The sequence below is a fragment of the Paenimyroides baculatum genome (assembly GCF_008629655.1).
Lineage (GTDB): Bacteria > Bacteroidota > Bacteroidia > Flavobacteriales > Flavobacteriaceae > Flavobacterium > Flavobacterium baculatum.
Window position 1 is genome coordinate 57,672 of sequence record NZ_VWSG01000009.1, and the last position, 82,142, is coordinate 139,813.

At 34.8% G+C, this 82,142-nt stretch carries 94 protein-coding genes (1 of these 94 only partly in view); 25 read left to right on the top strand and 69 right to left on the bottom strand.

Features of this window, described 5'->3' with window-relative positions; all coding sequences use genetic code 11:
- The 25 genes from secY to rpsL all read right to left on the bottom strand — a co-directional run.
- Positions 1 to 1,085, bottom strand: partial view of a preprotein translocase subunit SecY gene (gene secY / locus F0460_RS11980; protein WP_150013542.1) — the 5' portion only. The gene continues 262 nt to the left of window position 1, outside the view; 1,085 of the gene's 1,347 nt are visible here — the first part of the coding sequence; the start codon lies at positions 1,083 to 1,085; its stop codon lies off the left edge, out of view.
- 14 nt (positions 1,086 to 1,099) lie between these two features.
- Positions 1,100 to 1,552 (bottom strand): 50S ribosomal protein L15, encoded by a 453-nt coding sequence (gene rplO, locus F0460_RS11985; protein ID WP_091522129.1) that lies wholly within the window; start codon positions 1,550 to 1,552, stop codon positions 1,100 to 1,102.
- Positions 1,553 to 1,565: 13 nt separating this feature from the next.
- Complete coding sequence (rpmD, locus tag F0460_RS11990) at positions 1,566 to 1,748, bottom strand: 50S ribosomal protein L30 (RefSeq protein WP_091522133.1); 183 nt, start codon at positions 1,746 to 1,748, stop codon at positions 1,566 to 1,568.
- Between the two features lie 11 nt (positions 1,749 to 1,759).
- Positions 1,760 to 2,284 (bottom strand): 30S ribosomal protein S5, encoded by a 525-nt coding sequence (gene rpsE / locus F0460_RS11995; protein ID WP_150013544.1) that lies wholly within the window; start codon positions 2,282 to 2,284, stop codon positions 1,760 to 1,762.
- A 12-nt stretch (positions 2,285 to 2,296) separates the two neighbouring features.
- Entirely contained in the window at positions 2,297 to 2,647 is a 351-nt protein-coding gene (rplR, locus tag F0460_RS12000; protein ID WP_091522140.1) for a 50S ribosomal protein L18, read from the bottom strand.
- 11 nt (positions 2,648 to 2,658) lie between these two features.
- The gene (gene rplF, locus F0460_RS12005) at positions 2,659 to 3,201 is read right to left on the bottom strand and encodes a 50S ribosomal protein L6 (RefSeq protein WP_150013546.1); all 543 of its coding nucleotides are present in this window, start codon (positions 3,199 to 3,201) and stop codon (positions 2,659 to 2,661) included.
- Between the two features lie 17 nt (positions 3,202 to 3,218).
- Complete coding sequence (rpsH, locus tag F0460_RS12010; protein WP_150013548.1) at positions 3,219 to 3,617, bottom strand: 30S ribosomal protein S8; 399 nt, start codon at positions 3,615 to 3,617, stop codon at positions 3,219 to 3,221.
- Between the two features lie 104 nt (positions 3,618 to 3,721).
- A complete protein-coding gene (gene rpsN / locus F0460_RS12015) occupies positions 3,722 to 3,991 on the bottom strand; it encodes a 30S ribosomal protein S14 (protein WP_150013550.1) in 270 nt (89 codons plus the stop codon).
- 1 nt (position 3,992) lies between these two features.
- Entirely contained in the window at positions 3,993 to 4,544 is a 552-nt protein-coding gene (gene rplE / locus F0460_RS12020; RefSeq protein ID WP_150013552.1) for a 50S ribosomal protein L5, read from the bottom strand.
- Between the two features lie 2 nt (positions 4,545 to 4,546).
- A complete protein-coding gene (gene rplX / locus F0460_RS12025; RefSeq protein WP_150013698.1) occupies positions 4,547 to 4,861 on the bottom strand; it encodes a 50S ribosomal protein L24 in 315 nt (104 codons plus the stop codon).
- A 12-nt stretch (positions 4,862 to 4,873) separates the two neighbouring features.
- Positions 4,874 to 5,242, bottom strand: coding sequence for a 50S ribosomal protein L14 (rplN, locus tag F0460_RS12030; RefSeq protein WP_007803649.1), 369 nt, complete (start codon positions 5,240 to 5,242; stop codon positions 4,874 to 4,876).
- 2 nt (positions 5,243 to 5,244) lie between these two features.
- The gene (gene rpsQ, locus F0460_RS12035; RefSeq protein ID WP_150013554.1) at positions 5,245 to 5,502 is read right to left on the bottom strand and encodes a 30S ribosomal protein S17; all 258 of its coding nucleotides are present in this window, start codon (positions 5,500 to 5,502) and stop codon (positions 5,245 to 5,247) included.
- A 17-nt stretch (positions 5,503 to 5,519) separates the two neighbouring features.
- The gene (gene rpmC, locus F0460_RS12040; protein WP_124898594.1) at positions 5,520 to 5,711 is read right to left on the bottom strand and encodes a 50S ribosomal protein L29; all 192 of its coding nucleotides are present in this window, start codon (positions 5,709 to 5,711) and stop codon (positions 5,520 to 5,522) included.
- A 12-nt stretch (positions 5,712 to 5,723) separates the two neighbouring features.
- On the bottom strand, positions 5,724 to 6,143 hold the full coding sequence (rplP, locus tag F0460_RS12045) for a 50S ribosomal protein L16 (RefSeq protein ID WP_091100323.1): 420 nt from the start codon (positions 6,141 to 6,143) through the stop codon (positions 5,724 to 5,726).
- Between the two features lie 17 nt (positions 6,144 to 6,160).
- Complete coding sequence (gene rpsC, locus F0460_RS12050) at positions 6,161 to 6,901, bottom strand: 30S ribosomal protein S3 (protein ID WP_091522166.1); 741 nt, start codon at positions 6,899 to 6,901, stop codon at positions 6,161 to 6,163.
- Between the two features lie 8 nt (positions 6,902 to 6,909).
- Positions 6,910 to 7,320: a 50S ribosomal protein L22 gene (gene rplV / locus F0460_RS12055; protein WP_150013556.1), complete on the bottom strand. Its 411-nt coding sequence runs from the start codon at positions 7,318 to 7,320 to the stop codon at positions 6,910 to 6,912.
- Between the two features lie 9 nt (positions 7,321 to 7,329).
- The gene (gene rpsS / locus F0460_RS12060) at positions 7,330 to 7,608 is read right to left on the bottom strand and encodes a 30S ribosomal protein S19 (RefSeq protein WP_091100312.1); all 279 of its coding nucleotides are present in this window, start codon (positions 7,606 to 7,608) and stop codon (positions 7,330 to 7,332) included.
- Positions 7,609 to 7,618: 10 nt separating this feature from the next.
- Positions 7,619 to 8,443, bottom strand: coding sequence for a 50S ribosomal protein L2 (rplB, locus tag F0460_RS12065; protein ID WP_150013558.1), 825 nt, complete (start codon positions 8,441 to 8,443; stop codon positions 7,619 to 7,621).
- A gap of 5 nt (positions 8,444 to 8,448) precedes the next feature.
- The gene (rplW, locus tag F0460_RS12070) at positions 8,449 to 8,739 is read right to left on the bottom strand and encodes a 50S ribosomal protein L23 (protein ID WP_150013560.1); all 291 of its coding nucleotides are present in this window, start codon (positions 8,737 to 8,739) and stop codon (positions 8,449 to 8,451) included.
- Positions 8,740 to 8,747: 8 nt separating this feature from the next.
- Positions 8,748 to 9,377 (bottom strand): 50S ribosomal protein L4, encoded by a 630-nt coding sequence (gene rplD / locus F0460_RS12075; RefSeq protein WP_150013562.1) that lies wholly within the window; start codon positions 9,375 to 9,377, stop codon positions 8,748 to 8,750.
- Entirely contained in the window at positions 9,377 to 9,994 is a 618-nt protein-coding gene (rplC, locus tag F0460_RS12080) for a 50S ribosomal protein L3 (protein ID WP_150013564.1), read from the bottom strand. The genes rplD and rplC overlap by 1 nt, the downstream gene beginning before the upstream one ends.
- 99 nt (positions 9,995 to 10,093) lie before the next feature.
- Positions 10,094 to 10,399: a 30S ribosomal protein S10 gene (gene rpsJ, locus F0460_RS12085; protein WP_091522187.1), complete on the bottom strand. Its 306-nt coding sequence runs from the start codon at positions 10,397 to 10,399 to the stop codon at positions 10,094 to 10,096.
- A gap of 11 nt (positions 10,400 to 10,410) precedes the next feature.
- Positions 10,411 to 12,546 carry an elongation factor G gene (gene fusA / locus F0460_RS12090; protein WP_150013566.1) on the bottom strand — a complete coding sequence of 712 codons (2,136 nt, stop codon included), beginning with the start codon at positions 12,544 to 12,546 and terminating at the stop codon, positions 10,411 to 10,413.
- A gap of 19 nt (positions 12,547 to 12,565) precedes the next feature.
- A complete protein-coding gene (gene rpsG / locus F0460_RS12095; protein ID WP_091522195.1) occupies positions 12,566 to 13,042 on the bottom strand; it encodes a 30S ribosomal protein S7 in 477 nt (158 codons plus the stop codon).
- A gap of 119 nt (positions 13,043 to 13,161) precedes the next feature.
- The gene (rpsL, locus tag F0460_RS12100; RefSeq protein ID WP_091100281.1) at positions 13,162 to 13,545 is read right to left on the bottom strand and encodes a 30S ribosomal protein S12; all 384 of its coding nucleotides are present in this window, start codon (positions 13,543 to 13,545) and stop codon (positions 13,162 to 13,164) included.
- 147 nt (positions 13,546 to 13,692) lie between these two features.
- On the opposite strand from rpsL, the gene F0460_RS12105 reads away from it, so the two are divergent.
- Positions 13,693 to 15,375, top strand: a complete 1,683-nt coding sequence (locus F0460_RS12105) for a BamA/TamA family outer membrane protein (RefSeq protein WP_150013568.1) — start codon at positions 13,693 to 13,695, stop codon at positions 15,373 to 15,375.
- 105 nt (positions 15,376 to 15,480) lie between these two features.
- Positions 15,481 to 16,098, top strand: a complete 618-nt coding sequence (locus F0460_RS12110) for a hypothetical protein (RefSeq protein WP_150013570.1) — start codon at positions 15,481 to 15,483, stop codon at positions 16,096 to 16,098.
- Here the strand turns inward: F0460_RS12110 and F0460_RS12115 are convergent.
- On the bottom strand, positions 16,095 to 16,532 hold the full coding sequence (locus tag F0460_RS12115; RefSeq protein WP_150013572.1) for a hypothetical protein: 438 nt from the start codon (positions 16,530 to 16,532) through the stop codon (positions 16,095 to 16,097). The genes F0460_RS12110 and F0460_RS12115 overlap by 4 nt on opposite strands.
- 39 nt (positions 16,533 to 16,571) lie before the next feature.
- Between F0460_RS12115 and rlmB the strand changes: the two genes are divergently transcribed.
- Positions 16,572 to 17,309, top strand: a complete 738-nt coding sequence (gene rlmB, locus F0460_RS12120; protein WP_150013574.1) for a 23S rRNA (guanosine(2251)-2'-O)-methyltransferase RlmB — start codon at positions 16,572 to 16,574, stop codon at positions 17,307 to 17,309.
- Between the two features lie 153 nt (positions 17,310 to 17,462).
- Here rlmB and katG read toward each other — a convergent pair whose 3' ends face one another.
- Positions 17,463 to 19,733 (bottom strand): catalase/peroxidase HPI, encoded by a 2,271-nt coding sequence (gene katG / locus F0460_RS12125; RefSeq protein ID WP_150013576.1) that lies wholly within the window; start codon positions 19,731 to 19,733, stop codon positions 17,463 to 17,465.
- Between the two features lie 111 nt (positions 19,734 to 19,844).
- Positions 19,845 to 20,618, bottom strand: a complete 774-nt coding sequence (locus F0460_RS12130) for a rhomboid family intramembrane serine protease (protein WP_150013578.1) — start codon at positions 20,616 to 20,618, stop codon at positions 19,845 to 19,847.
- 130 nt (positions 20,619 to 20,748) lie between these two features.
- Between F0460_RS12130 and F0460_RS12135 the strand changes: the two genes are divergently transcribed.
- Positions 20,749 to 22,026: a replication-associated recombination protein A gene (locus F0460_RS12135; RefSeq protein ID WP_150013580.1), complete on the top strand. Its 1,278-nt coding sequence runs from the start codon at positions 20,749 to 20,751 to the stop codon at positions 22,024 to 22,026.
- A 25-nt stretch (positions 22,027 to 22,051) separates the two neighbouring features.
- On the opposite strand, the gene F0460_RS12140 is transcribed toward F0460_RS12135, so the two are convergent.
- From F0460_RS12140 to radC, 7 genes are all read right to left on the bottom strand, one after another.
- Complete coding sequence (locus F0460_RS12140; protein WP_150013582.1) at positions 22,052 to 22,465, bottom strand: hypothetical protein; 414 nt, start codon at positions 22,463 to 22,465, stop codon at positions 22,052 to 22,054.
- A 1-nt stretch (position 22,466) separates the two neighbouring features.
- Positions 22,467 to 23,156 carry a YjjG family noncanonical pyrimidine nucleotidase gene (locus F0460_RS12145; protein WP_190304148.1) on the bottom strand — a complete coding sequence of 230 codons (690 nt, stop codon included), beginning with the start codon at positions 23,154 to 23,156 and terminating at the stop codon, positions 22,467 to 22,469.
- Positions 23,156 to 23,638: a hypothetical protein gene (locus tag F0460_RS12150; protein ID WP_150013584.1), complete on the bottom strand. Its 483-nt coding sequence runs from the start codon at positions 23,636 to 23,638 to the stop codon at positions 23,156 to 23,158. Before F0460_RS12150 ends, F0460_RS12145 begins: the two co-directional genes overlap by 1 nt.
- A gap of 13 nt (positions 23,639 to 23,651) precedes the next feature.
- Entirely contained in the window at positions 23,652 to 24,116 is a 465-nt protein-coding gene (locus F0460_RS12155; protein ID WP_150013586.1) for a hypothetical protein, read from the bottom strand.
- Positions 24,109 to 25,374 carry an ABC transporter permease gene (locus tag F0460_RS12160; RefSeq protein WP_150013588.1) on the bottom strand — a complete coding sequence of 422 codons (1,266 nt, stop codon included), beginning with the start codon at positions 25,372 to 25,374 and terminating at the stop codon, positions 24,109 to 24,111. Before F0460_RS12160 ends, F0460_RS12155 begins: the two co-directional genes overlap by 8 nt.
- A complete protein-coding gene (locus tag F0460_RS12165) occupies positions 25,371 to 26,000 on the bottom strand; it encodes an ABC transporter ATP-binding protein (protein ID WP_150013590.1) in 630 nt (209 codons plus the stop codon). The genes F0460_RS12160 and F0460_RS12165 overlap by 4 nt, the downstream gene beginning before the upstream one ends.
- Before the next feature lie 95 nt (positions 26,001 to 26,095).
- The gene (gene radC, locus F0460_RS12170; protein WP_150013592.1) at positions 26,096 to 26,794 is read right to left on the bottom strand and encodes a RadC family protein; all 699 of its coding nucleotides are present in this window, start codon (positions 26,792 to 26,794) and stop codon (positions 26,096 to 26,098) included.
- Positions 26,795 to 26,822: 28 nt separating this feature from the next.
- Between radC and F0460_RS12175 the strand changes: the two genes are divergently transcribed.
- On the top strand, positions 26,823 to 27,479 hold the full coding sequence (locus F0460_RS12175) for a DUF1287 domain-containing protein (protein WP_223810811.1): 657 nt from the start codon (positions 26,823 to 26,825) through the stop codon (positions 27,477 to 27,479).
- Here the strand turns inward: F0460_RS12175 and F0460_RS12180 are convergent.
- From F0460_RS12180 to F0460_RS12190, 3 genes are read right to left on the bottom strand one after another with little or no spacing between them, the layout of a single operon-like run.
- Positions 27,476 to 28,102 (bottom strand): hypothetical protein, encoded by a 627-nt coding sequence (locus F0460_RS12180; RefSeq protein WP_150013594.1) that lies wholly within the window; start codon positions 28,100 to 28,102, stop codon positions 27,476 to 27,478. The two genes, F0460_RS12175 and F0460_RS12180, sit on opposite strands and share 4 nt — an antisense overlap.
- A 49-nt stretch (positions 28,103 to 28,151) precedes the next feature.
- Positions 28,152 to 28,868 (bottom strand): LytR/AlgR family response regulator transcription factor, encoded by a 717-nt coding sequence (locus tag F0460_RS12185; RefSeq protein WP_150013596.1) that lies wholly within the window; start codon positions 28,866 to 28,868, stop codon positions 28,152 to 28,154.
- Entirely contained in the window at positions 28,865 to 29,965 is a 1,101-nt protein-coding gene (locus F0460_RS12190; RefSeq protein WP_150013598.1) for a sensor histidine kinase, read from the bottom strand. Before F0460_RS12190 ends, F0460_RS12185 begins: the two co-directional genes overlap by 4 nt.
- Positions 29,966 to 30,160: 195 nt before the next feature.
- Between F0460_RS12190 and F0460_RS12195 the strand changes: the two genes are divergently transcribed.
- Genes F0460_RS12195 through F0460_RS12205 form a run of 3 tightly spaced genes read left to right on the top strand, consistent with a single transcriptional unit; the run spans position 30,161 to position 31,986 of the window.
- A complete protein-coding gene (locus F0460_RS12195) occupies positions 30,161 to 30,601 on the top strand; it encodes a hypothetical protein (protein WP_150013600.1) in 441 nt (146 codons plus the stop codon).
- 29 nt (positions 30,602 to 30,630) lie between these two features.
- Positions 30,631 to 30,843, top strand: a complete 213-nt coding sequence (locus tag F0460_RS12200) for a hypothetical protein (RefSeq protein WP_150013602.1) — start codon at positions 30,631 to 30,633, stop codon at positions 30,841 to 30,843.
- A 15-nt stretch (positions 30,844 to 30,858) separates the two neighbouring features.
- The gene (locus tag F0460_RS12205) at positions 30,859 to 31,986 is read left to right on the top strand and encodes an adenylate/guanylate cyclase domain-containing protein (RefSeq protein ID WP_150013604.1); all 1,128 of its coding nucleotides are present in this window, start codon (positions 30,859 to 30,861) and stop codon (positions 31,984 to 31,986) included.
- A 63-nt stretch (positions 31,987 to 32,049) separates the two neighbouring features.
- On the opposite strand, the gene F0460_RS12210 is transcribed toward F0460_RS12205, so the two are convergent.
- The 7 genes from F0460_RS12210 to F0460_RS12240 form a co-directional block, all read right to left on the bottom strand.
- Positions 32,050 to 33,405, bottom strand: coding sequence for a UDP-N-acetylmuramate--L-alanine ligase (locus F0460_RS12210; protein WP_150013606.1), 1,356 nt, complete (start codon positions 33,403 to 33,405; stop codon positions 32,050 to 32,052).
- Between the two features lie 72 nt (positions 33,406 to 33,477).
- Positions 33,478 to 33,771: a type II toxin-antitoxin system RelE/ParE family toxin gene (locus tag F0460_RS12215; protein WP_150013608.1), complete on the bottom strand. Its 294-nt coding sequence runs from the start codon at positions 33,769 to 33,771 to the stop codon at positions 33,478 to 33,480.
- Positions 33,768 to 34,028, bottom strand: coding sequence for an addiction module protein (locus F0460_RS12220; protein WP_150013610.1), 261 nt, complete (start codon positions 34,026 to 34,028; stop codon positions 33,768 to 33,770). Before F0460_RS12220 ends, F0460_RS12215 begins: the two co-directional genes overlap by 4 nt.
- Before the next feature lie 489 nt (positions 34,029 to 34,517).
- On the bottom strand, positions 34,518 to 36,851 hold the full coding sequence (locus F0460_RS12225) for a hypothetical protein (RefSeq protein WP_150013612.1): 2,334 nt from the start codon (positions 36,849 to 36,851) through the stop codon (positions 34,518 to 34,520).
- The gene (locus F0460_RS12230) at positions 36,814 to 37,803 is read right to left on the bottom strand and encodes a hypothetical protein (RefSeq protein ID WP_150013614.1); all 990 of its coding nucleotides are present in this window, start codon (positions 37,801 to 37,803) and stop codon (positions 36,814 to 36,816) included. The genes F0460_RS12225 and F0460_RS12230 overlap by 38 nt, the downstream gene beginning before the upstream one ends.
- A 15-nt stretch (positions 37,804 to 37,818) precedes the next feature.
- A complete protein-coding gene (locus tag F0460_RS12235; protein ID WP_150013616.1) occupies positions 37,819 to 38,250 on the bottom strand; it encodes a hypothetical protein in 432 nt (143 codons plus the stop codon).
- 241 nt (positions 38,251 to 38,491) lie between these two features.
- Entirely contained in the window at positions 38,492 to 40,645 is a 2,154-nt protein-coding gene (locus F0460_RS12240) for a S46 family peptidase (protein WP_150013618.1), read from the bottom strand.
- Between the two features lie 311 nt (positions 40,646 to 40,956).
- Between F0460_RS12240 and F0460_RS12245 the strand changes: the two genes are divergently transcribed.
- Entirely contained in the window at positions 40,957 to 41,436 is a 480-nt protein-coding gene (locus tag F0460_RS12245) for a hypothetical protein (protein WP_150013620.1), read from the top strand.
- A gap of 124 nt (positions 41,437 to 41,560) precedes the next feature.
- Positions 41,561 to 42,019, top strand: coding sequence for a peptidoglycan-binding protein LysM (gene lysM / locus F0460_RS12250; RefSeq protein WP_150013622.1), 459 nt, complete (start codon positions 41,561 to 41,563; stop codon positions 42,017 to 42,019).
- Positions 42,020 to 42,095: 76 nt separating this feature from the next.
- On the opposite strand, the gene obgE is transcribed toward lysM, so the two are convergent.
- The 4 genes from obgE to F0460_RS16315 all read right to left on the bottom strand — a co-directional run bounded on the left by obgE (position 42,096) and on the right by F0460_RS16315 (position 45,568).
- Positions 42,096 to 43,094, bottom strand: a complete 999-nt coding sequence (gene obgE / locus F0460_RS12255; protein WP_150013624.1) for a GTPase ObgE — start codon at positions 43,092 to 43,094, stop codon at positions 42,096 to 42,098.
- 4 nt (positions 43,095 to 43,098) lie between these two features.
- Complete coding sequence (locus F0460_RS12260; RefSeq protein WP_150013626.1) at positions 43,099 to 44,373, bottom strand: hemolysin family protein; 1,275 nt, start codon at positions 44,371 to 44,373, stop codon at positions 43,099 to 43,101.
- An 82-nt stretch (positions 44,374 to 44,455) separates the two neighbouring features.
- Positions 44,456 to 45,028, bottom strand: a complete 573-nt coding sequence (locus tag F0460_RS16310; RefSeq protein ID WP_223810812.1) for an adenylate kinase — start codon at positions 45,026 to 45,028, stop codon at positions 44,456 to 44,458.
- 9 nt (positions 45,029 to 45,037) lie between these two features.
- Positions 45,038 to 45,568, bottom strand: a complete 531-nt coding sequence (locus F0460_RS16315) for a phosphoribosyltransferase (RefSeq protein WP_223810813.1) — start codon at positions 45,566 to 45,568, stop codon at positions 45,038 to 45,040.
- A 113-nt stretch (positions 45,569 to 45,681) separates the two neighbouring features.
- Here F0460_RS16315 and F0460_RS12270 point away from each other — a divergent pair, with 113 nt between their 5' ends.
- From F0460_RS12270 to purE, 3 genes are all read left to right on the top strand, one after another.
- Complete coding sequence (locus F0460_RS12270) at positions 45,682 to 46,227, top strand: hypothetical protein (protein WP_150013628.1); 546 nt, start codon at positions 45,682 to 45,684, stop codon at positions 46,225 to 46,227.
- A 59-nt stretch (positions 46,228 to 46,286) separates the two neighbouring features.
- A complete protein-coding gene (locus F0460_RS12275) occupies positions 46,287 to 47,441 on the top strand; it encodes a 5-(carboxyamino)imidazole ribonucleotide synthase (RefSeq protein WP_150013629.1) in 1,155 nt (384 codons plus the stop codon).
- Positions 47,442 to 47,509: 68 nt separating this feature from the next.
- Positions 47,510 to 47,989: a 5-(carboxyamino)imidazole ribonucleotide mutase gene (gene purE, locus F0460_RS12280; RefSeq protein ID WP_150013631.1), complete on the top strand. Its 480-nt coding sequence runs from the start codon at positions 47,510 to 47,512 to the stop codon at positions 47,987 to 47,989.
- A 93-nt stretch (positions 47,990 to 48,082) separates the two neighbouring features.
- Here the strand turns inward: purE and F0460_RS12285 are convergent, their stop codons facing one another.
- Entirely contained in the window at positions 48,083 to 48,865 is a 783-nt protein-coding gene (locus F0460_RS12285) for a hypothetical protein (RefSeq protein ID WP_150013633.1), read from the bottom strand.
- Between the two features lie 113 nt (positions 48,866 to 48,978).
- Here F0460_RS12285 and F0460_RS12290 point away from each other — a divergent pair, with 113 nt between their 5' ends.
- From F0460_RS12290 to F0460_RS12300, 3 genes are all read left to right on the top strand, one after another.
- Positions 48,979 to 50,028, top strand: coding sequence for an alpha/beta hydrolase (locus tag F0460_RS12290; protein ID WP_150013635.1), 1,050 nt, complete (start codon positions 48,979 to 48,981; stop codon positions 50,026 to 50,028).
- A gap of 74 nt (positions 50,029 to 50,102) precedes the next feature.
- Entirely contained in the window at positions 50,103 to 52,121 is a 2,019-nt protein-coding gene (locus tag F0460_RS12295; RefSeq protein WP_150013636.1) for a M3 family metallopeptidase, read from the top strand.
- A 65-nt stretch (positions 52,122 to 52,186) separates the two neighbouring features.
- On the top strand, positions 52,187 to 53,125 hold the full coding sequence (locus F0460_RS12300; protein WP_150013638.1) for a hypothetical protein: 939 nt from the start codon (positions 52,187 to 52,189) through the stop codon (positions 53,123 to 53,125).
- A gap of 35 nt (positions 53,126 to 53,160) precedes the next feature.
- Here F0460_RS12300 and F0460_RS12305 read toward each other — a convergent pair whose 3' ends face one another.
- Together F0460_RS12305 and F0460_RS12310 are read right to left on the bottom strand one after the other, a co-directional pair.
- On the bottom strand, positions 53,161 to 54,438 hold the full coding sequence (locus tag F0460_RS12305) for a cation:proton antiporter (RefSeq protein ID WP_150013640.1): 1,278 nt from the start codon (positions 54,436 to 54,438) through the stop codon (positions 53,161 to 53,163).
- 51 nt (positions 54,439 to 54,489) lie between these two features.
- Positions 54,490 to 55,857, bottom strand: coding sequence for an aldehyde dehydrogenase family protein (locus tag F0460_RS12310; protein ID WP_150013642.1), 1,368 nt, complete (start codon positions 55,855 to 55,857; stop codon positions 54,490 to 54,492).
- 166 nt (positions 55,858 to 56,023) lie between these two features.
- Between F0460_RS12310 and F0460_RS12315 the strand changes: the two genes are divergently transcribed.
- The 5 genes from F0460_RS12315 to F0460_RS12335 all read left to right on the top strand — a co-directional run bounded on the left by F0460_RS12315 (position 56,024) and on the right by F0460_RS12335 (position 60,071).
- Complete coding sequence (locus tag F0460_RS12315) at positions 56,024 to 56,467, top strand: VOC family protein (protein WP_150013644.1); 444 nt, start codon at positions 56,024 to 56,026, stop codon at positions 56,465 to 56,467.
- A 245-nt stretch (positions 56,468 to 56,712) separates the two neighbouring features.
- A complete protein-coding gene (locus F0460_RS12320; protein ID WP_150013646.1) occupies positions 56,713 to 57,234 on the top strand; it encodes an SRPBCC family protein in 522 nt (173 codons plus the stop codon).
- Between the two features lie 88 nt (positions 57,235 to 57,322).
- Positions 57,323 to 58,915, top strand: a complete 1,593-nt coding sequence (locus tag F0460_RS12325; RefSeq protein WP_150013648.1) for a glycoside hydrolase family 10 protein — start codon at positions 57,323 to 57,325, stop codon at positions 58,913 to 58,915.
- A 4-nt stretch (positions 58,916 to 58,919) separates the two neighbouring features.
- Complete coding sequence (locus F0460_RS12330) at positions 58,920 to 59,462, top strand: DUF1697 domain-containing protein (RefSeq protein WP_150013650.1); 543 nt, start codon at positions 58,920 to 58,922, stop codon at positions 59,460 to 59,462.
- A 135-nt stretch (positions 59,463 to 59,597) separates the two neighbouring features.
- Complete coding sequence (locus tag F0460_RS12335) at positions 59,598 to 60,071, top strand: copper resistance protein NlpE (protein ID WP_150013652.1); 474 nt, start codon at positions 59,598 to 59,600, stop codon at positions 60,069 to 60,071.
- Positions 60,072 to 60,111: 40 nt separating this feature from the next.
- On the opposite strand, the gene F0460_RS12340 is transcribed toward F0460_RS12335, so the two are convergent.
- The 5 genes from F0460_RS12340 to F0460_RS12360 all read right to left on the bottom strand — a co-directional run bounded on the left by F0460_RS12340 (position 60,112) and on the right by F0460_RS12360 (position 65,161).
- Positions 60,112 to 60,312 (bottom strand): helix-turn-helix transcriptional regulator, encoded by a 201-nt coding sequence (locus tag F0460_RS12340; RefSeq protein ID WP_150013654.1) that lies wholly within the window; start codon positions 60,310 to 60,312, stop codon positions 60,112 to 60,114.
- Positions 60,309 to 60,734 carry a hypothetical protein gene (locus tag F0460_RS12345; RefSeq protein ID WP_150013656.1) on the bottom strand — a complete coding sequence of 142 codons (426 nt, stop codon included), beginning with the start codon at positions 60,732 to 60,734 and terminating at the stop codon, positions 60,309 to 60,311. The genes F0460_RS12340 and F0460_RS12345 overlap by 4 nt, the downstream gene beginning before the upstream one ends.
- 565 nt (positions 60,735 to 61,299) lie before the next feature.
- Positions 61,300 to 62,781, bottom strand: a complete 1,482-nt coding sequence (locus F0460_RS12350; protein WP_150013658.1) for a glycosyltransferase — start codon at positions 62,779 to 62,781, stop codon at positions 61,300 to 61,302.
- Positions 62,782 to 63,087: 306 nt separating this feature from the next.
- Positions 63,088 to 64,479 (bottom strand): leucyl aminopeptidase family protein, encoded by a 1,392-nt coding sequence (locus F0460_RS12355; RefSeq protein WP_150013660.1) that lies wholly within the window; start codon positions 64,477 to 64,479, stop codon positions 63,088 to 63,090.
- 55 nt (positions 64,480 to 64,534) lie between these two features.
- Positions 64,535 to 65,161, bottom strand: coding sequence for a hypothetical protein (locus F0460_RS12360; RefSeq protein WP_150013662.1), 627 nt, complete (start codon positions 65,159 to 65,161; stop codon positions 64,535 to 64,537).
- Between the two features lie 61 nt (positions 65,162 to 65,222).
- Here F0460_RS12360 and glsA point away from each other — a divergent pair, with 61 nt between their 5' ends.
- Positions 65,223 to 66,251: a glutaminase A gene (gene glsA / locus F0460_RS12365; protein ID WP_150013664.1), complete on the top strand. Its 1,029-nt coding sequence runs from the start codon at positions 65,223 to 65,225 to the stop codon at positions 66,249 to 66,251.
- A 205-nt stretch (positions 66,252 to 66,456) separates the two neighbouring features.
- On the opposite strand, the gene F0460_RS12370 is transcribed toward glsA, so the two are convergent.
- Positions 66,457 to 67,059 carry an alpha-ketoglutarate-dependent dioxygenase AlkB family protein gene (locus F0460_RS12370; protein ID WP_150013666.1) on the bottom strand — a complete coding sequence of 201 codons (603 nt, stop codon included), beginning with the start codon at positions 67,057 to 67,059 and terminating at the stop codon, positions 66,457 to 66,459.
- Positions 67,060 to 67,150: 91 nt separating this feature from the next.
- On the opposite strand from F0460_RS12370, the gene F0460_RS12375 reads away from it, so the two are divergent.
- Positions 67,151 to 67,543: a hypothetical protein gene (locus F0460_RS12375; RefSeq protein ID WP_150013668.1), complete on the top strand. Its 393-nt coding sequence runs from the start codon at positions 67,151 to 67,153 to the stop codon at positions 67,541 to 67,543.
- Positions 67,544 to 67,577: 34 nt separating this feature from the next.
- On the opposite strand, the gene F0460_RS12380 is transcribed toward F0460_RS12375, so the two are convergent.
- Positions 67,578 to 67,967, bottom strand: a complete 390-nt coding sequence (locus tag F0460_RS12380; protein WP_150013670.1) for a hypothetical protein — start codon at positions 67,965 to 67,967, stop codon at positions 67,578 to 67,580.
- 155 nt (positions 67,968 to 68,122) lie between these two features.
- Between F0460_RS12380 and F0460_RS12385 the strand changes: the two genes are divergently transcribed.
- On the top strand, positions 68,123 to 68,530 hold the full coding sequence (locus F0460_RS12385; protein ID WP_150013672.1) for a hypothetical protein: 408 nt from the start codon (positions 68,123 to 68,125) through the stop codon (positions 68,528 to 68,530).
- Here F0460_RS12385 and F0460_RS12390 read toward each other — a convergent pair.
- From F0460_RS12390 to F0460_RS12400, 3 genes are read right to left on the bottom strand one after another with little or no spacing between them, the layout of a single operon-like run.
- A complete protein-coding gene (locus tag F0460_RS12390; protein WP_150013674.1) occupies positions 68,527 to 70,032 on the bottom strand; it encodes a hypothetical protein in 1,506 nt (501 codons plus the stop codon). The two genes, F0460_RS12385 and F0460_RS12390, sit on opposite strands and share 4 nt — an antisense overlap.
- Positions 70,033 to 70,050: 18 nt before the next feature.
- Positions 70,051 to 71,025 (bottom strand): XAC2610-related protein, encoded by a 975-nt coding sequence (locus tag F0460_RS12395; RefSeq protein WP_150013676.1) that lies wholly within the window; start codon positions 71,023 to 71,025, stop codon positions 70,051 to 70,053.
- A gap of 7 nt (positions 71,026 to 71,032) precedes the next feature.
- Positions 71,033 to 71,866: a UbiA prenyltransferase family protein gene (locus F0460_RS12400; RefSeq protein WP_150013678.1), complete on the bottom strand. Its 834-nt coding sequence runs from the start codon at positions 71,864 to 71,866 to the stop codon at positions 71,033 to 71,035.
- Between the two features lie 107 nt (positions 71,867 to 71,973).
- Here F0460_RS12400 and gcvP point away from each other — a divergent pair, with 107 nt between their 5' ends.
- A complete protein-coding gene (gene gcvP, locus F0460_RS12405) occupies positions 71,974 to 74,823 on the top strand; it encodes an aminomethyl-transferring glycine dehydrogenase (protein WP_150013680.1) in 2,850 nt (949 codons plus the stop codon).
- 73 nt (positions 74,824 to 74,896) lie between these two features.
- Here gcvP and F0460_RS12410 read toward each other — a convergent pair whose 3' ends face one another.
- The 7 genes from F0460_RS12410 to F0460_RS16320 all read right to left on the bottom strand — a co-directional run.
- Positions 74,897 to 75,538 carry an outer membrane beta-barrel protein gene (locus tag F0460_RS12410; protein ID WP_150013682.1) on the bottom strand — a complete coding sequence of 214 codons (642 nt, stop codon included), beginning with the start codon at positions 75,536 to 75,538 and terminating at the stop codon, positions 74,897 to 74,899.
- Between the two features lie 307 nt (positions 75,539 to 75,845).
- A complete protein-coding gene (gene lpxD, locus F0460_RS12415; protein WP_150013684.1) occupies positions 75,846 to 76,844 on the bottom strand; it encodes a UDP-3-O-(3-hydroxymyristoyl)glucosamine N-acyltransferase in 999 nt (332 codons plus the stop codon).
- Positions 76,845 to 77,089: 245 nt separating this feature from the next.
- A complete protein-coding gene (locus F0460_RS12420) occupies positions 77,090 to 77,692 on the bottom strand; it encodes a Crp/Fnr family transcriptional regulator (protein WP_150013686.1) in 603 nt (200 codons plus the stop codon).
- Between the two features lie 45 nt (positions 77,693 to 77,737).
- Positions 77,738 to 79,009 carry a chloride channel protein gene (locus F0460_RS12425; RefSeq protein ID WP_150013688.1) on the bottom strand — a complete coding sequence of 424 codons (1,272 nt, stop codon included), beginning with the start codon at positions 79,007 to 79,009 and terminating at the stop codon, positions 77,738 to 77,740.
- A gap of 196 nt (positions 79,010 to 79,205) precedes the next feature.
- Positions 79,206 to 79,691 carry a hypothetical protein gene (locus F0460_RS12430; protein WP_150013690.1) on the bottom strand — a complete coding sequence of 162 codons (486 nt, stop codon included), beginning with the start codon at positions 79,689 to 79,691 and terminating at the stop codon, positions 79,206 to 79,208.
- Positions 79,692 to 80,104: 413 nt separating this feature from the next.
- Positions 80,105 to 81,622, bottom strand: a complete 1,518-nt coding sequence (locus F0460_RS12435; RefSeq protein ID WP_190304149.1) for a hypothetical protein — start codon at positions 81,620 to 81,622, stop codon at positions 80,105 to 80,107.
- Between the two features lie 63 nt (positions 81,623 to 81,685).
- On the bottom strand, positions 81,686 to 82,142 hold a 457-nt coding region (locus tag F0460_RS16320), incomplete at its 5' end, for a hypothetical protein (protein WP_223810815.1).

The following is an 82,142-nucleotide window of genomic DNA, read 5'->3' on the forward strand; positions in this document are numbered from 1 at the left end:
TCTTGACCCGGTTTAATACCAGGTATAAAGCCACCACTGCGCTTTAAATCATCGGCCATTTTATTAGTAGGTACCGTAATTGCGGTGTAAAAGTACGAAAAAATTATGATTAACAAAGCAAAAACTAAATTATACTCTAAACCAAAGATGTTGCTGAACATTGTGGTCACAGTTTGTGCACTGTCTGAAGAGGATAACCCAGCAATTACTGGTGGTATAAACATAATTGCCTGTGCAAAGATAATTGGCATAACACCTGAAGCATTAAGCTTTAAAGGAATCCACTGACGGTTTCCTGATACAGATGCAGCGTCGTATTCACCAGCAACACTTCTACGAGCGTATTGTACTGCGATTTTACGAACTGCCATTGTTAAAAATATACAAGCTATGATTATTAATAACCAGATGATAACTTCTATTACAATCATCATTGGACCACCGTTACCTGCTACCATACGAGACTGAGTCTCTTGCATGAAAGCCATTGGTAATTTAGCGATGATACCAACCATAATTAATAATGAAATACCGTTTCCAATACCTTTATCAGTAATCTTTTCACCTAACCACATTGCGAAAACCGTTCCTGTAGTTAAGATTAATACCGACGAAAATAAGAAAGAGAAAGAATCAAATCCTAATAAAAATGCATCAGGTGGTAATTGTTTATACAAGTTGTAGATATAACCCGGTCCTTGAACTAAGGTAATACCAATGGTTAACCATCTTGTAATTTGGTTCATTTTCTTTCTACCACTTTCACCATCGTTTTGAAGTTTCTGTAAGTAAGGTACAGCTATACCCATTAACTGAACTACAATTGACGCAGAGATATACGGCATTATACCCAATGCAAAAATAGAAGCCTGCGAAAACGCACCTCCTGTAAAAACATTGATAAGCCACCCTATCCCCTGATCAGTTTGATCTGATAAAGCATGTAATTTAGTAGCATCAATACCTGGTAAGGTTACTTGTGCACCAAAACGATACACAAGCAACATACCTAAAGTTATTAAGATTTTATTCTTAAGTTCTTCGATATTCCAAATATTGGCTAAAGTTTCAAAAAACTTCTTCATAAGTAGTTAAAGATTTATAAAGATACAACCTCACCACCAGCTGCTTCAATAGCGGCTTTTGCTGTTGCTGTAAATTTATGAGCAGTTACTGTTAATTTCGCCTTAAGCTCTCCTCTACCCAAAATCTTAACTAAGCTATTTTTAGAAACTATTCTATTTTCAACTAATGCATTAAAATCAATTGCATTAGTAATTGTTCCGTTATCAACTAAAGTTTGCAAAGTATCTAAATTAATACCTACATACTCTACTCTATTGATGTTTTTAAAACCAAATTTAGGAACACGTCTCTGTAAAGGCATCTGTCCACCTTCAAAACCAATTTTCTTAGAATAACCAGAACGAGATTTAGCTCCTTTGTGACCACGTGCAGACGTACCACCTTTACCAGAACCTTCACCACGACCTACTCTTTTGTTTTGATTATGTACAGAACCGTTTGCCGGTTGTAAATTACTTAAATTCATAATTCAATTTAAATTAGTTAATTTCTTCTACAGAAACTAAATGTTGAACTTTCTTTACCATTCCTACAATAGTTGGTGTATTATCATGCTCAACAACTTGTCCTAATTTATGTAAACCTAAAGCTTCTAACGTTCTTTTTTGGTTTTCAGGACAATTGATTTTGCTTCTAACTTGTTTTACTTTAATTTTTGACATACTACTCAAAATTAAGATTTAAATACTTTCTCTAAAGAAATTCCTCTTTGTTTTGCAATAGTAGCAGCACTTCTCATGTTTAATAAAGCATCGAAAGTTGCTTTAACAACGTTATGAGGGTTAGAAGAACCTTGAGATTTTGATAATACATTGTGGATACCTACAGCCTCTAAAACTGCACGTACGTTACCACCCGCAATAACTCCGGTACCTACTGATGCTGGCAATAAAAATACGCGCGCACCACCAAATTTACCTTTTTGTTCATGAGGAATAGTTGTTCCTTGTAATGGAATACGAACTAAGCTTTTCTTAGCATCTTCAACCGCTTTAGCAATTGCTTCAGATACGTCTTTAGATTTTCCTAAACCATGACCCACTACACCGTTTTCGTCACCAACTACAACTACAGCAGAAAAACCAAATGCTCTACCACCCTTAGTTACTTTAGTAACACGATTAACTGAAACCAAACGATCTTTTAAATCAAGACCGGCTGGTTTTACATATTCTACGTTTTTATAACTTTGATACATAACTAACTACAATTAGAATTTTAATCCAGCTTCTCTTGCGCCTTCTGCTAATGATTTAACACGACCGTGGTATAAGTTACCACCTCTGTCAAAAGAGATAGTTTCTACGCCAGCTTTCAAAGCCTTCTCTGCAATTAGTTTACCAACTGATGCAGCAGTTTCAATTTTAGTTCCTTTAGTTACACCAGCTTCTCTTGAAGATGCCGCAGCTAAAGTTACACCGTTCACATCGTCTATGATTTGCGCATAGATTTCTTTATTGCTTCTAAATACAGATAAACGTGGTGTAGCAGCAGTACCGCTAATCGTTTTTCTAATTCTGTATTGAATTCTTTGTCTTCTTTCAGATTTGTTTAATGACATGATCTTAATTTTTAAGCTGATTTACCTGCTTTTCTTCTTAATACTTCACCAACAAACTTGATACCTTTACCTTTGTAAGGTTCTGGCTTACGGAAAGAACGAATCTTTGCTGCTACCTGACCAACCAATTGTTTGTCTGCCGATGATAATTTAACGATAGGGTTTTTACCTTTTTCAGAAACTGTTTCAACTTTTACTTCGTCAGTAATATTTAAAACAATGTTGTGAGAGTAACCTAAAGCTAAATCAAGTTTTTGTCCTTGATTTGATGCACGGTATCCAACACCAACTAATTCTAATTCTTTAGTAAACCCTTCAGATACACCAACAATCATGTTGCTGATTAAACTTCTGTATAAACCGTGTTTTGCTCTTTCATCTTTTAAATCAGATGAACGCTCAACGATTACTTGTCCGTCTTCTACTTTCACAGTAACTGTATCAAAAGCCTGTGAAAGCTCTCCTAATTTTCCTTTTACTACAACAACAGCATCTTTAACTTCTACAGTTACACCAGCTGGTATTGTGATTGGACTTTTACCTATTCTTGACATTTCGCTAGTCTATTTTATTAGTATACGTAACAAACTACTTCACCACCAACATTTAGCTGTTTAGCTTTTTTACCTGTCATTAAACCTTTAGATGTTGACACAATTGCAATACCTAAACCGTTTAAGATACGTGGTAAATCTGCAGATGATGCATATTTACGTAAACCTGGTTTACTAATTCTTTGGATATCTTTGATAACAGACTCTTTCGTGTCTTTATCATATTTTAAAGCTATTTTGATAGATCCTTGCACAGAAGAATCATCGAATTTATAGCTTAAAATATATCCTTGTTCGAATAAAATTTTTGTGATTTCCTTTTTGAAGTTTGATGCTGGGATCTCTACAACTTTGTGGTTTGCACGAGAAGCATTTCTAACTCTTGTTAAAAAATCTGCGATAGGATCTGTATACATATGTATAAAATTGCGATTATGGTTTTCAGGAAACACACGTTTCCTGAACCTTTAATCAATTAAAATTATTTTTTAGTTGGCAAAAGTACAAACTTTTTGCGAGATTACCAACTTGCTTTTCTTACACCTGGGATTAACCCTTGATTAGCCATTTCACGGAATGTTACACGTGAAAGACCAAACTGACGCATATAACCTCTTGGACGTCCTGTTAATTTACAACGGTTATGTAAACGTACAGGAGAAGCGTTTGCAGGCAACTTTTGTAATGCTTCATAATCTCCAGCTTCTTTTAAAGCCTTACGTTTTGCAGCATATTTAGCTACCAAAGCTTCTCTTTTCGCCTCACGGGCTTTCATTGATTCTTTAGCCATACTAGTTCTTTTTAAAAGGTACTCCTAATTCTGCCAATAATGATTTTGCTTCAGCATCTGTGTTAGCAGATGTTACAAAAGTAATATCAAAACCTGCAATTTTGTTAACTTTATCAATATCGATTTCAGGGAAAATAATTTGCTCAACTACACCTAAATTGTAATTTCCTCTACCGTCAAATCCATTAGATTTAACACCAGCAAAATCACGTACACGTGGTAATGCAGAAGTAACTAAACGGTCTAAGAATTCGTACATTCTTTCGCCACGTAAAGTAACTTTAGCACCAATTGGCATCCCTTTTCTTAATTTAAAAGAAGCAACGTCTTTTTTAGAAATAGTAGATACTGCTTTTTGTCCTGTAATTTTTGTTAGTTCTTCAACAGCGTGATCAACTAATTTTTTATCAGAAACAGCAGCACCAACTCCACGGCTTACAACTATTTTCTCAAGTTTAGGAACTTCCATTACGTTTTTGTAACCGAATTCTTCTTTTAAAGCAGAGACTACTCTGTCTTTATATTCTTGTTTAAGTCTTGGTATATAAGTCATGACTATAATGCTTGATTAGATTTTTTAGAAACGCGTACTTTCTTATCTCCTTCTACTTTGTAAGCCACTTTAGTAACACTATTTGTTTTAGTATCGATTAAAGCGATGTTAGAAATATGAATTGCAGCTTCTTTTTTTACTATACCACCTTGAGGGTTTGTAGCACTTGGCTTAACATGTTTAGAAACCATGTTTACACCTTCAACGATAGCTTTGTTTTTTTCGCGGAAAACGCGTAAAACTTTTCCTTCAGATCCTTTGTGATCTCCAGCAATAACGCGAACGTTATCTCCTGATTTAATTTTTAGCTTTGTCATCATTTGAAAGAATTAAAGCACTTCAGGTGCTAATGATACAATTTTCATGAATTGTTTTTCACGAAGTTCTCTTGCTACAGGACCAAAAACGCGAGTTCCTCTCATTTCACCTGCCGCATTTAATAACACACATGCGTTGTCATCAAAACGGATATAAGATCCATCAGCTCTTCTCACTTCTTTTTTGGTACGTACAACAACTGCAGTTGATACAGCACCTTTTTTAACGTTACCGTTAGGTGTTGCGTCTTTGATAGACACTACAATTTTATCTCCAACAGAGGCATAACGACGTTTCGTTCCTCCTAAAACACGGATCGTCAAAACTTCTTTTGCGCCTGTGTTATCTGCTACTTTTAATCTAGATTCCTGTTGTACCATAATTACTTAGCTCTTTCAATGATTTCAACTAATCTCCAACATTTGTTTTTAGATAATGGACGTGTTTCCATGATTCTAACTTTGTCACCAATGTTACAGTCGTTCAATTCGTCGTGTGCAACATATTTCTTTGTCTTTAACACGAACTTTCCGTATAATGGGTGTTTTACTTTACTTGTTTCAGACACAACAATAGATTTAACCATTTTGTTGCTTGTAACTACACCGATTCTTTCTTTTCTTAAATTTCTTTTTTCCATCTTTCAGCAGAATACAATTATTGTAAGTCTTTTTTGCTAATCTCAGTATTCACTCTTGCGATAGCTCTTCTTACAGTTCTTAATTGCAAAGGGTTAGCAATAGGCGAAATAGCATGAGCATGTTTTAACTCAGCGTATTGGTTTGTTAATTCACCAAGTTTTGCTTGTAACTCAGCTACAGATAGATTATTTATTTCTTGTTTCTTCATAATGATCTAAAATTAAGCTTCGAAATCTCTAGCAATGATAAACTTGGTTTTTACTGGAAGTTTTTGAGCAGCTAAACGTAATGCTTCTTTTGCAACTGCTAAAGGCACACCACCTACTTCAAACATTATTCTTCCTGGCTTAACAACTGCAGCCCAATACTCAACTGCACCTTTACCTTTACCCATACGTACCTCTAAAGGTTTTTTAGTAATAGGTTTATCTGGGAAGATTTTAATCCATAATTGTCCTTCACGTTTCATGAAACGAGTTGCAGCGATACGTGCAGCTTCGATTTGACGAGAAGTAATGAACGAGTAATCTAAAGATTTAATACCGAACATTCCGTTAGAAAGTTCGCTACCTCTTTGAGAAACTCCTTTCATTCTACCTTTCTGTACCTTACGGTACTTGGTTCTTTTAGGCTGTAACATTTTTCGTTAGTTTTAAATTACTTTCGTTTGTTGTTGCGTTGTTGGTTTGGTCTTCCATTTGGTTTTCCAGATCCTGCCGGTTTAGACGATTTTTGTTGTTTGTCCATTCCAGCTAACGGAGAAAGATCTCTTTTACCATAAACCTCACCTTTCATGATCCATACTTTAATACCCATTCTACCGTAAGTAGTATGCGCTTCAGCTAAAGCATAATCAATATCCGCACGGAAAGTAGATAAAGGAATACGTCCATCTTTAAAGTTTTCAGAACGTGCCATTTCTGCCCCGTTCAAACGACCTGAAATTTGCACTTTCATACCTTCAGCGTTCATTCTCATTGCCGCAGCAATAGCCATTTTAATAGCTCTACGGTAAGAAATACGGCTTTCGATTTGACGCGCGATGCTTGTTGCAGCCAAATAAGCATCTAATTCTGGTCTTTTAATTTCAAAGATGTTAATTTGTACCTCTTTGTTAGTAATTTTCTTAAGTTCTTCTTTTAACTTGTCTACCTCTTGTCCGCCTTTTCCGATAATGATACCAGGTCTTGCAGTAGTGATAGTAACGGTTACAAGTTTTAAAGTTCTCTCGATAATGATTTTAGATACACTAGCTTTTGCTAAACGAGCATGGATATACTTTCTGATTTTTGCATCTTCAGCAAGTTTGTCTCCATAGTCATTTCCACCGTACCAGTTAGAGTCCCATCCTCTGATGATCCCAAGGCGATTTCCGATTGGATTAGTCTTTTGTCCCATACTGTTTATTAATTGCTTTGTGTGTTATTGTTTGATCCTAATACGATTGTAACGTGATTAGAACGTTTTCTGATTCTGTGCGCGCGACCTTGTGGTGCAGGACGTAATCTTTTCAACATTGCCCCACCGTCTACACGGATTTCTTTAACAAATAATTCTGCTTCTTCGATGCTTGCTTCAGCGTTTTTAGCTTGCCAGTTAGCAATTGCTGATAACAATAATTTTTCAATTCTTCCCGAAGCTTCTTTAGTATTAAATTTTAATATGTTAAGAGCATTCTCAACTTTCTGTCCTCTTACTAAATCTGCAACCAAGCGCATTTTACGAGGTGAAGTTGGGCAATTGTTTAGCTTAGCAAAAGCAATACTTTTGTTTGCTTCTTTTGTCTGCTCTGCTCTTTCTCTTTTACGAACTCCCATAGCTTCTTATTATTTTTTACCTTTATTTTTTGCACCTGCATGTCCACGAAATGAACGTGTTGGTGAAAACTCTCCTAATTTATGTCCTACCATGTTTTCTGTTACGTAAACTGGTACAAATTGACGACCGTTGTGTACTGCAATTGTTTGTCCTACGAAATCTGGAGTTATCATAGATGCTCTAGACCAAGTTTTAACAACTGCTTTGTTACCGTTTTCTGCGTTCTCTAAAACTTTTTTCTCAAGTTTAAAGTGAACATAAGGTCCTTTTTTTAATGAACGTGCCATACTTACTTAATTATTTCTTTCTACGTTCTACAATATACTTACTACTTGCTTTTACTTTAGAACGAGTTCTATAACCCTTCGCTGGTAAACCTTTTCTTGAACGTGGGTGACCTCCTGAAGAGCGTCCTTCACCACCTCCCATTGGGTGATCAACTGGGTTCATAGCTACCGGTCTAGTACGTGGTCTTCTACCTAACCAACGAGATCTACCTGCTTTACCTGAAACGATTAACTGGTGATCTGAGTTAGATACCGCGCCAATTGTTGCCATACATGTTAGCAAGATCAAACGAATCTCACCTGAAGGCATTTTAATTGTTGCGTATTTACCATCACGAGCAACTAATTGTGCAAAAGTTCCTGCAGAACGTGCGATAACAGCACCTTGACCTGGACGTAACTCGATACAAGAAATAATTGTACCAAGAGGAATGTTTGCTAAAGGCATTGCATTACCAACTTCTGGAGCTGCATCTGGACCAGAAACTACTTTCTGACCTACTTGCAATCCTGCTGGTGCTACGATGTACGTTTTTGCTCCATCTGCATATGCTAATAATGAGATAAATGCTGAACGGTTTGGATCGTACTCGATTGTTTTAACTGTTGCTGGAACACCAACTTTAGTTCTTTTAAAATCGATAATACGATATTGTTGTTTATGACCACCACCAATATAACGCATGGTCATTTTTCCTTGACTATTTCTACCTCCAGAGTTTTTTTTCGGTGCTAATAATGAACGCTCCGGCTTATCAGTTGTAATAGCGTCAAAACTATTAACAACTCTAAAACGCTGACCTGGGGTAATAGGTTTTAATTTTCTAACTGACATTGTTATTAGATATTAGTGTAAAAATCGATTGAATCTCCTTCTTTCAATGTTACAATTGCTTTCTTGTATGAAGACGTTTTACCAGTAATCATTCCGCTTTTCGTGAACTTTGTGCTTCTATCAGCTCTGTAAATCATTGTGTTTACATCTAAAACAGAAACTCCATAAGCTTTTTCAACCGCTTTTTTAATTTCTACTTTGTTAGCTTTTTTAGCTACTATAAATCCAAAACGGTTAAATAATTCACCGTCTTTTGTGATTTTTTCGGTAATGATAGGTTTAATAATTATACTCATTTCCCTATTTATTTACTTAAATTTTCTACAATTCCTTCTAATGAACCTTCAGTTAACACTAACGATTTTGCATTTAAAATACCGTAAGTATTTAATTCTGAAGAAGTTACAACAGAAGTTCTCTCTAAATTGCGTGATGACAAATATACATTTTTATTTGATTCACCCAACACAAATAATGATTTTTTACCTTCTAACCCTAAAGCTTTCAATACGTTAATGAAATTTTTAGTACTTGGTGCTTCGAAAGTAAAATCTTCTACAACAAATAAATTAGCTTCTTGAGCTTTAATTGTAAAAGCAGATTTACGAGCCAAACGCTTTAAAGCTTTATTCAATTTAAATGAATAACTTCTTGGGCGTGGACCAAAAATAGTACCACCACCTTTGAAAACAGGTGATTTTGCAGAACCTGCACGTGCAGTACCTGTACCTTTTTGTTTTTTAATTTTACGTGTAGATCCCGCTACTTCAGCTCTTTCTTTAGCTTTGTGCGTACCTTGACGTTGATTTGCCAAATATTGTTTAACATCTAAATAGATAGCATGTTTGTTAGGCTCAATTGCGAAAACTGAATCAGCCAGTTGTACTGATCTGCCAGTTTCTTTTCCGTTGATATCTAAAACTTTTACTTCCATTACTTTTGAACGATTACGTAAGAGTTTTTGTGACCTGGTACAGCACCTTTAACTACTAATAAGTTTTTGTCTGCAACCACTTTTAAAACTCTAAGGTTTTGAACTGTTACTTTTTCTCCTCCCATTCTACCTGCCATACGCATACCCTTGAATACTCTTGAAGGGTAAGACGATGCACCAACAGAACCTGGAGCTCTTAAACGGTTGTGCTGACCATGCGTAGCCTGACCAACTCCACCAAATCCATGACGTTTTACAACACCTTGGAATCCTTTACCTTTAGAAGTACCTTGTACATCAACAAAATCTCCTTCAGTAAATAAGTCTACAGTGATAACATCACCTAAACCATAATTGCTTTCAAAATCTTGAATTTCAACGACTTTTTTCTTAACAGAAGTTCCTGCTTTTTTAAAGTGACCTGTAGCCGCTTTAGTTGCATTTTTTTCTCTAGCGTCATCGAAACCAAGTTGATAAGCTTCATACCCGTCAACCTCTTTGGTTCTGACTTGGGTAACGACACATGGACCTAATTCGATAACAGTACAAGGAATATTTTTCCCGTTCTCATCGAAGATTGAAGTCATGCCGATTTTCTTTCCAATTAACCCAGACATAATTTTAAATTAATAATTATTAAATATAAAAATTTCAAGCATCGGCAAAATTAATACCAATGCTTGAAATATACAAGTTTTTTATAAAATATTTTATTATTATACTTTAATCTCTACTTCTACTCCTGAAGGAAGCTCTAATTTCATTAAAGCGTCGATCGTTTTTGAAGATGAAGAATAGATGTCTAATAATCTTTTATACGAACTTAATTCAAACTGTTCTCTTGACTTTTTGTTAACGTGTGGAGAACGTAAAACAGTAAAGATTTTTTTATGAGTTGGTAATGGAATTGGTCCTGTTACCACTGCACCTGTACTTTTTACAGTTTTTACGATTTTTTCAGCTGACTTGTCAACCAAAGCGTGATCGTAAGATTTTAATTTTATTCTGATTTTTTGACTCATTTTCTTAATTATTAAGCGTTACCTTTTGCTTTTTTAATTACTTCTTCTTGAATGTTAGAAGGTGTTTGCTCGTAGTGAGAGAACTCCATTGTTGAAGTTGCACGACCTGAAGATAAAGTACGTAACGTTGTTACATAACCAAACATTTCTGATAACGGCACAGATGCTTTTACAACTTTTGCTCCGTTACGATCGTCCATAGAGTTGATTTGACCACGACGACGGTTTAAGTCACCTACAATATCACCCATATTTTCTTCTGGTGTTAATACTTCTAACTTCATGATTGGTTCTAATATAATAGCACCTGCAGCTTTAGCAGATTCTTTATATCCCATTTTAGCTGCTAATTCGAAAGATAGTGCATCCGAATCCACCGCGTGGTAAGAACCGTCAGTTAAAGTAACTTTTAATGAATCCATTTCAAATCCTGCTAAAGGACCTTGTTTCATAGACTCACGGAAACCTTTTTCTACAGCAGGAATGTATTCTTTTGGTACGTTACCACCTTTAACTTCGTTAACGAACTGTAATCCCATTGGAACTTTTCCGTCAACTTCGTCAGCTGGACCAATTTTAAATACGATATCACCAAATTTACCACGACCACCAGATTGCTTTTTGTAAGTTTCTCTGTGGCTTGCACTTTTTGTGAAAGCTTCTTTGTACTCTACCTGAGGCTCACCTTGGTTAACCTCTACTTTAAACTCACGACGCATACGGTCAACAATGATATCTAAGTGTAACTCACCCATACCAGAGATGATTGTTTGCCCAGAAGCTTGGTCTGTACGAACTGTGAAAGTTGGATCTTCTTCTGCCAATTTAGCTAAAGCCATACCCATCTTATCAATGTCAGCTTTTGTTTTAGGCTCGATAGCGATACCAATTACCGGATCAGGGAAATCCATAGATTCTAACACAATTGGGTGTTTTTCGTCTGATAATGTATCTCCTGTTTTAATATCCTTGAAACCAACAGCAGCACCAATATCACCGGCTTCGATGAAATCAATTGGATTTTGCTTGTTAGCGTGCATTTGATAGATACGAGAGATACGTTCTTTGTTTCCTGAACGGTTGTTTAATACGTAAGAACCTGCATCTAAACGTCCTGAATAAGCACGGAAGAAAGCTAAACGACCTACGAAAGGATCGGTAGCAATTTTAAATGCTAATGCAGAGAACGGATCTGTTACAGATGGTTTACGTGTAATTGGCTCATCAGTATCAGGGTTAGTACCTTCGATCGCTTCCTTGTCCATTGGAGAAGGTAAGTAACGACAAACAGCATCTAACATGAACTGAACACCTTTATTTTTGAAAGATGAACCACATGTCATTGGAATGATACTCATATCTAAAGTTGCAGCACGCAAAGCTCTGTGTACTTCATCTTCTGTGATAGAGTTTTCATCTTCCATGTATTTCTCTAACAAGTTTTCGTCGTAAGCAGCAATTTCCTCGATTAATTGACCACGGTATTGTTTTACCTCGTCAACCATTTCTGCAGGAATATCGATAATATCAAAAGTAGCTCCTTGTGTATCATCATGCCATACAATAGCACGATTTTTCACTAAATCTACTACTCCTCTAAAATCAGCTTCGTCACCAATTGGTAAAACGATAGGCACTGCGTTAGATTTCAACATATCTTTAACTTGCTGACAAACTTTTAAGAAGTTAGATCCTTGACGGTCCATCTTGTTAACAAATCCCATACGTGGAACTTTGTAGTTATCAGCTAAACGCCAGTTAGTTTCAGATTGTGGCTCAACTCCGTCTACTGCAGAGAATAAGAATACTAATCCGTCTAATACACGTAATGAACGGTTTACCTCTACGGTAAAGTCAACGTGTCCTGGGGTATCGATAATATTGAAGTGATAATCTTTAGAATCATCAGTTTTTTTACCTTGATCTGTTGGAAAAGACCAAGTACAAGTTGTAGCTGCAGAAGTAATTGTGATACCACGCTCTGCTTCTTGCTCCATCCAGTCCATTGTTGAAGCACCATCGTGAACTTCACCAATTTTGTGATTTTTACCTGTATAAAAAAGAATACGCTCTGTTGTTGTTGTTTTACCAGCATCAATGTGAGCAGCGATTCCTATATTTCTAGTAAATAATAAATCTCTAGCCATTTTTGTTCTTTATGAAAAATTAAAATCTAAAGTGAGAGAATGCTTTATTAGCATCAGCCATTTTGTGAACATCCATTCTTTTCTTAACAGCAGCACCTTCTTCTTTAGCAGCAGCTAAAATTTCAGCAGCTAATTTAGAAGCCATAGATTTGTCGTTTCTTTTTCTTGCATAAAGAATCATCCATTTCATCGCCATAGAAATTTTTCTATCCGGACGAATTGGCATTGGAATTTGGAATGAAGCACCACCTACACGGCGAGAACGTACTTCAACGTGAGGCATAACGTTTGTTAATGCATCTTTCCATACTTCCAAAGAGGTTTTTTCTTCATCTTGCTTTTTAGTTTCAACGATTTCTAATGCATCGTAAAATACTTTAAAAGCAGTAGATTTTTTACCATCCCACATTAAGTTGTTCACGAAACGTGTTACTAACTGATCGTTAAATTTTGGATCTGGTAAAAGAGGTCTTTTCTTTGCCTGTCTTTTTCTCATTTCTTTGTTACTTTTAAAAGTTTCTAGTTTAAGGTTTCAAGTTTGAAGTTTTGTATTGATTAAAATCAGCACATAAATCTTTACGACTTTTAACTTTTGACTATTCTACTTAAATTAAATTACTTTTTTGCGTCTTTAGGGCGTTTAGCACCATATTTAGATCTTCTTTGTGTACGACCGTTAACACCGGCTGTATCTAAAGCACCACGTACAATGTGGTATCTAACTCCTGGTAAATCTTTTACCCTTCCACCTCTAACTAATACTATCGAGTGCTCTTGTAAATTGTGTCCTTCTCCTGGGATGTAAGCGTTTACTTCATTACCGTTTGTCAAACGTACACGCGCTACTTTACGCATTGCAGAGTTTGGCTTTTTAGGTGTTGTAGTATAAACACGCGTACACACACCACGTCTTTGAGGACATGAATCCAAAGCAACCGATTTACTCTTCTTAGTTAATTGGGTTCTCCCTTTTCTTACTAATTGTTGAATTGTTGGCATAATGTTTATTAAAAATTTTCTACATTCAAATTTGTTTCCCGTGTATTTTCGGGGATGCAAATATATAAATTATTATAATCAAAACAAACGTATTTCGTTTATTTTCAAAATATTTCTACATTTACGTTTATTAATCTAACAGTACTAATGCATTTAAAAAAAACATACCTTATATATATAGTAAGTTATTTTCTGTTGTGCTTTACAACCTTAAATGATTTATACGGCCAGCAAATTTACTTAAAAGTAAATGGTAAAAATACCAGCGAAACATCTTTTTTAAAACAAAATATTAAAGACAGTATTTTTAATAACGGACAAGAAGTTGAAAACAAATTGATTTTTTTGCAAGATTTTCTAAGAACGAACGGATATTTATACCACCAAATAACATCGGCAGAAAAAAAAGACAGTCTGTATCTTGTACATTTTGATTTAGGTAAGAAAACCGATAGTTTAAAAATTAACTTCAACAAGCACGAAGCCCAGTTAAAATCGATCTTACAAATTAACGAACCTACCAAAACCATCGCCATACAAAACACCGAAAGCTTTCTTAAAAACATTGTTGAAAAATTAGCCAAAAAAGGTTATTCTATAAGCACGGTTAAGTTAACAAATCATCAATTTTTAAACGATATTATTACTGCCGATTTAGACTTACATTTAGATAAACAGCGCAGAATTGACCAACTGGTTTTTACGCCTTACAACAACTTCCCTACCGGAATTAAACAGCGATTGATTAAGAAATACGAAAAACAACCGTTTACTGATGCCGTTACAAGCGAACTGCAAAAAGAAATGAGTCAGTTTCCGTTTATAAAAACAACCAAACAGCCCGAAGTTCTTTTTACCGAGAGCAATACCGCTTTATATTTATATGTAGAGCGACAAAATATTAGCCAATTTGACGGATTGATTGGTTTTACGAACGATGATAACGGTAAAGTGCAGTTTAACGGTTATGCCGATTTGCAGTTAATGAATATTTTAAATAAAGGCGAACAGCTGAAATTGTATTGGAAAAACGACGGAAACCAGCAAACGCAGTTTAATCTTTCGGGCGAAGTTCCTTATTTGTTCAACACGCCTTTTGGGTTGAAAGCTTCGTTGGAATTGTTCAAACAAGACAGCACCATGATGAACACCAAGTTTAATGCGGCGATTTTGTATTACCTGAATTTTAACCACCGGGTTGGTGTGGGATATCAATCAACATCGTCAGTTGCGGGAACAGAGAATTTTTATCAGGCTGCCGATTACAACAACCAGTTTATTACACTGAATTATTTATTAAACAAATATCAGGATCATCCCCTATTCCGACAAAAATACTATGTCACCGGTTTAGCAGGTTTTGGATCTAAAACCGAAGAAAAAGACAACCGCAAAGGTTCTCAACAATTTATAAACCTAACCGCAAGTTATCTGTGGCAGATAAATAACCGTTGGTACATTAACCAGCAATTGGAAGGATCGCTCTTGCGAAGTGCCATACCTTTATTATATAATGAATATTATCGTTTTGGTGGAATACATTCTATTCGTGGGTTTAGAGAGAATTCTTTGCTTGCAAAAAGTCTAGTAGGCTTATATAACGAAGCTCGATATTTACTCGCGCCCAATATGTACATACACTCAATTACCGATGTTGCTTATTACGAAGGTGAAAACACGAACGATTTATTATATTCTTTTGGTTTAGGATTTGGGATACAGACCGGCGGCGGATTATTCAATATTATTTATGCAAACGGTATACAGCCAGATACCGATTTTAAACTATCAAATTCTATTTTTCATTTAAGCTACAAAACGCAGTTTTAAATTATTTCGTTTGATAAATCGGTCAATCAGAAAAAAATTATTATATTTAAATTACATAAAACATAATATACACTCATTTACATTATAATTTTGAAAATTACAATTATGAGAATTTTATGTTTTTTACTTTTATTATTTACACTGCAGTCATGTGCTACCAAAAAGCACACCGAAGCACATTTGTTACCTGATGGAATAAAATCCGCAACTGAAGAAACCTTTATCGTTAAAAACAATCAGAAGAAACTTCTACAGAAAAAAGAAATTGTTTTTAAAAACGGTCGAATTAAACATTCAAAAACGTTTGATTCATCTGGTAATCTGTTGCAGGAAACCAACAAGAAAATGTGGTTCACCGAAGAATTGTATCCAAACAAAGAAACACTTTACCGTAAAACCCGCTGGAAACCCAACCGACGTGAGCGTATTAGCACTTACTTAAAAAAGCAAGACAAAAAAAGTGAAAGTATCTATCATTATAATAAAGATGGATCGATCAATAAAATTGTCGATAATTTTTCTACTTTTCAAACGCAGCATTTTTATTACACCGATAACGAATTGTCTAAAATTGAAATAACATCAAAAGAAGGGAAAGTTGTTGACGAAGTTTCCATTGAATGCAAAGAAAAAGACAGCCAAGGAACATGTTTAAAACAAATTAGAACATCAACCAAGAAAGCCACAAAAGAAGAAATTACTATTACCCCTATTTACGATTAACAATCATAAGCATTGTAATGTTCTTTTTCTAAAGTATCTTCTAACTTTTCAATTTGTTCTTTACTTGTTTTTACTTTTGTTAGTTGCACCGGAAGTTGCTTTTTACCATCGGGCGAAATCCAGGTTCCTTTTAATTCATTACCGCTTCTGTGTAACAACATTAACCCGGTATTAAAATGTTCTACAAAAGTATATTGCTGTTTTTGTTCAGAAAAAGTAGTTTCTAAAAGTATCCAATTATCTTGTTTATTGTTTTGATATTTATAAATTGCCGAAACAACGGTTCGCGGACAATCGTCTTCTTCGATCTTTAAATAAAACGAAACTTTTATATCTTTAGAAATGGTTCCTTCGTAAAGTTCTTGGGCAATTAAAACTTGTGCAAACGATACATTTGCAAGTAAGAATGCAAATATTAAGAGTATTTTTTTCATAGGTTGAATTTTAATTAAATATAGTAATATCTTTGCGCTATGCAAAATGAACATCAAATATTTGGAATTCGTGCAGTTATCGAGGCGATAAACGCGGAAAAGGAAATAGATAAAGTATTTATACAAAAAGAAGCTCAAGGCGATTTAATGCAGGAGCTTATGAAAACGTTGAAGAAAAACAACGTTAATTTTTCGTATGTTCCGGTTGAAAAACTGAACAAATTAAGCAAATTCAACAACCATCAAGGTGCAGTTGCATCTATCGCGCCGATTAAATTTGTTACGATGGAACAATTGGTTGAAGGTGTGTTGGAGAACAAACAAAATCCGTTGTTTTTAATTTTGGATCAATTGAGCGATGCTCGAAATTTTGGTGCGATTATTCGTACGGCAGAATGTACGGGTGTTGACGGAATTATTATTCAAAAACAAGGTTCGGCTCCGGTAAACGGCGATACGGTAAAAACATCGGCAGGTGCGGTTTTTAATATTCCGATCTGTAAGGTGGATCACATTAAAGATGCTGTTTTTTACTTACAAGGTTCGGGAATTGCAACAGTTGCTGCTACCGAAAAAACCGAAAACAACATTTACGATATTGACTTTAACAAAGGAATTGCCATTATTATGGGATCTGAAGATAAAGGTGTAAACCCGTCGGTTTTAAAAATTGTCGATGAAAAAGCGAAGTTACCAATGTACGGAACTATTTCATCATTAAACGTATCTGTTGCTTGTGGCGCTTTTTTATACGAAGCTGTTAGACAACGTTTGTAAGTTTCATTATTTAGCTTGTCATTCCGTGCTTGACACGGGATCGCATTTATCAAATAATTTTTATGAGATGCTGAAATAAGTTCAGCATGACAACAGGAATATAAAAAAAGCTCTCTTTAAATTTAAAGAGAGCTTTTTTCATTAAAATCTATTTTATTTTAAATCGAAGCGATCTGCGTTCATGACTTTATTCCAAGCTGAAACAAAATCGTTTATAAATTTTTCTTGCACATCGGCACTTGCATAAACCTCGGCAATGGATCTTAATTCAGAGTTCGATCCAAAAACCAAATCAGCACGCGTGCCTGTCCATTTTGGAGTTCCGGTTTTACGATCTGTTCCCAAATAAACTTCTTTATCGGTTCCCATTGCTTTCCATTGCGTATTCATATCTAACAAATTCACAAAGAAATCGTTTGTTAATTGTCCCGGACGATCTGTCAGCACTCCGTTTTTAGATCCGTCGAAATTAATATTGATCGAACGTAATCCACCCAATAAAACAGTAAGTTCCGGAGCAGTTAAGGTCAACAATTGCGCTTTATCTATCAACAATTCTTCGGTTGATACTGATTTAATAATGTTTTTACGGTAATTTCTGAATCCGTCTGCAATTGGTTCTAAAAAAGCTACCGATTCAACATCTGTCTGTTCCTGCGAAGCATCTGTTCTACCCGAAGCAAAAGGAACTTCGATATTAAAACCGGCATTATTTGCCGCTTTTTCAATTCCTACATTTCCAGCTAAAACAATCAAATCTGCCAACGAAACTTTTTTTCCTGTTGCATTAAAATCTGATTGAACGTTTTCTAAAGCCGTTAACACTTTATTTAACTGAATGGGATTGTTAACTTCCCAGTTTTTCATAGGTTCCAATCGAATACGTGCTCCGTTTGCTCCGCCTCTTTTATCCGAACCACGAAAAGTTGACGCAGAAGCCCAGGCTGTACCTACTAATTCTGAAACCGATAAATCTAACGCACTTAATTGCGATTTCAACTGTGCGATATCTTCCTCATTAATCAACTCGTGATCAACCGCAGGAACCGGATCTTGCCATGTAAAAATTTCCTGTGGAACATCGGCACCCAGATAGCGGTCGCGTGGCCCCATATCACGGTGTGTTAATTTAAACCACGCTTTTGCAAAGGCATCAGCAAATTCATCAGGATTATCTAAAAATCTTCTTCCTATTTTTTCGTAGGCAGGATCCATACGTAACGCAATATCCGAAGTTAACATTGTTGGGCGATGTTTTTTAGAAGGATCATGTGCATCGGGAATAATATTTCCAGTTCCTTTTGCAACCCATTGATGCGCACCAGCCGGAGATTTCGTTAATTCCCATTCAAACCCAAAAAGATAGGTAAGAAACAGGTTAGACCATTCGGTTGGTTTGCTTGTCCAGGTAACTTCCAAGCCAGATGTAATGGTATCACCGCCTTTACCTGTCCCGTAGTTGTTTTGCCAACCCAAGCCTTGTAATTCCAACTCAGCTGCTTCGGGTTCGTCGCCTACATGGTCTGCAGATGCGGCTCCGTGCGTTTTACCAAAAGTATGTCCGCCTGCAATTAAAGCTAACGTTTCTTCATCGTTCATTGCCATACGCGAAAACGTATCTCGGATATCTTTTGCAGAAGCTAACGGATCAGGATTCCCGTCTGGCCCTTCAGGATTCACGTAAATTAATCCCATTTGAACTGCCGCCAATGGATTCTCTAAATCGCGGGTATGAATTTTCCCATCGGCATCATCGTCTGAAGAAACTACTCCGTGATTTTCAGCAACACCTTCGGATCCTTGTGCATATCGAACATCGCCTCCCAGCCACGTTTTTTCACTTCCCCAATATACATCCATATCAGGCTCCCAAACATCGGCACGACCACCGGCAAATCCCAATGTTTTAAAACCCATAGATTCTAATGCCATATTTCCGGCAAGAATCATTAAATCTGCCCATGAAATTTGGCGTCCGTATTTTTGTTTGATCGGCCATAACAATCTTCGAGCCTTATCTAACGAAACATTATCGGGCCAAGAGTTTAAAGGTGCAAAACGTTGCTGTCCTGCTCCTGCTCCGCCGCGACCATCCTGCACGCGATACGTTCCCGCACTATGCCAAGCCATACGAATGAACAACGGACCGTAATGACCAAAATCTGCCGGCCACCAGTCTTGCGAATCGGTCATTAAATTTTTAAGGTCGCTTTTTACAGCTTCCAGATCCAATTTCTTAAATTCTTCGGTATAATTAAAATCATTGCCCATAGGATCGGACTTTGAAGAATGCTGACGTAAAATATCAACTCTTAATCGGTTAGGCCACCAGTCATTGTTTGTTGTTCCTTTGCCGGCAACCGGATTACTTGTAGTTCCGTTATGAAACGGACATTTACTGATATCGTTTCCTGCGTTTTCCATTGCTTGTAGTTGTTTTATAGTTCTTTTATAAAATTACTAATAAAACAGGCAATTACCATTTGGGTTGATATTAAAAATCTATTAAACTATAGATTTTTTAACTGCACGATACTATTTCTGCAACGTATTTTCTTTTATAATGTATGATTGATGGATTGAATTGTTCTTACGGTGAAAGGTGTCGTTGTAAAGATATCCTTCGGAATCTTTCCTTAACAAAGGTTGCGGATTGAAATTTCCTGTGGCATCAAACTGTCTTATGAAATCGTCTTTTGTTTCATCGTAATCGGGATGTTGCCAATCGTATTTATATTCGGGTTCGAACTGTGGTCTTTTCAAAATATACGAAAGAAGAAATCCAGAAATGAAGCCCGCCAAATGACCTTGCCATGAAATTCCTTCTTCAATATCGGGCAACATATACCAAACCGACCCGCCGTACAAAATAATCATTAAAAACGAAATTGCCATTAAACGGTATTGTTTACTGCGAATTCCCGTAAAAAACATGTAAGCTGTTAAAACGTAAATTAATCCGCTGGCTCCAATGTGCGTTCCTGTTTTCGCGATAAGCCACGTACCTATTCCCGATAATAAGATTCCGCCGAAAATAAGAGTTTGCCAGTTTTTATAGTAGTAATAACAGATTAACGGAAGCAAGACCAAAAGTGCCAAGGTGTTGTTCCATAAATGTTGAATGGATCCGTGTAAAAATGGCGAAAAAAGTACACCGCGCAAACCTTTAAATGTTCTTGGAACGATTCCGAAATTATTAAGCTCGAAAAAATAACGCCAATCTAAATAATAAACCAACCAGATCACCAAAAGTGAAACAAACGGAATCCAAAAAACTTGCGGACGATATTTTAACTGATCTATTTCCATGAAGGAATGAAATCAAAAATAAACCCAAATAAAAAAGACTGCCTTTTTGGCAGAATACGTCATATTTCACAACAACTTAAATAATACATATTTTTTTGCTACGACATAATCTATTTTATAATTTTACGATATGAAAGCACCTTTAGCAGAACGTATTCGCCCAAAAACATTAGAAGACTATATTAGTCAGGATCATTTGGTTGGTGCAACGGGTATTTTAACGCAAAGTATTAAACGCGGCATTATACCGTCGATGATTTTTTGGGGACCACCAGGAATAGGAAAAACGACTTTAGCCGAGATTATTGCACAAGAAAGTAAACGACCCTTTTATGCGTTGAGTGCGATAAATGCCGGTGTTAAAGATGTACGCGAAGTTATTGAAAAAGCCAAAGGAAACAACGGTTTATTTACACCCAAAAATCCTATTTTATTTATTGATGAAATTCACCGTTTTAGCAAATCGCAACAAGATTCACTATTGGCTGCTGTTGAAAAAGGATGGATTACACTGATTGGTGCTACAACCGAAAATCCGAGTTTTGAAGTAATTCCCGCATTGCTTTCGCGTTGTCAGATTTACACGTTGAACGCGTTTACAAAAGCAGATTTAGAGGAGTTACTGAATCGTGCGTTAATTGTTGATGAGGAACTGAAAGAAAAAAATATTTCGATTATAGAAAACGAGGCTTTGTTCAGAGTTTCAGGTGGCGACGGTAGAAAACTTCTGAATACTTTTGAATTGATTGTAAATTCGATTGGTGATGAAACCGTTGAAATAACCAACGAAAAAGTACTACAGATTGTCCAAAAAAATACTGTTTTGTACGATAAAACTGGCGAACAACATTACGATATCATATCGGCTTTTATAAAATCGATTCGTGGAAGTGATCCAAACGGAGCTGTTTACTGGTTAGCCCGAATGATTGAAGGTGGTGAAGATTTAAAATTTATTGCACGTCGTTTAGTTATTTCAGCTTCTGAAGATATTGGTCTGGCAAACCCAACGGCAATAATTATGGCGAATAATATTTTTCAGGCAGTATCGGTTATTGGTTACCCCGAAAGTAGAATCTTGTTAAGTCAGTGTGCTATTTACTTGGCAACATCGCCAAAAAGCAATGCCAGTTATATGGCAATTGGCAAGGCACAAGCAGCAGTAAAACAGACGGGAGATTTATCAATTCCGATTCATTTACGAAACGCTCCGACCAAATTAATGAAGGAATTGGGTTACGGCGAAGATTATAAATACAGCCACGATTATCCGGGAAATTTTACCTATCAGGAATATTTACCAGACGATTTAGTTAACACACCTTTTTACGAACCCGGAGAAAATGCGCGTGAAAAACAAACCAAAGACTTTTTACATCAGCGTTGGCAGGGAAAATATAATTATTAAAAAAACACTTCTTTTGAAGTGTTTTTTATTTCTTGTTTAAAGCCGAATATTCTAAAGCATTTTTCAACGCATCAACGTGAGATTTTGAACGTAATTTCACACGACTTTCTCCGTTTGCTGTAAAAATTTGTTCGTTTTTGCAGTTAATCAAAGTTACTGTTAATTTAGTAGCAGTCATTGATTTTCCGCGCTCTACGTTACATTTTAAAACCTTACAAGGATCTGCTTTTGCTTCTTGCGGTAATTCCTGATCGTCGTAAAAAACGGTATAACCGGCTTCTTCTAATTTATGTTTTAAAAAAGAATTTACACGGTATTCGTTAAATTCTTCCTGAAAATTATAAACCTTTTTCATTTGAACATATTTAGCGTTCAAACCTTGTGCCTGCATGCCTAAACCTAAACATGCGAAAAGCATTAAAAATAAAAATTTCTTCATTTTATAATATCTCTAAAAGTTGATTTAATTGTTGTACTTCTGCCACACCAATGGTATTTTCTAATTTAAATTCGTTAAACCAGACAACCTGCATACCTACATTTAATGCACCGTGAACATCGGCATTTATGTTATCGCCAATCATTAAACTGTTTTCGGCTTTAGTCTTTGCGGTTGTTAAGGCATGTTGAAAAATTTGCGGATGCGGTTTTTTCACTCCTGCTATTTCGGAATTTGTTATTGTTTGAAAATATGCTGTTAAATTGGCATTTTTCAGTTTTCTCTCTTGAACAACATCAGGTCCGTTGGTAATAATGTGCAAGCGATAATTGTTTTTCAATACATCTAACGTTTCATAAGCACCATCAAAAACATGATTATAATTAGGCAGTTTACCGATAAATTCATCTGCAATGTAATAGATATGATCATCGCTAATCTTTACATCAATTGCATCAAAAGTATCTTTTAATCTGCCATAGCGCAGAAAATCACGCGATATTTCTTCTTTCGAAAATCGTTCCCAATAAGAATCGTTAATCGGTTTAAAATTTGTCATAAAATTATCAACACCAATTAATTGCATCTCGGTAAAAATTGCCTGAAAAGTTAATGCAGAATTTTTATCGAAATCATAAATGGTATGATCCAGATCAAAAAACAAATCGGTAATATATTCCTTTTGTATCATTATTTCTGATGTGTAATAACGGCATTTTCAATATGGTAAATCCAATCGTCGATATCGTCTGCATTGTATCTAAACGTACCCTCCATAGTAACATAGGTATCGGTTTTTAATCGCGGCGTACTACCTTTAAACTTAATTCCCATAATGGTTTCAGGACCGGCATTTCCGCAGAAAAAACACTGCGCAAAAACATTTTTACTTAATGCGTACGATTTACTGTCGATAGGCACAATAAAGCCCGAAGCTTTGATTTTTTTACCTTGCAACGCTTTTAACGTTCCATTTACCATTGGATACATTACTTCGCCGTAATGCGGATTTTTCTTTTTAATGAAATCAATCTGTCCTAATAATTTCCAAGTGACTTCGGTTGGGTTTTGATAGTATAATTCCGATGGTTTTTCTGTTGTATTTTTCACCGAGAAGCTCATTAAAAAAACGGCTAATCCGCAATAAGCTGCAACGAATATTTTTTTTAACATGTGATCTATTTTATTATTTTTTATTGGTAATTACTGCGTTTTGTATATTAAAAATTAAATCGTCTTTAGTTTTATCGTTATAAAAAAATGTTCCTTCTAACGTAATATAAGTATCGGTTTTTAAACGTGGTGTTTTGTTTTTAAACTGAATTCCCATTAGTGTTTCGATACCAGCATTTTTATTGCAAAAAAAACAGTGCGAATACACATTCTTACTTAATACGTACGATTTACTATCTAAAGGAATTACAAAACCGCTTATCTTAATCTTTTTGCCTTGTAATGACTCCTTAATAACATCACCATAATTTTGCATAACTCGCAAGCTGCCTCCCATTCTGCCTAACATTTGCCAAGTGACTTCAGTCAGCTGATCTTGAACATTAATTTCCGCAAAAGATTTAGCCTTTTTAGTAGAAAAGCTCATTAAAAAAACGGCTAATCCACAATAAACTGCAATGATTATCTTTTTAAGCATTTGCCAACGTTTTTGATATGTTTAACGAATACGCTTTAATTGCCGGAATAATTGCGGCTACAATTCCTACGGCTAATGTGGCTACAAATAACATTCCTTCTTCTTTCCATAAAAATTCAAACGGATCAAATGCCATTTTAAATTCTTCTTGTGATGAAACGGATAAGAAATACAATCCGATTCTACCAAATACAATACCAAGAATAAAACCTATCGTGCATAAAAAGATACTTTCTAGCAAAACCAACCATAATAATTGAAATTTGGTAGCTCCGGTGATGCGAAGCAACGCAAATTCGTATCTGCGTTCTTTCAACGTATTATATAATGCAACGAAAATACTAATGCCTGAAATAAACATAATGCCATATGCTAAATAGGTTAATGCCGAAATTCCCACACCGAACAAAGCAAATAAACGGTTCACTTCTAAAGCCGGTGAGGCTGCCTGCATTTCGGTATTTTGAGGAATAATTCTTGGCCAGGTCATTTTAGCCATATTGTTGCGCAATTTTAAAAGAACTGCTGTAATTTCTTTTCCTTCGTGTGGATTGACTTCTTCGTGATGATGCTCCTCACCTTCTGTATGAACGTGTGGTTCTTCGGCAGAATGATTATGAGCCTCTTCGGCATGACCTTTGTGCTCATGGTCGTGCATGTGCCAAACCGATGCAATGTTTGTCAAAATTAACTGATCGGCAACTTTACCAGACGGAACCAATATTCCCACCACTTTATACGCATGGTGATCGTGCACTTCGCCTTCTTCTACATCGCCATGTGTTCCAAAAAAGGTATCACCAATTTTCAAGCCGATATTTGCCGCAATGTTAGATCCTACCACCACTTCAAAATCTTTAGCAAATAAATTTCCTTGCTGAATTTTCAAATCGAAATGTTTGGTGTAATTTTCGGTGGTTCCTACAATTTTATACCCCAAATAATTATCGCCATAAGCCAGCGGAACCGCACTTTCTACCATTGGTTTGTTCATCCACGCTTCGGCTTCGGTGTACGAAATATTTCCCGGAGGAGCATCGATCTGATAAACCGACGAAAGGATCAATTGCAACGGACTTCCTTTTGCTCCCAACACCAAATCGATATTATCCATTGATGAGGAAAATTTTTCCTCGAACTGTTTTTGAAGCAAAATCAATATCGATATAATTGAAACCGACGCGGTTAAAAGTATGATGCTTAAAAACGTATTCAGCGGCTTAAACCACGTATTTTTCCATGCTATTTTACTAATCATGACAAGGTGATTTGGTGGTTAAACAATGATTTTAAGCGTTGATCGTGTGTTACAATAATTAATGAAGATTGGTATTCTTTTGCTAAATCGCTCAATAATCGGGCTACAATTAAAGCATTTTCATCATCTAAACTCGATGTTGGTTCATCTGCCAAAATTACCGACGGATTGTTTATTAACGCTCGAGCAATGTTTACGCGCTGTTGTTGTCCTATACTTAATTGACTTGGCAATTTATGAACGTGATCTTTCAATCCTAAATTATCCAAAATGCTTAAGGCTTTTTCTTTGGCTTTTGATTTTTTAGCAATCCACGATGCCAGCACAACATTATCTAAAACCGAAAGTGCTTCGATAAAAAACGATTTCTGTAAAATCATTCCGATCGATTGTCCACGAAAGGCATCTAATTTAGCTGCGTTTAACTGTAAAATATCCTGATTGTTTATAGTGATGTTACCTGCGGTTGGCTGCAACAAACCACCCAGCAAATGCAGTAAAGTGGTTTTACCTGTACCCGAATTTCCTGTAACCAACAAAGTTTGTCCGTTTGGACAATCGATATCAGGAAAATGAAATTTTTGCGTAGCCGAATAGGAAAAAGTAACGTTTTGCGTTTTAATCATTTTATATATTCTTAAACGGTATGCAAGATAGTGAATATTCTGCGGATTTAATAACAGTTTAGGTTTGTTTCAGGTTTAAAGTTTATAGATTTGTTCTACAAAATATCATCATCGGCAAAACTAAAATAACCGGTTTGGGTAATAATTAAATGATCAAGCAGTTTAATATCCAAACTATTGCCTGCGAGTTTAATCTTCTGCGTAATATCTTTATCGGCACCACTCGCAACTAATTGTCCCGACGGATGGTTATGAACCAAAATTAGTGCAGTTGCCAAATGTTCCAAAGCAGTTTTAAACAACATTCGGATATCAACAATGGTTTGGGTTAAGCCACCTTTGCTTAACTGCAATTTGTAAATTACTTTATTGCTGTTGTTCAACAATAAAACCCAGAATTCTTCGTGCGGTAAATCGCCAATTATTGGCTGCATTAGTTTGCAGACATCTTCTGAAGATCCAATTTTTGTAAGTTCTTTGGTTTCTGATAACTGTAAACGCTTCACTAGTTCTAACGCGGCTACAATGGTTATTGCTTTTGCTTCGCCAATGCCTTTAAACTGCATTAACTGTTGAATACTTTGTTTTTGCAACTGATGCAACTGATTACTATTTTGCTGTAAAATGCGTTTACACAAATCAACTGCACTTTCGTTACGGCTTCCCGACCCTATTAAAATGGCAATTAATTCGGCATCACTCAAACAGCTTTTACCTTTGTACAATAATTTTTCGCGCGGCTGATCGTCTTCAGACCAATTTTTTATGGAGAAATGTTTACCTTCGTTACTCATGCCCAACTAATTAACGTTTTATAAATATATGAAAGTATTTTTGTTTTTGATGTTTTCTGCTGTGATTACTTCGTGTACTTTGAAAAGCCAGGAAGGTGCTGATGTTGCTATATTTTCATCTGACGAAACAACCATCAAAAAAGATACAATTAACGACGATGTTTCAGATTTTAGGAGAAAACTTTCAAAAAAGGCTCTCTCAATAATTGATCCTTCGGTTCGATACACGCCAGATTATGTCAGCATCAGTTATCCGAATGGCGATGTGCCTGCAAAAACTGGAGTTTGTACCGATGTGGTGATTAGATCGTACAGGAAATTAGGAATCGATCTGCAAAAAGAAGTGCATGAAGATATGTGTGCGAATTTTAGCATCTATCCGAAAAATTGGGGTGCAACTAAAACCGATACCAATATTGATCACCGACGTGTGCCTAATTTAGAAACTTTTTTTACCAGAAAAGGTAAGAAACTAAAGGTCACTCAAAATGCTGATGATTATAAAACAGGAGCCATTGTTACTTGGATGATTAACGATAAATTACCGCATATTGGCATTGTTACCAACAAATTATCGAAAGACGGTAAACGCAGACTGATTGTTCACAACGTTGGCGGCGGACAAGTTTTAGAGGACTGTTTGTTTAAATACACTATTGTGGGGCATTTTGTTTATGAGGGTTAAGCGTTATATCTTGGATTATGCTTTCTAAAATCGCTTTTGCTTTCAAAACTATGATTACCAAGAATATCATGAAGATTTAATTCGCGGATTAATCCCAATTTATAGTAATGAATTAATTCTTTTCTAAAGGAAAACATGTGAATTTCATTCAATAATTTAAATTGATATTTTACAACCGTTTTATCTGCAAAACGAATAGACAAAAAGTTATAAATCCCTGCAGAACTGACTGGACTGTACAAATTCCCACCACCAATATATTTATCCTCAAAATCAACACAAGTAAACTCCATATTTTCAATTTCAAACAAATCATATCGTCTTTTTAAAATCTCTACAGAATTCATATAAAAATGTATTTTACCTAAAGTATTGTAAGTTATATTTTGACTTCTAAACATGTTACCTACTTGTATATAGAAAAAGTAAACCATATAATAAACAACACTTAAAATAAAGATAAAAATTGCAACAAAATCAGGAAGATATTTATGGAAAAATAGAACTATTCCTAATAAGGGTAGAATAACAAACAATCCTTTGTCTATAATATTATAAAACTTATATTGTGGTTCGGGCAGAACCTCAACAATACTTAAACCTTCTTCGGCATACACCCTCATAAAAATGTTTTTACGAATATAAAAAAAAGCAACAAAAATGTTGCTTTCCTTAATCAATATTCAAAGATCCGTTAGAATATTTATCGAAAAAATCTTTTTTGTAAACATCGCCCAAAGGAATTTCGGCATCGTTAATATAAAGCGTGTGATTGGTAAACGAATCGATATAATCTAAATTTATAACATACGATTTACTTACACGCTGAAAATACGTTTCGGGCAATTTCTGGTGGATGCTTTTTAAATTCATTGCCGTAATAAGCTTTTGATTTTGGGTATGAATAATCACGTAATCTTTTAAGCCTTCTACAAACCAGATATCCTTGAAATAAATTTTATGGTAACGGCGGTCGGCTTTTATAAATAAAAAGTCGGTGGTGTTTGATTCTATCGTATTCTTTTGCTCGGCAAGTAAATCTATATATAAAGTGGCTTTTTTAACGGCTTTGTCTAATCGGTTAACATCAATTGGTTTCAGTAAATAATCAATCGCATCAAATTCGTAGCTTTTCAGTGCATACTGCGGATATGCGGTTGTAAAAATAATCAGCGTTTTTTCGGGTATCTGCATGGCAAATTCCAAACCGTTCATTAAAGGCATTTCGATATCGAGAAAAATCAAATCAACATTATTTTCCTTAATAAAATCTAACGCTTTTAGGGCTGTAGAAAATTTTGCTTTAATTTCAATGTTCGATACTTCTCCCAAAAGTGCCTGCAGTTCTTCGCGTGCCAAAGGTTCATCGTCTACTATAATGCAGTTCATAACGGAATGGTTAAATTAACAATATACTCTTTTTGGTTGTTGGTAATGTTTAATTGGTAATTGTTGCGGTACAGCAATTCCAAACGTCTTTTTATGTTCGCCAAGCCCAAGCCGTTGCTTTTATTTTTTGAAAGATGCTGGTTTTCTTCAGATTTTGAATTGATACACACAAAATGCAATTGTTTGTCTTTAATATCGATAGTTATCTTTACAAACGTTTCATCGCCATTGGGATCTACGCTGTGTTTTATAGCATTTTCTATAAAAACGGTAAATAATCCGGGTGATATAAAAGTGCTATTCAGGGTATTTTTATCGATACGATTTTCAATTTCAACCTTAAAATTGTCTTTGCGGATTTGTTCCAGATTTAAAAAGTTCGAAATAAATTCAATTTCCGATGCTAAAATGGTTTTTTCGCCACTGTTTTCGTATAGCTGATATCTTAAAAATTCTGACAAACGAATAATTACTGTGTTTGCCATTTCGGGATTTGTACGAATCAACGCTTTTACGTTGTTCAACATATTAAACAAAAAATGCGGACTTACCTGATTTTTCAATTCGTTTAATTCCATAGCAAACGTAATGTTGTTTAGTTCGGTTATACGTTCGTTGTCTTTAAGCCAGCGCTGCAATAATTTTATGGTGGTTGAAACCGAAATCAACGACGCACAGACAATGATCACTCCGTAAAAATCGGCTTTTGTATTATTCTTGTGCATTAATTTATGTGCTTCCAAATAATCTTTATGCAAATACAAGTTAAAATAATTTTCGTGAAAATAACTTAAAATCTGTACACCTAAAACCGCCAATAGAATTAGAAAAATTGCATACGGAACGTATTTTGATTTAAACAAAAAGCACGGAACCAGCACATACATATTTACATAAAACATAACTACAAATATTATGTAAACCGTTGCTGCAGCGTAATATCCGTAAGGTGTTCCGTACGAATCTATAAAGCTTCCAAAACAAAGCATCAAGAAAAATACCGTTAAAAAAAGCACATGGCGTTTAATACGGTAACGTTTTTCTATCAAAAAATCCAATACTTTTTTATCCCTGAAATCCTGGCATTCTGCAATCATCAATACAAAAAAATTTAGAGTACAAAGTTAAGGCTTCTTTTACAACCACTTACCTATATTATACAAACTGCCCAATTTATTATATAAAACCACTAACATTTCTGTTTGGTATAAAAAAAGTGGGGTTTCATCTAAAAACTGCATTTTACGTACTTGTATTTAATTCCTTTGCACCTGTATTTAAACAAAAGGTTTATGAATATTGATACTTTTCAGACATTTTTAGAACGAATCGACCCTACTTTAACCAAAGAGGAAAAGAAAGATAAAATGGTGCAGATTGCCGATATTAGTTTGTTTACCCAATGTTACAGCACGCAGCTTACGTTTATGGGCTGTATTGAATACGACATTAATATTATGGAACATAACGGCATTAAAACCGGCATTTTGTTTTGTGATTTAAAGAAACTGAAAAGAGATTCTTTTAACCCTTGGTTGTACACTCCGTTTTCGTCGGAATTTTTCAGATCGCAGACAAACATAGACGATTTTTGGTTTGTTTTTGTTGAAGAAACCATCAATACACCTTTTAAAAAGTTTATTGATTTTATGGAAGATAACCATTTAACCGATTATTACAGTAAAATTTTCCTGTTGAGTTATTTTGAATCGAACCTTCATCAGTTAAAATAACCATTGCTTTAAATTTAAGACGATTGATCATGATAAAGATTTTTAAAACAAACGTTACACATGCTACAGACGGAAACCATTTGTTGGAAAATGTTTTGCAGCAGAAATATCCGCACTTTAAAATTAATTTTGATCTGGAAGATTGCGATAAAATCCTGCGTATTGACGGTTCTGATTTTGACTCAAACGAATTGGTTACGTTGATGGATACCTACGGTTTTTTGTGCGAAGAATTACATTAACATAAAAATACACCCATGTTTAAAGATTTCGCAGCCTGGTTTAAAAATAAAATCAACAATAATTTAGCCTACAATTTACGTCAGGTTTGCTACATTGTAGGCATTTGGGTTTTTGTTACGCTGTTTTTTGTTTACTTAAAGTTTAACGATATTCCTGAAAGTTTTTTGGTAGAAATTTATCAGCTAAAAAGCGGTATTTCTAAAAAGCTTATGTATCAGGCAGCACTTTTCATTGGGTTGACTTTTGGTTCTGTACTGGGATTTCTGCATGTGTTTGTATATCCTTACATTGAACGAACCCAGAAACTTTTATTCAATATTTTATTTAGAATTATCATTTTCTGTCTGCTTTCGCACGTAGTTTATTTTGCGCTGCTTACCACTTACGGATATTCTATGAACACCCAATTTATGATTTGGGGTTTTAACGATCCCGGAACCATAAACATTTTACTATATGCCTTTGTCACCGAATTTTTGGTAGGATTGATCATACTTTTACGACGAAATTTGGGTAGAAAATACTTTATTAATACTATTAAAAACACCTACAGACATCCGAAAGAAGAAAACCGAGTTTTTATGTTTTTAGATTTGGAAGATTCTACGGTTATTGCCAACAAAATGGGACATTTGAATTTCAGCAGATTTATTCAGGATTGTTTTTGGGATTTATCGGATATTACACTTAAATACGGAGCCGAGATTTATCAGTTTGTCGGCGATGAAGCTGTAATAACGTGGAAAGTTTCTAAAAATTTCGATTATGAAAAATGTATCGCCCTTTATTTTTCTTACAAAGAACTGTTAGAAAGTAAAAGCGATTTCTACATGCAGAAATACCAGACAACACCTAATTTTCGCAGTGCCGTTCACAGCGGAAAAGTTTCTGCAGCTTTGGTTGGCGATTACAAAAAAGAAATTGCCTATCACGGAAACGTCTTAAATTTAGGATCGCGCTTGCAGAAAACCTGCAAAGAACACAATGCCGATATTTTAATTTCCGAAGATTTTTCAGACAATCTAAAAGATCATTGGTATGGTTTAACTCCGATTACTTTGCACCATTTAAAAGGCATAAACGATATACAAACCGCTTACAAAGTGTGCGAGGAAAACAAGAAATATTATTTTTATTTGTGATCCTTGTATCGTTCAACACACAAAATAATATAAACAAAAAAGCGACTTTTTAGTCGCTTTAAATTATTCTATAATGCTTTGAACCTCATCAAAATTAAGTCCGCCGTAATTGCCGGAACTCATCAGCAATAAAACTGAATCGGTAAAATCCTGTACCAGTAAAAACGACTTAAATTCTTCGGGATTGGTGTAAACAATTAAATTTTCACGGTTAAACGCTTGTTCTATCTGTTCTTTTGTAACTTCTTCCAATTTTTTAATAGCAACAGCATCGGGCGAATAAAATACAACGGCCACATCGGCAGCATCTAACGCTCCTTGATATTCCGTTAAGAATTCGGCGTTTAAACTACTGTACGTGTGTAATTCTAGACAAGCAATCAGCTTTTTCTGCGGATACTGTTTTTTAACTGCCTGAGTAGTTGCCGACACCTTACTTGGCGAATGGGCAAAATCTTTATATGCAACTGCGGTTTCAGTAACAGCAATTTTTTCTAATCGCTTACTTGCACCTTTGAACGATGCAATAGCTTCGTAAAACTCGGCTTCATCGATTCCCATGTTTTGGCAAATCCATTTTGCACCTGCCAAATTACTCAAATTATGCGCTCCGAAAACTTCAATTGGCATTGCTCCGTCTAGCGTTTCCAAATACGTTATTCCGTTATCAATGGTATATTCTGGTAACGAATACGGCATTTTACGGATTGGTTTTTCGGCTTCTTCGGCAATTTGTTTTACAACGGCATCGTCTTCGTTATAAACCAAAATTCCGCCGTTTGTAATTTTATCTATAAATATTTTGAACTGATCTACATAGTTTTCAAACGTTGGAAACACGTTGATATGATCCCATGCGATACCGCTTATTAAGGCAATATTTGGTTGGTATAAATGAAATTTCGGACGTAAATCGGTTGGAGATGATAAATATTCATCGCCTTCAATCACAATGAAATCGTTTTCTTTTGTTAAATGCACCATATTGGTAAAACCTTCTAACTGTGCGCCTACCAAGAAATCGACTGCTACGTTGTGATAGTTCATTACGTGCAAAATCATTGAAGTAATGGTTGTTTTACCGTGCGATCCGCCAATAACAACTCGAGTTTTGTTCTTTGAATGTTCAAAAATAAATTCAGGATACGAATAAATTTTCGATCCTAATTCTTGCGCTTTTAACAATTCAGGATTATCGGCTTTTGCGTGCATTCCTAAAATTACAGCATCTATTTCACCGGTAATTTTTTCTGCAAACCATCCTTCCTCTGCCGGAAACAAACCTTTTGCCTGCAAACGTGATTTCGATGGTTCAAAAATAGCATCATCGCTACCTGTAACTACATCACCTTTATCATGTAAGGCTAAAGCCAAATTGTGCATGGCGCTGCCGCCTATTGCTATAAAATGTACGCGCATTGTTTTTTATTTTAGTAACAAAACTACATTTTTTTAAGGGAATAGAAAAGGGGAAATATTACTTCTGAAAAACTAAATATTTTGCCAGCTTTCAGGATTTTGTGCAGTATGAAAAACAGAGTAAACAATTATTTCGTTATTATTTACCTGATAAATGATTAAATAAGGAAATTTACTTACTAATGCTTCTCTAAAAGGTGGTGTCTTCTCTGAAAATTGAAACGGATTTTTCAAAATTATATTAAACAATTTGTCAACACATGAAATAAAACGCTTACCTAATTTAGTTCGTTGCAGTTCATACCAATCCACAGCATCAGCCATTTCAGCCTGCGCTTTAGGTAAAATTACTAAACGATAATTCATTTATTTACTCGTTCTAACAATTCTTTTTTACAATTTTCCCATGACAAACCTTGAACTTTTCCGTTTTCATAATCTTCTTTTCTTTCTGTAAGTTCAGTGATAAAATCTTCTGGAATTAAAGATCCATTAACACGTGGAATTTGAAAATCTTCAGTAACTGTTATAGACACAGGTTTTCCGTTATAGAAACTTTTTAGTTTTTCTATAAACTCTTCTGTAATTTCATTTGCAGATGAAAATCGAAATGTAGTATCCATAGCTCTAATGTATTTCTTTCAAAGATAATGATTTTTAGAGAATTGGTAAAAATATGGAGTTACTGATTTTTTTAATTACATTGCTACGAACTATAACCCATTTCATGAAACATATAATTTTAAATATTGCGTGTGTTTTAATGTTCGTGTTTTATTATTGCATTAACAATAATGATTTCACGAAACGACAACTTGTTGCGCAGTCTGGTTCTCGATCAATTTTATTTGAATTATCAATAGTAATTCTTATGATAATTTTTATTGTAAACCTTTTTTACTTTTTAAAATTGAAGAAAAGTACTCAAAAGTGGATCAGCTTATCTTTCGTTATAATTGCTGTTGTAAGTTTATATGCATTTTTATTTCGATCTCCATTATTAATTTAATAAGTTGAGATTCCTCCTTCGTCGGAATGACTAACTAAAATAACAAAAAAGAGTAAAAACATTCCGTCTTTACTCTTTTATCTATATTCTATTTTCTAAAAAACTATTGCAACCCTAAATATTTACGGAAATAACCACATTCTGCAATTACATCTTGGTAATATTTGGTATCGCTGTAATTTGTTTTCAAATCTACAAAACCTTGCCATTTCTGAACTACCGGTCCATCGGGATAGCCCCAATAAGTAGTCGTTGAAAAATATTTATTGTAGTAGAAATCGTTGCGTTGCGTTTTAGCCAGCATATACGCCATTTTAGCTTTTTGTTCGTTATCTGCTGCTGCCTTTTTTGCTATGTTGTAATATTTCTGCACGTTTTCCATACCGTACAACATTTTGCTATGTTCATTGCTTATACTGTTACCGTATTCGTTAATGATTTCGTTGTAATAAAAAAATCGAGCATTTCCAAAGTACGATGTATTGTAAAAGGCATTTCCAACCAAAAGTGCATTTCTGTACACATCTTCGCCGGCAGCGATTTTAGCTTTCATTTCTTTTATCTTGTATAGAAATTCCAATTGCGAGTATTTTACCGATTGTTTTGCTGCATGATCGCAATCGTTACAATCTTTAATTTTTCCGTTGAATGGATTTCCAGGAAATTGAGCCGTTTTGTAATCAACCATTTCGGTTTCGTACTGCTCTTTGTTCCAATTATAGGTTTTACTTTCAAACGGAGTAATCTTCTCGAATTCTGCAATAGCTTCATCGATCTTATCCTGATAAAACAGATAAATTCCGCGGCTTTCATAAATATCTGCCAATTTGTAAGGATAAATTCCTACAAAAATATCCTGCCAAGCCGAACGCTGACTGCTTAACAACAGTTTTTCCATAGCGTTGCTCTGCTTTTGATCTTTAAAGAATCCTTTAATCGGATAGGTTAATTCCGACATCAACCCATCACCTTGTTTTTTATAAAGCGCACTGATGTATTTTTTTGTAAACGATTGCAGATAATCAGTTCTGCCTTCGCTTACATAATCTTTCACCGGAAATGTTTCTTCGTAAAACAACCAGTTTACATCTTCGATCAGTTTTCCTTCGGCTTTTAAATCGATCTGATCAACACTTAAAAGATTGTTCAACAAACGCAAACTGCGGACCTGTCCTTTTTGATTGGAATTTTCTGCCAAAGTATGTGCACTTTTCAGCAAATTATCGGCTTTAGAATAATCGCCCGCCAACGAATTAAAATACGCCGCAGTTGCTTTCCAGATGTACGGATTATGAACTTTTGAATCGTTCGCAACTTCGTTAATCCATTTTAATTCACTTGCATTTACCTTATCTTTCAGTTCCTTTTTGACCTTTTTGGCATCAATATCCAACTTCTCGTATTCGTTATAAATATTGATACTTTGCTCGTTGATATTTACCCAGCGCGATAGTACAAAATCGATATGTGGCGAGTTTGGATTTAGCTTATACAATTCCTGCATGGCACTGAATTCGTTGGTATAATAGCCCTGCAAAGCATACATTGCTTCTTTTGCAGACTGATTTGGCGCCTGATTTAAGGATGCTTTAAAAGCAGCGGCATCTAAAGGTTTATAATCAAAAAGTGCAGACGGCATCATAGGTTTACACTGATTAAAAACCTGTGCAAAAGTGGCGTTTGCCTTTTCGTAATTTTTAAGATTTTTATAAGCGCCGCCCACATAACTTAACGCCTGATAATACAAATTGTTTTTAGGCTGATCTTTCTGGGTATCGTTAAAAAAAGTAATAACCGAAGCTCTATCCGATGAATAAAATTTAGATCGAACCACCTGAAACCACATACGGTTTTTAAAGAAATCGTCTTTTTGCGACGCCTGTTTCTTGTACAAATTTTCTACTTTACCGGTAAAATCGGTATCGGCATTTAGCTGCACCCGATTGTCATAATCCCAATAATTGTAAGTTTGGTTAGAATAGGTTTCGATACCGCGCGCCAACATGGCAAACAGCACAAATTTCTGCGTTTTCTCGTCAGATGTATCCAAAGTGAATTTAAAATTCTGTTTTTTAAACTCGGCTTCCGGATTTTTAGCCTGACTTATTGTTCTTAAAGGGACATCTAACTCTTTATTGTACAGATAATATTCAACCGTTTCGGGTGTGTATTTTTTTAAATAACTTGTCCAATCTGCAACGTTTTCATCCTTGAACAAATCGCCGGGCGACTGTACGCTGTATCCATTGTAAAAAGTAGTGTAATCATCGTAAAAAAACGGTTGATACTCTTTGTTGTTAACTGTAATTTCGGGTGAAAATATAGAAGTATATCCCGCTCCCCACTCACCTCCTGCACAAGCATAAACGTAAGCTCCGTAACCTAATATAGCAGTTAAGCTACCAGCGGCTAACAGTTTTAAAATCTTCTTTTTCATAAGCTTTTAAATTATTTTCATTTAAATCGTAAAATATAATTTCGTTGGGTTTGTGTTTGCTGTTCTTTTTAATATCGTGCATCATTTCCTTTAACTGATCTGCACTTACAGCTTCAATTTTAATTTCATCGTCTTTTGCAAGATATCTGCCTTTAAAAACAATATCTTTCACCACTTTAAACCGGTTTTCTCTGGTCTTTTCAAATTGATCTCCCTTTAAATCGTTCACACGCAAACCACCTATTAAATTGGTAACCTGATTGCTTCGAACGTGCACGCCCCAACTAAAAACGGGCAAGGCAACATTTAAAGGCAGATTGTAATTTTGTAACGAATTGATGTAGTTTTTTGCTGTTTTTTGACTGTAGATGGAATTATCGTCGCCGGCATTGATAACGCCCATGTTGTAATACATTAACACCCCTGTTTTTACTGAAGGAATGCCAGTTTTTTCGGGATACTTGATTTGATGCAAACGAATGGTTGCCGATAAATTAGGATGCAGTTTTTTAAAGTCTTCTATAAACTGAAAGTAGTTTTTTTTCGATTTCAGACTCCAATCACAATCAAACTGAATTTCGTTTACCGATACATCTGCCGATTTATTAATCTGTTGGATATAATTGTAAACTTTTAGCGCCAAACTATCAGCAGCACCGTTTTGTAGAAAAACTTCATTCTTAATATAAACAACCGGAACAATGTTGTAACCCGATGGTTTCTGATTAAAAACTACCGGAGCCACAGGAATAGCTTCATTGTTCTGTAAAGCCACATCAAAATACCGAATGTACAGTTTTTTGACATCCAGATCTTTTAAATACTGCTGTTCTGTTTGGGTTAAACTAAACGTTGTACGCCAAAAGTAAAATGCCGTGCTTATTTTTTCTGTTTTTGCCGAACAAGCTATCAATAAGGAAACCAGCAACATTAACAACCAAATCTTTTTCATAATGCAAAGAAAAAACTATTCCTGCAAAGTAGCGTTATCTTCGGTTAACAATTTAATTTCGTTTGTTTGCACCGCATCTTCGTATCGAACAAAAACAGGCGTTGCCCCCAAACCTTTACAAGTAAAGAACACACTGTAACCCTTTTTATCGTCGCCCGATACATTTATAGCTTTCAGCTTTAATTTTTTGTTCATATTGTCGGCACGCAGGTAGGCATCGTTCTGGGTGATGTACATGTAACGTTCAAAATTACTCGGGTTGTTAATTTGCAGACTGTCGCCTACTTTAACTGTGGCACCGCTTCTTGAAACATATTCGGTATAAGTACCCGCTTTGGATAAAGCATCGTGCGAAACTGATTTTACTTTTTTGTTTTGTGCCAAAACATGCTGACCAACAACAATTAAAAGAAGTAGTATGATTTTTTTAAAATGGATCTTTTTCATAATTAATAGCATTTAATTTCAATTAAAAGTAATCAATTTTAATGTTAAATGCTATAACGTTAATTATTTTTTCCAATGATGAATATCTGAACTTACGTAAGTTGAATTTGAATGATGTTGATGATGAGAAGCTGAAACAAGTTCAGCTTGACAAAACTTATATCATAAAAAAATCAATATCAATAAAAAAATCCAAGAACAAATTGCTCTTGGATTTCTTATTATTTTGAAATTATCGGTATTACTTAATAATCTTCAATTCATTGATTAAGTTGGTTGCACCCGCGTATTTATCAATAATGAACAATACGTAACGAATATCAACATTAATGGTACGTTGTAATTTAGGATCAAAAATAACATCACCAGCCATAGCTTCAATGTTACCGTCGAAAGCTAAACCAATCAACTCCCCTTTTCCGTTTAAAACCGGTGAACCAGAGTTACCACCTGTAATATCGTGATCTGTTAAAAAGTTTACGTGTAACGATCCGTCTTTATCGGCATACTGTCCGTAATCTTTTGCGTTGTACAAGTCAATTAAACGTTGTGGATTTTCAAACTCTTCGTCGCCTGCTTTATGTTTTGCAATGGTTCCTTTTAGAGTCGTGTACCAGTTTTCTTTGGCATCGTTCACTTTGTTTCCACGAGGTAAATCGATCACTTTTCCATACGTTAAACGCAAAGTTGAGTTTGCATCTGGATAGTATTTTGTTTTTGGATTTGCTTTACGTAATCCGTCAACCAATTTGCGGAATGCTACATTGTATTTTTCTTGTAATGGAGCCAATGTTGCTGGTTGCTCGCGGTATTTTGTCAATAAATCTGACGATATTTTGTATAATTCGTCGTTTTCGATCATTGATTTTTCAGGATTTTTCAAGTACTTCAACAATAAATCTTTTGATGAAAAGATACTTCCTGCAAATGCTTTATCAACAATTTTAGAATAGTCGAAATTATTTTTCTCTCCTAAAGATTTCACATAAGGCGCTACTTCATATCCAGTAGATTTTGTTGCATACAGATTTAACTGTCGCGCCAACATTTCTGCTTCTAACGGACCGTGAAATTCTTTGTACGAATCGTTAATTGCTTCTTCTAACATTGGGCGCATTTCTGCACGCTTTGCTTCGTTTTCACCAGCATACTGTATCAACGCACGACCAAAACTGTAAGGCAATGCTGCCAAGTTTGATGTACGTAAAATGGTCATTAAATAATTATCGTGACGTGCCTTTTCGTTGGTTGCAGCGTAATATGTGTTGATATCGGCAACAACCGTTCCGTACTCTTCTTTATTGTTTTTCTTGTTAGCCCATTTGTTAAATTTGGCTTCGTTTTTACGTTTTTCATCAGCTGTTTTTTGCTCTGTTAACGCATCAATCATTCCTTGACGGTTTTTCCAGTAGTTTGCAACACCTGCGTATTTACTTGCGTATGCCAAACGAACTTCGTCGCTTTTATCCATGTATTTTTTCATCACGTCTAAACCTAAACGAGATCCTTCAACCCAAGCAGGATAAGCAAATTCAACGTTTTGCTGAATTCCTTCTGCCGGCATCCAACGGTTTGTTCTACCAGGATATCCTAAAATCATAGAGAAATCGCCTTCTTTTAAACCTTGAATGTTTACAGGTAAAAAGTGTTTTGGTTTTAACGGAACGTTGTTTGCAGCGTATTCTGCAGGATTTCCGTTAGCATCACCATACACACGGAACAATGAAAAATCGCCTGTGTGACGTGGCCATTCCCAGTTGTCTGTATCGCCACCGTATTTTCCGATTGATGCTGGCGGAGTTCCTACCAAACGAACATCGGTATAATCTTGGTAAATAAAATAGTAATATTCGTTCCCTTGGAAGAAAGATCGAACAGAAACAGTGTATTTACCGCCTTCGTTATTTTCTTTATCAATTTTTGCTATTTCCTGATTGATCGCTTTTTCACGTTCAGCTTCGGTCATTCCTTTAGTAACAACTCCTAAAATACGTTTGGTAACATCGTCCATACGAACAAAGAAACGTACCGAAATATCTTTAGGTTTACGCTCATCAGCTTTTGTTTTAGCCCAGAAACCTGTTGTTAAAATATCGTCTTGCGGAGTAGAAAGTTCTGCAATTTTATCGTATCCACAGTGGTGATTCGTTAAAACCAAACCTTGATCCGAAATAATTTCTGCAGTACAACCGCCGTCAAACTGTACAATAGCATCTTTTAACGAGTGGTTGTTTATGCTGTAAATTTCGTCAGGAGTTAATTGCAACCCCATTTTTTGCATATCGCGGTGGTTTAAACGTTCAATAAACATTAAAAACCACATTCCTTCGTTTGCAAACATACCTAAAGGCATTGCAAGCATGAACAAAGAAAGGATTAAGCTTAATTTTTTCATTCTTATTGTTGATTTTTTCTTTACAGCGAAGATAATAAATTGTTTTTAGTTGGAAGTTATTAGTTTTATGTACTTACTTTTTTAATAAAGAATAAACTTTATGCGGAATTTCTCCACAAAAAGCTACAATCTATCGGTAAAACAATCTGCTTTTATATTCTTTTAAATTGACATTTTTCAAAATCATCAAACAATAATCAGCTGATTTTGTAACGGATACTATTAAATATCAATTTAAAAAACCATACACATTGTAACATTATAAGAAATGGTTCAGTTTTAGTAAATGGTTTTATTAAAAATTTTAAACCATGAAGAAAATATTCAAAAATTTTATCGGCTTGTGTACTTTAGCCGTTGTAACAAGTGTTCTTTTTGTAAATTGTAGCAGTAGCGATGATGGAGCTAATCCAGGGATTCCGGGAATGGAAGGAAAAAACATGAAATTTACCATTACTATTGATAATGTAACTATGGACGATTATATTTCGTTTGTTGCAGTAAGTTCTTCTTTCAACACCAATACTATTTGGAAAGTGAATGGAGCAGAACGTGCAAACGAAACAGGTATTTCTTTAGATAAACAAAGCTTTTCAGGATCTACTAAAACGTATGTTATTGAAAGTATTTCACCATTACCTGCTGCAAGTTTAAGTATGCAGTTTATCCCTTTTACAGATAAAAGTATCACCTATTCTTACAAAGCAGAAATTAATGGAACGGTTGTAAAAGACGAACAAAATATTACGGTAACCAACCCAAACAGCCATACAGCACAATATAGTTATTAATAAAAAATGTCTCTAAAATTTTTAGGGACATTTTATTTAGTACGATATTAAATTCAGTTGCTAAAATTTGATCACATTATATATTTTTTATTACATTTATTAAAATTTAAAAATTAATTACGTTATGGGATTATTTTCATTTATTAAAGAAAAGGGCGCTAAAATTTTTGGCAAAAAAGAACAGGAAGCTCCTGTTGAAGAGAAAAAAACATTGCAGGCACAAGCTTTGTTAGATTATGTTAAACAATTGGGTTTAACTTACAACAAACTAAAATTATCGGTTACTGATGATGATGTTAAGGTTGAAGGCGAAGTAGCTGCACAAGAAGATGCCGAAAAAATTATTTTAGCTATTGGTAATGTTGAAGGCGTAGATCAGGTTGATAACTTAATGACTGTTGCCACACCTGCACCACAAGCAAAATTTTATACTGTTGTTAGTGGCGATACATTATCGAAAATTTCTAAAGAGTTTTACGGCGATGCCAACAAATACAACACTATTTTCGAAGCAAATAAACCCATGTTAACCCATCCTGATAAAATTTATCCGGGTCAGGTTTTAAGAATACCTAATTTATAAACTGAAAGATCCTCTTTAAATTTAAAGAGGATTTTTTTATTAAGAACCAAAATGATACATGTTTAAAAAACATGTATTAATTCAACATCTGCCACAATTTATCTTTTAGCTCGGTTAAGCCTTGCTGTGCAACTGATGATATAAAGATATACGGAAGTCCGTCAAATTCTTTATCAAGCTGTATTTTTAGTTCTGCTTTTAATTCATCGTCTAACATATCGCATTTAGAAATGGCAATTAAACGGTCTTTATCCAACATTTCCGGATTGTATCTTCTTAATTCATCCAGCAAAATATCGAATTCTTTTTTAATATCGTCGGTATCGGCAGGAATCAAAAACAACAACGTTGAATTTCGTTCAATGTGTCGTAAAAAATAATGTCCTAATCCTTTACCTTCGGCAGCACCTTCGATAATTCCAGGAATATCTGCAATTACGAATGATTTAAAATCGCGGTATTCTACAATTCCCAAATTCGGCTTTAAAGTTGTAAACGGATAATCGCCAATTTTTGGTTTTGCCGATGTTAAAACAGATAGCAACGTAGATTTTCCTGCATTTGGAAATCCAACCAAACCAACATCTGCCAAAACTTTTAATTCTAAAATAATATCAACCTCTTGCGGTGGCATTCCAGGTTGTGCGTAACGCGGTGTTTGGTTTGTTGAAGATCTAAAGTTCCAGTTACCCAAACCACCTTTACCGCCTCTTGCAAGAATTACTTCCTCGCCGTTTTCGGTAACTTCAAAAAGCAATTCACCAGTTTCTTTGTCTTTAACAACTGTTCCAAGCGGCACATCAATATAACGGTCTTCACCATCGCTACCTGTACTGCGCGAACTACCTCCGTCGCCACCGTGACCTGCTTTTATATGTCGCTGAAAACGCAAATGATGCAGTGTCCATAAACTTTCGTTACCACGAATAATTACGTGACCGCCACGACCACCGTCTCCACCATCGGGACCACCTTTTTCAATAAACTTTTCACGGTGTAAATGCGATGATCCTTTACCACCTTTACCAGATGCTACATATATTTTTACGTAATCTACAAAATTTCCTTCTGTCATTGTTTTAATCTTTTAATAAGCTAATGCCTATTTTATCAATTTTTACTCCGTTTGAAGCCAATACTTCAAACTCCATTTTATTCCAAATTAATTTTTCGCCAGTTTTTGGTATGTACGATAATTCTTTCATAACCAAACCGCTTATAGTTGTTACATCGTAATCGGGCATTAATTCATCTAACTCAAAATACGACAGTAAATCGTGCAACGGATAAAATCCATCTACAATCCATTCGCCTTCGGCAACTTCTTCTAACTTAAATTCTTCTTCGTAAAATTCAGATGCATCGCCCACCAACGATTCTAAAATATCGTTTAAGGTAATTACTCCTTGAATTACTCCGTATTCATCTGAAACCAGCGCATAATGATTTTTAGACGATTTAAAAAGTTCTAACGCTTTGTAAGCCGATGTATGTTCAATGAAAAATGTAGGTTCTTTTATGATCGATTTTAAATCGATATTGTCTTTTTCAAACAAAATAAACAGATCTTTTAAAGAAACTACACCAATAACTTCGTCTAAACTACCCTCACAAACTGGGTAGAACGAATGTAAATCTTCAATTACTTTTGCTTTTAATTCCTGCAAATTGTCTTCGCAATCTAAATACATAACCGATTTTCGGTGCGTCATTAAAGCGTTTACCTTTAAATCGCCAATATTGAAAACGCGTTCTACAATGTCTTGTTCAATTTCCTGAACCTCGCCAATTTCGGTACTTTCTTTAATGATCGATCTAATTTCTTCTTCGGTAACTTTTCCGTCGGCAGTTGGTTTAATGTTGAAGATATTCAATAGTAAATCAGACGATTTTGTAAGCAACCACACAAACGGTGCGGCAATTTTTGAAACAAATGTCATTGGAATAGCTACCATTTTGGCAATGGCTTCGGGATAATTCAAACCTAAACGTTTTGGAACCAGCTCACCTAAAATCAATGTGAAAAAAGTAAGCAAAACCAACACCACACCAACGCTTAAAGATGATGCATAAGGCTGTAGCGATGGAATTTGTGCAATTGTAGTCTGTAAATCAGTGGTTATTTTATCGCCCGAATAAATACCTGTTAAAATACCGATTAAGGTAATACCGATTTGTACGGTTGACAGGAAGTTGTTGGGCTCTTCAACCAGCTTTAAGGCGGCTTTTGCACTGCTGCTGCCTTTTTTTGCTGCCATTTCTAAACGGTTTTTTCGAGATGAAACCAATGCCATTTCTGACATTGAAAAGATGCCGTTTAAAATGATTAAAATAAAGATGATTAAAATTTCCACTATTGTTGTTCTATTAAATGCAAATAATCTTATCCTAAATTACGAAAAAGGATAAGATTATTTAAAATTATTTTTTTTAAGATTAAAAGCGATCAATCACCGCGCTTAATCTTTCGGTAATTTCCTGTATGGATCCGATACCGTTTACTGCATGGTATTTATTTTTGTTGGTGTAATACTCAATTAACGGAGCCGTTTTTTCATTGTATTCTTCGTAACGTGTACGGATTTTTGTTTCGTCTTGATCATCTGCTCTGCCCGAAGTTTTACCGCGCTCTAAAATACGAGCAACCAAAACATCGTCATCAGCTTCTAAACCAACGGTTGCTGTTACTTCTAAATTAATCGATTGTAAAAAAGTATCCAACGCTTCGGCTTGTGCAATTGTTCTTGGAAATCCATCAAACAAAAAACCAGCTTTATCCATGTTGTTGGTTACTTCGTTCTTTAACATATCAATCGTAATTGCATCGGGAACCAGTTCGCCTTTATTAATAAATTCTTGCGCTTTCTTGCCCAACTCTGTTTCGTTCTTAATATTAAAACGGAAAACATCGCCCGTAGAAATGTGCGTTAAATTGTATTTTTCTTTTAAAAACTCTGCCTGCGTGCCTTTGCCTGCACCCGGCTTTCCGAATAAAACTATTGCAATCATTTTTGTATGTTATTTTATTTGATAAACTTCGCTTAAATTTCTGCCTTGTTTGTTGTAATCTAATCCGTAACCAACAATAAACTTATTTTCGATACTAAAACCTGTGTATTTAATATCAATGTTTTGTTTGTAAGCTTCTGGTTTAAAAAACAAGGTTGTTGTGTTTATGCTTTTTACCTTAAATCTATTCACTAAATTGTACAGCGCTGCAATGGTGTTGCCGGTATCAACAATATCTTCTACAATAACAACATGCTTGTTGGTTAGATCAATATCCAATCCTAAAAGTTCTGTTACGTTGCCCGTAGTTTCTGTACCGTTGTACGATGCCATTTTTATAAATGAAATTTCTGCCGCACTGGTGTAATGTTTCATTAAATCGGCAGCAAAAATGAACGCGCCGTTTAAAACTACTAAAAAAACAGGAACTTCGTTTTTGTAATCATTCAATAAATCTTTTGCCACACGCTGTACTTCTGCATCAATTTCTAATGCCGAAAGGTAGGGTACAAAGGTTTTATCTAAGATTTGAATTTCCATATTATTTTTAACCGTGCAAATATACGAATACGTGTACTTTAATTAAAGTTTATTCGCAGTTTTGCCAAATATATTTTTATTTTTAACTTAAATTTCCTTTTTAATAATTTTATATGGATGTAATTACCTATTTCTCAACGCATCACCACAACTTAAGTACACCAAGCCGAACTTTGGCTATGAATCATATTTTAGATCAGGGCATTTTGGCTGATGCTTTTATTGAAGTAATTTATTTTGTTGATGATAAACAGAAAATTGTGCTGTATCATGCGTTGGATATGTTGGTGGAACGCCATATTGATTATTTGAACGATTTTTTGGATCTGTATCTGGAAAAAGCGTTGAAAGAAACTCATGAATCTACCAAACGCTGTGTTTCCCGAACGATATTTCATCAGTTAAAAAACAATAAAAACCTTTACAATAAAGAACAAAAACAGCAGATTATTCATACAATGTTCGATTGGATTATTCTACCATCGGCAGTGGCAACAAGAGTTAACGCTATTAATATTCTGTATTTTTTGGTCGATCAAGAAGAGTGGATTAAAGAGCAGTTAATCGCGCTAATCGAGCAAAATTTGCTATTGCAGGAACCATCGTTTTTAAGTCGAGGAAGAAAAATATTAAAACTTTTGCATAAGCAAAAATCATAATTTTACATTTTTATAATGTGGTTTGAAACAGTATCTTTGCCACTTAAAACAACAACATAATGAACTATTTTTCATCAGATTTTAAATTGGGAATTTTAGGTGGCGGACAATTAGGTAAAATGATGCTGACCGAAACCCGAAAGTTCGATATTCAAACGTATGTAGTGGATCCAAGTGCCGAAGCACCTTGTCAGTTTGGTGCTACCAAATTTTTTCAAGGTTCGTTGAACGATTACGACACCGTGATTAATTTGGGAAATCAGGTTGATGTTTTAACCATTGAAATTGAAAACGTAAACCTGGAAGCTTTGGAAACCTTGGAAAACGAAGGTAAAAAAGTGTATCCGTCGCCAAAAACGTTGCGATTAATATCAAACAAAGGAAATCAAAAAGATTTTTATACTTTAAATAATATTCCTACTGCACCTTACAAACGTTACAAAACCTTACCAGCATTAAAAATGGATGTTGAAAACGGTTTGGTGGAACTTCCATTTGTGTGGAAAGCAACCGAAGGTGGTTACGACGGAAACGGAGTTAAAGTGGTTCGCCAGGTAATTGATTTGGAAAATTTACCAGAAACAGAATGTATTGCCGAAACCATGATTCCGTTTAAAAACGAATTAGCGGTAATTGTAGCTCGTTCGGCATCGGGCGAAATTAAAACCTATCCTGTGGTAGAAATGGAATTTCATCCGGAAGCCAATCAGGTAGAATATGTAATTTGTCCGGCACGTATTAGCGAAACTGTTGCTAATAACGCTCGCGAAATTGCTTTGAAAGTTTCCGAAAGTTTTAACCATGTTGGTTTGTTGGCTGTTGAAATGTTTCAAACCGAAGATGATGAAATTTTAGTAAACGAAGTAGCTCCGCGTCCGCACAATTCTGGTCATTATTCAATCGAAGCGAGTTATACTTCACAATTTGAGCAACACATTCGCGCCATTTTAGATTTACCTTTAGGAAACACCGACAGTAAAGTTGCCGGAATTATGGTGAATTTAGTTGGTGAAGAAGGTTTTTCGGGTGAGGTTGTTTATGAAAACATAGAAAAAATCATGGCGATTGATGGTGTCACTCCACATATTTACGGAAAACGCGAAACACGTCCGTTCAGAAAAATGGGACATGTTACCATTGTAAACGAAAACATGACCGAAGCACGTAAAGTTGCCCAACAAGTCAAAGAAACCATTAGAGTGATTAGTAAATAGTTTTAAAACTGAAAATGAGATAATTAAAAGCTAACGACTAAAAACCGAAAGCTAAAAAACTATATAAAATGAAAGTAGCAGTAGTAATGGGCAGCATTTCGGATATGCCGGTAATGCAAGATGCCATAGATATATTAAAAGAATTTGGCGTAGAAACACATGTTGATATTGTATCAGCACACAGAACTCCAGAAAAATTAGTCGATTTTTCTAACAACGCACACAAAAACGGCATCAATGTAATTATTGCAGGTGCAGGTGGTGCCGCGCATTTACCGGGAATGGTTGCAAGTATGAGTCCGCTGCCGGTGATTGGTGTTCCAGTAAAATCGAGCAATTCTATTGACGGTTGGGATTCTGTTTTATCAATTCTGCAAATGCCGGGTGGTGTTCCAGTGGCAACCGTAGCTTTAAACGGAGCAAAAAATGCAGGTTTATTGGCAGTTCAAATTTTAGCAAGTCAAAATACAGAGTTGCTACAAAAAATGATCGACTACAAATTAGGTTTAAAAGAAGCTGTTTTAAAAGCAGCCGAAGGTTTAAAATAACAAAAAGAGCAACTGATCGGTTGCTCTTTTTGCTGCTGCAAGGTTTTTAAAACCTTGTAGCTATGTTTTTTAGACAACTCAACACATACAAGGTCAGAAAGACCTTGCAGGATTTCTTTCAAAAACCATTGATTCATTCATTTTTTTACCAAGTTGATAACTATCATAATAAAATTTTTGTGCTTGTGTAAGATAAAAAGCATCTGTTATTTGAGCATCAATTTCATTAATTAAAGTAAATAGTTTCTTTTTCAACTCTGGTTTTTCGGTTTCATCAATATCAAATGTATTTTCTAATCTATCAGTAACAATTTGTTGTAATGTTTGCTTAAACAAATCTTTTTGCTTTGAAATATCGTATTTTACTGAAAAATCATCTCGATCCCGCGTTAAAGCATATAAATAAACAGCATACTCTGCTTCGCCAAAAGTACGTCGGTATGAATGCATGTATCCCGGACCGCCACCATCAAGCAAACTAAATATTCTGTTTAATCGGGTGTAAATGATCATTATTTTATTACGTTGATGACCAAAATCATCATCAATCTTATACATTTCGTTGGTGTTCCTTAAGAAGTATGCATAATATAAATAATAATCATCCTGTCCTACTTCACTTCCAAACTCAACAGAACTTGGTATTGAACTATAAGTAACATACGGATCAGTTGGATATTCTTTAAAAAATTCAGGGTGTTTACTAACTACGTCATTAAAATTATCTTTTAAAACATATACGATATCTTCTTCAAAAGATGCCAGTAAAACCGAATCTTTAGTTGTATAATACTTTTCCGGATCAAATGTACCATTTTGCGCAAAGCTTATGCAGCAAAAACAAACGACAAAAACAACTAATATATAATTTTTCATAAACACTTTAGTTCATATTCCTAATGTAAAAATTAAACAAATACATTTTATTAATTGTTCAATTTTTTTTACCTAAAACAATAATTCGTTATCTTGTATAAAATGTATTTCTCATGAAAAAATGGTTTTTATGTATTAATTTCATCATTCTGTTAACGGCATGTGCTGCTACACACAATATACCAAAATCCGAAAATCCTAACGTAAAAGAACAGCCAAATATTATTTACAGTTTTGTTGATCAGAATGGAAATTTCTATCCCAACAAATGGCGAGTTATTTACGGAAACCCACCGCAAAATGCTAAAAGAAATGAATACTCTTTAATGAAGATTGCTACCAAAAAAGGTATTGAAAATCAACTTACACAAACCGAGACTTCTTTTTTAAAGACTATTTCAGAGAGTGTTAAAAACAAAAAGCGCGTCATTATTTTTGTACACGGCTTCAACTCAAACGCCAGAAGAAGCACGCAAAACTATGAATCAGCCCGAAAAATTATGAATATTAATAATGGAACCGATGAAATTATTCAGTTTTATTGGGATGGCTTATCGTCGGAATCTATATTTGGGGGCGCAAAAATATGGTTTAACGCCACCAACTTTAGTCAAATGGCAGGCGAATTTGGCTTACGCAGAATTTTAAATACTATTACAAACAAAGACATTTACATTATATCGCATAGCAGAGGTGCGTCTGTAGTTTTAAGCGCTCTTAGTAGCCCTAAATTTTCTGAAAGTACTAAAACTGAAACATTAGAAAACCATAATATAGATGTAGACAATTCAAAAAGTCTTAAAGAAAACAACAACAGTATTACATGTATTATGCTAGCACCTGCAGTTGGCAGTGCCGATTTTAAATTAAAAGCGTCTATTAATGAAGAACCTGAATTTTGTACTTTTTCGCCACAAATAAAAAAAATTCATATAACGATTAACAATACCGATAATTTACTGAAAAAATACATTGGCGTTTTGTCAAAAACTTTAAAACCAACCGATTTAGGTTATAAAGAAGATACTTTCAACGAGTTATGCAACCATTTTACCATATTCGAAAAAACCAGTTTTACAGGTCAAAAGTCACACGATTTTGATCATTATCTTAAAAACCCAAAGTTTAAAGATATTTTACAACTATATGGTTTGCTTAAATAAGCTAGTTTTTAACTTTTTTCTAAAACAGTTACATTTTAAAATCTGTACTTTTATGGTTCAATTTAAAACGAATTATGGAAAATATATTATTGTCGGCTTTTGATACGGCTCCGTTTTCACAGATAAAAACCACCGATTACGAACCGGCATTCAATGAAGCAATTAAGCAGGCAAAAGCAGAAATTCAACAGATTATTACCAATACCGATGCTCCTACTTTTGAAAATACGATTGAAGCCATGTCGTTTTCGGGTATGCAGTTAGATCGAATTTCGAACATCTTTTTTAATTTGAATTCGGCAGAAACCAACGAAGAATTACAGAAAATCGCTCAAATTGTAGCTCCAAAATTATCAGCTTTTGGAAACGATATTTCGCTAAATCCTGAATTGTTCAAACGCGTAAAACAGGTGTTCGATACCTTTGACAAATCAACTTTAACTACCGAACAAATTACGTTGTTAGACAAAACTTATAAAGGATTTGTGCGTAACGGTGCGTTGTTAAACGATGATCAAAAAACAGAATTACGTGAGATTGATGCGCAATTATCGGTGCTTTCGTTACAATTCAACGAGAATGTTTTGGCAGAAACCAATGCGTATCAACTGCACATTACCAACGAAGAAGATTTAGCTGGATTGCCCGATGGTGTAATTGAAGCTGCTAAAAATCTTGCAGAACAACAAGAAAAAAGCGGTTGGATTTTCACTTTAGATTACCCAAGTTATCTGCCGTTTGTAACCTATGCTAAAAACCGAGAATTGCGTAAAGAAATCGCTATTGCAAATGGTAAAAAAGGCTTTCAAAAGAACGATTACAACAACGAAGAAATTGTTCTTAAAATTGTAAAATTACGCAACCAACGTGCACAGTTATTGGGTTATAAAAATCATGCTGCGTTTGTTTTGGAAGAACGTATGGCGCAAAATCCTGAAAAAGTACTATCTTTTTTGAATGATTTATTGGTAAAAGCAAAACCAGCTGCCAAAAAAGAATTCGAAGAGTTGACGGCTTATGCTAAAAAATTGGATGGAATTGATCGATTAGAAAAATGGGACGGAAGTTATTACAGCGAAAAATTGAAACAAGAACGTTTTAATTTAGACGATGAAGCTTTGAAACCTTATTTTAAACTGGAAAATGTTTTGAACGGATCTTTTACCGTTGCCGAGAAATTGTTTGGTTTGCATTTTACCGAAGTTTTTACGGTTGATAAATACCACGCCGATGTGCAGACGTTTGATGTAACCAACGATAACGGAGAAAAAATAGCATTGTTATATACCGACTTTTTCCCACGAAAAGGCAAACGTAACGGCGCGTGGATGACTTCTTTTAAATCGCAATGGATTAAAAACGATGTAAATGAGCGTCCGCACATTTCCATTGTTTGCAACTTTACTCCTCCTACTCAATCAAAACCATCGTTGTTAACTTTTAACGAAGTTACTACGTTGTTTCACGAATTCGGTCATGCCTTACACGGAATGTTAGCAAACACAACGTATCCGTCGTTATCCGGAACATCAGTTTATTGGGATTTTGTGGAATTACCGAGTCAGATTATGGAAAACTGGGTGTATCAGCCAGAAACATTGGCGTTGTTTGCAAAACATTACGAAACCGGTGAAACCATTCCACAACAATACATTAATAAAATTAAAGAAAGTGCCAACTTTTTAGAAGGAATGGCAACTTTGCGCCAGTTGAGTTTTGGATTGTTAGATATGGCTTGGCATTCTAAAAATCCAGAAAATATAGGCAGCTTAAAAGAATTCGAAAACCAAGAATTTGAAACTACCAAATTATATCCCGATGTTGCCGAAAACGTTATGAGCACTGCTTTTTCGCACATTTTTGCAGGCGGATATGCCGCAGGATATTATTCGTACAAATGGGCTGAAGTATTAGATGCCGATGCTTTTGATTATTTTGAACAAAACGGAATCTTCAACAAAGAAATCGCTACCAAGTTTAAAGATTTTGTTTTATCGCAAGGGGGAACTGATCATCCAATGACGCTTTATAAAAAATTCCGCGGACAAGAACCTTCTCCAAACGCACTACTAAAACGTGCCGGTTTGATATAAAAAACAGCAACCTTATCGGTTGCCGTTTTTTTGTATATTGCTATTTGATTTAAAACTTATTATAAATGAAAAAATTACTTTTAATAATTTTTCTCGTTAACTTTCAAAATCTATTAGCTCATGAAGATCAGTTCATTGGCATAGAAAAAAGTAATATCCACATAACTTTAAAACTAGATTCTTACGATACTAATAGAATTAATCAGGTTACAAATTATGCTGAGTTCTTAAATAATTTCATTAAAAGTAATTTCTCTTCAGAAAAAGTTTATTTAAGATACGACTATGATTACATTATGAAAGCAGACCATTACATCATAGGTTCATACACTGATTTTAAAAATATATTACCTTGTAATTTTCGAATTTTCTTTAATGAAAAAGTGCGTCCTACAAACACATTGTATGATATGAATTTTATAAACAATAATAAGGGGCCTGCATTAATAATAAATAATTATCAGCTTAATATTGATGAAGTTTTAAAAGCAATTACTTATTTGGTTCATACTCAACCACAAAAATTATGTTTATTTTCTGAAAACAGAAAAGATAAATTAATTTGTGTAAAAGGTATGTCTTCAGAAATTAACCATATTAATAATTATATGAATTACCATAATTCATATAATTTAATAAATGATGTTACTTTACATGAAAATAATCACTTTAAAATTGTACTATCAAAAGGAAAACATCAAATAAACTCTAAAGAAATTGAACCTTATGTTTTAATAAGAGAAATTGGTAAAAAACAACATTTAATATTTATTAATAGACAACAATTTTACTTTTTAAATGGCACAAATGATTTTGACAATACACTTTATTCTTTGAAGAAACCTTACAATTATTTTGGAAACTTTCATGTGCAAATTAAAAATGATTTATTAGAAATCAATTCAACGGAAAATAAGTGGATTTTCATATCATCTTTAGATGATCCACTTACTGCTACAGATCATTTTAAAATACAAGGTAGTAAGTTAGAATTTAAAGATTAAAAAAAACAGCAACCTTATCGGTTGCTGTTTTTAGTTTATGTTGCTTCATTAATATCAGCAGGTTCATCATCTTTTAAAACCTTTTTGGCTACTTTACCAACGGTTAATCCTTGTACAACAATAGAGAACAGAACTACGATATAGGTAACTTCTAACAAAACATCTTTTATATCGCCAACCGAATTAGGTATGCTCATAACCAACGCAATGGAAACTCCGCCACGAATTCCGCCCCAAACCATGGTTGTTAATGATCCTTTTGAGTAGGTGTTTTTACGCAAAATGGTACGTGCAGGTATAAAAATCGCCAACGTTCTTGCCAATAAACAAATGAATATCGCAATAACTCCTAATAACAATTGTTCCTGTAAATCGGGTAACATCAATAATTCAAATCCAATGAAAAGGAATAAAATTGCGTTTAAAATTTCATCGATCAATTCCCAGAACTTACTCAAATAATCGCGCGTGGTTTCACTCATTGCAGCTGTTTTTCCAAAATTTCCGATAATCAATCCGGCAATAACCATGGCAAGAGGCGATGAAAAATGCAATTCCTTCGCTATTAAAAATCCACCCATTACAATTGATAACGTTATAAGAACCGATACTTTATAATCATCGATCTTTTTCATAAAGTTGCTTGCGGTAAATCCTAAAAGTGCCCCAAGTAAAACTCCGCCACCGGCTTCTAACAAAAACAGTTTTGAAACAGATCCTACCGAAGCATCAAAATCAACATCAGTCGCCATTTTCAACACAACGGCAAACATTACAACGGCAACACCATCGTTAAAAAGCGATTCGCCCGTAATTTTTGTTTCGATCATTTTTGGAACTTTCGCTTCCTTCAAAATTCCTAAAACAACGATAGGATCTGTCGGCGAAATAAGTGTTCCAAACAACAAACAATATATAAACGGAATTTCCATGCCCAACATCGGGGCTATCATATAAAACAAGCCGGCAATGATCAAGGCAGACAGCACCACACTTACCGACGCATAAGTTAATATGGGCCATTTGTGTTCGCGCAGATCAGAAACGTTGATGTGCAAGGCACCGGCAAAGAGTAAGAAGTTTAGCATGGCGCCCATTAGAATTTCGGTAAAATCGAATTCCTGGATCAGCATAAAAAACTCTTTTGTAGTTTCGGGAAAATATTGATCACCCAACAAACGTATGGCAACCGATACCAACATGGCAATAATCATGATACCGATGGTCCCGGGTAATTTTAAAAAGCGGACATTTAAATAAGCAAAAAACGAGGCAAGTACAATTAAAACTGAAAACGTGTAATATAATTCCATAAAATAAGCGGTTTTTACAAATTTATAATTTTAAGAGTTTTTTTTAGCCGTTTACAAGAACTTAAATAACCTTTTTAACAAATTTAACTTATTTTTTGTATAAGGCGGATACTTTAATTTATTGTCGTACCACATTTTACGATAAACTACGGCTTTGCTTTGCGAAAAAGCTTCGAAGCTGAATTTTCCATGATAATTCCCGAAACCACTGGCACCGATTCCACCAAAAGGCAGTTTGTTGTTAATAATGTGCGATAAGCAATCGTTAACACAGGCGCCACCGTATTTACACTGATTTAAAAGCGTTTCGATTTCGGCAGAATCATCTCCAAAAACATAAAAAGCCAAAGGTTTGTCGTTTTCATGATTGTACGCAACAATTTCGTTTATGCTGTTGTAATTGACAATTGGCAACACAGGTCCAAAAATTTCGTGCTGCATTACCTCATCGTTTAAATCGTCTATCTTTATAAGCGTTGGCGCAATGTATCGTTTCTTAGAATTGGTTTGTCCGCCAATCAACACATCACCCTTCAACACATATTGTTTAATGCGGTGGTAATGTTGTTCGTTGATAATCCGAGCAAAATAAGGCGATGCTTCGGGTTCGTCTCCGTAAAAAGTTTCCAGCACTTTCTTTATTTCGGCAATAAACTGTTTTTCTACTTTAGGATGAATAAAAATAAAATCGGGCGCAATACAGGTTTGTCCGGCATTAACAAACTTACCAAAAGCAATGCGCTTTGCAGCCAAAGGAATATTTGTGCTTGGTGTAACTATACAAGGCGATTTTCCTCCCAACTCTAAAACAACAGGAGTTAGATTTTTAGCCGCTGCCTGATGCACGATTTTTCCTACCGAAGTACTTCCCGTAAAAAAGATCTTATCGAATTTATGATTTAAAAGCTCGGTTGTTTCTTCCACACCGCCTTCAATCACCCGAATATATTCGTAACTAAAATATTTACCGATTAAATTACCAAGCAAAGCTGAAGTATTTGGCGCTAATTCAGACGGTTTTAAAACAGCACAATTACCTGCCGCCAAAGCTGCAATTAAAGGTTGCAATGCCAACAACAACGGATAGTTCCAAGGCGAAATAATCAACACCACACCGAAAGGCTGATACGCCAAAGTTTCTTTCGAAGGAAAATTTAATATGCTTGGAAAAACTCTTTTTGGCTGCATCCAGCTTTTTAACTGATTTTTAAAATACGTCAGTTCTTTTTGCAGGATGGTAATTTCGGTAGCCAGCGTTTCAAAGGCAGGTTTGTTAAAATCGGCCTGTAAAGCAGCAATCATTTCGTTTTTATGATTGTTCAAAAGCTTTTGAAACTGCTGCAAACAATCCATTCTATGCTTAAAACTTAATGTTTTGCCCGAATAAAAATAAGTATGTAGGTTTTGTAGATTTTCCAAATCAATTCTTTTTACTGAAATTATAAAAATCAAAATTGTTTCATCTAAAATTTATGTGAAACTATTATTAATAAATTATTTTATTCTGAAAAAGCTGTTTTCGAAAATAATTATATCTAAAATGTTTTTTATTTTTGATAAAACTAAACTCTAAAAAAATAAAACTATGGCAAAAATTCACGCGTACTTAAACTTTAACGGAAACTGCGAACAAGCGTTTAATTTCTATGAAAAAGTATTTAAATCGCCAAATGTAGGTATGCACCGTTTTGGCGATATGCCGGCAGATCCTAACTTTCCGATGAGCGACGAAGACAAGCAGAAAATTATGCACACTGCTGTTATGATTAACGAAAGCACAATGGTTATGGGATCGGACTGTTTGGAAAACTTCGGACATAAATTAACGTTAGGTAACAGCACTTATGTAATGTTAGATACCGATACGGCTGAAGAAGCTAAAGAGCTTTATACTGCTTTATCTGAAAACGCCATGAAAATTGAAATGGAATTAGGCGAGCAATTTTGGGCAGAATTATATGCATCGTTTCAAGATCAATTCGGCATTTGGTGGATGGTTCATTTTGAAGGAAACAAAAGAATGGGATAACTAATCCTAATTTTAAACTCAACAGAAATTATCAGGAAACTTGTCAGTAATCGGCAAGTTTTCTAAAATGTTTAATAATTGAAGATCTAATTACAATTACAAAATATGCCCCATACTTGTCATTCCGGACTTGATCCGGAATCTCATTGTACTATTAAAAAAATAATGAGACGCTGAAACAAGTTCAGCTTGACAAATTTGTAAATTACAATTGTAGCAGATCATCATCTCATAAAACTTAAACTATGAAATTTTTAAAATACACACTTTTTACCCTTTTAGGGTTGATCGTTTTAGCACTTATTGTTGCTGCCGTTCTTCCTAAAACATTTCATGCAGAAGGTTCGGCAGTTATCAACAAAACCAATGCAGAAGTTTTCAATTATGTAAAACACATTAAAAATCAGGAGAATTTTGGCGTTTGGTTTGAACAAGATCCGAACATCATAAAAACTTCGGAAGGAACTGATGGAACTGTTGGTTTTAAATACAGCTGGAAAAGCGAAGAAGTTGGTAGCGGATCGCAGGTAATCACAAACATTACAGAAAACAAACGTGTTGATATTGATTTGTTTTTAATGGACAGCACCGAACCTGCAAAATCGTTTTTTACAACGGAAGCAGTTAGCGCGAACGAAACCAAAGTCCGTTGGGTGGTTGATGGCGAAATGCCTTATCCATTTAACTTAATGGGTCTTGTTTACGATATGAACAAAGACTTTGAACAAGGAACCGCAAATTTAAAAGCCGTTTTAGAAAAGCAGTAAGCTAAAATATCTGTTTTAACAGCAGAATATCTTAAAAATTAGCCAGGTACTCATTTATCTTATTATTTTTGTGCATTATTATATTTGTATGAAACTGAAAGTAAATAAATACCTGGCTTTTATAGCACTAGCCTCTTTATCTTTAATATCGTGTGCGGTACAGCAGCAGCAAAAATCGACAAGAGTTACGGTTGTAAAAAAATCTGAAACCGAACCGGTTACCAAAAATCCGCAACCTGTTGAACAAGTAGCCACAGCTACTGATTTAAAGATTAATTTACCCGAAGTTAAACGCGAATTCCGTGCGGCGTGGATTGCCACCGTTGCCAATATTAACTGGCCAAGCAGAAAAAATCTATCTACCGAAGAACAAAAAAACGAAGCCATTAAACTGCTTGACTTATTGCAAGATGCCAATTTTAATGCGGTAATTTTTCAAGTACGTCCGGCTGCAGATGCTCTATACAAAAGTAATTACGAACCTTGGTCGTACTATTTAACCGGGGAAACAGGCAAAAGTCCATCACCTTATTACGATCCGTTAGAATTTTGGATCGAAGAAGCCCATAAACGCGGAATGGAACTACATGTTTGGCTTAATCCTTATCGTGCACATCATTTAAGCGGTGGTTCGGTAAGCAGTGAATCAATGGTTAAAAAATCGCCAAGTAATATCGTGAAACTTAAAAACGGTATGTATTGGTTTGATCCGGCAAGCGTAAAAACACAAGATCACGTTTCAAATGTCGTAAAAGATATTGTATCGCGCTACGACATTGATGCGGTTCATTTCGATGATTATTTTTATCCTTATGCATCATACAACGGTGGTGCAGATTTTCCTGATTCTGCTTCATGGAATACTTATAAAAATGCTGATGGAACACTTTCAAAAGCTGATTGGCGCAGAGATCACGTTAATAAATTCATTGAACGTATCAACAAAGAAATCAAACAAGAAAAACCTTATGTGAAATTTGGTATCAGTCCGTTTGGAATCTGGAAATCGGGTTATCCTTCGGGCGTTGTAGGATCTTCTCAATACGATGAGCTATATGCCGATGCCAAATTATGGTTGAACAAAGGCTGGGTTGATTATTTTTCGCCTCAACTATACTGGCCGATTAATTCGCAACGTCAGAATTTTCAAGATTTATTGGAATGGTGGCAAGATGAAAACACTATGAACAGACATTTATGGCCTGGTTTGAATACGGTTGAAGTTAAAGCAACCAACAGATCCACCGAAATTGTAAACCAGATAAAAATTACCGCCGACGTTTTAAGCAAAAACAGCGTAGGTGCGGTGCATTACAGTATTGCAGGATTAACCGACAACAGCGAAATGATTCCGGCATTAAAAAATGGTCCGTATAAAGAAAAAGCGTTAATTCCATTGAGTCCGTGGATGAAAATCAATAAAATTGCAACGCCGTCCTTAACCGTAAGCAACGACAATTCTTATATAAACGTAAATTGGTCAAACAGTAAATCGAATGATGCTTTTCAGTGGGTTTTGTACACGCGTTACGATAACGAATGGCAGGTTGAAATCCTTCCGAAAAATCAGCTGAACAAAAGCGTTGCTCGTTCTAAAAATGGAAAGAATTGTAATACCGTAGCTTTAAAGGCAATTGACCGTTTAGGTAACGAAAGCGATCACGTAGCCAAAAAAATATAAGCACATGAAAACTTATATTGTTCTATTACGCGGTGTGAATGTTTCGGGCAAAAACATCGTTAAAATGGCGGTTCTTAAAGCTGTTTTAATTGACAACGTTTTTAAAAATGTAACAACGTATATACAAAGCGGTAATATTATTTTAAGTTCGGATTTAGAAAAAGATTTAGTTTCAACGAAAGTTCAACAACTTATTCACGATCATTTTCAGTTACAGATTGCTGTTTTTTGTCTAGATCTTCAGGAAATGGAAACGGCTTTAAAGCACAATCCGTTTACAGAGAACATCGAACCAAATAAATTGTTTTTTACTTTTTTGAATGAAGAACCTGTTGCCGATTTACTTGCTGATTTAGAAAAAATCGATTTTGCAACCGATCAGTTTAAGGTAATTGATAAAGTACTATATTTTTATCTGCCAAACGGAATGAGTAATTCTAAACTGAACAATAATTTCTTCGAGAAAAAACTAAAGGTAACAGCAACTGGCAGAAATTTAAACACCATTCACAAACTGATTGATCTGGCAAAAAACAGCAACAATTAGTCGTGATTTGTGTATATCATACTCAAAATGTACTGATTCATTCAAACATTATTCATTAAAACCCTTTATTTGAGCGAATTGAGTCTTTGGCATTTTTTTTGAATGATGTATTATACAATTACAAATTTATATGTTATGAAAAAAAGTATCTTCACATTTTTTGTTTTAGGATTAACCGTGATTTCTTGTAATAAGAAAGAAACTGAAACAACTACCGAAACAACAATAAGTACAGACAGCACGGAGATTATTGCAAACGATACACTTACAAATGTACACGATGGTCATACTACACAAAACTCGTTAGATTGGAACGGAACATACGAAGCAACGTTGCCTTGTGCCGACTGTGCGGGAATTAAAACGACGATTACGTTAGATAAAAGCGGAACTTTTAAATACGCTGCCGAATATTTAGACAAGAAATTAAAGGTAAACGATGCAGGTGATATTATGTGGCATGATAACGGATCGGTTGCTCATTTAAAAGGAAAAGATATTGATATTAAAGTTAAAGTTGTTGAAAACGGCTTGGTTGGTTTGGATACCGAAGGTAAAGAAATTGATGGTCCGTTAAAAGAGCATTACAACTACAAAAAATTAAATTAATATTAAAAAAACCGGAAGTTCAGCTTCCGGTTTTTTGTTTTTAATCATCATCATCCAACTCAAAAAGACTGTCTAAAGGCATATTGAAAATCTTGGAAATTTTTAAAGCCAGAACCGCAGACGGTATGTATTTTTTTGTTTCGATAGAATTAATTGTCTGACGTGAAACTCCGACCTTTTCCGCCAAATCTCCTTGTGTTAAATTGTGTCTGGCACGTTCTATTTTAATGTAATTCTTCATTCTTCTCTTTGTTTAGATAATGAATATATTTGCTGTCCAAAATTGGATAATATTATAAGTAAAATGAAAAACATTAACCCAAATCCATTATAATGAGTATAATCAAAATCTAACCAATTGATCAGACTAAAAATAGAGCTCACTAATAATGTTGTTATACCTGTAATTACTCCTAAAAGAACAGCCGTTAACCTCATCTGCAAGTACATTTCATCTCCATCATCTTTTGTCCATTGTGTCATAAAAAGTAAGAACATTCCAACCAATGATATACTTGCAGTAATTTTTGAAAGTTTACTAAAGTCTAATAATTCATCAAAATCTGATGATTTAAGAAATATTAAGATTAAAACAGGCAGAAATATAATTGTTAAACTGATCCACATTCTCTTTTTCGGAATTAATCTACTTTTATTATTCATAATCAATCGTTTTAAGTTAGTTCTTTTTTCAATTGAAACCTTTTTAGATGAAATATAAGATTTTGCCAAATTAATACAAACATAATGATTTGAATAGCCGATTGCGACTGTATTTCATCTTTAAAAATCACTACATCAATTAGCGGGCTTATTATTAAATAGATTATCGCTATAAATAAACTTTGAACAGTTATTTGCAAACGAATCATGTACAGCATTTCGTCATCATCTTTGTATCTGGAATAAATCATAAAAAACAACCCTAAACACATGATTGCTTGAAATTGTATTTTTATAAAATCTGCTGTGTAAATAGTTGATTCAAAATTTAAAACCTTTAATAGTATTGCTGTTATAAAAGGTATTACTAATAGAAATACACCCAGTATCTTAAATTTAGATGGAAATAAAAAGTTTGTGTTCATAATTATATAGTTAAGTTTATTTGCTACAAATATAAACAAACTTTTCAATTTGTAAAGAAAACTTTACTTAATGAAATAAAAAAAATCGATATGCTATAAAAACATACCGATTTAAAAAAATATAGTTAGTTTAATTGTATTTATGCTGTTGCAGGTAAATCGCGGGTTAACCAACCACTGCGACCTGCGGTTATTATTGCGTAAGGTGTAATCCAAAATAAGGTAAACAAATAGAATACGCTGTAAGTGTATGCCAAAAATGCTTCGGCTATATTGTATTTTTTTGCGTAGAAAAACATTTGAATGCTCGAGAACACAAAGATTCCTGCTAAACTTGAACATACAAACAATACTGGATGTGTAACTACAAAAAACAATAATAACGCCAATAAAGGATACGCCATAATTACTTTAATCCACTGCATGGTTAGTAAAATACGTGATCCTGCGGTTGATTCTTCTCTGAATTTTGTAAAGGCAAACTTACTCATCATAATGTTTTCACGAACATTGCTTCGTTCCCAACGAACAAACATTTTGTACAGACTTTTGTATTTTTCGGGAATGTTGGTATATACATACGCATTTTTCTGAAAAAGAACATGCAAGCCTTGTTTTAAAATCATGTTGGTTATTGCTCGGTCTTCGCCAATATCACTTGGTTGTCCCATAAAAGTTTGGTTCATCCAATCTTCTAAACAATTCATTACTGCGTCTTTTCTATAAGCTGCCAATGCACCGGGTGTACATAAAACCGAACCAATAGCACTTTGCGCCGATCGAACAAATTCAAAACTAAAAACAAAACTTACGTTTAACATTTTTGGAATCAAACCTTTTGCTTTGTTCAAAACTCTAACGTTTCCTGCTACCGCACCACATTTTTCATTCACTGCAAACGGACTTACCAAGTTTCGCAAAGTATCTTCTTTTACAATAGAATCACTATCTACCGTTACAAAAACATCGCCCGTTCCTTCTTTAAAACCACGATAAAGCGCATGACGTTTACCCATATTTTTTGGTTGCTGATAAATTGTCAATCGGTCGCCCAATTTTGCTTTTGCTTTCAACATCCATTGCCAAGTATCATCCTTACTTCCATCATCAATCGATAAAATCTGTAATTTTTCTGGCGGGAAATCACTATCAGCCAAACTCAATAAGGTTTCATAAACCAGTTTTCCTTCATTATAAGCAGGCACAATTACCGTACAGGTTGGCAATTTATCGTTACTTACAGCTTTTACAGGTTTGTATTTTATGTACAGCACAATTAAATACGTTAAAAAACTTAACTGCAAAACCAATAAGGTTAAGGCAATGTAGTTTATCGATGCACCCCACCACGTACTCATACGTTCAAAGTGCAGTTTTTCCATATCGGGCTGAAAGTTTATAAACGTAGCTATAGACAGCACCATTAAAATTAGGGTGGCACCTACTACTAAATAATCTTTGTTTTTTAGGGAGTTTAGTGAAAGCTGATCTAAAAATTTAGTTCGATCTGCTTTTTGTTTGGATGCATCATCTCTAACAATTTTAAGATGATTAGTCTCCAATGAAGATTGCGTGTCTAAAAACGGTTTGCTTTTTAAACACTGGTTGGTGGTTGTGGGCATATACTTTATTTTAAGAAATAAAGCGTTTGAATTTTTATTGGTTAGATTAAAATGATCAAACACTTTTTTGTTTTGTCTTGTATAAAGTTTTCAAGTACTGTGCCACTGGCTTTTTTAACAAGAAAGCGTTAAATTTTAAGATAAATTGAGGTTTTATTGTAGAAGCCAATCCCCAAATTGGGTACACCACTACCCTACATCCCGTTTGTTAATGTGTTGATTTTAAATATCAGTTTATATATTTTATAGGATCAAAAAACAAGGTTTAATAAAAAATCCGTTACCAAACGATAACGGATTTTGAATTTACTTTTTATAGTTTACAAAGAATTCATGCAGTGCACGGATTCCCGTTCCGGTTCCGCCGTTTCCTTTATAATTTTCGGTAGCAGTAGTAAATGCAGGTCCGGCAATATCAATATGCACAAACGGAGCTTTCGCAAAATGCTCTAAAAACTTACCGGCCGTAATGGTTCCTGCAGTGCTTCCGCCAATGTTTTTCAAATCAGCACAAGTAGATTTCAGCTGCTCTTTATAATCATCCCATAAAGGCAATTGCACCATACGTTCGTACACTTTTTCACCGGCATTTAAAATATCGTTGGTAACATTGCTTGATGCGTTACTCATTAAACACGCAGCACGTGTACCAACCGCAACCAAAGCAGCACCTGTAAGCGTTGCCGAATTTATAATCAACTCGGGAGTGTATTTTGTAGCATAACTAATGGCATCTGCCAAAATCATACGTCCTTCGGCATCGGTATTCAACACTTCAACCGTAGTTCCATCCATCATGGTAACAATATCGCCCGGAGCATACGCATCGCCACCCGGACGGTTATCTGTCGCGGGAATCAATCCTATAATATGAACATTTAGTTTGTTTAATGCTGCTGCGTAAACCGTTCCTGCCATCATTGCTGCACCACCCATATCAGATTTCATTAAATCCATTGAGTTTGGCGTTGGTTTTAGCGACAATCCGCCGGTATCGTAAACAACACCTTTTCCAACCAAAACAATTGGTTTGTCGTTGATAGGATTTGAAGGTTTGTATTCCATCACCGTAAAGGTTGGCGGTTGAATAGAACCTTTATTTACCGCAAGCAATCCGCCCATTTTTAAGGCTTCGATTTCTGATTTACGGAAAACTTCTACATGAAAGTGTGCTTCATCGCCAATTTCCTGAATTTCTTTTGCCAATTGATTTGCCGTTAAGAACGAATTTGGTTCGTTAACCATATCACGAGCCCAGAAAACTGCTTTTATTACATTGTTGATGCGGTTGATTTCTTCGGCTGAAATATCGCCTAACATAAAAATATTCTCTAAAGTATATTCGCGATCGTCGGCATCTTTAAAATATTTTAAAAACTGATAGTTCGATAGCGCCAAACCTTCAGCCAACGCCAAAGTAGTTTCGCCTGATCCGATGATGGTAATATCGGTTGCTTTTTTATCTAATTTTTGTCGGATATTAAAACCTGCAACACGCATTTTTTCCAAATCGTTATTTTCTTTTACGAAAAAGTAGAACTGGTTGCCTATTTTAAAAAAATCTTCTTTTGTTTCTGCGGTTTGAAAGGTTTTAAAAGCCTCACTAACATAATCAGGTGTTTGATTATTTAAAGAAGTTTGCTCGTTAACAACATAAACAAAAGCAGTTCCTTTAATTTCTTGAGTTAATTGTAACATTGTTAGTTTTATTTTGATTTCAAAAGTACGAAAATGAGTGATATTTTCGATTGAATTATGTATTTTTTGATCGATACTGTAATCTTTTAGGTATATAATCGTCCCAAATAACATAAGAGAATAATCCATTCATTAATAAGTATAAATAAACATACACATTGTTTGCTGTGAGTCTATATCTACTATATCCAGTATACTTGGATTCATAATCTTTCATGAAATCGTATCCATAAAAATGATAAAGCAATAAGAATGTGACCAAAGCAACAAAACCAAATATCGAGCTTGCTATTAATTTTCGAGTATTAATTTTAGAATTTAAACCCAAATCCTTTAAATTATAAAAAATAAAATAACCCGCTGCAAGACTAGAAAAAGTGATTCCCATACTTAATACGTACTTCTTGGAATGTAATTTAGGATAGTGACTATTTTCTGGAGTATCTGGAACAGAATAATCATCATTATATTCTTGAAAATCTCTTAAATTATCCTGCTCTTTTTGATTTATTACTTCGTCGATTTTTAGTTTTTCACTTTCAGAAAAAATATATTTTCTTTCTTTTTCCAATATATCAACAGCTAACAATAACGCTTCAATAGTGTATGGCGTATTTGGCTTTAAGTAACCCAAAAGTTCTTTGTCTGATAATTTTCTGATTTTACTTATATCAATACTCATATTGTTTTTTTGTGTTTGCCAAAAATAATATTTTATCTTTGATTCTATCTAAATTCCCACCATGCAAAAATCGCTATTTATAAAACTGTTTGTACTATTTGTTTCAGTAAACATGAGTTGCTTTTCTTTAAATGCACAGAAAAAATCGACTGCAATATCAACTGATAATAAAATTACCGAAAAAGTTTTACAGGAAGTTTTAGATCAGAATAAACATTTTGCTTCGCAAGGAAAAGTTGCCGATTATATTCCAGAATTAGGAAAAATGAATGCCGATGCTATTGCTTTTTCTGTGGTTGATACAAACGGAAAAGTTATAAGCGTGGGCGATACAGACAAGAAATTCACCATGCAGAGTATTTCTAAAATTATTGCGCTAATGGTGGCTGTTCAGGAAAATGGAGAAGAAGCTGTTTTTAAAAACATGGGCTATTTTGGATCAGACAAACCTTTTAATCATTTTGGAAGTTTGGAAATTACGGGCAAACCACTAAACCCAATGATGAATGCCGGAGCCATTTTAACAGTTTCGATGATTGAAGGCGATGGTGAAACTGCTTTTCAAAAGGTGTTGAAAATGGTTCGGTTTATTACCAAAAACAACAACATTAATTATAATGAAACTGTTTATTTGTCTGAAAAAGAAACCGGTCACCGTAACCGAGGAATGTTCTACATTATGAAAAACAGCGGACTGATTAACGGAACGGAAGATCAATTAGACAATTATTTTAAACAATGTTCGATAGAAGTTACAGCGGAAGATCTGGCTAAAATTGGTTACTTTTTTGCCAATGAATGCGTTCGATTTGATGGTGATGCTATTTACAAAAACACCGATTTATCTAAATTGATCCAATCGCAAATGATGGTTGCAGGTATGTACGAATTTAGTGGCGAATATGCCCGCAGAATTGGCTTACCAAGTAAATCGGGCGTTGGCGGCGGAATTACCGTAAGTGTTCCGGGTAAAATGGGAATTGGTGTTTTTAGTGCGCCTTTAGACAGTCACGGAAATTCGGTTGCGGGTTACCAAATGATATTGAATTTTTCGAAAAGATTCGGTTTGAATATTTTTGCTCCAAAATAGGTTTCCCGCTGATTAATTTTTACCACATAGAAACATAGTTTTTATAAGTCTTGTTACACCTCGTCAGTTCGAGCGAAGTCGAGAACCGAAGCTTGTCGAGAACTTATACTTTTAAACTTCTCGATACGCTTCACTACGTTATGCTACTCAAAGTGACGGAAATTCTTACATTTACAAACATCCCGCGTCAAGCATCAGTCACCAATCATTTTATCTGTCTAAAAGTCAAACTAATTCTTGGCTCGGTTACTTTTTTTGTCGGAGCAATTCTGTGCAACCAATGCTTTTGAGTTTCGCCTTTCATTTCAATTAACGAACCATTTGGCAAATCGAACTGTTTTTTATCTGCCGACTGTTTGTGTTTAAAATCAAAACGTCGTTGTGCACCCAAACTTAAACACGCAATAGAACCGTTATCAACCAAATCTTTTTCGCCATCGCTGTGCCATGCCATACCTTCTTCCCCGCTGTGATACAAATTCAACAAGCAAGAATTGTACATACTGTCGGTATATAATTCAATCAATTGTTTTAATGCTAGTAATTCTTCAATCCAAGGTGTTGCAATGCGTGTATAACCTGAATAAGTGTACGAAAAATCTTTAGATCCGTACCAGGCAACCTTTCGTTTGGTAATGATTTCTTTTCCGTAAATAATTGATTTATCGTGATACCACTCAATTTTCTGCATCAAAACATTGAAAAAATAATCGGCTTCATTGGTATCCAACAAAATTCCATGGTAAATAACTTCGCCATCAAAAGGCAATAAATTATCGGTCGCAGCGTTGTTTGTAAATAAATCCATGTTATCAATTGTTAGGCAAAGATACTTAATTTCGATTTTTTGTATCTTCATAAAATTATATCATTAATCTATTCAATTAAAATTTAAACTTATGAAAAAACTTATTTTATTATTTGCATTTATTAGTTTGTTTTCATGCACCAGTGAAGAGAATTTTAAGCGTGCTGAAATTTCTGGCGAATGGAAAATGACTGCTTATCTTGGTTTTGTACCCGAATTACCGCAGATTGAAAAAGGTTCGGTTGTTTGGAATATTGATGCCACAAACATTTCAATGACCAATAACAGTGAACATGCTTATGTTAGCCAAGAAGGAACTTTTGGATATCTTTGGTTAAATGCTGAAACTATTTTGGTTAATTATCCTGAATTTCCCGGATATTACAAAGTTAATTTATCAGATAACAAATTGCGATTAACACGTACAGTTCAGCCAGGTACACCAGAGGTTTCAGATCAACCTGTTCTGGAATTTGAAAAATAAAAAAAGCAACTCGGTTTGAGTTGCTTTTTGTGTTTTAGAATACTTCCATTTGATAATGTTCTGATATAAACGGAATCGATATTAATTCACTGTCAAAAATCTGCACCAGACATTCTTCGTCCAAGTTCACAAAAAAATCGATTAACTGTTCGTTTGGTAAATTTTCCTGAAAAAGTTTTCCTTCAGGGTTTTCATCGCAATCAAGCGTATCAACCACCATATCCAAATTGGTAAAAGTGGTTACAAAAGTGAACTTGTTTAAATATTCTTCTTTTGTAAAAACCGATTTCAGATACACTTTTTCATGTGCTTTTACAATGAATAATGCCTTTACGTTTTCGTTTAAAAAAGTAGCGTTTACGGCTTTAAAATAATTGATAAAATTTTGACTTTCGTCTGTTGATTGAAAATAATTTTCGGTCATAATAGTACATTTTGTTTAGTTAATTGTCTAAATATACAGCTTACCCTTTACGTACTGTTATTAAAAATGTTAATTTATAAAATTTAACACATCACAATCATTTAACGACAAACAACGTCATTTCAAATCAGGAAATTTGAACAAAAGAAGAAAACATGATTACATATTACAGACATCAGTACGAATTATTGCAGTTGAATTTAAAAATTGTAAACTGCAATTTAGAAAAACTTACTTGGTTAGAAATTAATGATGAAACGACTATCAAAGTGTATCAGGACAAATTGAACAGTTTGGAATTCGAGAAGGAAAATTATCTGAATAATTTACTTCAAAGTTTATCTAAAACCGAAATAACCCAACAAAATATTGACGAGGTAAAATGTTGCTACGAACTGATTGAAGAACACAGCAAAAAACATTACAGCCTGCTTTTTAAAACCCACTTAAACCGAACTATTGAAAATCATCAGAAAAAATACGGCGACTTTTTATTGAGAAATCAGTTGAAAAAGGCGGTTGAAATTGAACAGATTATTACGCATTTAGAACGTGCCGCTTAAACTTTTTTGTTCTTTTGCAACCACTGCTGCATAGTTTCAAAATTGCTTGCTACATTTTCATCGGTTACTTTTTCAATGGTTTTACGCTCGGTACTGTAAACGTACAAGCCGTTTTTATCTTTAAAAAAGTGGTAATAATGAACAACAACTGGTATTTGTCCGCGACCGCCATCGCAAGGTGACTGTACATCTACCAAACTGCCTGCAAATGCTATCGAATTAAAATCGGTTGGAGTTGTAATCAATTCATCATCAATAAAAAGTTGATTATCAAAAGCATATCCAACAGAAAGATCTTTAACTTCTCCGTTTATATCGGTCAGCTTTTTTACACTGTTTTCGCCATTAAAAACATACAGTCCTTTCTGCATTAAAAAGAAAGAAGATGTTCCGTGCTGATAACTGTTTACACCGTTATAAAATGCGATTGCTCCTTGCAGATAATCAACGGGAACAAATGTATTGCTGTCATAATTAAAGCGGTAATAAACAGATCCGTCGTAATAAATATCATTTGGAAACAATTCCAGTTTCTCAAGAAAAGAAGGGTTTGATGTGTTTATTTCACCGGTTTCATAAACCGCATTCCAGCTGTGGTTGTAATATTTTCCGTTAACAACTACAAACATTTTATTACCGGTTAGCTGTGCATTTTCGATCGGATAAAAATGAGTGTCTGGACTGTCTTCCAAAGAAATCCCTGCTTCAACATAGCTCCAAAACGTATTTTCTTTCACATCATAAAAACCGGTTAGAAATCCGCTGTTGACATGTTCTAAAGTTGTGAAATCGCCTGAAAAACCCAATTCTTTAAATTCATTCGTAACATCATTATTCAAATCTAAACTGCTGCTTGTTAAATAAAAAGTATCGTTATCGAACAAAAAATAATTGTCTAAATAATATTCGGGTGCTATAAAACGTGCGTTTGAAGCGTTGATATTCGGCACTTTTAAAACCTCAACATCGTTATTTGTAAAAACACAGGTATAAACAGACTGTTTATTCTTTAGCAAATAGCCGTTAGTGGGTGTTTTTGCAAAAAGATCCGCATCGGGAGGAAGGTTTGCAATCTTTTTTCGAGTTACTTTCTTATCAAAATCGTTATAACTAACATGAATCCATTCGTTATTTTTCAGGAACATATTTCCGTTAAAAGTAGATGTAATTTCGTTTTTATCGAAAATCTTTAAAGGTTGATTCTGCTCAAAATTATAACTGTCGGCATTTAATATAAAATACGCGTTTTTGTTTGATAGCAATATAAAATCACCTCCTGTATTTTCTACAACCCAGTCGTCTTGCGGAATTAAAGATAATTTCACCTTTTTTGACTCTGAAATACTTACACCGTTTGGATCAACAGTATTACAAACCAGAAACACACCACTTTTTGCAGTTTCAATTTTATACTGAACCGATGTATGATAATGGTAACATTCGCTTGCAAATACTGAGAAATTCAGCAATACCAACAGACACAAAGCTATTTTTTTAAACATAATTTTAAAGTTGTAGTTTTACTTAAAGCTGACATTGCTAAAACTGTTCCATTTTATTTTTTTGAAAGATCCGGTGGTTTCTTTTATTTTATTCAAAATATAGTTTTTACCACCGTCTTTTACAATAATTTCTTTTTCTGAAACAATGTAAGTAGTATTTTTATTTTTGAACGTTAACGTTTCGTTGACTTTAATATACGTAAAATCTGCATCAATAAATAATTCTACAACATCATCCGCATTGGTAAAAATATATCCCAAATGTTCATCGCCATAAATGCCCATTAAGTGCATTTTTTTGCCGTTTTCAAAAACCATTGTAAATTCAGTTTCATTTCCTTCAGCAAATTTCTGATAACCGCTTGTAACCATTTTACCGTTCACACGTTTTTGAACCGAATAGTCAGCAAAAATACCAGAATACGATTCTTCTATAATTTCTATAGGAACCGCCTGATTGTTTTCTACCACATACGTTGAAAACTGATGCCAGCAACAACCGCTCTTTGTCATTGTTTGCAACTGTTTTTTTTCATCGTCAACCGTAAACATTCCGCAGTAGTTTGATCCTAATTCGGTAAAACTTTCATTGTAAGTAAACCCGTTTTTGTCTGCCAGATAAATCTCGAACGACGGACCACCGTAACAACTGTAATTTCCGGTTCGCAGTGCAATATCTTCTTTTCCGTCGAAATTAAAATCTTCGTAAATTAAAATGCTTTGTTCGCCATAAGGAATTTGTTGAATGTTCGATTTTACTTTAGAATCTTCAAAATCGTATTCTGAATAAAAAGCTGGTTTAGAGAAAACAAGTTTTCCATTCTTCTTTTGATAGATATTCAACGTACAATTGGTTTCCAAATCGGAATTTTCCTGATTGTCATCAACAATAATTTTTCCGGAAAATTCATCCGAAAAATCAATTAAATCATACGATTCTTGCGCTAATGCAAAAAAAGGCATCAATAGTAAAACAAGCAACAACTTTTTCATGAAATTTTTATAGAAAGTTAAACAAAATAATCAACAAATACCATAAAACAGGAATGCTTTCTACCCAGAAAAGCGTGTAATATTTTGACCGATTCGGATTCGCATAATACGTAAATAACGCAATTACACAAACTAAAATCAAGTTGATAATCCATTGGTTTCCGTAATAATTTACTTTTAAAAATTCGAGAAAGTAAAACGGAATCAGCAACAAACCAATCAAGTATTTTGTTTTTAAAACGCCTATTGTCTGCGGAACGGTTTTCAGTCGGATATCATCGTACTTTAAATCGTTAATTTCAAAAATAAGAATCAGAATCAGTGTAAGAATAAACCGCTGTAAAAACTTAAAAAGAATATCATTTTCTATACTTTGATCGGCATTTACAATCGGCAATAAAGTAGTAACACCCGCCCAGCACAACGATACAATATAGATTTTTATGCCCGCATAGTTCCGCAGATTCGTCTTCGATTTTGCCAGCGGAATTACATATAAAACACACAACAATCCAAAGAAAACAGTGAGCAATTGCGCCTTTAAATTCAAAAAGAAAAAACTTATTACCGCAATTACAAAACTAATAACGCTTAATGCTAAAATACTTTTTAAAAACAGTGTCAGTTCCTTTTTTTTGGCAATAACCTGTGCGTACTTTATAAAGTTGTAGCTAAAAACGGTTCCAAAAAACACCAGGCTGGTAATGGCGGTATTAAAAGGTAAAAAGCAAAAATAAAAAGTCATTTGCACCAATGCCGTTGTAGCCAGCGCCACATGCAGACTTGCGTGCAAATACCAATCAAAAAAACGCGTTATATTTCTATTACTCTGCTGCTGCATAACTTGTTGCTATTCACAAACTTTATTTTTTATCTCCCGTAAAATTAATCAAATATTAGTTGTATTTTTGCTTTCTTTAAACACAACTATAATTTTATTAATAGCAGATGAAGACAAATGCTTTTGCTTTAAGACATATTGGTCCTAGAGCAACCGACTTACAATATATGTTTGACACTGTAGGTGTGAAAGATATGGATCAATTGTTATACGAAACTTTTCCAGACAAAATCCGTTTAGAGAAAGACATCGTTTTAGATCAGGCACTTACAGAATACGAATATTTGGCACATGCTACGGCATTAGGCGCACAAAACAAGGTATTCAAATCAATGATTGGTTTAGGATATAATGAAGCGATTGTTCCGGCTGTTATCCAACGTAATATTTTTGAAAACCCGGGTTGGTACACTGCGTACACACCTTACCAGGCTGAAATTGCACAAGGACGTTTAGAGGCTTTATTGAATTTCCAGACTACCGTAATTGAATTATCGGGAATGGAAATTTCTAACGCATCTTTATTAGACGAATCTACTGCAGTTGCCGAAGCTATGGCATTGTTGTTTGATGTTCGTACAAGAGATCAAAAGAAAAACAATACCAACAAATTATTTGTTTCAGAAGAAATTTTACCTCAAACGTTATCGGTTTTACAAACACGTTCTACGCCAATTGGTATTGAAGTTGTTGTTGGAAACCACGAAACATTTGAGTTTACAGATGATTTTTTCGCTGCAATTTTACAATATCCCGGTAAATACGGTCAGGTTCACGATTATGAAGATTTCATAAACAAATCTCATTCAAAAGACATTAAAGTAGCTGTTGCAGCTGATATTTTATCGTTAGCTCGTTTAAAATCTCCGGGCGAAATGGGTGCCGATGTTGTTGTTGGTACAACACAGCGTTTTGGTATTCCGTTAGGTTTTGGTGGGCCACACGCTGGTTTCTTCACAACTAAAGAAGAATACAAACGTTCTATGCCGGGTAGAATCATTGGTGTTTCTCAAGACACCAACGGAAACCGTGCATTGCGTATGGCATTACAAACGCGTGAGCAGCATATTAAACGCGAAAAAGCAACATCGAACATTTGTACTGCGCAGGTTTTATTGGCCGTTATGGCGGGTATGTATGCGGTTTTTCACGGACCAAAAGGTTTACGCCGCATTGCAAACGAAGCACACGCAAAAGCAGTTACTATTGAAACCGAATTAACCAAATTAGGTTTTGAGCAATTGAACGATGCGTATTTTGATACTATCTTGATAAAAGCCGATGCTGCTAAAGTAAAAGCGGTTGCCGAAGCTAAAGAATTCAATTTCTATTATGCTGATGCAAATACGGTTTCTATTTCTGTAAACGAAACTATTTCTATAAACGATATTAATACGGTTATCGGTATTTTTGCCGAAGTTGCCGGAAAATCATTCACTGCAGTTACCGAACTTTCTCAAGAAGCATTGGTTCCTGTAAAACTAGAAAGAACATCAGCTTTCTTAGAGCATGACGTCTTCAACACACATCATTCTGAATCTCAGTTGATGCGTTATATTAAAAAGTTAGAGCGTAAAGATTTGGCATTAAACCATTCTATGATTTCTTTAGGATCTTGTACAATGAAGTTGAATGCAGCAGCAGAAATGTTGCCTTTAAGCAATCCTAACTGGAACAATATCCACCCATTTGCTCCGGCAGATCAAACCAAAGGATATTTAACCATGTTGCATAAATTAGAGCAGCAGTTAAACGTAATTACCGGTTTTGCTGGTACCACGTTACAACCAAACTCTGGCGCACAAGGTGAATACGCTGGTTTAATGGTTATTCGCGCGTATCATGAATCTCGTGGCGAAGGTCACAGAAACATTGCGTTAATTCCTGCATCGGCTCACGGAACAAACCCTGCATCGGCTGCAATGGCTGGTATGAAGGTAGTTGTTACTAAAACGACTGAAGAAGGAAATATCGATGTGGAAGATTTAAGAGCGAAAGCAGAATTACATAAAGACAATTTATCTTGTGTAATGATTACCTACCCTTCGACACACGGAGTTTACGAATCATCGATCATTGAAATTACAGACTTGATCCACGCAAACGGCGGACAGGTTTATATGGATGGTGCAAATATGAACGCACAGGTTGGATTGACAAATCCTGCTACAATTGGTGCCGATGTTTGTCACTTAAACTTACACAAAACCTTTGCAATTCCTCACGGTGGTGGTGGTCCTGGTGTTGGTCCAATCTGTGTGGCACAGCATTTAGTAGAATTTTTACCAACAAACCCGGTTATTAAAGTAGGTGGCGATAACGCAATCACGGCAATTTCGGCAGCTCCTTACGGTTCGGCTTTGGTTTGTTTGATTTCTTACGGATATATTTCGATGTTAGGTGCCGATGGTTTGAAACAATCTACCATGACAGCGATCTTGAATGCTAACTATATGAAAGCGCGTTTAAGCGAAGGATACGAAGTATTGTATTCTGGAGAACGCGGACGTGCGGCTCACGAAATGATCATTGACTGCCGTATGTTTAAAGCAAAAGGTATTGAAGTTACCGATATCGCTAAACGTTTAATGGATTACGGTTTCCACGCACCAACGGTTTCTTTCCCTGTTGCTGGAACGTTGATGATTGAACCAACAGAAAGTGAAGATTTAGCAGAATTAGATCGTTTTTGTGATGCAATGCTTTCAATTCGTAAAGAAATTGAAGCTGCAACGGCTGAAGATACCAACAACGTATTGAAAAATGCACCACATACTTTAGCTATGTTAACTGCCGAAACTTGGGAACTACCTTATTCTCGTGAAAAAGCAGCATATCCATTAGAGTATGTGTCAGAAAACAAATTCTGGCCAAGCGTACGCAGAGTTGATGATGCTTATGGAGACAGAAACCTTGTTTGTTCTTGTGCTCCTATCGAAGCTTATATGGAAGCGTAATTGCTTTTTTATATACAACAAAAAACTCCCGAATTTCTTCGGGAGTTTTTTATTAAATATATGACAACTCTTTTTAGTACCAATCTGCGTGTTGGTTTCTATTTCCTAAGTAAAATACAAATCCTGCATTTGCTGTTAAGAAGAAACCGCTTTGCGCTTTGTGCTCAGCATTAAGAAGCTCACCTCCGTAAGAATAGTGCTGCATTAAATTTAACACAGGTGTTACATCCATATAAAAAGAAACCTGATTACTAATTTTTACCATAGGGGTAATACCTAATTGCAGATTTCCTATTTTTTCAAAATCGTAACTTTCTTTCGGTTTCAGGAACGAAATTCCGGCACCACCATGCAGCAATAATGTAAATCTTTCTTGAAAAGCATAATTAAAATTCAGTGCATTTCCCAAATTATAAACAGCTTCAAGCGTAACTTTGTGCATTGCTGATTTATTTAAATGATTTTCTTTATCTTGGAAATAGAAGTAGGCATACTGCCCTTTCAGTCCAATTTTTTCATTGAACATATACCGTCCCGAAACCTGAAACTGTTTCATAGAAATATAATTGGATAGACTTGTCTGATCTTTTGAGTCTTTTGGATTGAAAGGAAAATGAGCTCCCCCTCCTACTTCTAATGAAAAATTATTAAACTGCTGTGCCTGTGCAACATTGAATGATAAGAAAAACAGAGATAAAATGATGATAAAACGCATATAATTATTCTTTATAAATATTGTAAGTTTTAAAAGAATTACAAGAATTAAGCCTTACCGCCACTAATAAAGCAGTTAGCATATATAGAGGATAAGATAACAGATGTTATTATACTATACAAAACACTTATGTTATCAAGGTTTTACACCAATTACAAAAAGTATATAAAAAATATTTCGTAACTATTTTTAGGTAAGTTCCTATAAACTACATCTGTAGAATAATTACTCAAAAGCAACAATTTTAACTTATAAAACAAAAACCTTCCGAATTTCTTCGGGAGGTTTTTATTAGTTTCTATGTATTTTATTTTTTACTCTCGTTTAACAAACGTTTCATAATAGCCCATTGTTTTAGGGTATCGCGTGCTTCTAACGCCGGGTAGCCCAACATGGTTTTACCGGCTTCTACATCGCCTGTTACACCGGAACCTGCACCAATAACGGCACGGTCGCCAATGGTTGTATGGTCTTTAATAGATGCACTACCACCAATAATTACGCCGTTGCCTAATTTAACCGATCCCGCCAAACCGCTGTTACCTGCCATAATACAGAACATGCCCAATTCGCTGTTGTGCCCTATTTGCACCAGATTGTCGATTTTACAGCCGTCGCCAATAATGGTTGAGCTGAATTTACCGCGATCTACACAGGCATTTGCGCCAATTTCGACCTGATTTCCAATCACTACATCACCGATTTGTGGGATTTTTACCAAACCACGTTCGGCACATGGACGAAAGCCAAAACCGTCGGCACCAATTGTCGCATTTGGATGAATGATACACTGATGACCTATTTTAGTACGTTCACGCACTACCGTTCCCGACCAGATTACGGTTTGTTTGCCGATAATACAGTCGTCTAAAACGGTTACGTTTGGGTACAGGATGGTTCCGTCGCCAATTTCGGTACGTGGACCAACATAACAACCTGCTCCTATTTTTACTCCATTACCAATTTTTACAGAATCATGGATCACCGCAGTTGGGTGAATATCAACAGAAAATTCGGGCATTGGCGAAGCAAACAATTCCAAAATCTGACTCATAGCTAAATCGGCATCGGGTACCTGAATGAATGCTCGGTTTTCGCCCGGTTCAATAGAAATATCTTTATTTACAACCGCTACGCTGGCTGCAGATGATTGCCATAGTTTTTCGTATTTTTTGTTTCCGATAAAAGAGATGTCGGACTGTTTTGCTCGGGTAAGTTCTTCGGTATAGGTAATATTTTGTGTGGTTGATCCAATAATGGTTCCCTTTAAAATATCGTTTATTTCAAAAATAGAATACGATTTCATTATATTGTTCTTGTTTTTTAGCTGTTTACACATCAAATAAACTATAATAACTTTAAAATTCCTATTTTATTTTAAATTGGTTTTTACTTTTTGTGTTTTAGTTCTCGACTTCGCTCGAACGGGTGGCAGTTCGGTACTTCGACAGGCTCAGTAACCGAAGCTCAGTAATCGAAGCTGAGTGACCAGTTCAGTATGACTCGTTGAATCGATAATTAAATAATTTTGTGAAGAATGATACTTTGCAATTAAAACATTTTCTCTAGATAAATCTTTCCTTCAATAATCTTTAGACAGCCTTGTTTTTCCAGATGTTTTATGGTTCTAATAACGGTTTCCACCCGTAAGCCGGTTAAATCTGCTAATTGTTGGCGCGATAATTCTACCATGAAAAAATCGGTTTTTGTTCCGGATTGTTCTTTAAGATAATGCAACAGCTTCAGCAAACGCTTTTCAGGATTTTGCGATGACAATTCGGGCGCCATGATTGTTTTATAATACAGACGGCGAGCTAAACTACGGTTTATTTCAACAGAAACTACGGGGTATTTGTACAGCATTTCATCAAACAACGATTTCTTAATCTGCACCACTACACCAGCCGAAATAGCAATGGCGTTTGCCGGATAAGGTTCATTGATAAAAAGCGGTGGTTCGCCAAAACTGCGACCTGCAGTAAAGATTTCCTGAATAAATTCTTTACCGTCGTCGCTGTAATTGTTCATCTTCACCTTGCCTTCAACCACCTGATAATAATACGTTGGAAAATGCCCTGCCTTAAAAATCAGTTCATTTTTAACCACATTTCGCAATGTTCCACCACAACTTAATATCAAATCGATTTTAATCATTGTATTCTTAAATGAATTACAAAGATAGGCAGTTATTGCAAAAATTTACTTTTTCAACGCCAAGGTATAAACCGTATAAGGAAATATTTTTTTAGATATGTAAAAACTGATAAACACCAAAACCGCCAACGGAAGCCACAGTGCATACGAATTAAAAATTCCGAAAGTTAAAAACAAGGCTGTAAACGGCGCGTGCAAAGTTGCTGCAACGGTTAAAGCTACACCTAAAACCACAAAATTAATCAGTTGGGCATCGGCAAAAAAGTACTTTTGAACGATAAATCCAACCAAAGCCCCCATAATGGCTCCGCCAAAAATACTTGGTGCAAAAACACCGCCATCGCCACCTAATTTCAGCGTAAATCCGGTTGCGAAAGGTTTTAAAAGCAATGCTCCGAGCAAAAGCCAGAAACTTACCGAAACAAACATACTGTTATGATGAATGATGCTTTCTATTGCATGATATCCGTCGCCATACAGTTGCGGAAAAACAAACAACACACAGCCTAAAAGTACACCACCGGCGAGTAATTGAAGGTACGGACTAAAATCTAAAAAGTTGTTTTTCTTTACAAAAGTCACCACCTTGGTCATGTACACCCCATAACAGCCTGCAAAAATACTTAATGCAATAAAAAACGGAATTGCCTGATAATGTATAACCGTTTCGTGATTTCCTAAATTAAAAACAGGCGTAACATTCATTAAGAAAATGATTAATGTAGCAAAACCAACGCTTACCAGATGCGTTACCCAAAAGACTTTTGTTTTTTGTTTGCCAATGGTTTCATACGAAAAAAACAAACCTGCCAACGGACTGCAAAACAAAAGCGTAACGCCACATGCAATTGCCGAGCCTATAAATTCTTTGCGGTATTTTTTAAAGATCGGATCTTTTTGTGACGCCATATCTCCCAAAGCTGCTGTTGCCACTACGGTTGAAACTTCAATGCCCGTGCTTCCGCCAAAAACCACCGTTAAAAATCCGTTGAAGAAATGTGAAGGCACTTTGTAAGGCGGTAGTTTTTTGCTTTCGCGCACGGCTTCCAGCACTTCGGAAATTCCTTTGTTCTTTTTTTTGTTGAAAACGTAGGTTCTTAAAAAATGGATAATTACCAAGCCAATCAGCGGAAAAATAAAGAAAAACAGTTTAAAATTCTCTGCTTTGTTAAAAAGCAAATGTTCATATTCTTCTACTAAGTTTTTAAACATCAGCGTGATTAACCCAACGATAATTCCTACTAATGCAGCACAATACACAATGCGGCTCCACTTTACCCACACAATATTTTTCTTTGTAACGATACTATTGTTCATATACGCAAAAAGAGAAGCATTGCTTCTCTGTTTTTAAATTATAATTTTATTTTCAGCAAATTTACACTACCTGTGATGTTGTTTTTTATGATTACGATCATAAAAATTACTTTTTATTAAAAAATTGACAAAAAAAAACATCCACTAACCTATTGCGATTAGTGGATTATATTTTTAAACGATATTTAGCTTTTGATTATTTATCAGCTTTTAATACTAAATTATCAATATAAACTGCCTGATGTATACCGTTTAAAAGAACTTTAAAACCTAAATGTGCATCGTTTTTCAAGTTAATCGTGTACGATTTTTTAGTACCTGTAATTGCCGATGGTTTTGAAATAGACACATACGATTTAGCATCTGAAACTGAACCGATAGAGAACAATTCTAATGAAGCATCACCCGAGTTTTTAGAAATATCAAGCGTTAATTTATAAGTTCCCGCTTTCATTTTAGGTGTTGACAAGATCATTCTTTCGCCAGAACTCATCATAGAATAAAAAGTGATTTTACCTTCACTGTTGTAAAGCATTGATTTACCAGATTCTGCATTCCAACATTTGTCGATTTTTTTCCAAGCATCAAAATTTTCATTCAAACTTGTTAAAGTACTACATTGCGCGTTCGATGCAAAAGATGCACCTAACACCAATAATCCTGATAATATTATTTTTTTCATTTTTTATTTAGATTAGATATAAATTTGCGGTAAAAGTACTTAAAAAAGCTTTTGTAGAAAAGTGTTTTTATGGTGGATATGTTTTTAGAATCTTGTAACAGAGTATTCATTAAAATTTCACAGCCACACTTTTTTAGTAGAAAACTTTACTTTTTCAGTGGCTGGCTGTTATGAATTCCTTTATATTATTGTTACTATTTTTTAATTTATTCGATGACACACTACACTTGATCTAAATTTTTGTAGGTGTACAGTATAAAATTACAACTAAATTTGGTAGCGAACTGTTACTATATAAAAGTGAACTATACCCTTAATACATTATATAATTAATCTTAAAACTAAATTATTCAGTTATTTATTTTTCCACAACAGATACACTTATACAATTTTTGATTAAGGTACCAATCAGCTTATGCTAAGTTTATTAATTTAAAAAACGCCTGCAGGTTTTGCAGCATCTGCCCTTCTAATCTTATATTTTTTTTCCTTACTTTATTTTTACCCGCGTCATCATTAAAAAGTAGTGGTTTGATCTTTTGTACTAGTTGTTCAAATTCTTCCGTTGTTTTACCGGTATACCGTACCAATTGCAACAAGGTGTTGATGTTTTTAGAGTTTGGTACGTAATCTAAATGATACAGAATATGCACCTGCAACATGTATATGAAGCACTTACGCAAATGCTTTGACGAGGTAACTAGAGGTTCATTTGCTGAGAGTATTGCTGTAGCTACAAAATTTTCAATATTGTCAGATGAATATTTAATGTCAAGCATATTATCGTTAAATTCCGGATACCAAGTGTTCTGCCAATGGATGGCAGGGTGATATCCCGACGTATAGATTCTGTTGTTGGATTTGCACACCTTTTTATAAAAGCCTTGTTGATAATAGACTTTATCCTGTATGTAAAAGCGGTTGTGGGCAATTATTGCGAACTGAACCTCATCGTCTGCTGTTTCTATTTCCCTGATAATTTCTTTTAATGTTTTAGAAACTTTTTCTTTCGTAATCAGCAACAGATAGAAGCAGCGCACCGTTTTGTTATCCAAATAGCTTACTGTTTCGTGGAACAGGAATATTTCTTCGACCACTTCATTAGATTGCAGCTGTTTTAAATGATCTGAATATTTAAATGGAACTGTATCTTGTTGTTGCAGACTGACTATTTTTTTGTTCTTATCCAATTCATCAAATATTTGCAATACAATGTTCTTTATCTTCTTTTGTGCTTTTTTAAGTGCTTTTCCCCAGTCATCATAAATTCCCGCGTCTGAAAGGCTTTGCTGTTCAAGCAGATAAAAAGTATCGGTATCTTGTTTAACAAATACCGATTTCAATAATGGGCATACTTTTTCAATAATGAGTAACCGTTCTGTTAAGCTGCCTTTATCATTTACAGCCCCTAGGAATAAAAGCTCCAATGTTTCCAGTTCTTTTTCGTAACCTTTAAGGAACAAGTAGCAGCTTCCTTCTAATTCATCTTTTATAAAATCATCGGTGTACGATTTTAAGAGCTGCTGTCTTTCAATATACCGTTCTTTAAATTTTTTGAAGTATTCCCAGAAGTAATAGTCCGAAGGCATTGCGGTTTCATCGTCTGTATATAGTACTTCTGCTTTAGTCAGGCTTAAATGTATAAAAGGACTGTCGATCTTTTTATGTTTCGTTACATCGTGTTCGTCCAATAATACAACAAGCACCTCTTTATCTGCAAAAAATACTGCCCTGTTTTGATCAGAAAAAACAGCAGCGGCTTCCTTTTTGTTTTTTACATACAGCCACAGTATTTTTATTTTTTTATTGCTGACAGCATGGCCATACCATGCGATGCAAAGCAACTTTTGACTAACCAGTGTTAACAGTCCGTTTTGTAGTTTTTTAGTAAAATCTACCTTTTTAAATAATTCTTTTTTCGTTTCCATCATTTATATATTTTAAAATTAATAGTGGGTTTAATTGATAATAAGATTGTTATTATATTCAATGTGTTATTCACATTGTGCCTGATTATACAACTTCTCGCAAAGACACAAGGCTTTCGTAAAAACCAACTGATCATGTACCGGCAGTTCACCAACGGGTCTGGGAAAAAAAGACATTGAAGTGTTTAACAGATCAAGAATTTGCTGTACATCATCAGTCTGCACACATACGTTATAAACCTCCGGTAGAAAGGCTTCCAATAACTGCATAAGGTATTTGCAACTGTACATAGCAGGAACATACTGCACTTTTTGATATAACAGTCCGAGTACCAAATGCTGGAACATACTTTTAAGAAGTAAGATATGCCCGGATCGGTAAACTAAATTTTCCTGCTGATGTAAATCGTCAGCAAAAAGTAGACATTTTATAAAAGAAACTAAAGGAGTGTTTTCATAAAAAAATGTAACTTTAATTATGGCAACACCAAAAAAGAAATCAGCAGAGAATTTTGTAAAGGAC

Bases quoted from the DNA above. Each gene is read 5' to 3' on its own strand.
- rplO (WP_091522129.1), bottom strand. From the start codon at position 1,552: ATGAATTTAAGTAATTTACAACCGGCAAACGGTTCTGTACATAATCAA.
- rpmD (WP_091522133.1), bottom strand. From the start codon at position 1,748: ATGTCAAAAATTAAAGTAAAACAAGTTAGAAGCAAAATCAATTGTCCT.
- rpsE (WP_150013544.1), bottom strand. From the start codon at position 2,284: ATGTATCAAAGTTATAAAAACGTAGAATATGTAAAACCAGCCGGTCTT.
- rplR (WP_091522140.1), bottom strand. From the start codon at position 2,647: ATGTCATTAAACAAATCTGAAAGAAGACAAAGAATTCAATACAGAATT.
- rplF (WP_150013546.1), bottom strand. From the start codon at position 3,201: ATGTCAAGAATAGGTAAAAGTCCAATCACAATACCAGCTGGTGTAACT.
- rpsH (WP_150013548.1), bottom strand. From the start codon at position 3,617: ATGTATACAGATCCTATCGCAGATTTTTTAACAAGAGTTAGAAATGCT.
- rpsN (WP_150013550.1), bottom strand. From the start codon at position 3,991: ATGGCTAAAGAATCAATGAAAGCCCGTGAGGCGAAAAGAGAAGCTTTG.
- rplE (WP_150013552.1), bottom strand. From the start codon at position 4,544: ATGACTTATATACCAAGACTTAAACAAGAATATAAAGACAGAGTAGTC.
- rplX (WP_150013698.1), bottom strand. From the start codon at position 4,861: ATGACAAAGCTAAAAATTAAATCAGGAGATAACGTTCGCGTTATTGCT.
- rplN (WP_007803649.1), bottom strand. From the start codon at position 5,242: ATGGTACAACAGGAATCTAGATTAAAAGTAGCAGATAACACAGGCGCA.
- rpsQ (WP_150013554.1), bottom strand. From the start codon at position 5,502: ATGGAAAAAAGAAATTTAAGAAAAGAAAGAATCGGTGTAGTTACAAGC.
- rpmC (WP_124898594.1), bottom strand. From the start codon at position 5,711: ATGAAGAAACAAGAAATAAATAATCTATCTGTAGCTGAGTTACAAGCA.
- rplP (WP_091100323.1), bottom strand. From the start codon at position 6,143: ATGTTACAGCCTAAAAGAACCAAGTACCGTAAGGTACAGAAAGGTAGA.
- rpsC (WP_091522166.1), bottom strand. From the start codon at position 6,901: ATGGGACAAAAGACTAATCCAATCGGAAATCGCCTTGGGATCATCAGA.
- rplV (WP_150013556.1), bottom strand. From the start codon at position 7,320: ATGGGAGTTCGTAAAAGAGAAAGAGCAGAGCAGACAAAAGAAGCAAAC.
- rpsS (WP_091100312.1), bottom strand. From the start codon at position 7,608: ATGGCACGTTCATTAAAAAAAGGACCTTATGTTCACTTTAAACTTGAG.
- rplB (WP_150013558.1), bottom strand. From the start codon at position 8,443: ATGTCAGTTAGAAAATTAAAACCTATTACCCCAGGTCAGCGTTTTAGA.
- rplW (WP_150013560.1), bottom strand. From the start codon at position 8,739: ATGAGTATAATTATTAAACCTATCATTACCGAAAAAATCACAAAAGAC.
- rplD (WP_150013562.1), bottom strand. From the start codon at position 9,377: ATGGAAGTAAAAGTTTTAGATATCAACGGAAAAGAAACTGGCAGATCA.
- rplC (WP_150013564.1), bottom strand. From the start codon at position 9,994: ATGTCTGGGTTAATTGGAAAGAAAATCGGCATGACTTCAATCTTCGAT.
- rpsJ (WP_091522187.1), bottom strand. From the start codon at position 10,399: ATGAGTCAAAAAATCAGAATAAAATTAAAATCTTACGATCACGCTTTG.
- fusA (WP_150013566.1), bottom strand. From the start codon at position 12,546: ATGGCTAGAGATTTATTATTTACTAGAAATATAGGAATCGCTGCTCAC.
- rpsG (WP_091522195.1), bottom strand. From the start codon at position 13,042: ATGAGAAAAAGACAGGCAAAGAAAAGACCTCTTTTACCAGATCCAAAA.
- rpsL (WP_091100281.1), bottom strand. From the start codon at position 13,545: ATGCCAACAATTCAACAATTAGTAAGAAAAGGGAGAACCCAATTAACT.
- F0460_RS12105 (WP_150013568.1), top strand. From the start codon at position 13,693: ATGCATTTAAAAAAAACATACCTTATATATATAGTAAGTTATTTTCTG.
- F0460_RS12110 (WP_150013570.1), top strand. From the start codon at position 15,481: ATGAGAATTTTATGTTTTTTACTTTTATTATTTACACTGCAGTCATGT.
- F0460_RS12115 (WP_150013572.1), bottom strand. From the start codon at position 16,532: ATGAAAAAAATACTCTTAATATTTGCATTCTTACTTGCAAATGTATCG.
- rlmB (WP_150013574.1), top strand. From the start codon at position 16,572: ATGCAAAATGAACATCAAATATTTGGAATTCGTGCAGTTATCGAGGCG.
- katG (WP_150013576.1), bottom strand. From the start codon at position 19,733: ATGGAAAACGCAGGAAACGATATCAGTAAATGTCCGTTTCATAACGGA.
- F0460_RS12130 (WP_150013578.1), bottom strand. From the start codon at position 20,618: ATGGAAATAGATCAGTTAAAATATCGTCCGCAAGTTTTTTGGATTCCG.
- F0460_RS12135 (WP_150013580.1), top strand. From the start codon at position 20,749: ATGAAAGCACCTTTAGCAGAACGTATTCGCCCAAAAACATTAGAAGAC.
- F0460_RS12140 (WP_150013582.1), bottom strand. From the start codon at position 22,465: ATGAAGAAATTTTTATTTTTAATGCTTTTCGCATGTTTAGGTTTAGGC.
- F0460_RS12145 (WP_190304148.1), bottom strand. From the start codon at position 23,156: ATGATACAAAAGGAATATATTACCGATTTGTTTTTTGATCTGGATCAT.
- F0460_RS12150 (WP_150013584.1), bottom strand. From the start codon at position 23,638: ATGTTAAAAAAAATATTCGTTGCAGCTTATTGCGGATTAGCCGTTTTT.
- F0460_RS12155 (WP_150013586.1), bottom strand. From the start codon at position 24,116: ATGCTTAAAAAGATAATCATTGCAGTTTATTGTGGATTAGCCGTTTTT.
- F0460_RS12160 (WP_150013588.1), bottom strand. From the start codon at position 25,374: ATGATTAGTAAAATAGCATGGAAAAATACGTGGTTTAAGCCGCTGAAT.
- F0460_RS12165 (WP_150013590.1), bottom strand. From the start codon at position 26,000: ATGATTAAAACGCAAAACGTTACTTTTTCCTATTCGGCTACGCAAAAA.
- radC (WP_150013592.1), bottom strand. From the start codon at position 26,794: ATGAGTAACGAAGGTAAACATTTCTCCATAAAAAATTGGTCTGAAGAC.
- F0460_RS12175 (WP_223810811.1), top strand. From the start codon at position 26,823: ATGAAAGTATTTTTGTTTTTGATGTTTTCTGCTGTGATTACTTCGTGT.
- F0460_RS12180 (WP_150013594.1), bottom strand. From the start codon at position 28,102: ATGAGGGTGTATGCCGAAGAAGGTTTAAGTATTGTTGAGGTTCTGCCC.
- F0460_RS12185 (WP_150013596.1), bottom strand. From the start codon at position 28,868: ATGAACTGCATTATAGTAGACGATGAACCTTTGGCACGCGAAGAACTG.
- F0460_RS12190 (WP_150013598.1), bottom strand. From the start codon at position 29,965: ATGATTGCAGAATGCCAGGATTTCAGGGATAAAAAAGTATTGGATTTT.
- F0460_RS12195 (WP_150013600.1), top strand. From the start codon at position 30,161: ATGAATATTGATACTTTTCAGACATTTTTAGAACGAATCGACCCTACT.
- F0460_RS12200 (WP_150013602.1), top strand. From the start codon at position 30,631: ATGATAAAGATTTTTAAAACAAACGTTACACATGCTACAGACGGAAAC.
- F0460_RS12205 (WP_150013604.1), top strand. From the start codon at position 30,859: ATGTTTAAAGATTTCGCAGCCTGGTTTAAAAATAAAATCAACAATAAT.
- F0460_RS12210 (WP_150013606.1), bottom strand. From the start codon at position 33,405: ATGCGCGTACATTTTATAGCAATAGGCGGCAGCGCCATGCACAATTTG.
- F0460_RS12215 (WP_150013608.1), bottom strand. From the start codon at position 33,771: ATGAATTATCGTTTAGTAATTTTACCTAAAGCGCAGGCTGAAATGGCT.
- F0460_RS12220 (WP_150013610.1), bottom strand. From the start codon at position 34,028: ATGGATACTACATTTCGATTTTCATCTGCAAATGAAATTACAGAAGAG.
- F0460_RS12225 (WP_150013612.1), bottom strand. From the start codon at position 36,851: ATGAAAAAGAAGATTTTAAAACTGTTAGCCGCTGGTAGCTTAACTGCT.
- F0460_RS12230 (WP_150013614.1), bottom strand. From the start codon at position 37,803: ATGAAAAAGATTTGGTTGTTAATGTTGCTGGTTTCCTTATTGATAGCT.
- F0460_RS12235 (WP_150013616.1), bottom strand. From the start codon at position 38,250: ATGAAAAAGATCCATTTTAAAAAAATCATACTACTTCTTTTAATTGTT.
- F0460_RS12240 (WP_150013618.1), bottom strand. From the start codon at position 40,645: ATGAAAAAATTAAGCTTAATCCTTTCTTTGTTCATGCTTGCAATGCCT.
- F0460_RS12245 (WP_150013620.1), top strand. From the start codon at position 40,957: ATGAAGAAAATATTCAAAAATTTTATCGGCTTGTGTACTTTAGCCGTT.
- lysM (WP_150013622.1), top strand. From the start codon at position 41,561: ATGGGATTATTTTCATTTATTAAAGAAAAGGGCGCTAAAATTTTTGGC.
- obgE (WP_150013624.1), bottom strand. From the start codon at position 43,094: ATGACAGAAGGAAATTTTGTAGATTACGTAAAAATATATGTAGCATCT.
- F0460_RS16310 (WP_223810812.1), bottom strand. From the start codon at position 45,028: ATGATTGCAATAGTTTTATTCGGAAAGCCGGGTGCAGGCAAAGGCACG.
- F0460_RS16315 (WP_223810813.1), bottom strand. From the start codon at position 45,568: ATGGAAATTCAAATCTTAGATAAAACCTTTGTACCCTACCTTTCGGCA.
- F0460_RS12270 (WP_150013628.1), top strand. From the start codon at position 45,682: ATGGATGTAATTACCTATTTCTCAACGCATCACCACAACTTAAGTACA.
- F0460_RS12275 (WP_150013629.1), top strand. From the start codon at position 46,287: ATGAACTATTTTTCATCAGATTTTAAATTGGGAATTTTAGGTGGCGGA.
- purE (WP_150013631.1), top strand. From the start codon at position 47,510: ATGAAAGTAGCAGTAGTAATGGGCAGCATTTCGGATATGCCGGTAATG.
- F0460_RS12285 (WP_150013633.1), bottom strand. From the start codon at position 48,865: ATGAAAAATTATATATTAGTTGTTTTTGTCGTTTGTTTTTGCTGCATA.
- F0460_RS12290 (WP_150013635.1), top strand. From the start codon at position 48,979: ATGAAAAAATGGTTTTTATGTATTAATTTCATCATTCTGTTAACGGCA.
- F0460_RS12295 (WP_150013636.1), top strand. From the start codon at position 50,103: ATGGAAAATATATTATTGTCGGCTTTTGATACGGCTCCGTTTTCACAG.
- F0460_RS12300 (WP_150013638.1), top strand. From the start codon at position 52,187: ATGAAAAAATTACTTTTAATAATTTTTCTCGTTAACTTTCAAAATCTA.
- F0460_RS12305 (WP_150013640.1), bottom strand. From the start codon at position 54,438: ATGGAATTATATTACACGTTTTCAGTTTTAATTGTACTTGCCTCGTTT.
- F0460_RS12315 (WP_150013644.1), top strand. From the start codon at position 56,024: ATGGCAAAAATTCACGCGTACTTAAACTTTAACGGAAACTGCGAACAA.
- F0460_RS12320 (WP_150013646.1), top strand. From the start codon at position 56,713: ATGAAATTTTTAAAATACACACTTTTTACCCTTTTAGGGTTGATCGTT.
- F0460_RS12325 (WP_150013648.1), top strand. From the start codon at position 57,323: ATGAAACTGAAAGTAAATAAATACCTGGCTTTTATAGCACTAGCCTCT.
- F0460_RS12330 (WP_150013650.1), top strand. From the start codon at position 58,920: ATGAAAACTTATATTGTTCTATTACGCGGTGTGAATGTTTCGGGCAAA.
- F0460_RS12335 (WP_150013652.1), top strand. From the start codon at position 59,598: ATGAAAAAAAGTATCTTCACATTTTTTGTTTTAGGATTAACCGTGATT.
- F0460_RS12340 (WP_150013654.1), bottom strand. From the start codon at position 60,312: ATGAAGAATTACATTAAAATAGAACGTGCCAGACACAATTTAACACAA.
- F0460_RS12345 (WP_150013656.1), bottom strand. From the start codon at position 60,734: ATGAATAATAAAAGTAGATTAATTCCGAAAAAGAGAATGTGGATCAGT.
- F0460_RS12350 (WP_150013658.1), bottom strand. From the start codon at position 62,781: ATGCCCACAACCACCAACCAGTGTTTAAAAAGCAAACCGTTTTTAGAC.
- F0460_RS12355 (WP_150013660.1), bottom strand. From the start codon at position 64,479: ATGTTACAATTAACTCAAGAAATTAAAGGAACTGCTTTTGTTTATGTT.
- F0460_RS12360 (WP_150013662.1), bottom strand. From the start codon at position 65,161: ATGAGTATTGATATAAGTAAAATCAGAAAATTATCAGACAAAGAACTT.
- glsA (WP_150013664.1), top strand. From the start codon at position 65,223: ATGCAAAAATCGCTATTTATAAAACTGTTTGTACTATTTGTTTCAGTA.
- F0460_RS12370 (WP_150013666.1), bottom strand. From the start codon at position 67,059: ATGGATTTATTTACAAACAACGCTGCGACCGATAATTTATTGCCTTTT.
- F0460_RS12375 (WP_150013668.1), top strand. From the start codon at position 67,151: ATGAAAAAACTTATTTTATTATTTGCATTTATTAGTTTGTTTTCATGC.
- F0460_RS12380 (WP_150013670.1), bottom strand. From the start codon at position 67,967: ATGACCGAAAATTATTTTCAATCAACAGACGAAAGTCAAAATTTTATC.
- F0460_RS12385 (WP_150013672.1), top strand. From the start codon at position 68,123: ATGATTACATATTACAGACATCAGTACGAATTATTGCAGTTGAATTTA.
- F0460_RS12390 (WP_150013674.1), bottom strand. From the start codon at position 70,032: ATGTTTAAAAAAATAGCTTTGTGTCTGTTGGTATTGCTGAATTTCTCA.
- F0460_RS12395 (WP_150013676.1), bottom strand. From the start codon at position 71,025: ATGAAAAAGTTGTTGCTTGTTTTACTATTGATGCCTTTTTTTGCATTA.
- F0460_RS12400 (WP_150013678.1), bottom strand. From the start codon at position 71,866: ATGCAGCAGCAGAGTAATAGAAATATAACGCGTTTTTTTGATTGGTAT.
- gcvP (WP_150013680.1), top strand. From the start codon at position 71,974: ATGAAGACAAATGCTTTTGCTTTAAGACATATTGGTCCTAGAGCAACC.
- F0460_RS12410 (WP_150013682.1), bottom strand. From the start codon at position 75,538: ATGCGTTTTATCATCATTTTATCTCTGTTTTTCTTATCATTCAATGTT.
- lpxD (WP_150013684.1), bottom strand. From the start codon at position 76,844: ATGAAATCGTATTCTATTTTTGAAATAAACGATATTTTAAAGGGAACC.
- F0460_RS12420 (WP_150013686.1), bottom strand. From the start codon at position 77,692: ATGATTAAAATCGATTTGATATTAAGTTGTGGTGGAACATTGCGAAAT.
- F0460_RS12425 (WP_150013688.1), bottom strand. From the start codon at position 79,009: ATGAACAATAGTATCGTTACAAAGAAAAATATTGTGTGGGTAAAGTGG.
- F0460_RS12430 (WP_150013690.1), bottom strand. From the start codon at position 79,691: ATGAAAAAAATAATATTATCAGGATTATTGGTGTTAGGTGCATCTTTT.
- F0460_RS12435 (WP_190304149.1), bottom strand. From the start codon at position 81,622: ATGATGGAAACGAAAAAAGAATTATTTAAAAAGGTAGATTTTACTAAA.